We start from the raw sequence: 81,835 nt of genomic DNA, 5'->3' as shown, positions 1-81,835 counted from the left end.
CCCCCCCCGCACTTCACGCACCGCGCTTGCCGTATCATCCGCACTCATGCTGTTATGCGCCGCGCACGCCCCCGCCGCAGACCTTGCCGCCCTTCCGGAAATACACGTCAAAGAACCGGGGAAACAAACGGCTTCCAACTACACCATCCCCGCCTCATCTGCAGCCACAGGCATCAGGCTGACCCAGCGTGAAACACCGCAATCCCTGTCTGTCGTAACGGCAAAACAAATCGAAGACCAAGGCTTGGACAGCCTGCAGGACGTATTGAAACAAACACCGGGCGTGTTCCACAGCAAAATGGGCAACAACGTCTCCGGCCACAGCCAATTTATTTCGCGCAGTCAGGCGATTGACAGCATTTCCGTGGACGGCGCGCCCAAATTCCTTTACGAGGGTAAAGCCATCCGCCGCAGTACCAACAATCTGGACAGCACGTTGTATGACCAAGTCGTCGTCGTGCGCGGCGCAAGCGGTTTGTCCAACGGCGGTATGGGAGAGCCGGGCGGTACGGTTGCTTTGGAACGTAAAAAACCGACTGCCAAACCTGCCGTCAGCGTCGAAGCCGGTGTCGGTTCGTGGAAGCACTACCGCTTCGTCCTTGATGCCAACCAGCCTTTGAATGCAGACAATACCTTGCGCGGCCGCACTATTTTGGTCAGCGACCACGGCGGCGATTACCTGCCGAACACTTCGCGCCACAATCATACGTTCTACGGCATTCTGTCCTATGACCTCGCCCCTCAGACACAATGGAATATCGGTACGGAAATACACCGTTTCCGCAATAAGGGCAGCTCGCGTTTCAGCTACCTGACGGCAGCAGGCAATAAGACAGACGGTTTCATACCGTTTGAGGCTTCGCCGCGCAGCAATTCCTCGGCAAAATGGGCTTACGGCAAAGACACCAGTGCCGAAGTGTTCACTTCCCTCAGCCATGAATTTGACAACGGCTGGAAACTGACAGGCAATTACAGCTATCTGACAGGTAAAAGCGACATCGTTTCAGGCATTGCCGGTACATACAAAATCAATACCGACTACTCCGCGCTTTTCACTTCAGACCGCGACCGCAGCAAATACCGCGACCAAGATTTCTCCCTGACCTTGGACGGCGACTATCCGGCATTGGGCCGCTCGCATGAATTTAATGCGGGCATCAGCTATCAGGACAACAAAGAAAACCTGTCTTTCTATGAAGAAGGCGAGTCGAAAATTCCTGATTTGCGCCTCTTTAACGGCAACATTGCCAAACCCGATATGCCGTATTCGCGCGATGGTTTTACCGATATGAAAAACCTGTCGGTTTACGGCTCGACCCGTTTCAAACTGACCGACAAGCTGGCATTGATAGGCGGCGGACGTTTTGTAGATTGGCGGTACCGTTACAGCACTGACCGTAACAAATTCGCTTACAGCAGCCACAAACAAAACGTTTTCATTCCTTATTTGGGTGTAACTTATGATCTAGACGACAACCTGACTGCCTATGCGTCCTACACCACCATCTTCCGCCCACAAGTGCGCAACCTGACCAAAGACGGCAAACCGCTCGAACCGCAACGCGGCAAAACCTACGAGACCGGTTTGAAAGCCTCGTGGTTTGAAGGCCGTCTGAATGCTTCCGCGTCTGTGTTTATGAACAAACGCGACCATGTGGGCGTGGTTGAAGGCGAATTCGCGAATGGCGATGAATACTACCGTGCAGTCAACAACACCACGACAAAAGGCGTGGAACTCTCTGTCGGCGGCCGCCTAAGTGATAAATGGCTGCTGAATGCGTCTTATGCACGTTCTAAAATCAAAGACAGCAAAGGGGTTCAACTTCATCCGTCTTATCCGGTTCATCTGTTCAAACTCTTTACCGCGTATGACGTGACCGACCGTTTGAACCTGGGTGCAAACGTCAACTGGCAAAGCCGCAGCCACACGCTGGATGAATACCCTGCAGACATCAACCCTGCCACCGCAGCCGCATTGACCCAACGCCCCTACGCCACGCTGGATTTGACCGCGCATTACAAAATCGGCAAATCCACTCGCATCAGTTTGGACTTTGAAAACGTGTTCAACAAACGCTACCGCACGATGCCCGACATTCACGTTTACGGCACGCCGCGCAGCCTGACCGCAACCGTCAAACATACCTTCTAAACGGATACGGCCTGCCGTCTTAAAAGGCAGGCACCGGAAACCGTTTTAAAGAAAGAAATGCCGTCTGAAACCTTATCGTTTCAGACGGCATTTTATTGCCCGGCCGGTTATTTATCGGTTTGGGTATCCCGTTTCAATCCTCCGCCGAGCGCCTTGTACAAATCGGCAAGGTTTTCGGCGCGGGTCAGTTGTGCCGACAAAGCCGCACCCTCCGCCGCATAGCTGCTGCGTTCCGCATCGAGCAAATCGAGCGCGCCGGATACGCCGTGTTTGTAACGCAGGCCGACCAGACGCAACGCTTCCTTAGAGGCACGGCTTTGTTTGCTTAAAGCGGCATAGGCTTTATCCAGCTGCTCTCGCGCGGTCAATGCGTTTGCTACGTCTTGAAATGCGGATTGGACGGCGGCCTCATAGGCAACGATTTGTGCCTGTCGGCGCAGTTTCGCCGCGTCGAGGTTCGCCTTGTTCGTTCCCCAGGTAAAAATCGGCAGGGTAATGGAAGGCGCAAACGACCAAACGCCGGTGCCGCTTTTGAACAGCCCGCCCAATTCGGCAGAACCCGTACCGACGCTTCCGGTCAGGCGGATGGATGGGAAAAAGGCGGCGCGTGCCGCACCGATATTGGCGTTTGCCTGTTTGAGCGCGTGTTCGGCGGCGCGGATATCGGGACGGTCAAGCAATACTTCGGAACTCAAACCGGCCGGCAGTTTTTCAACAAAAAACTGCTTGTCCAACGGCAAACCGGCGGGCAGGTCGTCGGGTATCGGTTGGTTAATCAAGGTTGCCAAGGCATTGCGCACCTGCTCGCGGCTGCGCGCGGCATGGGCATAATCGGCTTTGGCGGATTCGATTAAGGCTTCCTGCTGACGTAGGGCGACGGCGGAAATTACGCCTGCCTTGTACCGCAATTCGGACAGCTTGTAGGTTGCTTCACGCGTTTTCAAGACACGCTGCGCCAAAGACATCGCTTCTTCGGCATAACGTTCGTTGAAATAGGCTTTGGCAACGGTGGCAATCAGGCTCAAATGTGCCGCATCGCGGTTGGCGACACTGGCAAAATAGCCTTGCAGTGCTGCTTCGCTGCTGCTGCGGACGCGTCCGAACAGGTCGAGTTCGTAAGATGCCGCACCCAGTCCGACATTGTAGCTGCTGCTGACATTGCCGCCGCTCAAGCTGCCTTGACGCGAACCGCCGGCATTGGCGGCAAGCGTGGGCAGGAGGTTGTTGCGTTCAATCATGTATTGTTTGCGGTAGATTTCGCTGTTCAATACGGCTGTACGCAAACTGGTATTGCGCTCGAGTGCGATGTCGATCAGCTTTTGCAGGCGCGGATCGGCAAAATAGTCATGCCAACCCAAATCGACCGCACGGATGCCGCTGTCGGCAGTATCGTTTTTAAACGTTTCCGCAACTTCGACTTTAGGCTGCTCGTATTGGGGAATCATCGTGCAGGCGGATAATGCGAAAGCTGCCGCAACAGAAGTTAAGGTGGTTTTCAATGTAGTATCCATAAAAAAGTCCCGATGCCGTCTGAAGCCCCGGGGCGTTCAGACGGCATTTTGCTTAATATTGTTTATCGTCCGGACCGGTAATGCCCGCCTCGGCAGCGTGTTTTACTGCCATTTCGTGTTCGTGTGCAGTTTCTTTGAAGAATTTGCGCACCACCACATAGAAAAGCGGAACAAGGAACACGGATAAAAGCGTGCCGACCAACATCCCCCAGAATACGGTTGTACCGATGGCGCGCTGGCTGGCAGAACTTGCACCGCCGGCAATATACAGGGGAACCACGCCCAAAATAAAGGCGAACGAGGTCATGATAATCGGACGGAAACGCAGGCGGGCTGCTTCCAAAGCGGCTTCGACCGCGCTTTTCCCTTGCGCTTGAAGGTCTTTGGCAAATTCGATAATCAAAATCGCGTTTTTCGCACTCAAACCCATCACGGTAACGAAACCGACTTGGAAGTAGATGTCGTTGGCAAATGCAGGAATACCACCCAACATCAGCTCGGTCAGGTTGCGCCCTGTTACACCTGCCGCCGCCCCTGCCAAGCCTAAAGGCATCACAAGCAGAACCGCCAGCGGAATAGACCAGCTTTCATAAAGTGCGGCAAGTACCAAGAAGACTGCAACGGCGGCAAGCGCGTAAAGGGCAATGGTTTGCGAACCGCCTTTTACCTCTTCGCGCGACTGTCCGCCCCACTCCAGGCTGTAACCGCCACCCAATTCATCAACCATTTTTTGAACTGCCTCCATGGCCTGACCGGTGGAAACACCTATTGCGGGCGAACCGGACAGATCCATAGCGGGATAACCGTTGAAGCGCACGCTCTGTTCCGTACCGTTTTCCCAAGAAACAGTAGCAATGGTGGAAAGCGGTACGGCAACGCCGGATTTGTTCGGCACAGTCAGATTCAAGATGTCGGCAGGCTGCATACGTGCCGAAGCATCCGCCTGAACCATCACGCGCTGCAAACGGCCTTGGTTCGGGAAGTCGTTGACGTAAGACGAACCCAGCGCATTTGCCAGTGCAGTACGGATGCTGGCAAAAGAAATACCTTGCGCCGCCGCTGCGGCACGGTTGATGTCGATTTTCAACTGCGGCGCATCTTCCAAACCGCCAGCACGGACGGTGCTGGGGTTAAACAAACCGCTGGTACGCATTTTCTGAATCAACTCGTTGCGTTTGGCCAGCAATGCGGCATGACCGGTATTGTTGCGGTCTTGCAGGTTGATGGTCAGGCCCGAACCGTTGCCCAACTCCATAATCGGAGGCGGGACGATGGCGATGCCGAAACCGTCTTTCAGCGTCCCCATCATCATACCCGTCAGCTTGCCAGCAACCGCAACGGCATCGCTGCCGGGGGCGGTACGCTCGTTCCAATCTTTGAGCATGGCAAAACCCATCGCCATATTCTGACCGCTGCCCGAAAAGCTGAAGCCGGAAACGGTAATGATGTTTTCAATTTCAGGAATACTTTTTGCCAACTGCGTTACTTGCGCCAGCGTCGCATCGGTGCGCTCTTTGGTCGCACCCGCAGGCAGTTGCACGCTGACCATGACGAAGCCTTGGTCTTCGGTCGGCAAGAAAGAAGTCGGCAGGCGCGTAAACAGGAATACGCCCACAACCGCCAAACCAACGTAAACAACCATCATGCGCAAAGTCTTGCGCAAGACTTTGGCGACCCAGCCTTCGTAGCCGTGTGTCCAGTTGTCGAATTTTTTGTTGAACCAACCGAAGAAACCTTTTTTCTCTTCGTGATGCCCTTTCGGGATGGTCTTCAACATTGTGGCACACAAAGCAGGTGTGAGTGTCAGCGCAAGGAAGGCGGAGAAGGCTATCGATGCCGCCATCGTCAGGGCAAACTGTTTATAGATATTGCCCGTCGCCCCGCTGAACATAGCCAGTGGAACGAATACAGACATCAAAACAGCAGTAATACCGATGACCGCACCGGAAATCTGACCCATTGCTTTTTTGGTTGCCGCTTTGGGCGGCAGGCCTTCGCCCGCCATAATGCGCTCGACGTTTTCAACCACCACAATCGCGTCATCGACCACAATACCGATGACCAAAACCATCGCAAACATGGTCAGTACGTTAATCGACATGCCCATATAAGAGATGAAGGCGAAACCGCCCAACAGGGAAATCGGTACGACGATGGTCGGAATCAGCGTATAACGGATGTTTTGCAGGAAGAGATACATTACGACAAACACCAGCACCATCGCTTCGATTAAAGTGTGAATCACTTTTTCAATCGAAATTTCGACGAATTTGGAAGTATCGTAAGGGGTTTTCCAGCTCATACCCTGAGGAAAGTATTTTTCCAACGTCGCCATGCGTTCTTTAACCGCCTTTGCCGTCGCCATCGCATTGCCGCTATTGGACAGCATCACCGCCATACCGGTGGTATTTACCCCGTTCAGACGGGTTGAGGAAGAATAGTCTTCCATACCCAATCCGACTTTCGCTACATCCTTCAGGTAAACATTAGAACCATCAGTATTGGCGCGGAGGATGACGTTGCCGAATTCTTCGGCCGTACTCAACTGCCCTTGCGCCGTTACAGTAGCCGTAACCGTCTGTCCGCGCACAGCGGGAAGCGAACCGATGGAACCTGCGGAAATCTGGATATTCTGCGCCGACAGCGCGCTGCCGATATCGGCAAACGACAAATTGTAGTTCTGCAGTTTCTTAGGATCGACCCAAATCCGCATCGCGCGTTGCGCGCCGAACAGGCGTACCTGCCCCACGCCTTCGATACGCTGCAACTCGGGAACGATATTACGCTGCGCGTAGTCGTTCATCTCTTCGGTTGACTGCACATCCGACGACAGCATCACAATCATCAAAAAATTGGAACGCGCTTTGGATACGGTAACGCCGTACTGTTGGACGGTAGCAGGCAACATGCTCAATACTTCGGAAAGCTTGTTTTGCACCTCCACCTGAGCCAAATCTTCGTCGGTTTCAGGCGTAAAGGTCAGGCTCACGCTGCCGCTGCCGCTCGAATCGGCAGAAGTGGTCATATAGTCCAAACCTTCCACGCCGTTCATATTCCGCTCGATAACGGAAAGTACGCTGTCTTCCATCACTTGTGCGGATGCACCCGGATAAGTAGCCCTCAGGGTAATATTCGGTGCGGCAACAGACGGATATTGCGAAACCGGCAGGCTTCTAATGCCGAAAATACCCGCCGCAATGATGAAAATCGAAATAACCCACGCGAAAATGGGGCGGTCGATAAAGAATTTAGCCATCGATGCCTTCCTTATTTCGCTTCAGAAGCAGGTTTGGCTTCAGATGCCGTCTGAACGCCGGCTTGAGGGGCAGAGGCTTGGTTTTCAGACGGCATCCATTCTTTAGGCGTTACCTTTTTCGCCCCCGTCATACCGGCGATACTGATGCCTTCCACAACCACCTTGTCCCCGTCCTTCAGACCCGACGTAACAATCCAATTCGTACCCTGCTGTTGTGCAACCGTTACCTCGCGGGGTTCCATACCGCCTTGGGCGTTCACAATCATCACGGTATCTTTCGCACCGCGCGTTACCGCCTGCTGCGGAACGATGAATGCATTATCCACCGCCACTTGATCCATCAGCACGCGCACATACAGGCCGGGCATCAGGATATTCTGATCGTTCGGCACGGCGGCGCGCAGGGTAATCTGACCGGTCGATTCGTTGACGGTCGGATCGGCAAACAGCAGGCGACCTTTTTCAGGATAAACCGTACCGTCGTCAAATTTGATGCCGACCGCAATCGCACCATCCGCCGCCAGCAGCTTGCCTTCGGCTATCTGGCGGCGCAGTTTCATCACTTCGGATGCAGACTGGGTAACGTTCACATACATCGGATTGGTTTGGCGGATGGTTGCCAGCACGGTCACATCGCCCGCATTCAACAGCGTACCTTCGGAAACTTTGGACTGGCCGATAAAGCCCGAAATCGGCGCGGTAATGCGCGAACGGTTCAGATTGATGCCGGCGGATTTGATTGCCGCCTGTGCCGCTTTGACGCCTGCCTCGGCAGAACGTTTCGCCGTTACCGCAGCATCGTACTCTTGTTTACTGATGGCATCGGCGGAAACCAGCGGTTTGTAACGCGCCAAATCCGCATCCGCTTTGGCAAGCGTTGCCTGTGCCGTTGCCAGTTGCGCGCGCGCGCTTTCCAGACTTGCTTCATAAGTGGAACTGTCGATCTGATACAGCGGCTGTCCGGCACGGACATAACTGCCTTCTTGGAACAGGCGTTTTTGGATAATGCCGCCGACTTGGGCGCGAACATCGGCGGTACGCAGCGATTCCAGACGTCCCGGCAACTCGACGGTCAATGCGACGGTTTGCGGATGGACGGTTACGACACCGACGACGGGTGCGGGTGCTTCCCGACCCGCAGGCTGCCCGCCCTGTGCCGCTTCATCCGCTTTGCCGCAGGATGACAGTGCCAACGCGACAGAGGCAGCCAACGCGGCGGCACGCATCGCCTTAGAAGCATAAAAAACCATTATTTACCCTATCTATATGATTTTATTAAAGGATTTTAGATTTAACAGAAATTCCCGTTTCAAAATGCAAAACCGCCTGCTTCGGCATCCCTGTATTCAAACGGGTTGCAAAGCAGGTGGGTTCGGCACTTCGGCACGGGAAACTGTTTCAATTTCAGGGGCGTTATTATACATACACGATTGCACGGATACAAAGTCTTTTTTATAATCCCAACCGTCAAACCGCGCCGGAACGAAAACGCCATTATGAGAAAAACCAAAACCGAAGCCTTGAAAACCAAAGAACACCTGATGCTTGCTGCCTTGGAAACCTTTTACCGCAAAGGGATTGCGCGCACATCGCTCAACGAAATCGCCCAAGCCGCCGGCGTAACGCGCGGCGCGCTCTATTGGCATTTTAAAAATAAGGAAGACTTGTTCGACGCGCTGTTCCAACGTATCTGCGACGACATCGAAAACTGCATCGTGCAAGATGCCGCAAATGCCGAAGGAGGGTCTTGGACGGTATTCCGCCACACGCTGCTGCACTTTTTCGAGCGGCTGCAAAGCAACGACATCCACTACAAATTCCACAACATCCTGTTTTTAAAATGCGAACACACGGAGCAAAACGCCGCCGTTATCGCCATTGCCCGCAAGCATCAGGCAATCTGGCGCGAAAAAATTACCGCCGTTTTGACCGAAGCGGTGGAAAATCAGGATTTGGCAGACGATTTGGACAAAGAAACGGCGGTCATCTTCATCAAATCGACCTTGGACGGGCTGATTTGGCGTTGGCTCTCTTCCGGTGAAAATTTCGATTTGGGCAAAACCGCCCCACGCATCATCGGGATAATGATGGACAACTTGGAAAACCATCCCGACCTGCGCCGGAAATAATCAAGCCTTGGTAAAAATGCCGTCTGAAAACCTTTTTGCTGTTTTCAGACGGCATTTGTCTTTCTATCCTATTATGCTTCTCCGGTCTCTTCCTTTTTTTCCGCTGCGGCAAGCGTGTCGGCAAGCAGGCGGACGAGGTTTTCAAACAGGGGCTGTTCGAGCGGGTTTTGGCTTGCGTTGCCGAACACGAGGGCGACTTCGGTATAGTCTTTCTGCCCTTTGCTGACTTTGCTACCGTAATAGGCGGTTTGGGCTTTTTTCAGGGCAGCTTCCCAATCTTGTTTTTGGGCAAACGCTTCGGCGGCGGCAAGCGAGGTTTTGGCAAAAAACGGCAGCGGGCGGTTTTGCCCGATATTGAAAAATGCAATCCATTCCGACAATAACTGCAATGCCCTGTCTTGCGCGATTTCCGCCAATACTTCTGTTTCTCCGGATCTGACGATAAAGGTTTGCCGCGTTTCGGCTTCAGACGGCATAACGGCACAAAATATCAGGTGTTCCAGCAGAAAAGCGATACGTTGCGGCGCGTTGGGTTTGCCGTAGGCGTAAAACACTTGTCCGCATTGGTATAAATTGCCCAAGCTGCCTTTCAGGATTTGCCCGTCCGACGGTATGGCATATGAAAACGGTGGCAGTTTGGGGCTGTTTAAAACCGCCGTGTCGATTTGTTTGGCAGCGGTTTGGAAGTCCTGCTGCCAAAGTATGCCCAACTCTCCCGACGGCAGCAGGCTTTCCGCAACGATGCGGGCGGCGGTTTGGGAAAAATCTTGTCCTTCGCGCCGTGCTTCGATGTAGGCTTCGGCGATTTGATCGGCGTGTTGCGGCTCGAAGGGTTCGGCAGGCTCCCAAGCTTCGCCGATATGGGGTTCGCTCCACGCAAGCTGCTGCTGAAGCCATACTTTGACGGGATTGCGCCAGAAGCGGATAAATTCGTCCTGTCCGATTTCGGCAACGGGTTCGGCGTTTTCTACGGATTGGTCGAAAAAGGGTTGTGGCGGTTCGGGCGTTTGTCCGAGCGCGGCGGCGTAGTCGGTACGCGTGCCGAATATGCCGTCTGAACGTCCGCCTTCTTGGAAATATCGGCGCGAGAAGGCTTGCAGCGGATGCTGTTCTATCCAATTTTGTGCAAGTTGGCGGCTACCGATGCCCGCCATAGCGGCAACGGTATCGATGAGTTCGCCCAACAGCGAAGACGGGGCAAGCTCTTCGTCTTTGCGGATGTCGCGCCCGATGTAGGACAAATACAGGATTTCGCGCGCGCTGATGAGAGCTTCAAGGAACAGGTAGCGGTCGTCATCGCGACGGGCTCGGTCGCCTTTGGCGGGATGTTTGGCAATCAGGTCGAATACGGCGGCTTTGGTATTGCGGGGAAAATCTCCGTCGTTCAAACCCAACAGGCAGATGACTTTGAACGGCAAGCTGCGCATCGGCACCATACTGCAAAAAGTGATGCCGCCGCGTAAAAAGCCTGCCTCACTTTCGCTGTCGAGGAAGCGGCGGATGTGACGGATGACGGTTTGTTGCGGCAACTGTCCGACGAACCCAGCCAGAGTACTCTCTTCCTGCCATTTGACCCATTCGTTTTCGAGGTTTTGGACTGCCTTTTGGTCATCGGCTTCGGCTTGGAACAATGTTTCAAGCAAATCCCGGCAACGCGCCACCCATTCGCCGACCGTCGCAGGTTGCCGCCATATCCGTACAATATCCGTCAGGGACTCGATAAAGGCGGCAAAACGTCCGAACATGGCGGTTTGATTCACGTCGGCATACCACGCGCTGACATCCTGCCACATCGGATTGCCGCCTTCGGGCAGCATCCAGCCCAATATCATGCGTTCTACCGCCTGCTTCCAGGTGAACAGCTGATCCGTGCCGCCGCGCATTTCTCCGTCCAAACCCCAGTGAACGTTCAAATCGGCAACCATATCGTGCAAAAGCGGCAAATCGTCCTCGGTCAGTCCAAAACGGCGCAACACGGGTGCGGTTTCTAAAAGCACAAGCACTTTATCGACTTCAAATCGGCTTTCCAACAAGTCGAACAGGCATGACAAAGCATGAAACAGCGGTTGTCGGCGGCTGATTTTCACATCCGAAACGGAATACGGCAATGCCTGCGCACCGGGCTGCGCCTGTCCGAACACGGCTTCGATAAAAGGCGTATAGGATTCGATATTCGGGGTTAATACGGCGATATCATGCGGCTGCCAATCGGGATGTTCATGCAGAATTTTCAACAGTTTGTCTTTGAGTATCTGCAATTCGCGCAAAGGGCTGTGTGCCGATACGATGCGTATCGAGCCGTCGCCCGTGTTGACGCTTCCCGCCGTTTCAGACGGCATTTTCAGATTTTGAATATCGGTTTGCAGGGCGTGCAAAAGCGTATCGAGCCTGCCTTCTTCAAATACCGGCGTTTCTTCTATTTCCATTTCGTTCAAAAAGTCGAAAAAGTCCCGCCCCTGCTTGCCCAATGAGGCAAGAAGCGGATGCCCTGCCTGCGTCAGATCGGGATCGCCGCCGCCTTTGAGGATTTGCGCCGCTTCGATGACGTTGCCCCAATACATCCCGCTCGGATTGAGTGCAAACACGAACACATCGCAATGTTCGGACAGCTTGTGCAAAAGCTGAAGATACATCGGCGCCATCGTGGAAATGCCGAAAACGAAATAACGCTCGGGCAGCTTATCCTTGTCCAACGCGGCAAGCAGTTTTTCCCACAACGCGACACGGTGCGGCGCGCTCTGCCTGCCGTCGTCGAGGTAACGCCACAGTTTGGACTGCCAGATTTCATCGTCGCCCAAACCGAGCCGCCTGCCCTGCTGCCAAGCGTCTATCCACTGCGGACGATACACAAGGTATTGGTCGAATATGTCTGCAAGCTGGCCAGCAAGCTGATAATCTGCCGATTCGCCGCTGCCCAGATAGTCTTGCAGCACATTCCTCACATCTTCAAATTCTGCCGTATTCCGAAATGCCTCGCTGCGGAACAAATCCAGCAGCCGCCAGCGCATGACTTCGGGGGCAAACGGGCTGAGTTCAGGAATACCGGGAATCAGTTTTTTCATCAACTTCCATGTCAAGCCGGCGGGCAGACTGAACGCCAAATTCGCCGCCACGCCCAAATCTCGGGCGAGGCAGGTATTGAGGTAGCGGCGCATCCCCTGACTCTGCACAATAATCTGTTCGGGCTGTAAAACCGATTTCAGCGGTTTGACTTTTTGAATGTGGGCAAACAGTGCCGCCAGAGTTTCAAGACGGTTGGATTGATACAGATAAAACATGATTTCGACAAAAGTTGCGGAAAAGTATTCGGGATTATATAGCCTTTCCCCCACCCGCCTTCAAACAAAATGCCGTCTGAACACTTCAGACGGCATCGGGTCATTTAAACCATCTCCTCAAAACAGGAATCCGCGACAGCAGCAAGGTATCCAACAGCCAAATCACGGCAATGGCAACCAGCGCGGTCGGGAAAAGCAGTGCAATCAGCAGCAGCGGCACAGCCATCGCCCACCAGACGGGCAGCTTGATTTTCTGCGCCGGAGGAACAATGCCCGCCGCGCCGGACGGACGGCGTTTCCACCACATCACGCAGCCGCTGATACCGATAAAAATGACGGCAAGGCAGAACAAGACGTTCGCCAACACGCTCCACCAGCCCAGAGTACCCATATGCAGCGCAATGCTTGCCGCCATAAATTTGCCGAACGGGTTGTAATCGTCAAAACGGATATCGGCAAGGATTTTGCCGCTGTACTGGTCGATATGTACCGTACGGTCGGCAAACGGGCTGATCATATCGTAACTCATAGAGTCTTGCGACAAAGTCCATACGCCGTCCTCGCCTTTGGGCAAATTCAACTGATAACGCCCTTTGAAACCGATTTCCCGCGCAAAACGGTCGACGGTTTCCAATGTCATCGGCTCGCTGGGGTTAATGCCGTTTTCACCCACAGTTGTCCCTGAAACAGGCATAGGCGTAAGCTCCAAAATCCACGGCACTTCCTTAACCTTGCCGTCATTCAATACCTCGCCGTGGGTCGGCACGACTGAAACAGGGTTCGGTTCGACACCCCATTTGCCCGCTGGGAACTGACTCCAAGCCTGCACGAACTTGCCGCCCCAAATACCTGCCCAAGCAATTCCGGACAGACAGAACAACAGCAAAATCAACGATACCCAAGTTCCAAACGCGCCGTGCAGATTCCGCCACCAAGAACGCGCCCTGCCTTTTGGCGGCAGCAGCATCGCCTTGATGCCGCGCCGTTTCACCCACCAAAGGTACAAACCGCTGATTATCATGATAATCGTCAGCGATGCAGCCGTTTCCAGAAGATAATCGCCTGCCGCACCGAGCATCATATCGCTGTGGATTTCATCCATCGTGTGATACCACCCCTGATTGCGCGGCATAGTGTTGACCACTTTTGCCGTATAAGGATCGACCGCAACCATCGTTGCCTTGCCCTCATTGTTGACACGGAACACGGCAACCATATCATCGGCACGCGGTGCAATATATTGGACGACGGACGAAGTCTCCGGATTAACGGCACTGCGTGCCGCTTCCGCCTGAACAGACAGAGGTTGTACCGTTGCCTGCGGCACAACATGAATCCGCTCGCCTTCCTTGCCGGTAATATTGGCAAACAGCAGCATACCCAAACCTGTAACGGCAAGCAGGGTCAGAAAAGGCATAACCAGCAGACCGGCATAAAAATGCCACCGCCAAACGGTCAGATAACGCCGGTTGGTCTGATTGCCGGCTTCAGTCTTGATTTGTGTATCCATTAATCGTCCTTTTGAAATTAGGGCTATTGTGTTGATGCGCGATTATAAACAATAAAGACTAATTCTTTATGACTAAAATCAATATTTTTTACAACATATGAAAAAAGATTCAATTTTGAAGAAACAAACCTATATGCCGTCTGAAAGCATCAAACAATGCTGTCCGACACCCAGTTGCACCATTCTTTAAACCATACAAAAATATCAGTCGGTCTGACCGCTTAAGCATCAAAATCCCCACTTTCAGACGGCATAAATCAAAAACAGGATTTCCGTTCAAAATAAAAAATCCGGATTCGATATAAATCCGGATTCCTGCGTCCGACAAAGTCGGAAAACAACGGTTAGAATTTGCCGCCTGACTGGTTGACCATATAGTCAACCGCAGCTTTGACCTCATCATCGCTCAAATCGCCGCGACCGCCTTTTGCGGGCATCGTATTGAAACCTTCGATTGCGTGTTTGTGCAATGTGTCCTTACCTTTTTTGATGCGGTCGGCCCAATCGGCTTTGGTGCCGACATGGGGAATACCTGGAATCGCATTGCCATGGCAGGCGGCACAAACGGTTTCATAAACCTGTTTGCCGTCCACTTTGGCAGCAGGTGCGGCTTTTTCCTCGACTTTAGGTTCTGCTGCGGCAGGTTTGGCTTCAGAAGCGGCTTGTGCTGCTTCTGCAGGAGCAGAGGCTGCGGGTTCTGCCGCCGGTACGGGAGTCGGTGCAGGCTCGGCTTTTTTCACCGGAGCTTTACCGTCTTTATTGGAAAGACCCCATACATAAGCAGTCATAATATGCAGTTTGTCTTTATCCAAGAAATGTCCCCACGCGGGCATTTGGCTGCTACGGCCGTTGGTAATGGTTTCAATAATAGATTTTTGCGTACCGCCCCACAACCACACGTCATCAGTCAGGTTCGGACCCAAACCTTGGATACCTTGTCCCTTATCGCCGTGGCAAGTGAAACAGTTGGCAGGCGGACCGCTGAATAAGGCTTGTCCGCGTGCGGCACGTTCCTCATCATACTGGCCTTTGGGTTTTGAAAGGGACATCACATAATGCGCAACGTCTTTTACACCTTCCTCACCCAAAGCAGGACCCCATGCAGGCATGGTAGCAACACGGCCTTTTTCAATGGTCTCGTGGATTTTATCGGGATCACCGCCCCACAACCAATCGCTGTCGGTCAGATTCGGAAAACCTTTAGAACCTTTGGCATCAGAGCCGTGGCACTGGATACAGTAGGTATTGAACAGGTTTTGGGCGATTTGCTTGGCCTGTGGGTCTTTTGCCACTTTTTCAATCGGCATATCCGCAAACTTGGCATACAGTTTACCGTATTGCTCATCGGCTTTTTTGACCTCTTTTTCATATTGGTTGTGGCTGGTCCATTTCAGCAGGCCTTTGTAGTCGCCGACACCCGGATACATAACCAGATAACCGATACCGAACAGCCATGTCAAAACATACAGCCAAAACCACCAGCGCGGCAGCGGGTTGTCGTATTCGGCAATACCGTCCCACTCATGGCCTGTAGTTTGTACTTCTTCGCCTTTTTTCGGGCGTTTGACAACATTTTGAGACAACAGCAGCCAAGCCAAAGCGATAAAGCTCAGTAAGACAATAACTGCAATATATATATTCCAGAAGTTACTGGTAAATTGGGATGTTGTGTTCATTGTTTTGCTCCGTTATCACAATATTAACGGTTTTCGCTTTTCTTATCTTGCGCATCTTGGTTTTCATCAAAAATGCTGTTTGCGGCATCATCGTAATTTTTCTTATTCCGCCTGTTGAAGACGATATAGAGTACCAACAGGAAACAGATAAAGATCCATACCGTGAAAAGAGCGCGAATACCGTTAATATCCATGATGTTACCTTACGTTTTTCAAAGCCAGACCCAATCCTTGCAGATAGGCGACTACAGCATCCAGCTCGGATTTGTTTGCCAAAGCCTCAGGTGCTTTCGCAATTTCCTCATCACTGTAAGGAGTACCTACTTTACGCAAAGCCTTCATGTTGGCAACGGTTGCATCGACATCGACCTTATTGCGTGCAAGCCATGGGAATGCCGGCATATTGGACTCAGGCACGACATCACGGGGATTCAGCAGGTGGATACGGTGCCATTCGTCGGAATAGCGGCCGCCTACACGTGCCAAATCAGGACCGGTACGTTTGGAACCCCATTGGAAAGGATGGTCGTAAACCGACTCTCCGGCAACAGAGTAATGACCGTAACGCTCGGTTTCCGCACGGAACGGACGAATCATTTGCGAGTGGCAGTTGTAACAGCCCTCACGGATGTAAATATCGCGTCCGGCAACCTGCAAGGCATTGTAAGGCTTCACGCCCGGAGCCGGCTGTGTTGCCGCCTTGGTAAAGGCCAAGGGCACAACTTCAATCAACAGACCGACACTGACTACAAGCAGCGTGAACACAATCAGAACACCGATTTTTTCTTCAGCCAATTGTTGTAATTTCATTTTGGTAGCCTATCTTTCTTAGTATTTTAGTGGTGCTGTGTTTGGGAAACCGCAGGGATTTCGGCATCGACTGCTTTACCACCGATGGCTGTGCGGTACACGTTGTACGCCATAATGCACATACCACTCAGATACAATAAACCACCTGCAAAACGAATCATGTAGTAAGGCATGGTGCGTTTTACGGATTCGACAAACGAGTAGGTCAGCGTACCGTCATCGTTCAAAGAGCCCCACATCAAACCCTGCATCACACCGGCAATCCACATCGCGGCGATATACAGAACCACGCCGATGGTCGCAATCCAAAAATGCGCCTCTACCAGTTTGGTGCTGTGCATCTGTTCTTTGCCGAACAGACGGGGAATCATGTAATAGACGGAACCGATGGTTACAAAGCCTACCCAACCCAAAGCACCGGCGTGAACGTGTGCAACGGTCCAGTCTGTATAGTGGCTCAATGCGTTGACCGTTTTAATCGACATCATCGGGCCTTCAAAGGTAGACATACCGTAGAAGGACAGGGATACAATCAGGAATTTCAGAATCGGGTCAGTACGCAGTTTGTCCCACGCGCCGGACAAGGTCATGATGCCGTTAATCATACCGCCCCAAGAGGGTGCGAACAGAATCAAAGACAGAACCATACCCAAAGATTGCGTCCAGTCAGGCAGCGCAGTGTAGTGAAGATGGTGCGGACCCGCCCACATATAGGTGAAAATCAACGCCCAAAAGTGAACGACGGACAGGCGGTAGGAGTAAACAGGGCGGCCTGCTTGTTTGGGGACAAAATAGTACATCATACCCAAGAAGCCGGCAGTCAGGAAGAAGCCCACGGCGTTATGCCCGTACCACCATTGAACCATAGCATCAATCGCACCGGAATAGACAGGGTATGACTTCATCAACCCTGCCGGGATGCTGATATTGTTGACGATGTGCAAAAGTGCGACCGCCAAAATAAAACCGCCGTAGAACCAGTTGGCAACGTAAATGTGTTTCACCTTGCGTTTGGCAATCGTACCGAAGAATACGATGGCGTATGCAACCCAAACCAAAGTAATCAGAATGTCGATCGGCCATTCCAGTTCAGCATATTCCTTACCTTGGGTCCAACCCATAGGGAAGCTGACGGCAGCAGCAACGATTACCGCCTGCCAGCCCCAAAAGGTAAATGCCGGCAGCCAGCCGCCGAAAAGACGGGTATTACAAGTACGTTGGACAACGTAGTATGATGTACCGATCAGACCGCAGCCGCCGAATGCGAAAATAACCGCATTGGTATGCAGCGGACGCAGGCGGCCGAAGTGAAACCAAGGACCGATGTCCGATAAATCAAGGGCGGGAGCAAACAGTTGGGCAGCTACGATGACGCCGACCAACATACCCACGATACCCCAAACTACAGTCATGATGGCGAACTGGCGCACCACTTTGTAGTTGTAAGTTTGTGTGTCCATGAGAGTCTCCATGAATTATGGGAATAAAAATTTTTTATCCTGCCCACCTTTGCGACCTCTTAAGGTACAACTTGGGCAAGCGTAATTTTTTCTAAATTTAACATATCTGCCTTATTACGCCAAGCGGAATTACATTCCCACCGCCGGAGTGCCTATTTCTTAATTTGTTTTTTTATTATATATAAATCATATTGTTAAAATAAATTATAACCCGTTTGACATTGCTTTGTTTTTCAAGCCCCTTTTTTTATAACACTTTATTGATGTAGATTAAGCTGCATTTTAAAGACATTTTATCAATAATATTTAACGATATATTTAATAGCCATGATTAATTATAAAATTACCCCCTCCCCTCTAGACCATGAATGGCACATCCTACTGACATTCACACAAGATGATGATTTTCCTATAGAAATAAGCCTGCCAAACTGGGTTCCGGGCAGCTATCTGATTCGGGATTTTTCCTGCCACATCACTTCTATCCATGCATCCTGCAACGGCACGTCCATGCCGCTCGAACAAATTGCAAAAAACCGCTGGCATGCCGCCGCCGTACGCGGAGAGTGGCAAATCCGCTACACCGTATATGCATTCGATTTGTCGGTTCGAGGTTCTTTCCTGACGACAGAACGCGGTTTTTTTGACGGATCGTGCCTGTTTTTGAAAGTCGAAGGAACGGAAACGCTGCCGCACCGCTTGGAATTGACGGGCATTCCACCCGAATGGCGTATTGCCACAACGCTGCCGGAAACAGGGAGGCTTGTCTTTCAGACGGCATCTTATGCCGAATTGATTGACCGACCTGTCGAGATGGGCTTGATTGAATTTTTAGATTTTGAGGCGGCAGGCATTCCGCACACGATTGCCTTAAGCGGCATATATCCCGATTTCGACCGCGACAGGCTGGTTTCGGACATCAAAGAAATCTGCGAAACAGAACTGGCAGTGTTTTCTTCCCCTGCCCCGTTTCAAAAATATTTGTTCCTGCTCCACGTCGGCGACCATATTTACGGCGGTTTGGAACACGCCGACAGCACCGCCCTGCTCGCCGACCGCCACAGCCTTCCGCCGTACGGTATGACCGATGCCGACGATGCCTACACCACATTGCTCGGACTTTTCTCCCACGAATATTTTCACGCGTGGAACGTCAAATCCATCAAACCTGCCGCGTTCGTCCCTTATGACCTCGACAAAGAAAACTATACCGAACAACTATGGGCATTCGAAGGCATTACATCCTATTACGACGATTTGTTTTTGGCACGCAGCCGCACCATCTCGCCCGAATCTTATTTAAACCTGCTGGCACAAGGCATTACGCGCGTACAACAAACCCGCGGCCGTTTGAGGCAGACCTTGGCGGAATCGAGTTTTACCGCGTGGAACAAATTTTACAAACCGGATGAAAACAGTCCGAACGCCATCGTCAGCTACTACCAGAAAGGCGCGCTTGCCGCATTGTGCCTTGATTTGCTGATACGGAACAAAAGCGGCGGCAGACATTCTCTCGATACGGTAATGGACAAACTCTATCGGGAGTGGGCGGATACGCGCGCGGGCATTCCGGAAAAACACTGGCAAATCCGCTGTCAGGAAATTACCGGCTTGGATTTGGAAGATTTTTTCCAAAAAGCGTTATACAGCACCGAAGATTTGCCGCTTGCCGAATGCCTGGCAACCGCAGGCGTGGGACTGACCTTCCTGCCTCTTCCCCGACAACACGGCGGCGGATATGCGGAACACATCTGCCCCGTTTCGCCGGCAGGCGATTTCGGCGCACGCTTCAAACAAAACGCCGACCACATCGTCCTGACCTATGTCTTCAACGGCGGCAGCGCGGAATCTGCGGCACTGTGTCCGCAAGACAAAATCATTGCGTTAGACGGTTATGCCTGCACCGACTTTGCCGCACAATGGGCCCGATACCCCGTCGGGGCAAAAATCAATATCCACTTCTTCCGTGTCGGCATATTGCGTCAAACCGTCTTGACGGTTCAGGCAGCGACGGCGGATACTGCCATCCTACATATCACAGACCGGAACCTGTTGGAAAACTGGTTGTTCGGTTAAACTTTCAGACGGCATTGCACACAAAATGCCGTCTGAAAAACAACCGCAAAGCAAAGGAAATAAAATGGCGATTCTAAAACTTGACGAACATCTCTACATCTCCCCACAACTGACTAAAGCCGATGCGGAACAAATCGCGCAACTGGGCATCAAAACCGTCATCTGCAACCGCCCCGACCGCGAAGAAGAATCGCAGCCCGACTTCGCCCAAATCAAACAGTGGTTGGAACAAGCAGGCGTTACCGGATTCCATCACCAACCCGTTACCGCCCGCGACATCCAAAAACACGATGTCGAAACCTTCCGCCAACTCATCGGACAAGCCGAATCTCCCGTCCTTGCCTATTGCCGGACCGGTACGCGCTGCTCCCTGCTGTGGGGCTTCCGCCGGGCGGCAGAAGGTATGCCGGTTGACGAAATCATCCGCCGCGCCCAAGCGGCAGGCGTAAATTTGGAAAACTTCAGAACCCGTTTGGAAGACGCAGCGGTCAAACCATAAAACCGACCGATACAAAAATGCCGTCTGAAAGACTTTCAGACGGCATTCGTTCAAACGTCGAACCTTATTGCGCCTTGGTTTCGGTTACAAAACCGATTTTGGTAATCCCTGCCTGACGGGCGGCCTCCAACGCTTTGTTTACATAATCGTATTCTACCGCCTTGTCTGCCGCAATGGCCACAATCACGTTTTCATTCTGCTCCTTGGCGGCTTTCAGACGGCTTTCCACTTCCCCGATTTCCACTTTGCTTGCAGAATCTCCGCCGACATAATAACCACCGTTTGCATCAATCGTCAGGCGCAAGGGATCTTTAGGCTGTTTGTCCTGCTTGTTTGCCTGCTCGGACGCGGTCGGCAATTCCAAAGGAATGGAATGCGTCAGTACCGGCATGGTAATCATAAATACAATCAGCAAAACCAGCATCACGTCCACCAACGGCGTAACGTTGATATCGGACATCGGCGAGTCATCGCCGGAATTCATCGAACCGAATGCCATTTCATTAATCCTTTTGGTTCAACAGGCGGACATGCAAATCATGCGCCATCGCATCCAAATCCTGAGTCAGCGTCTTCGCACCGCGGTTGAGGAAGTTGTACGCCAACACGGCAGGAATCGCCACGAACAGACCCGCCGCAGTAGAAACCAATGCCTCGCCGATCGGACCGGCAACCGCCGCAATACTCATCTGTCCGCTTTGTCCTATATTGATCAGGGCATGGTAAATCCCCCAAACCGTACCAAACAGGCCGATAAACGGTGCGGTCGCACCGATGGAGGCAAGCGCGGTCATACCATAATCAAAGCGACGCATAATCTGAGCCATACTGTTGCGGATTTGAATGACCAAATACTCATTCAACGGCAGTGCCTGAGCCAATTTGGAAGCTTCATTTTGACGGTAGTTGCGGTACGACTGCAATGCCTCTTGCACCAGTTTGGACAGGGGAGCGTCAACGGCACGCACTTTTTCAAGCGCATCGTTCAAAGACAAAGTATTGCTCATATGCTGCTTAACAACCGTATTGCCTTTGCGAGCCTGATACAGCTTAATGCTGCGTAAGACAATCAGACACCATGTTACGATACTCATCAGCAACATCAACACAAACACACCGATCAGGACGACATCGCCTGATTCAAACACTAATTTCAAATCCATAATGATTCCAAAACTGATAAAAACAAATCAAAAATCCAAGCTGCCGCAAACTGCCGCGACAACAGCCTAATTCAATTCAAATTTAACGGGGACTTTAAACTCCGTCCAGGCATTGGCTTGAAAATGCCCGTTTTGCGCCGCCTTGCGTGCTGCATTGTCCAAACGGGAAAAACCGCTGCTTTTCACCACCTTGACGGACTCGACATGACCGCCCGGAGATACCATCACACTCAGGACAACCGTACCCTGTTCATCGTTTTCCATAGAAAGCGTAGGATAAGGCGGTCGCGGAATACTGCCGTTGGCACGCAGGGGATTGCCTTTACTGCTGCCGGCACCTGTTCCGCCGCCGCTGCCGCCGGTTCCTTCCCCATGCTCGCCTTTGGCTCCGCCGCTACCTTTACCGCTGCCTTCTCCGCGTCCCGTTCCGTCACCTTTGGTACCGGTTCCCTTACCTTCTCCCCCGCCGTTCTCGCTGCCGGCTTTGGCGGAAGTATTGCCGAGATGTTCGGCAGGTTTTTCAGACGGCTTCTCTACCGTTTTCTCAACCGGTTTGGGAGTCGGCTTCACTTCCGGCTTAGGCTCTGGTTTCGGTTTTTCTTCGGGTTTCGGCTTTTCCTTGGGCTGCTGAATATCTGCATCCGCCTTTTTTGTAACCACCGGCTTCAAAACCGGTTTGGGCGGCTCGACAGGTTTGGGCTGCTCAGGCTCGGGTTGCGGTTCGGGCGCGGCAGGCGCGCCTGCGCCTTCGGGTGCGCCGTCCCCTCCGCCAAAGTCGCCCAAATCGACAAATTCAATGACATTTCCTGACTCTATCACGGGCAGCTTGTGCGCCTGCCAGAGCGATGCCACCATTGCCAAATGCAGCAGTGCGACGGAAAACACGACTGCGGGGGTTAAAATTCGTTCTTTATCCATAATTCGGGCATAATAATAGCAACAATTCCTATTTGCAACCTATTTTTATCATTCGCCTTTATATGAATACTGTAGTTTTGGTTTTGCTCTTTGCCGGCGGATTTAAAGCCGAAACCGGCTTCGACGGGCAGCAGGGTGGCGCCAAAAATTATCTGCGTTAAAGTTCATTTTCATAGTAAGGTGTTAAAAAAATATTCTCCTCTTCCCAAGGAGAAGATACGCCATTTTGATTCATAAATATTTCATAATTATAAAAATCTTTATCATAATCTCCATATGTAATTTTCATTCCTTTTAACCACATGGCATCACATTCGTCACATAGAATAATTTCTTTCAAAATGTATTTTGATTTAAAAATATACAATATTCCTTGGTTGCAGCGCGGACATATTTTTGGATTCATAATGTATCTCTAATCTATTTTATTACAGGTTTTATATTCACAAAATCCATATTGAAACAATATATTATGATAAATTCTCAGATGCCTGCGGACAAATGGAGCGGCTCTGCCTGTTTTCCCGTTCCAACAAAATCGGGTTAAATGATATATTGCCGCCTTTATCCGGCAGCCGGTTGCGGCTGTGTATCAACCTTTATAAAGGAAAATTATGTTTCGGAACTTTGACTTGGGCGTGTTCCTGCTTGCCGTCCTGCCCGTACTGCTTGCCATTACTGTCAGGGAGGTGGTACGCGGCTATACGGCGCGCTACTGGGGAGACAACACTGCCGAACAATACGGCAGGCTGACACTGAACCCCCTGCCCCATATCGATCCGGTCGGCACAATCATCGTGCCGCTGCTTACTTTGATGTTCACACCGTTTCTATTTGGTTGGGCGCGTCCGATTCCCATCGATTCGCGCAACTTCCGCAATCCGCGCCTTGCCTGGCGTTGCGTTGCCGCGTCCGGCCTGCTGTCGAATCTGGCGATGGCGGTTCTGTGGGGCGTGGTTTTGGTGCTGACTCCGTATGTCGGCGGGGCGTATCAGATGCCGCTGGCTCAAATGGCAAACTACGGTATTCTGATCAATGCGATTCTGTTCGCGCTCAATATCATCCCCATCCTGCCTTCGGACGGCGGCATTTTTATCGATACCTTCCTGCCGGCGAAATATTCGCAAGCGTTCCGCAAAATCGAACCCTATGGGACGTGGATTATCCTGCTGCTGATGCTGACGGGCGTATTGGGTGCGTTTATTGCACAGATTGTGCGGCTGGTGATTGCGTTTGTGCAGATGTTCGTCTGACTGGTTTTCAGACGGCATAAACGTTCCAAAAAACGCGGCAGGACATATTGCCCTGCCGCGTTTTCCTGTTTTACAACGCCCTGTCAAAATAAAGCGGCACGCCTGATTTTTCACTCATCGTCATCAAATAACCCATCACCTTTTGGGGCCATTCGATGCCGCGCACCACGGTCAGATTCCTCAAAACGGGGAAAACCAAAATATCCTCCATGCCGATTCCGCCGTTGATGCCGTCTGAAGTACCGTCCATCAAATTCTCCAACTCTTGCAAATCTGCGTTTATCCGTTCGAGGTATTGGGCGGTTTTATTCAAATTGGCGGAAAAGCTGCCGATGCTTTTCTCTTTTTTGTCTGTAAAATATTTAACCGCTTCGGCAGTAGCGAACTCGGGCAGACCGATTTTAACAGTACGCGGCTGAACCAGTTTATTGTTGTAACTGCCGACTTTGTCCAGCCATGCCTGTATCTCGGGGCGGACTTCGTCTTTCAGACGGCCTTCGCGGTCGAAATGCCGCACAATGTCCAAACTCTCGCCCATAAACGAACCGTCCTCTTTTTGCAGGATGGGCACTTGTTTCGCGCCAATCATACCGATCGGCGTTGCCTCATCGTCGTTTGCCAGCACGGCTTCTTCAACGTCAGCACCAAACAGCCCGGCAGCCATCCGCGCACGCACGCAAAATGGGCAATGGTCGTAAATATACAGTTTCATCAAAATATTCCTCGTCAACCTGTCGGTACCGGCTACCTTAACACCCCGCGCCGCCCGAAACAAGTTTATCTTCCCGCCTATGCACCGCAAATAAATAAGCTGTTACAATAAACTCGTTTTTATCGGAACGGAAGACCCCATCATGACCGCCATCAGCCCGATTCAAGACACGCAAAGCGCGACCCCGCAAGAATTGCGCGAATGGTTCGACAGCTACTGCACCGCGCTGCCGGACAACGATAAAAAACTGGTCTTAGCCGCCCGTTCGCTGGCGGAAGCGCATTACCCCGCCGATTCCGCCACGCCGTACGGCGAGCCGTTGTCCGACCACTTCCTCGGCGCGGCGCAGATGGTCGACGAACTCGACCTGCTGCCCGATGCCGTCGCCGCCACCCTGCTTGCCGACATCGGACGCTACGTCCCCGATTGGAATCTATTGGTTTCCGAACGCTGCAACAGCACCGTCGCCGAGCTGGTCAAAGGTGTGGACGAAGTACAAAAGCTCACCCACTTCGCCCGCGTGGACAGCCTCGCCACGCCCGAAGAACGCGCCCTGCAGGCCGAAACTATGCGGAAAATGCTGCTGGCGATGGTTACCGACATCCGCGTCGTGTTAATCAAACTGGCGATGCGTACGCGCACCCTGCAATTTTTAAGCAACGTTCCCGACAATCCTGAAAAACGTGCCGTTGCCAAAGAAACCCTCGACATTTTTGCCCCGCTCGCCAACCGCTTGGGCGTGTGGCAGCTCAAATGGCAGCTCGAAGATTTGGGCTTCCGCCATCAAGAACCCGAAAAATACCGCGAAATCGCCCTGCTTTTGGACGAAAAACGCACCGAACGCCTCGAATACATCGAAAACTTCCTCAATATCCTGCGTACGGAACTGAAAAAATACAATATTCATTTTGAAGTTGCCGGAAGACCGAAGCACATCTACTCCATTTACAAAAAAATGGTGAAGAAAAAGCTCACTTTCGACGGCCTGTTCGACATCCGCGCCGTCCGGATTTTGGTCGATACCGTCCCCGAGTGTTACACCACGCTGGGTATCGTCCACAGCCTCTGGCAGCCGATTCCGGGCGAGTTCGACGACTACATCGCCAACCCGAAAGGCAACGGCTACAAAAGTTTGCACACCGTCATCGTCGGCCCTGAAGACAAAGGCGTGGAAGTCCAAATCCGCACCTTCGACATGCACCAATTCAACGAATTCGGTGTCGCCGCCCACTGGCGTTATAAAGAAGGCGGCAAGGGCGATTCCGCCTACGAGCAGAAAATCGCCTGGTTGCGCCAACTCTTGGACTGGCGCGAAAACATGGCCGAAAGCGGCAAGGAAGACCTCGCCGCCGCTTTCAAAACCGAGCTTTTCAACGACACGATTTACGTCCTGACCCCGCACGGCAAAGTCCTCTCCCTGCCCACCGGAGCGACCCCCATTGACTTTGCCTACGCCCTGCACAGCAGCGTGGGCGACCGTTGCCGCGGTGCAAAAGTCGAAGGACAAATCGTGCCGCTGTCCACCCCGCTCGAAAACGGACAGCGCGTCGAAATCATTACCGCCAAAGAAGGGCATCCTTCCGTCAACTGGCTCTACGAAGGCTGGGTCAAATCCGGCAAGGCAATCAGCAAAATCCGCGCCTACATCCGCCAGCAAAACGCCGACACCGTGCGCGAAGAAGGCCGCGTCCAACTCGACAAACAGCTTGCCAAACTCACGCCCAAGCCCAACCTGCAAGAGCTTGCCGAAAACCTCGGCTACAAAAAGCCCGAAGACCTCTACACCGCCGTCGGACAGGGCGAAATTTCCAACCGCGCCATCCAGAAAGCCTGCGGTACGCTGAACGAACCGCCGCCCGTGCCCGTCAGCGAAACCACCATCGTCAAACAGTCGAAAATCAAAAAAGGCGGCAAAACCGGCGTGCTCATCGACGGCGAAGACGGCCTGATGACCACGCTGGCCAAATGCTGCAAACCCGCGCCGCCCGACGACATTGTCGGCTTCGTTACTCGCGAGCGCGGCATTTCCGTCCACCGTAAAACCTGCCCCTCTTTCCAACACCTCGCCGAACACGCGCCCGAAAAAGTGCTGGACGCAAGCTGGGCGGCGTTGCAGGAAGGGCAAGTGTTTGCCGTCGATATCGAAATCCGCGCCCAAGACCGCTCAGGGCTTTTACGCGACGTATCCGATGCACTCGCCCGCCACAAACTCAACGTTACCGCCGTGCAAACCCAGTCCCGCGACTTGGAAGCCAGCATGAGGTTCACGCTCGAAGTCAAACAAGTCAACGACCTCCCGCGCGTCCTCGCTAGCCTCGGCGACGTCAAAGGCGTATTGAGCGTTACCCGGCTTTAAATACAAAAATGCCGTCTGAAAGCCGAATATCGTTTCAGACGGCATTTTGATGAAAAATTTAGTTCTCAGGCAGTCCACCCCATTGGTTATCTTCGTTTACAGAAGCTTGACACCATAAAATAATCAACCAAATCCATCCAATAAGCGGAATAACTGAAATCAAATACCACCATCCCGATTTACCGGTGTCATGGAGTCGGCGTACACCAACGGATATTGTTGGAACAAGTACAGCAAGAGTAAAAAGAAAATATAAAATAGAGAAAATATCACCAAGACTCCTGCTAACTTCGACCATTATCCCAATAACAAGTAAAATAGCTACCTCTGCAACTGTTCTAAACAGCAAAAACCCCCAAAATTCTCTTTTAGAAGCACGACCTGAAAATTGAGCATACCGTTTGGTCAATGTTTCCAAGAACAAAGCAAAGAGAGAAAGCTGTCCATTTTCATTGCGAGTTTGGGAGGCATTTTGCAGAACGGTTGCAACCCCTCCGGTCGAACTTGCGCCCAAAGCTTTATAAACAGCTACCGCCTGCCCATCTTCATCAACATCAAAATCGACTTTCATCCCTCGTGTTGGTACGCCCTGTTCTTTCCATTCTTCGTTTTTAAATGGATAGCGTTTACCGTCCTCACTGCTAATCAAACCGCCAGCTTGAATCGAGAAATCTAAAATTTGACCTTTCATCGTTTTAAATTCCTTTAATTATTTATTTCCAAGATATATTCTTTGTTTTCTTTGTTCTGCCACCTGATGGAATAAGTAATGTCCTTACTGATTCTCGTCGTGGTCAGCGTAGCAGAACACACCCTGATTCCTGCTTCATTATTAGCTGCAGTCTCCTCTACATCATCCAATGAAACAAACTGACCGATAAAGAACGATTTCTGGTTAACAATCTTCTTCACCAAACCTTCCGCCTCGCTGGAACCACATGAAGGTAAACCACCCATACAACCCGTCAATAACATTGCTGGAAGGACTCCGGCAAAAATACCATTTCTGATTTTCATTTCCTATCCAAAAATAAGTGAGGTTTAAAAATAAGGTACAGTAAAGCTGTATTAAATATTGAATTAAAATATTTTTTAGCCAATAAATACATTAATACAATTTAAAAAGAGTCTGCCTGTCTCTAAGATTCATTTCATGAACATTAGCCACGCAATCAGATTCTTAAGGAAACAAAAGGGATGGACTCAGCAACAGCTTGCTGATTTTGCCAATACCTCAAAAAGTAATATTTCCAATCTTGAAAACGGTAACCAAGGATATAGCGAATCTATCCTAAAATATCTGTCAGAAGCCTTGGACTGTCCCGTTTCGTCTATTTTTCTATTGGCAGAAAGTTTAGAAAGACAGCAAAACAATACCGCAACAAATATGGAAGATATGCCCATCGAACTTATCTTCATGCAACTCCCCAAGCCTTTGCAGCAGTCGTTCAAATCCCTCATGATTCAGACACTGAAACAGACTTCTCAATAAAAGAATCAATTACCCAATATTTCAAAATACAAAAATGCCGTCTGAAAAGCGCAAGGGCTTTCAGACGGCATTGTTTTTCTGTTTGACGGCCTTAATCCAAAATCTTGCCGACGATTTCGCCTACGTCTTTCGACAATCCTTCCTGCGCCCGAATGCGCTGCAATGCTTGTTTCACCAAGTTTTTGCGGTGCGGTTCGAGCTTGTTGCAGAGATTGAACGCCTGCACTAGGCGGGCGGCGACCTGCGGGTTAAAGCGGTCGATTTCGATGACTTTGTCGGCGATGAAGCGGTAGCCGCTGCCGTCTTGTGCGTGAAAATGCGGGACGTTGCGGCTGAAGCTGCCGATGAGCGATCGGGCTTTGTTGGGGTTTTCGAGGCTGAATTTCGGATGCTGCAAGGCGGTTTGAACCTGTTGCAGGGTGTCGCTGCGGCGGCTTGAGCCGACGAGGGCAAAATATTTGTCCATCACCAGCGCGTCGTCTAAAAACTTGTCGGCAAACTGCGCCAGCAGGCGGTTGCGCGTATCGCTTTCGTTACCGTTGACGGCGGACAGGATGCCCCATTCGTGGGTCATGTTTTGCGCCATTTCGCCATATTTCTCGGCAACGGTTTCAATGTGCGCGGGGTCGGCGCGCAGGACGAAGGCGCGGCAGACGTTGCGCAGCGTGCGCCAGCCGGCGGCTTCGGGGCTGTACTCGTAGCTTTGGTTTTCCTGCTTCGCCGCCTGACGGTTCAATTCGTGCCATTTCGGCAGGAAGTGGACGGCAAGTGTATCCAACAAGGCTTCGCGAGCCTGATGGTAGCGCAACGGGTCGATGTTTTCCGTGCCGTCCCACAGTTCGGCTTCAGACGGAACGCCCAAAAGCAGGGCTTTGAAGGCGTTGTCCAAGAGGTCGTCTGAAATGACTTTTTCGACGGCGGCAAGCAGTTTTTCATGTTTCGGCAACTCGACGCCGTCTGAAAGCGCGGCAAGGTTGGCGGCGACGGCGCGGCGGTAGAGCGTTTGCGCGGCTTCCCAGCGCGTGAAGGCGTCGCTGTCGTGGGCAAGCAGGAGCAGCAGGTCATCGTCGCTGTACGGATAGTTCAGATGCACTGGCGCACTGAACCCGCGCAGCAGCGAGGGAACGACGGCTTCGGTTACGCCTTCGAGCGGGAAGGTCTGTTCGGCTTCGGTCAGCAGCAACACGGCTTCGGTCGCGCGTTTGCCCTGATAATCAAATGCCACCGCTTCGCCGTTGCGGTTCAGCAGCCCGATTTTGACGGGAATCATCATCGGCTGCTTGTCCGCCATATCAGGCGTGGGCGGCACGGTTTGTTTAATGGTCAACTCAAAAACATTGTTTTTCAGATGACCTTCCGCTTCCAAAACGGGCGTGCCCGCCTGGCTGTACCACAAGGCGAACTGGTCGAGATTGATGCCGTTCGCGTCCGCCATCGCCGCGCGGAAATCGTCGCAGGTAACGGCCTGGCCGTCGTGGCGTTGGAAATAGAGCTTCATGCCTTTTTGGAAGCCCTCTTCGCCGAGCAAGGTGTGATACATCCGCACCACTTCCGCGCCTTTTTCATAAACGGTCATGGTGTAGAAATTGTTCATCTCCTCATAGCTGGCGGGGCGCACCGGATGCGCGGTCGGGCCTGCGTCTTCGGGGAACTGGTGCTGGCGCAAAAGGCGGATGTTTTCAATGCGGCGCACGGCGCGGCTGGCGCGGTCGCCGGAAAACTCTTGGTCGCGGAACACGGTCAACCCTTCTTTCAGCGAAAGCTGGAACCAGTCGCGGCAGGTTACGCGGTTGCCCGTCCAGTTGTGGAAATACTCGTGTCCGACCACGGATTCGATGCCTTCGAAATCGGTATCGGTGGCGGTGCGGCTGTCGGCAAGGACGAACTTGGTGTTAAAGATATTCAAACCCTTGTTTTCCATCGCGCCCATATTGAAATCGCCCACGGCGACAACCATGAAAATATCCAAGTCGTATTCCAAACCGAATCGCGTTTCGTCCCACTTCATCGCGTTTTTCAGCGATTCCACAGCAAAGCCGACCTTGGGCTTGTCCGCTTCGGTGGTGTAAAACTCGATTTTGACGTTTCTGCCGCTCATGGTGGTGAAACGATCTTCCGTGACCGCCAAGTCACCCGCGACCAAAGCAAACAGATAGCTCGGTTTGGCAAACGGATCTTCCCATTTCACCCAATGGCGGCCGTCTGAAAACTCGCCGCCGTCGATTTTGTTGCCGTTGGAAAGCAAAACGGGATAGCGTTTTTTGTCCGCAACAATGGTGGTCGTGAATTTGGACATCACATCCGGACGGTCGATGTAGAACGTGATTTTGCGGAAGCCTTCCGGCTCGCATTGGGTAAACAGATTGCCGCCGGAAGCATACAGCCCCATCAGCGATTTGTTCTCCGCCGGCAAAATTTCGGTTTCCACTTCAACGGTGAAGCGTTCGGACGGCACGCCCGCAATCGTCAGCGTCTCGCCTTCCAACACATAATCTGCCGCCACGCCGTTGATTTTGACGGACAAGAGTTTCGCCGAACCGTCCAACACCAGCGGCTCCTCCACCCTCTGCGGCTCGACCGTCAAACGCGACTTCACAACGGTTTGCGGTTCGGCAATATCGAAATGCAGTTCGGTTTCAAGAATGCGGTAGGCAGGCGTTTGGTAATCTTTCAGATAACGGACGGTTTTGCTCATTTTTTTCTTTCAATATTGTTTGGTTTGACTGGAAAAGGCTTCAGACGGCATGGGCGCATCCCGCGTATGCCGTCTGAAGCCACAACGGCGGCACGGGCGCGCCGCCGGACAAGCGGTTTGAATTCAATCTTTATTCCCACGCGCGGACAAACTCTTCCCAATGCAGCTTTTCCACGACTTGTGCGGACAGGTAATTCCGCATCCGCTTGATTTCCATTTCGTATTCGTCCGCGTCCAGCCTGCCGCTGACCAGGCAGAAACGCAGGTACATCAGATAAGTGTTTGCCGCGTCGGTTTCGCAATAATTGCGGATTTCCTTCAGCCTGCCCGCGTGGAACGCCTCCCACACCTTGCTGCCGTCCATACCCAGCTTGCCCGGAAAACCGCACAGTTTCGCCATATCGTCCAGCGGCACATTCGCCCTCGGCTGGTAAAGCGCGAGCAAATCCATCAAATCGCAGTGGCGTTGGTGGTAACGGCTGATGTAGTTGTTCCATTTGAAATCGCGGCTGTCGCCGAAATCGCCGTCGCCCATATCCCAATAGCGCGCGGCGTTGATGCCATATATCAGGGAGCGGTAATGCAGAACCGGCAGATCAAAACCGCCGCCGTTCCAACTGACCAGTTGCGGCGTATGTTTTTCAATCAACTCGAAAAATTTAGCAATGACCACTTCCTCGCCGTCATCCATCTCGCCGATTGTACCGACATGGACTTTATCCTGCCCCCAACGCATGCAGCACGAAATCGCCACAACCTGATGAAGATGATGCTGCATAAAATCTCCGCCCGTTTGGGCGCGGCGTTTCTGCTGCGCGAACAGCACCACTTCGTCGTCCGGCAGGGAAGACGGCAAGTCATACAGCGTACGGATACCCTGCACATCGGGTACGGTTTCAATATCGAAAGCCAAAATCGTATTCATGGCAGTACCTTGCATTCAAAAACGGACTTGCGCCTATTGTGTCATTAAAAGGCGGATAAAAAAAGAGGCAACCCCCCACAGGATTGCCCCAATACCTCAAATCAGAGATTTACGCTTCACAAACAATACAGGCTTTCGCCTGCGGCTTTACCCGCGTAGCTCAACTCTACGCCGGCAAACTTTCGTTTCACCGTTTCCGATGAAACTCCGACCAATCGCAAGACTGACCGGAAAATCCTTTCAGACGGCATTGCTCCGCTGCGTCTGTAATTCTGTGTAGCGGAATGTACGCCTTTTTTCACACCTTGCCAAGTATTTTTTAAAACAGGGGAATCAAAATGCCTGATTTGGATTATTGCTTAAAATTATAAATAGACAAAATAAAATTCTATATATTTTTATAACTTGATATTAATTTAAATATTATATAAATTTTTAGCACAAAATATCTGACTATCTGTTTAATGAAAAAGGCTTATATGAGATGCTTGTTTACAACTTTATGTTTTTAAACAAATTTAATTTTAATATGTTAACCGGGTTTTCGGCATCCGCCCCCTTTGTTCGCGGAATAAGCCCTAAAACCTGATTTTGGTTTTTTGTCAATTTTAAAAAGCGTTGTTTTTACAAACAACTGAACCGTTAAAACCGTCCGGCAAATCCTGTTTGCACGACCCGTATTTCAAATTTCCAAAAACAATCAGGAATTTCGACTTGAAACGCCTGATTTGTTTTGTAATTTTATGTAGTCAGTAAAAATCGGGGCTGCCTTCCGGACGGGTTTTAAAACGCTTGTGCAGCCAGAAATATTGTTCCGGATATTCGCGCACCCTGTCTTCGATAAAACGGTTCATACGCTGCGCGTCGGCTTGCGCGTCTTCACTCGGAAAGGATTTCCAAGCGGGATAGAATTGCAATGTAACCGTATTGTCCGCCTCGCGGACGGGGATGGCGGGTATCACTTTTGCATTTCCAAGCGCGGCAATGCGGCTCAATCCAGTAATCGTTGCCGTCTGAATGCCGAAAAAATCCACAAAAACCGAATCGTTGCGTCCGAAATCCTGATCGGGCAGATACAGGAACGGCGCGCTGCTTTTGCGGAACTGTTTGACGAGGGCGCGCAGCCCTTCGGTGCGCCCGATAAGGAAGACGTTGTGATAGCGGTTTCGGCCTTTCAAAATCTGTTCGTCCAATATCTTGTTTTTTTGGTGGGAATACATACTGATCAGCGGGACATCCTGATTAAGCGCGTACACCGCCATTTCAAAAGCGGTAAAGTGCGGGTACAGGATGATGACTTTTTCCCCCGCCGCCAGCGCGTCGTCCAAATAATGCTTATTGCGGTAGCGCACCAGCGATTTCAGGCGTTTGGCAGGCGCGTACCAATATAAGCCGTATTCCAACATCAGTTTCGCCATGTGCCTGAAATGCTGTTTCAACACGGTTTTACGCTTTTCCTCACTCCATTCGGGAAAACATTTTGCCAAATTGATTTCCCCAACCCTTCGGCGGGGTTTGACCAGACGGTAGGCAAGCGAACCCGTCAGGTCGGCAATCTTGTGCAACAGCGCAAACGGCAGAAACTGCAAAACATACAGTACAAAAAATATAAATTTCATCTCGATACACATTTTCTTTTCAGATGGCAAAATACAAATGCCGTCTGAAACTATTGAAACCTTCCGCGCTTGACCTGCATCCCTGAAGGATTAAGTTTGGACGCAAGCCCATGGTTGCGCAAGGCGTGGGTCAGCGCGACGGCAAGACCGTCCGCCGCATCCGCCTGCGGCGTTCCCGAAAGCCCCAGCATCTGCACCACCATATGCTGCACCTGTTCTTTCGCTGCCTTACCCTTGCCGACTACCGCTTGTTTGACCTGCAAGGCCGTGTATTCCGAAACGGGCAGCTTATGGCTGACCAATGCCGCCAATGCCGCGCCCCTAGCCTGACCGAGCATCAGCGTCGATGCAGGGTTGACGTTGACGAACACCTGTTCCACCGCCGCCTGCTGCGGCTTGTAAACGGCAACGACTTCGCCGATGTGCCGGACGATGACGGCAATCCTGTCTGCCAATGCGGCATCGGCAGGCGTTTTGATGCAGCCGGAGGCGACGTAAAAATGATCGCGCCCCCTGACATCAATGACACCGAAACCCGTTACGCGGCTGCCCGGGTCGATGCCTAAGATACGGACGGTTGCCGACATATTCACAATAAACCGTGTTGAATCAGTTTCTTACGCAAGGTATTGCGGTTCAGCCCCAGCATCACGGAGGCTTTGGACTGATTACCGCCGCATTGCTCCATCACACACACCAGCAGTGGTTTTTCCACCTGATGCAATACCATATCGTACACGCCGCAAGGTTCGGTTCCGTTCAGGTCTTTGAAATATTGTTCTAAATTTTGTCTGATACATTGAGAAATATCGGGAAGGGTATGGGGCATAATTGCGCTTTCAAAGGATAATCAAGTGTTCAGAAGGCATTTGGGCGGTAGGCGCACGCCCAACGGTCGGTTTTTCCGGCAAGTCTTTCAAGATAACCTGCAAGCATGTCGTATTGCGCCGCCGCACTGTCCAAGCGGTTGATGTCGCGGCGCGCCTGTTCGCCGTCGGGCATCTCGCCGATGTACCAGCCTATGTGTTTGCGTGCGATGCGCACACCGGCGGTGTCGCCGTAAAACGCGTGCATGGCTCGGATGTGGTTCAAAATAGTGGCGGTGCATTCTGCCAAACTCAAGGAAGGCGGTAAAACACCATGTTCGGCATAATGTTTCAAATCGCGGAAGAACCACGGCCTACCTTGCGCGCCGCGCCCTATCATGATGCCGTCTGCGGCGGTTTGTTTGAGGACGGCTTGGGCTTTTTGCGGCGAAGTAATGTCGCCGTTAACCCAAACCGGGATGTTCAGACGGCATTTGGTTTCGGCAATCAGGTCGTAAGCCGCTTCGCCTTTGTACATTTGCGTGCGCGTGCGTCCGTGGACGGCAAGGGCGGCAATGCCGCAATCTTCGGCGATGCGGGCAACGGCAGGCAGGTTTTTGTGGTCGTCGTGCCAGCCCAAACGGGTTTTGAGGGTAACGGGAACGCCCGCCGCCTTGACCACCGCTTCCAAAATGGCGGCAACCAGCGGCTCGTTCTGCATCAGCGCGCTACCGGCTTGGACATTGCAGACTTTTTTAGCGGGACAGCCCATGTTGATGTCGATAACCTGCGCCCCGAGTCCGACGTTGTAGCACGCCGCATCCGCCATCTGCTGCGGATCGCTGCCGGCAATCTGCACGGCAACGATGCCGCCTTCATCGGCAAAATCGCTGCGGTGCAGGGTCTTTTTGGTATTTCTGAGCGTCGGGTCGCTGGTCAGCATTTCGCACACCGCCCAACCCGCGCCGAAATCGCGGCAGAGGCGGCGGAAGGGTTTGTCGGTAATGCCCGCCATCGGTGCAAGTGCGATGGGATTGTCGATAAAATAGCCGCCGATGTGCATAATGGGCCTGCATTTCAAAAAAGTGCGCCATTGTACATTTTTTAAGCAGGATTTCCAATCTCCGGACGCGCCCGCGATTGGGGCGGGCACCGTTTTATGGCATAATCCGCACACAGATTCCCTGCCCCGCCACTCACAGGAGGGCAGTTTATAGTGGATTAACAAAACCAGTACGGCGTTGCCTCGCCTTAGCTCAAAGAGAACGATTCTCTAAGGTGCTGAAGCACCAAGTGAATCGATTCCGTACTATCTGTACTGTCTGCGGCTTCGTCGCCTTGTCCTGATTTTTGTTAATCCACTATATTTCCCCGTCCTATCGGTTTCCCGTTTCAGACGACATAAGGTCTGAAAGAAAGACTACAATTATGAGTAATCCATTTTCCTCTTTAGGTTTGGGTACGGAACTCGTTTCCGCACTGACCGCGCAAGGTTACGAAAACCCTACGCCCATCCAAGCCGCCGCCATTCCCAAAGCACTCGCCGGTCATGATTTACTAGCCGCCGCCCAAACCGGCACGGGCAAAACCGCCGCCTTTATGCTGCCCTCGCTCGAACGCCTCAAACGTTACGCCACCGCCAGCACCTCGCCCGCGATGCACCCCGTGCGTATGCTCGTCCTCACCCCCACGCGCGAACTTGCCGACCAAATCGACCAAAACGTGCAGTCCTACATCAAAAACCTGCCGCTTCGCCACACCGTCTTGTTCGGCGGTATGAATATGGACAAACAGACCGCCGATTTGCGCGCCGGCTGCGAAATTGTCGTCGCCACCGTCGGGCGGCTGCTCGACCACGTCAAACAAAAAAACATCAGTTTGAACAAAGTCGAAATCGTCGTTTTGGACGAAGCCGACCGTATGCTGGATATGGGGTTTATCGACGACATCCGCAAAATCATGCAGATGCTGCCCCGCCAACGCCAAACCCTGCTCTTTTCCGCCACCTTCTCCGCACCGATACGCAAACTGGCGCAAGACTTCATGAATGCGCCCGAAACCGTCGAGGTTGCCGCCCAAAACACCACCAACGCCAACGTCGAACAACACATCATCGCCGTCGATACCATTCAGAAGCGCAACCTGCTCGAACGGCTGATTGTCGATCTGCATATGAACCAGGTCATCGTGTTCTGCAAAACCAAACAGAGCGTCGACCAGGTAACGCGTGATTTAATCCGCCGCAACCTGTCCGCACAGGCGATACACGGCGACCGTTCCCAACAAAGTAGGCTCGAAACACTCAACGCCTTCAAAGACGGCAGCCTGCGCGTCCTCGTCGCCACCGACATCGCCGCACGCGGTCTGGATATTGCCGAACTGCCCTTCGTCATCAATTACGAAATGCCCACCCAGCCCGAAGACTACGTCCACCGTATCGGGCGTACGGGGCGCGCCGGTGCGGACGGCGTGGCGATTTCCCTGATGGACGAATCCGAACAGAAAATGTTTGAGGCCATCAAAGAATTGACCGGCAACAAGCTGCTCATCGAACGCATCGAAGGCTTCGAGCCGCAATGGTGGGAACAGGGCGGCGCAAAACCGGAAAAAACCGGCACAAGCGAACCGAAACAGCGCAACCGCTACGAATCCGCCAAAGCGCAGCGCGAAAAAAACACCCGGCCGGAAAATACGGCAAACGATGCGGGCGCGGCCTGCGGGAAAATTGCCGGACGCAGCCGCCGAAGCCGCCGGGGACACCGGACGTGCGCCCTGCTCCAACCGCATTACGGCGTAAAATAACCCTGAAAATCAAATGCCGTCTGAACATTTCCGTTTCAGACGGCATTTTTCAAACCGGACTGACGCATTGGGCGCAACCACCCGCACCGGATAAATTTCTTCCGCAAACAGTTTCAGACGGCATTTGCTGCCTGTACAATATCATTTCCTTTTCCACTCAACCATCAGGATTTCCCAATGTCCACCCAATTCGATGTCGCCGTAATCGGCGCAGGTCCGGCAGGCTCGGTCGCATCCGCCCTGCTCCGCAAAAAAGGTTATCAAGTCTGCGTGTTGGAAAAACAGCACTTTCCACGCTTCGTCATCGGCGAAAGCCTGCTGCCGCACTGTATGGAAATGCTGGAAGAAGCCGGATTTGCCGATGCCGTGCGCGCCGAGCCCGGCTTTCAGTTGAAAAACGGCGCGGCGTTTTCGTGGGGCAGCCGTTATACCGAATTCGATTTCACCGATAAATTTTCAGACGGCCCCGGCACGGTTTACCAAGTGCGCCGCACCGTGTTCGACAAAATCCTGATTGAAGAAGCCGCCAAACAAGGCGTTGAAGTGCGTTTCGGGCACGGCGTAACCGCGTTCGACAATAGCGGCGATTTTGCCCGTTTGAGCGTGGAAACCGACACGGGCGAGAGCTATGAACTGACCGCGAAATTCGTCTTGGACGCAAGCGGTTACGGACGCGTGCTGCCGCGCCTGCTGGATTTGGAAACGCCCTCGCACCTGCCGCCGCGCCAAGCGCATTTCACGCACATCGACGACAACATTACCCACCCGAAATTCGACCGCAACAAAATCCTGATTACCACCCACCCGCAACACCGCGACGTGTGGATTTGGCTGATTCCCTTCGGCGACAACCGCTGTTCCGTCGGCGTGGTCGGCACGCCCGACAAACTTGCCGGCGAATCGGAAACGGTGTTGAAAAAATTTGTTTACGAATGCCCGATGCTGAACGAAATTCTGGACAAAGCCGTTTGGGAAAACGATTTTCCGTTCCGCTCCATCCAAGGCTATTCCGCCAACGTCAAATCGCTGCACGGCAGGCATTTCGCGCTGTTGGGCAATGCCGCCGAGTTCCTCGACCCCGTGTTCTCGTCGGGCGTAACCATCGCGCTGCACTCCGCCAAACTGGCTGCCGATTTATTGGCGAAGCAGCTTGAAGGCAGCACGGCGGATTGGGATACTAAGTTTACCGAACCCTTGATGATCGGCGTGGACACATTCCGCACCTATGTGGACGGCTGGTACGATTTCCGCTTCCAAAACGTCGTGTACGCGCCCGACCGCAGCCCGGAAATCAGCCGTATGCTTTCTTCGATTTTGGCAGGCTACGCGTGGGATACCGAAAACCCGTTTGTGGCGAAATCCGAACAACGCCTGACTGCCTTGTCAGAATGGGTCGGTCAGTTGGAAACCGAATAAATCCTGCCATACAAAATGCCGTCTGAATCCAAACGGGTTCAGACGGCATTTCCATTTCAACTGTTTTTATGATTATTCGGGACGCATCTGCGGAAACAAAATCACGTCGCGGATGGTTTGCGAATCAGTCAGCAACATGACCAAGCGGTCGATACCGATACCGCAACCGCCGGTCGGCGGTAAACCGAATTCCATCGCGCGGATGTAGTCGGCATCGTAATGCATCGCTTCGTCGTCGCCCGCGTCTTTTTGCGCCACTTGCGCTTTGAAGCGTTCAGCTTGGTCTTCGGGGTCGTTCAACTCGGAATAGCCGTTTGCCAGTTCGCGGCCGACAACGAACAATTCGAAACGTTCGGTCAGACCTTGTTTCGTATCCGAAGCGCGCGCCAACGGGGAAACTTCGACCGGGTAATCGACAATAAAGGTCGGGTTCCACAGTTTACCCTCGGCGCAACCTTCAAACAGGGCGAGTTGCAGGCTGCCGATGCCCGGGGACGGCGGCAGGCTTTCGCCGTGTTTGACGATTTCTTTTTTCAGCCATTCCGCATCGTTCAACTGCTCGTCGGTGTAGTGCGGATTGTATTTTTTGATGGCTTCGAGGATGGTCAAACGCTCGAACGGGCTTTCCAAATCGACTTCTTTGCCGTTGTAAGTGATGTTTGCCGTGCCGTTGACCGTGCGCGATGCGTTGCGGATGATGTCTTCCGCCATCTGCATCATACGTTCGTAGTCGGAGAAGGCTTCGTAAAATTCAATCATCGTAAATTCGGGGTTGTGGCGCACGGACATGCCTTCGTTGCGGAAGCTGCGGTTGATTTCAAACACGCGCTCCAATCCGCCGACCACCAAGCGTTTCAGATACAGCTCGGGGGCGATACGCAAATAAAGCGGAATATCTAAGGCATTGTGGTGGGTAACGAAGGGTTTTGCCGTCGCGCCGCCGGGAATCGGGTGCATCATCGGGGTTTCGACTTCGAGATAATGCTCGCCCACCATAAAATTACGCACGGATTGGATGATTTGGCTGCGTTTGATGAAGGTATTGCGCGATTCTCCGTTGGCAATCAAATCGACGTAGCGTTGACGGTATTTGGTTTCCTGATCGCTCAAACCTTTGTGTTTGTCCGGCAGAGGACGCAGGGATTTGGACAGCAGGCGGATGTCGGATACGCGCACGGTCAATTCGCCGTGGTTGGTTTTGAACAAAGTACCTTCCGCGCCGACGATGTCGCCCAAATCCCAATGGTTGAAGTCGTCCAAAATTTCTTGGCTCACGCCTTTGTTGTTCAGATAAAGCTGGATTTGTCCGGACACGTCTTGAATGGTGGCAAAACTCGCCTTGCCCATTTGACGCTTCAGCATCATGCGGCCGGCAATTTTGACGGGAACGGCTTGTGGATCGAGTTCTTCTTTGCTGATTTCACCGTATTGGGTGTGCAGGTCGGCGGCAAAACTGTCGCGTTTGAAATCGTTAGGGTAGGCGTTGCGCTGTTGGCGGATGTTGTGCAGTTTTTCGCGGCGCAGGGCGATGATTTGGTTTTCGTCCAACTGCGGCTCGGTTTGCGGATGGTTTTGTTCGCTCATGGTATTTTCCGGAAAAATAAATCAGGCGCAATCTGTTTCAGACGACCTGATTGAATCACAAAATTTGCGCATATTTTACGCGATGTCGGTGTTTTTTTCTAGGAAAGGGCAATGCCGTCTGAAAATATTACAGACGGCATTCAGATTTTGAAACCTATGCCAAAAGTCCGCTAAGGTTCAACAGGAACAAAACGGCAAACCCGGCCAGATAGAGCAGGCCGACAATGGCAAGGGCGTTCATACCGGCGGTAAGCCTGTGGCGTTTGTCCCCTTTGACGAGGCGGTAGTTGAGCCATGCGAACACGGGGGCGGACACAAAGGCGGCAATCATCGCAAATTTGAGCAGATTCGCCATTACGCCGTCAAACCAGAAAATCACCGCCAAACCGCTGCCCGCCACCCAAATATTCCAGGCAAAGAGTTCGGCGTTGCCGGTTTTCTCACTGCCGCGCAGCAGACGCACAGGTTCCGCAATGGCGCGTGCATAACCATCAACAACGGTAATCGTCGTACCGTACATGCAGGCAAACGCGATAAATGCCACCAGCGGACGCGACCAGTCGCCGATGGTTACCGCATACATATTGATCAGTTGTCCGATATATTTGCCGCCCGCCATCTGCACTTCTTCACCGTTGCCGTATTGCACGTACGCACCCAGGGCAAGGAAGACGACGGCAAGCACGGCACTGGTGATGTAACCGACGTTGAAATCAAAAATCCCGTCATGATAAGAGGAAGGTTGGAGACGCTGTTTCTCCGTAACCCACAAAGAATTGATGGCGGAAATTTCAATCGGCGCAGGCATCCAGCCCATCAGCGCGATCAGGAAGCCCAAACCGGCAAGCGTCCACGGTGTCGGCTCGATAAAATCGGGTTTCATCTGCATACCGCGCGACATGGCGATACCGGCGGCGGCAACCGTGGCAACCGTCAGGCTGACGATGATGATTTTGGAAACATTGTCCAAAGCCTTGTAGCGTCCGCTCGCCAGGATAATCAGGCAGGATGCCATAATCAGCGCGGAGATTGCGCCGATACCCAGTGTCAGCGAGGGAATCGCCATTTTAACGATGGCGGCGGTTACGATGGCAACCGCACCCGCGTTAATCGTCGCGGCAGCAATACACAAAATCAAAAAGACCCACAGGTAGATGCGGCTTTTCTCCGCATAACCTTCAATCAGGCTTTTACCCGTATCCAGCGTGTAATGCGCGCTGAAGCGGAAAAACGGGTATTTGAAGAGGTTGGTCAGGACGATAATCAACGCGAGCTGCCAGCCGTAAAGCGCACCTGCCTGTGTGGAGGCAATCAGGTGCGAACCGCCGACTGCCGCCGATGCCATCATAATACCCGGACCCAATGCATTGATTTTACTTTTCCAAGTCGAAATATGTTGTTCGGACATAAAGTCTTCCGTATTTTTAACTGTGTTTCAACACACAGAGCCGCATATTCGGACACAGCCCTATATATTGCCCCAATTTGGGAGGGATTACCCCCAACAAACCCAAATCCTACCGTCTTCAAAAACAGGATGCCGACCGATAGGGAAATTTTGATGAAAGCGCGTATTGTAACGTAATCCAAATACCTGCCAACACACACTATTAGAACTTCATGCCCAAACCTGCCTATATTTTCCGTATTATTTCCAAAAGAAGGTATGGAACGGCATTTTATGCCTGAAATCTTACAACAAACAACCTTACATCGCTTTTTTCGCGCAAATACGCACCATCCGATCAGCCCGTCCGTTTTGCAGTCAGCAAACGATTTGATAAGATGGTTACGTTTCCCCAGCCGGTACGCCGCCATGCCGTCTGAAACCTTACACTTTCTCTGGAGAATCCGTTCATGAATACCGTATCGAATTACCTGTCCGCATTGCGCGAAGCCATGAAGGCGCAAGGCTTGGACGCACTCGTCATCCCTTCCGCCGACCCCCACCTGTCCGAATACCTGCCCGAGCATTGGCAGGCGCGGCGCGAATTGTCGGGCTTTACCGGCTCGGTCGGCACATTCGTCGTTACCGCCGATGAAGCGGGCGTATGGGTGGACAGCCGCTATTGGGAACAAGCCACCAAACAGCTTGCGGGCAGCGGCATCGAGCTGCAAAAAAGCGGTCAAGTGCCGCCGTACAACGAATGGCTCGCGGCAAACCTGCCCGAAAACGCCGCCGTCGGCATCCCTTCCGATATGGTCTCGCTCACCGGCAAACGCACTTTGGCGCAATCGCTGTCCGCCAAAAACATCCGCATCGAACACCCCGACGGCCTGCTTGACCGCGTGTGGAGCAGCCGCCCAGCCATTCCTGCCGAAACCGTATTCGTCCACGACCTCGCCTACGTCTCCGAAACCGCCGCCGAAAAACTCGCCCGCGTGCGCGCCGTTATGGCGGAAAAAGGCGCGGATTACCACTTGGTTTCCTCGCTTGACGACATCGCCTGGCTGACCAACCTGCGCGGCAGCGACGTGCCTTTCAACCCTGTTTTCGTGTCCTTCCTGCTTATCGGCAAAGACAGTGCCGTCCTGTTTACCGACCGATGCCGTCTGAACGCCGAAGCCGCCGCCGCGCTGCAAACCGCCGGCATCACGGTCGAGCCTTACGCCCAAGTTGCCGACAAACTCGCGCAAATCGGCGGCGCGCTGCTCATCGAGCCGAACAAAACTGCCGTCAGCACGCTCGTGCGCCTGCCCGAAAGCGTACGCCTGATCGAAGGCACCAACCCGTCCACGCTGTTCAAATCCTGCAAATCCGAAGCCGACATCGCCCGCATCCGCGAAGCGATGGAACACGACGGCGCGGCGTTGTGCGGCTTCTTCGCCGAGTTTGAAGACATCATCGGCAAGGGCGGCAGCCTGACCGAAATCGACGTGGATACGATGCTCTACCGCCACCGCAGCGTGCAACCGGGCTTCATTTCATTGAGTTTCGACACCATCGCAGGCTTCAACGCCAACGGTGCCCTGCCGCATTACAGCGCAACACCCGAAAGCCACAGCACCATCAGCGGCAACGGGCTGCTGCTCATCGACTCCGGCGCGCAATACAAAGGCGGCACAACCGACATCACCCGCGTCGTCCCCGTCGGCACGCCGAGTGCCGAACAAAAACGCGACAACACGCTCGTTCTCAAAGCCCATATCGCACTTGCCGAAGCCGTGTTCCCCGAAAACATCCCCTCGCCGCTAATTGACGCGATTTGCCGCAAACCCCTGTGGCAGGCGCAATGCGACTACGGGCACGGCACCGGCCACGGCGTAGGCTATTTCCTCAACGTCCACGAAGGCCCGCAACGCATCGCCTTCGCCGCCCCCGCCACGCCCGAAACAGCGATGAAAAAAGGCATGGTAACCTCCATCGAACCCGGCCTCTACCGCCCGGGAAAATGGGGCATCCGCATTGAAAACCTTGCCGCCAACCAAGCCGTCGCCGACCCGCAGGAAACCGAGTTCGGCAGCTTCTTGTACTTCGAAACCCTGACTCTCTGCCCCATCGACACCCGCCTGATGGACACCGCCCTCATGACCGACGGCGAAATCGACTGGGTCAACCGCTACCACGCCGAAGTCCGCCGCCGCCTCGAGCCGCTGACCGAAGGCGCGGCAAAAGCGTGGCTGATCAAACGCACCGAACCGCTGGCGCGTTAAACAGCCCGATACAAAAAATGCCGTCTGGAAGCCCTTCAGACGGCATTTGCTTCCCAAAACATCCCGCACCGTTTTCATCTTACCGCAAGCAAATACCAATCCGTTTTGTGGCAAATGCACAAAAAGCCCGATGCCGTCTGAAACCCCAAACAGGCTTCAGACGGCATTTATCGCGGATGAAAACAGAAAATACCCATATCGTTATTCCCGCAAAAGCAGTTTCGTAGGGCGGGCTTCAGCCCACCAACTCCCACCATCTTCATCCTAAAATCCCGTCATTCCCGCGAAAGCGGGAATCCGATTTGTTCGGTTTCAGTTTTTTTTGAGGTTTTGGATAACTTTTAAACCGTCCTTACCGCCTACGCGGGAATGACGAGATTTCAGGTTTCTGTTTTTGATTTTCTGTTTTTGCGGGAATAATGAGATTTAAAGATTAAACCCTGTTACTAATAGACAAAGTGGCAATTCATCTATAAAAAATATTGTTATAAGTAATGGACATTTAGATATTAAGGATTAACTATGAAAATGATGTTAAAAAAAATATACTCATTAGATATAGATGGGCCTTTGAACACATATTCGCCTAATGAACCAAATAACTTTTTTCTACCTGTGAAATTATTAGTTGGAGATGATTATGGCAGTGATGCGGCTGATTTATTTGATATAAATATTTGCACACCAAAATGGTTATTAGAGAACTGTTCAGGCAATTTATTTCCTAGAGGTTTTTTAATTATGGAAAGTTATAATTTTAATATTTTATTAGATTGCATAAATAAATTATTATCCGAAATTGAAGCCGATAATTGGGAGGTTCTAGCTGAAAAATTTAATAAATTTGCAATTTGGGAATTTGATAATTATATGATTAAAGAGCAAGATAATTAGTGTAGCCACAATATAGAGACAATACATTAAATGAGTTAGATAAAGGATTCAATGCCAGACAAAGTGTAGGAGGAAATTTATAGATTTCTGTTTTTGATTTTCTGTTTTTGCGGGAATAACGAATTTCAAAGTTACGGTGTTATTAAAAGGTTGTGTTTTAGTAATCTGTTGATTTCAATTATTTACAAGGGAAAAAACAATTATTTTTTCGGTTAGGAAGAAACCTATCCTGTTGAATACATTGAAACCAAATACGCCTATCAACACTATATTAAAATACAGCCTATTAAAAAACAGGAATCTCTCCACCACCATTCCTACCTTCGCAAAATAGCGCAAAATGCCGTCTGAAACCCGTGTTCCCGGGTTTCAGACGGCATTGCGCCATGCGGATTATTTTTTCAGTTCGGACAGAATGTCATCCACGGTTTTCTTCGCGTCGCCGAAACACATCACGCTGTTTTCGTTGAAGAACAGCGGGTTTTGTACGCCTGCGTAGCCGGTGTTCATCGAGCGTTTGAACACGACGACTTCTTTTGCCTTCCATACTTCCAACACGGGCATACCCGCAATCGGGCTGTTCGGGTCGGTTTGGGCGGCTGGGTTGACGGTGTCGTTCGCACCAATCACCAAGACCACATCGGTTTCGGGGAAGTCGTCGTTGATTTCATCCATTTCCAAAACGATGTCGTAGGGGACTTTGGCTTCGGCGAGCAAAACGTTCATATGACCGGGCAGGCGGCCGGCGACGGGGTGGATGCCGAAGCGCACTTTGGTGCCGTTTTTACGCAAAAGCTCGGTGATTTCGGCAACGGGGTATTGCGCTTGTGCGACTGCCATACCGTAGCCCGGGGTGATGATGACGCTGTTTGCGCCTTTCAGCATTTCGGCAACATCGGCAGCTTTGACTTCGCGGTATTCCCCTGTCTCTTGGCTGCCGGAAGATGATGTGCCACTGTCGCTGCCAAAACCGCCGGCAATCACGGAAACAAACGACCGATTCATGGCTTTGCACATAATGTAGGATAGAATTGCGCCGCTTGAGCCGACCAACGCGCCGGTAACGATGAGCAGGTCGTTGGAGAGCATGAAGCCTGCCGCTGCGGCCGCCCAGCCGGAGTAGGAGTTGAGCATGGATACGACCACGGGCATATCCGCGCCGCCAATGGAGGCAACCAAGTGCCAGCCGAATGCGAGGGCGATCAGGGTCATTATCAGTAGGATGAAGCCGCTGCCGTCAATGCCGACAAATACGAGCAGCAACACAAACGATACGCCAAGTGCCAGTGCGTTGAGCTTGTGTTTGGCGGGCAGTTGCAGCGGGCTGCTGCTGATTTTGCCGTTGAGCTTACCGAATGCGACCAGTGAGCCGGTAAAGGTTACTGCGCCGATGAAAATGCCCAAATAGACTTCGACCAAGTGGATGGTGTGCATATCGTGTGCAACGTTGCCCGGCTCGATATAGCTGTTGAAGCCGACCAAAACCGCCGCCAAGCCGACGAAGCTGTGCAGAAGTGCAATCAGTTCGGGCATTTCGGTCATTTCCACCTTTTTGGCTTTGTAGATGCCGATTGCCGCGCCGATGAGCATGGCGATGATGATCCAGCCCAGTCCGTGGGTATTGTCGGAAAAGACCGTTACGAAGAGGGCGACCGCCATACCGGCGATGCCAGAATAACAGCCCTGTTTGGCGGTTTCCTGTTTGGACAGCCCCGCCAGTGAGAAGATGAATAAAATTGCGGCAACGATGTACGCCGCTGTTACGAGTCCTGAAGACATAGAAATTCTCCGATTTTCGATAATTTGTTTCCGATGCCGTCCGAACTGTTCAGACGGCATCTGTTTCAAGCAGCCGCGACAAACAGCCCGACGGTGCAGGCAAATCCGCCTGCCCACATCAGCGAGCGTAATGCTGCTTTGTCTGCGATGTAGCACCAGATAAAGGCGAGGCGGAACAGGATGAACAGGCCGGCAAGCGTGTTGACGGTTGCTTGTCCGGCATTGCCGGTTGCGTGTGCCGTCAAAACGGCGGCGGCAAACGGTGCAAAGGCTTCAAAACCGTTTTGCTGCGCGGCGTGGGCACGGGCAGCAGCACCTTGGGTACGCGCCAGAAAATCACGCGGATTGTGGTTGTCTTTAAACTGGAATCCGCCCGCTTTTTTGGCATACGCCGCACAAAAAAGCGGCAATAGGCAGGCAATCAGAATGCACCAATAGGCGAAAGTCATGCTTTATCCTTTCCTAAACATATTCAACATCCGGCGCGTTACGAAGAAGCCGCCGAAGATGTTGATGCCGGCAATCAGGATGGCGATGAACGCAAGCAGGGTCACGAAACCGTTGCCTTGGCTGATTTGCAGCAGCGCGCCGACGACAATGATGCCGGAGATGGCGTTGGTTACCGACATCAGCGGGGTGTGCAGCGAGTGGCTGACGTTCCAAACGACATAGTAGCCGATGACGCAGGCGAGGACGAACACGATAAAGTGGTTCAGGAATGCTGCGGGTGCGACCGCGCCAACCCACAGCACCAATACGGCGGCGATAACGGCGGGCGCGAGTTTTTTCCACAGGGGAACGGGTTTCGGCTCGGGCTTGGCGGCAGGCATGGCTTTTTCAGACGGCGTTTGCTGCGGCTGGGCGGAAACCTGAATCGGCGGAGGCGGGAAGGTGATTTCGCCGTCGCGGGTAACGGTCATGTTGCGGATAATCACGTCTTCGAAGTCCAGCGTGATTTCGCCGTCTTTGTTCGGGCTTAACAGCTTGGTCAGGTTGACCAAGTTGGTGGCGTAAAGCTGGGAAGACTGTCCGGCAAGGCGGTTTGCCATGTCGGTGTAGCCGATGATTTTCACGCCGTTGCCGGTTACGGACAATTCGCCCGGTCGGGTGAGTTCGCAGTTGCCGCCCGTCGCCGCCGCCAAATCGACGATGACGGAGCCGGATTTCATGCTTTCCACCATTTCTTTGGTAATCAGCTTGGGCGCGGGTTTGCCCGGAATGGCGGCGGTGGTGATGATGATGTCCACTTCTTTCGCCTGTTCGGCAAAGAGCTTCATTTCGGCGGCGATAAATTCGTCGCTCATCACTTTGGCGTAGCCGTCGCCGCTGCCGCCCGATTCTTGCGGGAAGTCGAGTTTCAGGAACTTGCCGCCCATCGATTCGATTTGTTCCGCCACTTCCAAGCGGGTATCGAACGCGCGCACCACTGCGCCGAGCGAGTTTGCCGTACCGATTGCCGCCAAACCTGCCACACCTGCACCAATTACCAAAACCTGCGCAGGCGGCACTTTGCCTGCGGCAGTAATTTGACCGGTGAAGAAACGCCCGAAGGCGTTGGCGGCTTCAATCACGGCGCGGTAGCCGCTGATGTTTGCCATCGAAGACAAAGCGTCCAAAGCCTGCGCTCGGGAAATGCGGGGCACCATGTCCATCGCCAGCGCGTTCACTTTCTTGGCGCGCAAGGCTTCGACCAAGGCTTCGTTTTGGCGCGGCCACAGGAAGCTGACGATGGTTTGACCTTCGTTCAAAAGCGGCAGCTCGTCTTCGGACGGCGCGTTGACCTTATAAATCAAAGGGCAGGCCCAAACCGCCGCTTTGTCGGCAACGGTCGCGCCTGCTGTTTGGTAAGCGGCATCGTCCAAACTTGCCGCCAAACCTGCGCCGCTTTCGACAACGGTTTCAAAGCCCAGTTTGCCCAGCAGGGCGACGGTGGCGGGCGTGCAGGCGACGCGGGTTTCGCCGGATAATGACTCGCGTGGGATACCGATTTTCATCTCTGAATCCTTTTTCAGGTTGTTTATATGTATCGTGGGTTAAATTTAAATCAGGGTAGGGCGGAGCAACGCCGTACCGGTTTAAAGCCGATTCACTTCAAATGTTAATATATTTTAGATAATCCCCTTATAACGAATTTTCATCAGGCTGGCAATAGTTGCGGCATTTTCCCGTGTTGTCCGACACATACTGCCGTTTGCGTTTGAAGTCATTTTCCAATTGCAGTCCAGCCCGCCGTAACATTCTTTGCCGTTTCACTATATAATCCGCATTTTTTGAGCCGCCTTTATGCCGCAAGCCCTCGTCCTCCAATTTCCCTCCGCCGAAGCCCTGCCTTCCGACCCCCCCTCCCGCCTGCCCGAACCTGATTGCGCCGATGAAAAGCGTATGCGTTTTATTGTTGAAGAAGGCTTTTCTTTAAGCGGGGCAGACGCGGCGTTGCTTGGCAGCCGTCAAATCGATTACGCCGTGTTGCCGGATATGGATTTCGGCGAACTCGGTTTGATTGTCAGCGATATGGATTCGACGCTGATCACCATCGAATGCGTCGATGAAATTGCGGCGGGTGTCGGCTTGAAAGACCGCGTGGCAGAAATTACCGAACGCTCGATGCGCGGCGAACTCGATTTCGAACAGTCTTTACGCAGCCGCGTTGCGCTGTTGGCGGGATTGGACGAACAGATTTTGGCGGACGTTTATGAAAACGTTTTGAAGCTCTCGCCCGGTGCGGAATTTTTGTTGGACGAATGCAAAAGGCACGATGTGAAATTCCTGCTGGTGTCGGGCGGCTTCACGTTTTTTACCGAAAGGCTGCAACAACGCCTCGGCTTCGAATACCAACACGCCAATATTTTGGAAATTGAAAACGGCAGGCTGACCGGCCGTCTGAAAGGCAGAATCATCGACGCGCAGGCAAAGGCAGATTTGTTGCGCGAATACCGCAGCCTCCTCGGATTGCAGCCGCATCAGGTGTTGGCGATGGGCGACGGTGCGAACGATATTCCGATGCTCAAAGAAGCGGGCATAGGCGTGGCTTACCGCGCCAAACCGAAAGCGCAGGCAGCCGCCGATGCCTGTATCAACTTCGGCGGTTTGGAGCGTGTACGCGGCCTGTTCGGATAGGCGGATAGGAAACGGATGCCGTCTGAAAGGTTTTCAGACGGCATTTGAACGGCAGGAACGACAGTGGGACGCAGAAAACTTTGGTTTGCCCTGGCAGCAGCGGGCGTTATCGGCGGTCTGGTCGGCATTGTGCTGACGGAACTGATGCACTTCATACAGCATACCGCCTACGGTTATGGCGCGGACGGCGTGTACACTTCGTTCCGCGAAGGCGTGGCACAGGCTTCCGGTATGCGGCGCGTTGCCGTGCTGACGCTGTGCGGCGCGGTCGCAGGAGTCGGCTGGTGGCTGCTCAAACGTTTCGGCAAGCCGCAAATCGAAATCAAAGCCGCCTTGAAACAGCCGTTGCAGGGGCTGCCGTTTCTGACGACGGTTTTCCATGTTCTGCTGCAAATCATAACGGTCGGACTCGGTTCGCCGCTCGGACGGGAAGTCGCGCCGCGCGAAATGACTGCCGCGTTTGCTTCCGCAGGCGGCAAACGCTTGGGTTTGGACGAAGGTGAAATGCGGCTGCTGATTGCGTGCGCCTCGGGCGCGGGCTTGGCGGCGGTGTATAACGTGCCGCTCGCCTCCACGCTGTTTATCCTCGAAGCGATGTTGGGTGTGTGGACGCAGCAAGCCGTCGTCGCCGCATTGCTGACTTCCGTCATCGCCACCGCCGTCGCACGCATCGGCTTGGGCGACGTGCAGCAATATCATCCCACCAACCTTGCCGTAAACACTTCATTTCTTTGGTTTTCCGCCGTCATCGGCCCGATATTGGGCGCAGCCGCCGTCTTTTTCCAGCGTACCGCCCAAAAGTTTCCCTTCATCAAGCGCGACAACATCAAAATCATTCCCTTGGCAGTCTGTATGTTTGCACTCATCGGCGTGATTTCCGTTTGGTTTCCCGAAATTTTGGGCAACGGCAAAGCAGGCAACCAACTGACCTTTGGCGGTTTGACAGGCTGGCAATACAGCCTTGAGTTGACCGCCGTCAAATGGGCGGTCGTTTTGATGGCACTGGCGGCAGGCGCATACGGCGGACTGATTACGCCGTCCATGATGCTCGGCAGCACCATTTCTTTTGCAGCCGCCGCCGCGTGGAACAGCGTCTTCCTCGAAATGCCGTCTGAAAGCGCGGCAGTCGTCGGAGCGGCGGTGTTTCTCGGCGTATCGCTCAAAATGCCGCTGACCGCCATTGTGTTCGTATTAGAACTGACCTACGCGCCGCTGTCCCTGCTGCTGCCTTTGTGCATCGGCATGGCGGGGGCATTGGGAACATCGGGAAAAATGGGCTTCAAATGAATGCCGACAAATGCCGTCTGAAAGGTTTTCAGACGGCATTTCTTTGTAAATTGTCAACAATATCTGCAAAAACCTACTGCCAAAAAACTGAAAATAGCGGATAATACCGCCCCGAAAAAGTTCCCCTTTCCCCATCCAACTGTCAGAAAAGGAAGCCACAATGTCCGTCATCAAACGCGCCCTGATCAGCCTGTCCGACAAGGCAGGCGCGGTCGAATTTGCCCAAACCCTGCACAAGCTCGGTGTTGAAATCCTCTCCACTGGCGGCACGGCGAAACTGCTTGCTGATGCGGGCGTTCCCGTGATTGAAGTCGCCGACTATACCGGTTTTCCCGAAATGCTCGATGGCCGCGTGAAAACCCTGCATCCGAAAATCCACGGCGGTATTTTGGGTCGGCGCGATTTGGACGAACACGTCGCCAAGATGGAAGAACACGGCATCGGCAATATCGACCTCGTATGCGTCAACCTTTACCCCTTCGCCGCTACCATCGCCAAGCCCGGCTGCACGCTGGAAGACGCGATTGAAAACATCGACATCGGCGGCCCGACCATGGTGCGCTCTGCCGCGAAAAACTGGAAACATGTCGCCATCGTTACTGATACCGCCGATTTCCCCGCCATCGCTGCCGAACTCGAAGCCAACAACGGCGCATTGAGCGACAAAACCCGTTTCAACCTCTCACGCAAAGCATTCAGCCATACCGCCCAATACGACGGCATGATTTCCAACTACCTGACCTCGCTTTCAGACGGCGTTTTGAGCGGAGAGCCTGAAATCGGCGAATTCCCAAGCCGGTTCAACCAAAGCTGGATTAAAGTGCAAGACATGCGCTACGGTGAAAATCCGCACCAACGCGCCGCGTTCTACCGCGATATTTACCCCGCCGCAGGCAGCCTTTCCGCCTACAAACAGCTGCAAGGCAAAGAATTGTCTTACAACAACATCGCCGATGCCGATGCCGCGTGGGAAGCCGTCAAATCCTTCGACGCGCCCGCCTGCGTGATCGTGAAACACGCCAATCCATGCGGCGTCGCCATCGCCTCCAATACCTTGGACGCCTACAAACTCGCCTACGCCACCGACACCACCAGCGCGTTCGGCGGCATCATCGCCTTCAACCGCGAAGTGGACGGCGAAACCGTGAAACAGATTACCGACAACCAATTTATGGAAGTGCTGATGGCGCCGAAGTTTACCGCCGAAGCCCTCGAAATCGCCGCCACCAAGAAAAACGTGCGCGTATTGCAAATTTCTCTAACAACCCCGCTCGAAGCAGGCGCGAACCGCTTTGAACTCAAACGCGTCGGCGGCGGACTGTTGGTACAAACGCCCGACATCCACCGCATCAGCCGCGCCGATTTGAAAGTCGTCTCCAAACGCCAACCGACCGAGCAAGAATGGAACGACCTGATGTTCGTATGGAACGTCGCCAAATACGTCAAATCCAACGCCATCGTCTTCGGCAAAGGTGGTCAAACCTACGGCATCGGCGCAGGCCAAATGAGCCGCGTGGACAGCACCCGCATCGCCGCTCGCAAAGCGCAAGATGCAGGTTTGGACTTAAACGGTGCGTGCGCCGCCTCCGATGCCTTCTTCCCGTTCCGCGACGGCGTGGACGTGATTGCCGAGCAAGGCATCAAAGCCATCATTCATCCGGCAGGTTCGATGCGCGACCAAGAAGTCTTTGACGCAGCGGACGAACACGGCATTGCGATGGTCGTAACCGGCGTGCGCCACTTCCGCCATTAATGCAGATAAACAAGGCAATGCCGTCTGAAGGGCTTTCAGACGGCATTTTGTTTGATGTTCCGAACAGACAATCCGCCTGAAACAAAATGTGCGGCGGCATTTCGAACTTCCGTAAACGGCAAAACACCCGATACGTTCGGACGGCTGATGCTTCAGACGGCATCGGTTTCCCTACAAACCGAACACCGCCGTATCGCCGCAACCTCGGCGCACCAGTTCCGTGCCGTCGGTCATGTCGATGACGGTAGTCGGATCGGTTCCGCACCAGCCGCCATCAATCACCAAATCGACGGCGTGTTCCAAGCGGTCGCGGATTTCATAAGGGTCGGTCAGCGGTTCGCCATCTTCGGGCAACATCAGGGTGCAGCTTAAAAGCGGCTCGCCCAACTCCTCCAACAGGGCTTGTGCAATGGCATTATCGGGAATACGCAGCCCGATGGTTTTGCGTTTCGGGTGCAGCGTGCGCGCCGGCACATCCTTCGTCGCCTGTAAAATAAAAGTATAAGGCCCGGGTGTGGCGGCTTTAAGCTGACGAAACTGTACGTTGTTGATTTTGGCATATGAACCCAACTCGCTCAAATCGGCACAGACCAGTGTCAGATGGTGTTTCTGATCGATTTTGCGGATGGAGAGTATGCGTTCCATCGCCGCCTTATCGCCAAGTTTGCAGCCCAAGGCATAACAGGAATCGGTCGGATAAACCACCACGCCGCCTTGATTGATGATTTCAACTGCCTGCTTGACGAGGCGTTCTTGGGGATTGTCGGGATGAACGGCGAAAAACTGTGCCATGGTTTGTGTCCTTATCGTCATGTTTTCCGTATTGTACGCCCAAACGCCAAACAAAATGCCGTCTGAAAACCTTTCAGACGGCATTTTTAATATCGAATCAATCAGCCCAAATACCAGAATTTCAATGCCCACAATACGGCAACAACCCATACCATAGGCGGTACGTCTTTGGTGCGGCGGCACAAAAGTTTGACCACGGCATAGCTGATGAAGCCGAAGGCGATACCGTCTGCAATCGAATAGGTAAACGGCATGAAGACAATGGTCAGGAATGCAGGCGCGGCTTCAGTCATATCGTCCCAATCAATGTCCCTCGCGCTGCGGAGCATCTGCGTGCCGACGTAAAGCAGGGCGGGCGCGGTAGCAAAAGCGGGAACACTTTTCGCCAATGGGGAGAACATCAGACACGCCAGCATCAATACGCCGACGGTAACCGCCGTCAGACCGGTCCGGCCGCCTGCCGATACGCCCGCCGCACTTTCCACATAAGGCGTGGTTGAAGAAGTACCCAAAGCCGCACCCGCCACAATGGCGGTAGAGTCTGCAAGCAGTGCGCGTTTCAGGCGGGGCAGCTTACCGTCCACCAGCAGTCCGGCACGGTGGGATATGCCGACCAGCGTTCCGGTACTGTCAAACAGATCAACCAAGAAGAAGACGAAAATCACACTGACCATGCTGACGGTAAACAGGCCTTCAAAATCCATCTGCATAAAGGTCGGCGCAATGCCCGGTACTTCGCCGATGATGCCGTGAAACTCGTTCAAACCCATCAGGCTGGCAATGACGGTAATCGTCAAAATGGTAATAATGATTGCGCCTTGAACGCGGAAATGCCCCAATACGACCACCATAGCAAAACCGAACAACGCCAACAGTGCGCTGGGCTGATGAATATTGCCCAAACCGACCAAGGTTGCCGGATTTGCCACGATAATGCCTGCGCCTTTCAGGGAAATCAGTGCCAAGAACAGACCTATACCGGCAGCAATCGACATTTTCAAACCCATAGGCAGTGCGTTGACCAGCATTTCCCTGACTTTAAAAAAGCTGAACAGGATGAAAATCAGACCGGAGATGAACACCGCACCCAAAGCCACCTGCCAAGGCACGCCCATACCCTTAACAACGGCAAAGGTAAAATAGGCATTCAGCCCCATCCCCGGTGCGAGTGCAATCGGATAGTTGCCGACAAAACCCATAACAAAACAGCCGATGGCAGACGCGATACAGGTGGCGACGAATACCGCCCCCATATCCATTCCGGTCTCGCCCAAAATCAACGGGTTGACGATAACGATGTAGCACATCGTCAAAAAAGTCGTCAAACCCGCCATCAATTCGGTGCGAACCGTTGTACCGTTTGCCCGAAGATTGAAAATCCTGTCCAACAGTGTTTGTTTTGAAGTGTCCATATCTGAAAGTCTGTATCAAGTGGAAAAATCTGAATCCGCCGACCGCAAACCGTACGGAATTGCAACATCTTGAAAAACATACCTCCCAAACCGGACAAACCGGTTCGGGAGGCAATGGGTTTACGGCACACGGAGCATTATTTGTCTGAATTGTACTGACGGCGCAAAATTGCAGGGATTTCAAAGTCGTCAAGTACGGACTGATTGTCGAAATCCGCTGCTGTCAGATTCATAGTGCGGATACCGCGATTGGTGCGGATCATACCTTCGACATTGTGGCTTTGCTCCTGTTTGGACGGGGCAACCGGTTCTACCTCCCTTGCCGGAGCAGGATCGACCGCGCCTTTTTCTTTCAGACCGGTAGCGATAATGGTAATCCGGATGGCATCTTCGCTCATGGTCTCGTCTTCAGCAGCACCGAATTTGCATTCCAAATCGGGATGCGCGCTTTGGTTGACGATTTTCATGACTTCAGACAACTCGGACATTTTCAGGCAACCCGGAGCAGTCGTAATATTGACCAGCACACCGCGCGCACCATCCAAAGTTACATCGTCCAGCAGCGGACTGGAAATGGCTTGATCGGTCGCCATACGCGCACGGTCGATACCTTGGGCATAACCCGAACCCATCATAGCGATACCGCGATTGCTCATCACGGTTTTCACGTCGGCAAAGTCGAGGTTGATGATTTCGCTCGGACAGGTAACGACTTCGGAAATGCCGGCAACCGCATCGCGCAATACATTGTCGGCGGCGCGGAAAGCTTCACGCATTGTTACGTCTTCACCCAATGCGGTCATCAGTTTGTCGTTCGGGATGATGATCAGCGAATCGACGTGTTCTTTCAACTGTTCCAACCCTGCTTGTGCCACATGGACGCGTTTGCCTTCATAAGAAAACGGACGGGTAACTACGGCAACGGTCAGAATGCCCAAAGACTTGGCAATCTCAGCAACAACCGGCGCGGAACCGGTGCCGGTACCGCCGCCCATACCGGTCGTGATAAACAGCATATTCGCACCGCGAATGGCTTCTTCAATGGCTTCCCTATCCTCTTGGGCGGCCGCGCGGCCGATATCGGGATTCGCGCCCGCACCCAAACCGCGTGTCAGATTCGTACCCAATTGGATTCTCTTCGCCGCATGGTTTTTTGCCAAAGACTGCGCATCCGTATTGGCACTGATAAACTCCACACCGCGCACATTGTTGGCAACCATGTTGTTGATTGCATTGCAACCGCCGCCACCCAAGCCGATTACTTTAATTACCGCAGGGCTGACTGCCGATTCTGCCACGTCGTAAACAAATTCCATTCAAAAACTCCTGCTCGCCCCGTTCAGAGGACGGTTTAAATAAATTATTATTTATTATATAAGAAGTATCTTGCTGCTGGCAAAATACTTCTCACCTGTCAAACGGCAATCCACCTGTTCAGAGGTTGTTTTCAATCCACCGCTTCAATCTTGCCAACAAACCGCCGCCCCCTTCCCTCTCTTGCACTGCACCGTTTTCCGGCTGCGGCAAGTTTCCTTCCAGCTTGCGTGCTGCATGAAGCAGACCGATAGCGGTAGAAAAGCGTGGTGTGCGGACACGGTCGGACAAACCGCCCATTTCTTGGGGCGCACCGGTGCGTACAGGCAGATCGAAGATTTTTTCGGCAAATTCCACAATCCCGGTCATCATGGACACACCGCCGGTCAGAACGATACCCGCATTCAGCACTTCTTTGGGGAAACCCGATTTTTGCAGCTCGCCCAGCACTACACCAAAAATCTCCTGAATGCGTGCGCTGATGATTGCTGCCAAAACCTTACTGGAAACCTGACGCGATGTCCGGTCACCTACGCCCGGAACTTCAATCATCTCACCCAAGCCTTCCGTATCGCATGATGCCACGCCATAATGGATTTTAATGTACTCGGCGGCATCGAGAGGTGTTCTCAACGATTTGGACAAATCTTTGGTAATCAGATTACCACCGGCCGGGATGACGGACGTATGGCGGATGGCGCCGTTCATATAAACGGCAATATCGGTCGTTCCGCCACCAATGTCGATGACGCATACGCCGAGGTCTTTTTCATCTTCAGTCAGCACCGCCTGCCCGCTTGCCAACGGCTGAAGCATGATTTGATCGCTTTTCAAGCCGCACCGCTCGATACATTTTTGGACATTCTGCACTGCCGTACTTGCACCGGTAATGATGTGCACCCGCGTATCCAGACGCACACCGCTCATACCGATGGGCTCCCTCACGCCAAGTTGGGTGTCGATAATGTAGTCTTGAACCACGGCATCGAGAATTTTTTGATCGGGCGGGATATTGATTGCCTTTGCCGTTTCAATGGCGCGGTCGATGTCTGCCTGCGTGACTTCACCGTCTTTGATTTTAACCACACCTTGCGAATTGAGGCTGCGGATGTGGTTGCCTGCGATACCTGTGGTAACGTGGGTAATTTTGGTATCCGCCATCAGCTCGGCATCATTGACCGCCTGCCTGATGGCTTGGACGGTGGCATCGATATTGGTTACCATGCCCGCGCGCAAGCCCCGTGAAGGAGCCTGCCCCAAACCGACGATGTTGATTTTGTCGTCATCTTGAACTTCCCCGATCAGTGCGAGGACTTTAGACGTACCGATATCCAGTACGCTGATATATCTTTTCTGCTGTTCCATTGTTCGTCTGCTCTTAAAACTGATTGAAATTTGCGCCGCACCGTTTCAGACGGCACGGCCGTAATCTGTCCGATACCTGTTCCCACTATTCTTCGGATTCTTTTTCGGGTAAACCGTCGGAAGCATAGCGGACTGAAAATCCGTCCTTATACCTCATATCCACATAGGATAACCGATTTTTATTTTTACGCAACAGATGTTGCCACGCTTCGGTAAAAAGCCGGAGGCGTTTCATCTCGTTTTCCCGTCCGAGCCTGACGGTGATGCCGTTGTCCAAAACGACATTCCACGCCGAACGCGCCGTATAGGTCATCTCTTTAATGCCCAAACCCTGTTTTGCCAAAACAGTCGAAAATTCGTCATAACGGCGGAGCATTTCGGCAGACGTTCCCTCACCGCCTCTGAATACCGGCATTCCGGGTCTGTCCAAACGGGCTTCAAAAACATTGCCTTCGCTGTCCACCAGTGCACGGTCGCCCCAACGTGCAACCGGCTTGCGCTCGGTCAGGACGATTTCAACCGTATCGGGAAAACGGCGGCGCACCATGACCGACGCAATCCACGGATACCGGCGGTAGGCCTCCTGTGCGCCATTGATGTCCGTCCTCAAAATATTCCCATGGATGTATTCTTTCGCCAAACTGCCCAATGCCTTCTTATCGGAATAAACCAGGTTGCCCTTCAGCGACACCTGCTTGACGGGCAGATGATTCGAATTGTAAAACCAAACCAGCCCGGACGCGGCAAGCAGCATCGCCATCATGACAAGCAGCCAGCGCGTCAGCCGTTCCATCGCTTCGGCATTATCCCACATGTGCGGTCTTCAAAATTTCAATACATAAATCGGCAAAACCCACGCCCGTAACGGCAGCGGATTTCGGTACTAAACTATGGCTCGTCATACCGGGCAGGGTGTTGATTTCCAACAGATAGAGTTTGCCGTCGGTATCTTTGAGGAAATCGACGCGCACGCAGCCTTCCGCACCGATTGCCTGTGCGCCGCGAACCGCCAGTTCGCGCATCAGGCTTTCTTCGGCTTCGGTCAGATCTTCCGAAGGACATTGATAAACAGTGTCGTCTCGGTTGTACTTGGCTTCGTAGTCATAAAACTCGGTTGCGGGAATGATGTGTATGCCGGGCAGCCCTTTGCCGTTCAGGACGGGGCAGGAATATTCGCCGCCGCCGATAAAACGTTCGGCAATGATTTCGCCCTGAAGGTGTTTCAATTCTTCATAAACGCTTTTCAGACGGCCTTTTTCTTTGACTTTTACCACGCCGACGCTGCTGCCTTCGGCTGCCGGTTTCACAAACATCGGCAGGCCCAATTTTTCTTCGACGGCATCGAAATCGGTATCGTCGTATAGGACGGCAAACTCGGGGACGGGCAGCCCCAATGCCTGCCAAATCAGTTTGCAGCGGTATTTGTCCATGCCGATGGCGGATGCGGCAACACCGCTGCCGGTATAGGGAATGCCCAACAGTTCCAATGCACCCTGAACCGCCCCGTCTTCGCCGTAAGTACCGTGAAGGATGTTGAATGCCATCTGAAAACCTTGTGCCTTCAATTCAGACAATGGGGTTTCCTTGGGATCGAAGGCGTATGCGTCTATGCCTTTGCTTTTTAAGGCGTTCAAAATGGCGGTGCCGCTGTCCAGCGAGATTTCTCGTTCGCTGGAAAAACCGCCCATCAATACGGCCACTTTGCCAAAATTCTGCATTGTTTTTGTTCTTTCCTGATTGCTTTATGCTTGTTGTCAGAGGTCGTCTGAAACCTGATTGCGGTTTCAGACGACCTTTATATGATGTTCCGTCTGTCAGGCGGGTGTGCCTCAAATCTGTTTCGACAACTCCAGCAGCGCGGAGGGGACGCGGTTGATGCTGCCTGCACCCATGTTCAATACGATGTCGCCGTCCTGCAAAACGTTCAACAGCATTTCGGGCAGGTCGGCAACGTTTTCACAGTAAATCGGCTCAAGTTTGCCCAATACGCGGATGGCGCGTGCCAAGGCGCGGGAATCGGCTGCGGCAATCGGCTCTTCGCCTGCGGCATAAACTTCGGTCAGCACCAGCGCATCAACGGTATTGAGGACTTTGGTAAAGTCTTCAAACAAATCGCGCGTGCGGGTATAGCGGTGCGGTTGGAAGGCGAGCACCAGTCGTTTGTCGGGATACGCGCCGCGTGCGGCGGCGAGAGTTGCCGCCATTTCGACGGGGTGGTGTCCGTAGTCGTCCACCAAGAGCGCGGTCCCGCCGTTTGGCAACTTGATGTCGCCGTATTTTTGGAAGCGGCGGCCGACACCCTCAAAGTCAAGCAGCCCTTTTTGGATCGCTTCGACGGATGCGCCGACTTCAAGTGCCACGCCGATGGCTGCCAATGCGTTCAGCACGTTGTGTCTGCCGGGCATATTCAAAACAACTTCAAACGGCTCCTGCTCATGTCCTTTCATTTGGACATGGACGGTAAACTTCATTTGCGCGCCGACGTTTTCGATGTCGGTGGCGTAGATGTCGGCGGTATCATCCAAACCGTAGGTGGCGTAGGGTTTGCTCACTTTGGGCAAAATGGCGCGGACGTGCTCGCTGTCGATACACAAAAAGGCTTTGCCGTAGAAGGGCATCCGGTGGATAAAGTCGATAAACGCCTGATGCAGTTTTTCAACGCTATGCCCGTAGGTGTCCATATGGTCTTCGTCGATATTGGTCACGACGGACATAATCGGGGTCAGGTGCAGGAAAGATGCATCGGATTCGTCGGCTTCGGCAACGATGTATTCGCCTTTGCCCAAGCGGGCGTTAGTACCTGCGGCGTTGAGTTTGCCGCCGATAACGAAAGTGGGGTCGAGTCCTGCCGCACCGAGGATGGAGGCGGTCAGGCTGGTGGTCGTGGTTTTGCCGTGCGTGCCGGCAATGGCGATGCCGTCGCGGAAGCGCATCAGCTCCGCCAGCATCAGGGCGCGCGGAATGACGGGGATTTGCTGCTCCAGCGCGGCGACGACTTCGGGATTGTCTTTTTTGACGGCGGTAGAGGTAACGACGACATCCGCGCCGTTGACGTGTTCGGCGGTATGGCCGGGATAAACTTGAATGCCCAGGCTGCTCAAATGCTCGGTAGCAGCATTTCGCGCCTGATCCGAACCGGAAACTTTAAAGCCCAAATTGTGCAAGACTTCGGCGATACCGCTCATGCCGACGCCGCCGATACCGACAAAATGGATGTTGCTTACTCGATTTTTCATCATAACGTTGCGTTCCGGTTGGTTTTTAGTGCGTAAAGGCGTTATTTTAAAGGGCTGACCGTTTGCGCGCCATAGTTTTCTGACAAATATATAGCGGATTGAAATAAAAAACATCCATACCGTCTGAACGGCTTTTCAGACGGCATGGTTCGGCAGTTTACGCCGCACACGCAATCGCGGCTTCCGCCACGTCGTCCGCACTGTGCGGCAGCGCCAACGTGCGGGCGTTTTCCGCCCATTTGAGGCATTTTTCGCGGTTGAGGCTGCCGAGGATTTCGGCGAGTTTTTCCGCCGTCAACTGGGTTTGCGGCAACAGCAATCCCGCCTCCGCCTGCACCATAAAACGCGCGTTGGCGGTTTGATGGTCATCGACGGCGTAAGGATACGGCACTAACAACGCGCCCAACCCTGCCGCAGTCAACTCGGCAATCGTCAGCGCGCCGGCACGGCAAATCACCAAATCGGCATCACGGTAGGCGGACACCATGTCGGTAATAAATTCCACGCATTCGGCTTTCACACCCAGCGCGTCGTAATCCGCCTGCAAACTGCCCAGCTTACCCCGGCCTGACTGGTGATACATCTGCGGACGCTCATCGTCGGGCAGCAGTGCCAACGCCTGCGGTACGGTTTTGTTCAAAACGTCCGCGCCCAAACTGCCGCCGACCACCAAAATTTTCAGATGACCTTCACGCCCTTGGAAGCGTTCGGCAGGCACAGGCAGGTTGCTAATATCGGCACGGACGGGATTACCGACCAAACCGCCTTCGTGGTTAAACGCTTTGGGGAAGGCGTACAGCACGCGTTTCGCCCAGCGCGACAGGTGGCGGTTGGACAAGCCTGCCACGGCGTTTTGCTCGTGAATCACAATCGGCACGCCCAAGAGTTTCGCCGCCAGACCGCCGGGAAAGGTAACGAAGCCGCCGAAGCCGATGACGCACTCGACACGGTGTTTGCGGATAATCCGCTGCGCTTCGCGGACGGTTTGATACAAAGTAAACGGCAGCATCAGCTTGCGTTTGATGCCGTTGCCGCGAACGCCTTTAATCGCCAGCGTTTCAAGCGGAATATCGTATTGCGGCACGATACGCTCTTCCATTGAATCCTTACTGCCCAGCCAAATCACATGATGGCCGCGCGCGCGCAACGAATCCGCCACCGCCAGCGCAGGGAAAATATGACCGCCGGTACCGCCCGCCATCAGCATAAAGGTTTTACCGCCCATGATTTACTCCACCCGGTAACCGCGCATTTTCCGGCGGTTTTCATAATCGATACGCAACAGCAGCATCATGCTGATCAGCATGAAAAAGACTGACGAACCGCCATAGGACATCAACGGCAGCGTCAGACCTTTGGTCGGCAAAGCACCGATGTTCACACCGATATTGAAGAAACTTTGGATACCGATCCAAATGCCGATACCCGAAGCGATATAGGCGTTGAAAGTCAAACCCAAATCGCGCGACTGCTTGCCGATGGAAAACGCCCGCACCACCAGCCAGCCGTAACAGAATATCAGCACGCACATGCCGAAGAAGCCGAATTCTTCGGCGATGATGGCAAAAATAAAATCGGTATGCGCTTCCGGCAGAAAGCCGCGTTTGCTCAAACTCGCACCCAAACCCATGCCGAACCACTCTCCGCGCCCGATTGCCATCAGAGAGTGGGTAAGCTGGTAGCCGGCACCCTGCGGGTCTTTCCACGGGTCCAAAAATGCCACTACCCGCTGCACACGGTAAGGGGCGGCGGTAATCATCAGCACCATCCCACCCAAGACGCTGCCTACCAGGACGAAAAAATATTTCCACGGCAATCCTGCCAGAAACAGCATTCCAACAGTAATGACGGTAATGACGACAAACGAACCGAAATCCGGCTGTACCATTATCAGCACCAAACCGAACGCCACCAGCATAATCGGCAGGATAATCGCCCGGAAACGGCCGTACATCTCTAATGTTTCACGACGTGCCTGCGGATTGGTGGCGGACATAATCAGGTTTGCCGTCCCCCGCCAAATCGACTGCCAACCCAAACTTTCCATGCTGCGCAACACTTCTTCACGGCGCGTGAACAGGCTTGCCAAATAAAGGATGACCGCCAGCTTGAACAGCTCGGTCGGCTGGAAATTCAACGGACCCAAAGGTATCCAACGGGTCGCGCCATTGATTTCGCGCCCGGCAATCAATACGACTACCAGCAACAGGCCGGATAAGGCAAAAATCCACGGCACAAGCCGCCGCCATGTCCTCATCCTGCAAAGAAGCCATAAAGAACCGCTCACTATCAGGCCGGCAACGACGAACCCCGCCTGTCTGGTCAAATAGAAAAACTGATCGCCGCCTTCCTTCGATGCCAAATACACCGAAGCCGAATAAATCATCAGCAGGCTGAACGCCGTCATCAGCACCACCATCCACAAAAGCGGTGCGTCGAATTTCCTGCCGTCGCGCACAATCTGCCTGTCGAGCAGCAGAGTGTGGACACCGTCGCCCACTTTTACCAATACTTCCGAAATCTTCAAAAAAACCACCTGCCAGTCTGTTTGCACCTGCCGCAAAGGGCAAAAATTTCAGACGGCAGACAATGCCGTCCGAACATACGATACATCCCAAATCGGTATTCTAAATCTTTACTTGCCGCCCAACAATGACGGCGTTTGCGTTTCAGACGGCATCACAAAGCCTTAAACGCTTCGATAAACACTTCCGAACGGTGCGCGTAGCCTTTAAACATATCGAAGCTCGCGCAGGCGGGGCTGAGCAGCACAATATCGCCCGCTTCGGCTTGGGCATATGCCGTCTGAACCGCTTCTTCCAAAGTGGCGCAGTCGGTCATATTCAGATCGCAGCCATCCAAATCGCGGCGGATTTGCGGCGCATCGACACCAATCAGAAACACGCCTTTTGCCTTGCCGGCAAGCGCGTCGCGCAGGGGCGTGAAGTCCTGCCCTTTGCCCATGCCGCCCAAAATGACGAAGAGCGGATTTTGCAAACCGGCAATCGCGGCGGCGGTCGCACCGACGTTCGTGCCTTTGCTATCGTCGATGAATACCACGCCGTTTTTCTCACCGATTTTTTCCACGCGGTGCGGCAGACCTTGGAAGGTTTTAACGTGTTCGAGCAATGCTTCGCGCGGCAAACCGACGGCTTCGCATAAGGCGACGGCAGCCATGACGTTGGCGGCGTTGTGCAGACCTTGCAGCGGGATGTCTTGTGTGGCAATCAAATCTTCATTACCTTGTTTCAGACGACCCGTTTCGCGTTCCAACCAAAAATCGGCTTCGTGTTCCAACGAAAACCATTTCACCTCGCGCCCGGCACGCTTCATGGCGCGGCAGAACACGTCGTCTGAATTTAAAACCTGCACGCCATCGCCACGGAAAATCTTGGCTTTGGTATGCGCGTAGTCGAGCAAGTCGTCGTAGCGGTCGAGATGGTCTTCGGAGATGTTCAGCACCGTTGCCGCCATCGGGCGCAAGCTTTCGGTGTTTTCCAGTTGGAAGCTGGAAAGCTCCAACACCCACACGTCCGCCTTTTTACCTTCGCGCTGCAATTCCGCCTCCAAAACCGGCGTGCCGATATTGCCCGCGATAACGGTATCCAGCCCGCACTTGATGCAGAGATAGCCGACCAGGCTCGTTACCGTAGTTTTGCCGTTGCTGCCGGTAATCGCAATCACCTTGTCGCCGCGGCGGTTCACAACATCTGCCAACAATTCGATATCGCCCAACACACGCCCGCCGTTTTGCTTGAACGCCTCGATATCCGGCTGCCGCTCGCTGATGCCGGGACTGAGCGCCAGAATATCGAAACCATTATCCAACGCATCTTTCAGACGACCCGTGTAAAACACCAGCCCGTCAAACATCTTACCGATTTGCGACACGCGTTCCGGCTTCAACTCCGCATCATAAGCAGCCACCTCCGCGCCGTTTTTGCGCAGATAGGCAATCATGGAAATACCCGTACCGCCAAGTCCGGCGACGAGGATTTTTTTATTTTGAAAAGTCATTTTGGTTTTGTCCTAAAAAAAATCATATTGAGCAGGGGGATGTCCGCCCCCTGCCCAAGACGCTTTCAGACGGCATCGCGAGCTGTTCAATAACCCGCTGCTTTCAGGCGTTGGTAATTGTCGCAGCCTTTTTGGTATCCGTTTTGACACGCCTTGCCAAACCATTCTTGAGCGAGCGCAAGGTCTTGGCGCACGCCGCGCCCGTCAGCATACATATTGCCCAAATTGTTTTGGGCTTGGGCATGCCCCTGCGCTGCCGCCTGCCGAAACCATCTGACCGCTTCGGCAGCGTCTTGGCGCACGCCGCGTCCTTCGTCATACATCGCGCCCAACACAGCTTGGGCATAGGCCCACCCCCGTTCTGCCGACTGCCGAAACCATCTGAACGCTTCGGCATCGTCTTGGCGCACGCCGCGTCCGTTAGCATACATAAAGCCCAACAAAAATTGGGCTTGGGCATCCCCCTGATCTGCCGCCTGCCGAGTCCATCTGACCGCTTCGGCATAGTCTTGGCGCACGCCGCGTCCTTCGGCATACATCATGCCCAAATTGAATTGGGCTTGGGTATCCCCCCGTTCTGCCGCCTGCAAGGTTGCCCGAAAATCCGGTACGTTAGCTGCCCATGCTGCTTGGTTCAAGCCCAAGGCAATCAGGGCGGCGGCAAGCCATTTGGTTGTTTGTTTCATGGTTTCTCTCCTGTTTCAGTATAAGGCGGGTTTCAGCCGCCGTTAACGATAGGACGGGGCGGATTGCCGCCGCAGGTTTATTGCGCGTTCAAATGCCGTCTGAAAGGTGTTCAGACGGCATAGGTTCAGCGGATTTTGAGGGTACTCAAGCCAATCAATACCAAGACGATGGTAATAATCCAGAAACGGACAACGACTTGGGTTTCTTTCCAGCCTTTTTGTTCGTAGTGGTGGTGGATGGGCGCCATCAGGAAGATGCGTTTTTTGGTTTTCTTATACCAGCCGACCTGAAGCATAACGGATACGGCTTCGACAACAAATAATCCGCCCATAATGACGAGGACAAACTCTTGACGGACGATGACGGCGACGGTACCGAGCGCCGCACCCAATGCCAATGCGCCGACATCGCCCATGAAGACTTGCGCGGGATAGGCATTAAACCACAAGAAACCGAGGCACGCGCCGCACATAGCGGTGCAGAATATAGCGACTTCGTTCGCACCGGCGACATAGGGAAGCTGGAGGTATTGGGAAAATTGGTAGTGTCCGCTGACGTAGGCGAAAATGGCGAGCCCGGCGGCAACGAGGACGACGGGAAAGGCGGCCAGGCCGTCCAAGCCGTCGGTGAGATTGACGGCGTTGGATGTGCCGACGATGGTCAGGTAAGACAACACCAAAAAGCCGACCACGCCCAGCGGCAGGGCGATTTGTTTAAAGAACGGGACAATCAAAATATTGTTGGCGGAATTGGCGGCAAGGTAAAACAATGCCAAACCGGCGATAACGGCAACGCTTGACTGCCACACCATTTTGAATTTGGCGGACACGCCGTTGGGGTCTTTATAGACGACTTTGCGCCAGTCGTCGTAAAAACCGAGTGCGCCGGTGGCAAGCAGTACGCCCAAGAGAATCCAGATATACGGGTTCGCCCAGTTGCCCCACAACAGGGTGGACACGGTAATGGCGGTCAGAATCAGCGAACCGCCCATGGTCGGCGTGCCATTTTTGACGAGGTGGGTTTGCGGGCCGTCGGTACGCACTGCCTGCCCGCATTTGAGCGCGGTCAGCCTGCGTATCGTCCACGGGCCGAACATCAGGGAAAACGCCAAGGCGGTCAACGCCGCCATGACGGCGCGGAATGTGGTGTATTGAAAAATATTCAGACCGGTTAACCAGTTGCTGAAATGTGCGAGCCATAAAAACATGGGGCTTCCTTTTTTTGTTTTTGTCGTTACATGGGCTTGCGCCCGTTTGAGGTTGGCTTGCCGCCCGGCAAGGTTTCGGACGGCTTTTGCAGATTAACGTGCAGGGACTTTCTCAATCACACAAATCGGGTAACCCCCGGGATTTTTGCCGCCGCCCAAGTCTAAACATAAATCTTCATAAAGATACGCCTGCGTCCGCATTCCGGCATAAAACGCGCCGACCAGCGAGGCAATCAGCAATAAGGCTTTAAAAAAACGTCGGCTTTTCATTTTCACTTATCCTCCAATGCCTCGACCACTTCTTCCATCTGCATAAAGCGTGAACCTTTCACCAACACGGTGGCGCGTTCGGGCAAATCGTGGCTCAACACTTGAATCAACGGGTCTTTGGCGGCGAACCACAAACCGTCCGCGCCAAATTTTTCCGCCGCTTCGACGCTGTTGTCGCCGACAAAATAAGCCGCTTCGATGCCTTGGTCGCGGGCGTACGCGCCGACTTCGGCGTGCATGGCAGCGGCCTCGTCCTCGCCCAGTTCGCCCATATCGCCCATCACGAAAATACGCGGCGCAGGCATACGCGCCAACACGTCAATCGCGGCTTTCATACTGTCGGGATTCGCGTTGTAGGTATCGTCAATCAGGGTCGCACCCTTGATTCCGGATTTGACGTTCAAACGACCTTTGATGTTGCTGAAGCCTTTCAAACCTTCCGCCACATCGTTCAAACTCAAATCCGCAGCCAAAGCCAGCGCGGCGGCAGCGGCGGCGTTGTGAACATTGTGGCGGCCGGGAACGGGCAGCACCACGGCTGCGCGCTCGTTGCCGCACACCAAATCAAATTCGCACGACAACGGTTTCAGCACGATATTTTCCGCGTGGACATCGCCGCTATCGACGCCGAAAGTGCGCGTATTCAAATTAAGCGTTGCCGTTTTGAAGACAGCCATATTGGCATCTTCTTGAGGAATCAGTGCAATGCCGTCTGAACATAAGCCTTGATAAATCTCGCTTTTCGCTTTGGCAATATCGCCCACTCCGTCGAAACCGCAGCCGACATGGGCGCGCAGGGCGTTGTTAACCAAGGCGGCATCAGGTTTGGCGATTTGCGTTAAAACCGCCAGTTCGCCGAAATGGTTCATGCCCATTTCAATCACGGCATAGCGGTGTTTTTCGTTTAATTTCAACAAAGTCAGCGGTAGCCCGATATGGTTGTTGAAGTTGCCCGCCGTCGCCAACACGGCATCATCACCGAAACGGCGGCGCAATACCGCAGCCAGCATCTCCTTTACCGTCGTCTTGCCGACCGAGCCGGTAATGCCGAACACAAACGGATTCACATTTTCACGCCACGCCTTCGCCAGCGTTTGCAATGCGGCAAGCGTGTCATCGACTTTCAACGCGCCTTTCAAAGCCGCGCAATCTTCACGCGAAACCACAACCGCCGCCGCACCAGCAGCCAATACGTCTTCAACAAAATCATGCGCATCAAACCGCTCGCCCGCCAATGCGAAAAACACATCGCCTACGCGGATGTCGCGGCTGTCGGTTACGATGCGCGACACGGGTTTGTTTTCAGACGGCATCGGAAGCTTGAGGGCTTGGCAGATGAAATTTAGATCCAGTGGTTTCATGGTTTCTTCCGTTTATTTTTTCAGATGGTTTTAATTAAGACCGCCTGAACATTTTTGATATGGCCTATCCCAGTTCTGCCAATGCTTTTTCTGCGATTTCGAAATCGGAAAAATGGTGCTTCACGCCTTGTACATCCTGATAATTTTCGTGTCCTTTACCGGCAATCAGAATGATGTCGTTTGCGGCGGCGCGTTCGACTGCGTAACGGATGGCGGCGGCGCGGTCGGCTTCGACGCATTCGGGCGCGGGTACGGCAGGCAGGATGTCGTTGATGATGTCTTGCGGATTTTCCAAGCGCGGGTTGTCGCTGGTAACGACGACTTTATCCGCACCCTGTACGGCTGCCGCGCCCATCAGCGGGCGTTTGCCTCGGTCGCGGTTGCCGCCGCAGCCGAATACGCACCACAAAGCCGCGCCCTGCGGTTTGATTTCCTGCAAGGTGGCAAGTGCTTTTTCCAATGCGTCGGGCGTGTGGGCGTAATCGACAACAACCAAGGGCTTGCCGCTGTTCATGATGCAGTCCATGCGGCCTGAGGCGGGACGGATTTTTGCCAGCACATCCAATACCTTATCCAGCGGATAACCGTTGGCACACAGCAAGGCGATGCAGGCGGCGAGGTTTTGCGCGTTGAACCGTCCGAGCAGGCGTGTACGACAGCGACCTTCACCCCACGGGGTTTGGAATACGGCTTCCATGCCGTCTGAAGAGGCGGTGAAATCGGTAATGCGGATGTCGGCGCGTTCGCTGAAGCCGTAACTGTAAACGGCTAAATCGGGACAGTCTTTTTTCAGACGGCATACGAGTTCCGCGCCGTATCCGTCATCCACGTTGATAACGGCGTGTTTCAAGCCATGCCAGTAAAACAGGCGCGACTTGATAGCGCCATAAGCTTCCATCGTGCCGTGGTAGTCGAGGTGGTCTCGGGTGAGATTGGTGAAGATTGCGCTGCAAAACGGCACGCCGTTGACGCGCGATTGGTCAAGACCGTGGCTGGAGACTTCCATCGCGGCGGCTGTTGCACCTTGCCGGCGGAAACGGTAGAGCAGGGTTTGGACATCGACGGGGGCGGGGGTGGTGTGCGTGGTTTCTTCCAATGCACCCCAAAAGCCGTTGCCGACCGTGCCGATAATGGCGGTTTTTTCGCCCAACAAATCGGCGGCTTGTGCCAGCCATTGTGTGATGGAGGTTTTGCCGTTGGTGCCGGTTACGCCCCAGACTTTGAGGCCGTCTGAAACGTTGCCGTAAACTTGCGCCGCCAACATGCCGGCACGGTGTTTCAAATCCTTAATCCCTTGATTGGGGACTTTCCATTCGGGATTCCACGCGAATTTACCGTCGTCATCCCAAAAAACAAAAGCCGCGCCGTTGGCAACGGCGGCGGGGATATAACTGCGGCCGTCGGCATATTCGCCCGAACAGGCAATGAAAATATCGCCTTGTTTGATTTGGCGGCTGTCTGAATGCAACAAACGCCCTGCTGCGTTTTCACACAGCAGAGGCGGAAAGTTGGTTTCAGCCAAGGGGGTTAACTTGCTGAACATAAACAATATCTCTTTGATTGTTTGGATTATGACGGTACTTTGACAGTAGCGGTATTACTCAAAGGCTTGGTCGGGGAAACGCCCAAGATGTTCAAGCTTCCGCTCATGACTTCTTTGAATACGGGACCGGCAACCACGCCGCCGTAATAGCCGTTGGCAGTCGGCTCGTCGATGGTAACGGCCACAATCACGCGTGGATTTTTAGCCGGAGCAAAACCGATAAACGTACCGACGTGTTTGTTGTCCACATAGCGGCCATTGACCAGTTTACGCGCCGTACCGGTTTTTGCGCCGACGTCGAAACCATCTACCGCCCCGGCAGTACCTGTACCACCTGGTTCGGTTACAGAAACCATCAACTCACGCACCTGACGTGCGGTCGATGTTTTAAATATACGTTTGCCTTGCGGCGCAACCGCCTGCTTCTCAAAGCTGACCGGCAACAAAACACCGTCATGTGTCAACACGGTATAGGCCCGTGCCAATTGCAGCAGGCTCAACTGCAGACCGTAACCGAAAGACATGGTTGCCTGTTCGATAGGCCGCCATTTTTGCCAATTGCGCAACGCGCCCGCACTTTCTCCCGGAAAACCGGAATGCATACGCACACCGATGCCCAACTCATGATACAAATCATACATTTCTTTCGAACTGAATCGTGCAGACAGTTTGCTTGTACCGACATTGGAAGATTTCTGCATGATACCGCGCACATCCAAAGAAGGATAAACATGGGTATCGCGCACGGGAGACGGTCCGATTTTATAAGGCTGCGTATTCAGCCGTTCGTTCAAGTCGGTTTTGCCCGCATCCAATGCCTTCGCAATCACGAACGGTTTGATTGCCGAACCGGGTTCGATCATATCGGTTACGGCACGGTTGCGCCGCTGTTCGCTGTCTGCATGGCCGGGCCTGTTGGGATCGTAGGCGGGCGTATTGGCCAAGGCTAGGATTTCCCCCGTGCGGGCATCCAAAACCACCACCGTTCCGGCTTTTGCCTGATGGTATTCGACCGCCTTGTTCAACTCTTCATAAGCCAAGGTCTGAATCCTCTGATCGAGGGAAAGGATGATGTCTTTGCCGTTTTGCGGTGCTTTATTGCGCGGGGAGTCCAAGCTGTCCACAATATTGCCCTGCCGGTCCCGCAAAACGACTTCCGCGCCGTCTTCGCCATGCAGGCTGTCTTCAAGCGAAAGTTCCAAACCTTCCTGACCTTTGCCGTCAATATCGGTAAATCCGATGACGTGTGCAAACAGGTTGCCCATCGGGTAATGGCGTTTTAATTCTTTTTCAAATACAAAGTGTTCCAAACCCAAGGCTTTGACTTCTTCGGCAACCTTGGGATCGAGCTGCCGCTTGATCCAAATAAACGACTTGCCTTTCTGTTCGAGTTTGTTCCTCAAAACATCAACCGGCACATCGACAAGCTCGGACAGACGTTCCAATTGGGCGGCAGACGGCATTTCCTTCATATCTTTAGGCACGGCAAACAGGGACTCCGTCGGCGCGCTCAACGCCAAAACCGCACCGTTCCGGTCCGAAACCGTACCGCGTGTAGCCGGCAATGTTTGAGTCCGCACAATCCGGTTGTCGCCCTGTTCTTTCAAAAAGTTATACGTTACCGTCTGCAGATACAGTCCGCGGGCAATCAGACCGGCAAACAAGACCGCCATTGCCATCAGGACGAAGCTGATCCGTCCGTTACTGGTCATCGGCTTTTTGACCTGCTCTTCTTTGGGCAGCATCCGGGGCTTATATTCGCTCTTAATCAACATTTTTACTTCTCGTTATTATTATCCTGACGCAGGAATCCGATTCCGGCACACAGGCTGCTTCTATCTTTGATGTTCCACCATAAAGGTATTGCCCGAAACCGGCGGATGGAGGTTTTGTTTTTCTGCCGCCGCCCTGATCGCTTCGTGGTTCGCCAAACGCGCCTGTTCGAGCCTCAGTTGCGCATAGTTCTGTTCCAAGGCGATTTCCTGTTTTTTCGCCTTGTCCAAAGCTGTGAAGTTGAGCCTGTACTGGTTTTGCTGCATCACAACGGAAAAAGCGGAAACGCACACCGCAAGCAGCAGAAGGAAATTCAATTTGTTCATTGCCGTTCAGACGTTTTTCTCTGTTATTGTTCCGGTATCGGACCGGCAGTCCGCTCCGCCACACGCAAAACCGCACTTCTCGCCCTCGGATTGGCGGCAATTTCCGCCTCACCCGGCTTTAATGCCCTGCCCACGATTTTCAGGGGCGGCTCGGGCAAATCCGCTTCCCTGACCGCCGCCCAGCGCGGCAGGGGCGCGTGTTGCGAATATTTTTTGACAAACTGCTTCACAATGCGGTCTTCCAACGAATGGAAAGCAATGACCGCCAAACGCCCGCCCTCTTTCAGACGGCACATGACCTGCGGCAATACCGCCCCTACTTCTTCAAGCTCGCGGTTAATAAAGATGCGGACCGCCTGGAAGGTGCGCGTCGCAGGATCCTGCCCCCGCTCGCGAGTACGGACGTTTTGTGCCACGATCTGCGCCAGCTTGCGGGTTGTATCGATTGGACTTTCCGCCCGTTGCGCAACAATGGCGCGCGCAATTTGGCGGCTAAACCGCTCTTCACCATAATTCTTGATTACCTCGTGCAAATCCTGTTCCGACGCAACCGCTATCCACTCTGCGGCAGACATACCGCGCGTCGTATCCATACGCATATCCAAAGGGGCATCGAAACGGAAGCTGAAACCGCGGCTGCCGTCATCGATTTGCGGAGACGAAATCCCCAAATCAAACAGCGCACCGTCCACCTTGCCGATACCCAAACCGTCCAATGCCGTCTGAAACGAAGCAAAACCGCCATGCACGACACCGACCCGTTTGTCCGAACACGCCAGCTCTTCTGCCACAGCAATCGCCTGCGGGTCTTTGTCGAAAACAATCAGCCGCCCCGCATCGCCCAAACGCGACAAAATCAGCCGGGAATGCCCTCCCCTGCCGAACGTACCGTCCACATAGATACCGTCTTCGCGCACGGCAAGCGCATCCACCGCCTCATTCAGCAAGACCGTGATATGCCGGTAACTTTCTGCTCCACTCACAATTGCAAATCCGTCTGACTCAACTGGAAGGCAAGTTCGTCAGGATCGTCATCCAAAGCCTGAACCATCTCAGCCTCCCACTGCTCGCGACCCCAAAGCTCCAAACGGTTGGCACGGCCGACCAAAACGACTTCACGGTCGAAATCCACCCTTTTCCTCAGTCCAGCAGGAACCAGCACCCTGCCGGCGCTGTCCCATTCCAAAATTTCCGCGTTATGCAGCAAAAGATTTTGAAACCGCCGCAAAACAGGGTTATCCGCCACTTTTAAGTTTAAAAGTTGCGCCGCAACCTTTTCCCACTCCGCAACAGGGTACATCAACAGCTTATGTTTCGACTCGAGCGTTACCACTACGGCAGGCGTATAGAGGCGCGACAGAATGTCGCGGAATTTGGCAGGAACAGCCAACCGCCCTTTACTGTCGATGCTTAATTCGTGTGCGCCGCCGAACATGACATGTCCCAAGCCGAAATCAAAATCACAAGGGTAAAAGAGACACTTTGCCCCACAATTCCCCACCAATCGACACTATAAGAAATTTTAAACACTCGGTCAAATACGGACGGAAAATTTCATTAATATATCAAGTTTTTTAAATTCCTTTAAAAACAACAAAATAGAAAAATCCAATTGCAGGCAGCCAACCGCAAGGCATAGTAATAAAGGCAAATAATTACCATATATGCTATTTATTTTAAATAAAAAGCAATATATAGCATTAAAATAAAGCCATGACAGCATCTATACCAACGTGTAATATGTCGGGAAATCCAATAAATTTACACAAGATAACATTTATCATGCCCCTCCCCCTCCCCTCCCCCGAAGCACGGCAATCCTCGCTCAAGCTGCAAACCCTCATTGCCGAAGAAATCGGCAAACACGGCAATTGGATTCCATTTTCACGTTTTATGGAATTGGTTTTATACGCTCCGCAATACGGCTACTACACCGGCGGCAACCATAAAATCGGCAATAACGGGGATTTTATTACCGCACCGACCCTCACCCCTCTGTTTGCACAGACACTGGCACGCCAACTTCAAGAACTCCTACCCCAAACGGCAGGCAATATCTATGAATTCGGCGCGGGAACCGGACAGCTTGCCGCCGATCTGTTGGGCAGCATTTCAGACGGCATCGACTGTTACTATATTATTGAAATATCGCCGGAGCTGGCCGCGCGTCAGAAAAACCTGATTCAGACCCGCGCACCGGAAGCATCTCAAAAAGTTGTCCACTTGACCGCACTTCCCGAAGCGTTTGACGGCATCATCATCGGCAACGAAGTGCTCGATGCCATGCCTGTCGAAATCGTCCGTAAAAATGAAGGCGGATTATTCGAGCACATCGGCGTTTGCACGGATAACGGCCGTTTCGCCTATTCTGCAAGACCCTTGCACGACCCGTCGCTTTCCGCCTCTGCTTCCCTTTATTTCCCTCAAACGGATTCTCCCTACACCAGCGAACTGCACCCGCAACAATATGCCTTTATCCGCACCCTTGCCTCAAAGCTTGAACGCGGAGGTATGATATTCATCGACTACGGTTTTGATGCGGCGCAGTATTACCATCCCCAACGCAGTCAAGGCACATTGATCGGACACTACCGGCATCACGTTATCCACAATCCTTTCGACTTCATCGGGTTGGCCGACCTGACCGCCCACGTCAACTTTACCGACATCGCCCAAGCCGGTACGGATGAAGGACTGGATTTGACAGGCTATCTGCCCCAGTCCCATTTTCTGCTGAATCTGGGCATAACCGAACTGTTGGCACAAGTGGGAAAAACAGACTCGCCCGCCTACATCCGTGAAGCCGCTGCCGTTCAGAAACTGATTGACCAGCACGAAATGGGCGAACTGTTTAAAGTCATCGCATTCGGAAAAAATATCGGCACTGATTGGACAGGATTTTGTTTCGGCGACATCTGCCACAAACTCTAACCCTCATGCCGTCTGAATCCGCTTCAGACGGCATAAACTTTTTAACATTTAAAAACAGGAAACTAATTCAAAATTAAAAAATACGGCTTGTCAAAAAAACAAAAAAACATATAATAGCGACTTCACGAAACGGCGAATTAGCTCAGTCGGTTAGAGCAGAGGAATCATAATCCTTGTGTCCGGGGTTCGAGTCCCTGATTCGCCACCAGATTTTCGGGGGTATAGCTCAGTTGGTAGAGCGCTTGCATGGCATGCAAGAGGTCAGCGGTTCGATCCCGCTTACCTCCACCAGATAAAAAAGCACAGACCGTAAAAGGTATGTGCTTTTTTATTGCCTGATTGCCGGAAAACAAAGAACAAACCACTGCCTTCAAAACAGACAATCGACTTTAAACCTATTGCCCCGCCCGTCCTGATTTTATCAGTCCGCCAGACAAACCCGACCCGAATAATGTCTTCAGGCCGGGTTTACGGTTTCATTCCCAACTTATCCAGCCCGACAGCCACAATATAATGATGGCAATACCGAAAACAATACGGTAATAGGCAAACGGGATATAGTTTTTCTTGGAAACAAACTTCAGCAATGCTTTTACAGCCACCAAACCGGAAACAAAAGCGGCAATAAAGCCTATCAGAATCAAACCGACATCATGCAGGGTGAAAAATCGGTAATGTTTCAGGACATCATAAGCCGTTGCTGCAACCATCATCGGAACGGCCAAGAAAAATGAAAACTCCGTTGCCGTTTTCCGCTCGATTCCCCAAAGCATCCCGCCCATAATCGTACTGCCCGAACGGGACGTACCCGGAACCAGTGCAAACACTTGGGCAACGCCGATCATCAACGCATCAATCGGACGCAATGCATCGACATCGGCAATTTTAGGCTCTGCCCGGCTTTGGCGTTTCTCCACCCACAAAATAAAAAAACCGCCCAAAACCAGCATGACCGCCACACTCAAAGGATTGAACAGATGTTCTTTAATCTGTTTGCCGAACAACAGCCCCATCACGGCGGCAGGTATAAAAGCAATGGCAAGATTGAGGACGAAGCGGTTGGCTTTCCGGTCTTTTCCCAAGCCGTGCAACACATTGCTGAAACGCTGCCGGTATTCAAACACTACCGCCAAAACCGCACCGAGCTGGATGGCAATTACAAAAACCTTGTGATTGCTGTGAAAATCAATCAGATTGCCGAACACAATCAAATGTCCGGTGCTGGAAATCGGTAAAAATTCGGTAAAACCTTCTACCAAGCCCATCATCAGGGCTTTCAGGACAATCAGAAAATCCATTGCTTGTGCTTCTTTCGGATACGGGAGTTCGGCTATTTCTATACAGCAGGGGTCTGACGCTTGCGTTCTTCCCTGACTTTGGCAACCAATTCTTTAATCGTATGAACGCCGCCGTCAAAGCCGTTATTGAAGATGACGCGGTATTTTCCGCCGACAATAACGGTCGGCGTGCTGTCAATACCGTATTGTTCCGTCAGTTTCTGCATTTTTAATGCGGCGGCGGCAGCTTCGGGGGAATCATAGGCGCGCATCAGTTTTTTGCCGTCAAAGCCTTTTTGGGACAAAGCCCATTTTTCGGCAACCGCCCTGTTTTCCAAGCGGATTTTTTGTTCGTAAACTGCTTTAAACACAGCAGGGTTTGCCTGATATTTCAAACCTGACAAATTGACGGCTGCTGCCATTCTGGCCAATCCGAGCATTTCAGGTCGCCAGACCACGTGCTCCGTCCTTAAATAGGCATCAGACGGCAATGCCTTGCCCAATTTCAACAACAAAGGATCGAAATGATGGCAATGTACGCAGAAATAGCCGAAAAATTCCAAAACCTCAATTTTGCCCGACTGTTCTTGAGGAATGGGTTTATCCAACACAAGATAGTCTTCCCCTTCCGTCAGGGCATATGCCTGTGCGGACAACACTGCCGAAAGCAGCAGCGGCAACAGATGTTTGAGCTTCATAATTATTTGCCTTCAATCGCACGGATCAGGCTGGCGACCCCGTGCTTTTTCAACTCGTCCTGCATTTTTTTCACCGCATCGGCAGACATATTGCCGCTTTGCACGCGGTAAAGCGTTTTACTTCCTGCCTGATAGCCGACCACCTTGGAAGATATGCCCAAGATTGCCAGTTTGGCACGCTGCCCTTCCGCGCTCCGGCGGTCGGCATACGCGCCCATTTGCAGATAATGCGTTGTTTCCGCCTTGTCGGACGTTTTCATTTTCTGCACTTCTTTGGCGGCGGCACTGCGCGCTTTTTCGATGCTGCCGCTGTTGAGGATTTGTTCAGGGGTCGGTTTGGGTGCAACTTTTTCCTTCGCCGCCTTTTTCTCTTCTTTTGAAGCTTTTTTCTCTGTTTCTTTAGACGGTTTTACCGCTTGTTTTTTAACCGTTTCGGCATCTTTCTTCTGCGCTTTTTCCCCGACGGTTTGTTCACGTTCTTCCGTCAGTGCTTTCTTACGCACTGCCTGCCCGTCCGACTTTTCCCGCTCCGGCTCGCCCGCCTTTTCCTCAACCTCGTCGGCTTTGTCGGCAACGGGCTGCTTGTCGGCAGTTTTTTCCGCATCCGACTGCTCTGACTCTTTCGCAGCATCCGGTTCGGACAAGGCGTTTTGATCGGTCGGTTCAGATCGGATGTCTTCCTTAGGCTGGTTTTTCGGTTTCAGGATTTCCGTTTCTGCAGACTGCTTCGACGGAGCCGGGATTTTGAACGCATTTTGACCGCTCTGGTTCAGATAAAACAAAATACCGGCAATAATGACTGTTGCCAGTATCAGACCGAAGAAGAAACCGGACAGACCTTTTCCGGATTGAGAAAATTTGTTCATAAACATACCTTAATGTATTTCAGACGGCATTGACACCGTTTGCGTACGGGCAGATATTCTAACAATATTGCCATATTTGAGCAAAATCTGACCCGACACCCTTTCACAAAGCACGACGGAAGCCCACGGCTTTCATAACATGGCTTCTGCCGACTTCTTCGTCGCCTGCCAAATCCGCCAACGTACGCGCCACGCGCATGATGCGGTGGAAGCTGCGGGCGGAGAGGGAGAGTTTTTCCAACAGGCTGCCCAAGGCTTCCTGCGCTTCTTTTTGGATGCGGGCGGACGTGTCGAGTTCACTGACGCTCAAGGCGGCATTCACTTTGCCTTGCCGCGCGTATTGTTTGTCGCGGGCGGCGATCACGCGCGCCAACACGACGGCGCTGCTTTCCCCTGCTTCCTGCTGCATCAGTTCGGCGGCGGACAGGCTCGGAACTTCGATGGTCAAATCGATGCGGTCGAGCAACGGGCCGGAAATCTTGCTGCGGTAACGCACGACGCTTTCGGGCGTGCAGCGGCAGGGTTTGACAGGATGCCCGAGATAACCGCACGGACAAGGGTTCATGGCGGCGACGAGTTGGAATTTGGCAGGATAGACGGCTTGGCGGGCTGCGCGGGAAATGTGGATTTCGCCGTTTTCCAAAGGTTCGCGCAACACTTCCAAAACTTTGCGGTCGAACTCGGGCAATTCGTCCAAAAACAATACGCCGTGGTGCGCCAATGAAATTTCGCCCGGACGCGGATCAGAACCGCCGCCGACCATAGCCGCCGAACTCGCGCTGTGGTGCGGGCTGCGGAAGGGGCGGTGGTTGTCGAGCTGCTGTTGATGGTTGGGCAGGAGCGAACGCAATGCCCACACTTCGACCAATTCGTCTTCGGTCAAAGGCGGCAGGATGCCGGGCAGCCGTTGGGAAAGCATGGATTTGCCCGTTCCCGGCGGGCCCATCATCAACAGGCTGTGTCCGCCTGCGGCGGCAATTTCCAAAGCGAGGCGGGCGGTATGTTGACCCTTGACATCAATGAGATCTGGCAGTTTGGCGTTTTCAGACGGCATCTGAGGAACTTGGTATTCGGTTTGCGCCAAAGGTTCGATACCGTTCAAATGAGCGGCGACTTCGCCCAAAGAGCGCGCGCCGTAAACGGTAATGCCGCGCATCACGGCGGCTTGTCCTGCGTTTTCTTCAGGCAAAACAAATGCACGTTTTGCCTGCATACCCTGCCACGCCATCGCCAACGCGCCGCGCACGGGGCGCAACAGCCCCGACAGTGCCAATTCCCCCGCAAACTCGTATTCCGCCAGCTTTTCGGGTGCAACCTGCCCCGATGCGGCAAGGATGCCGATTGCAATCGGCAGGTCGAAACGCCCTGATTCTTTGGGCAGGTCGGCGGGGGCGAGGTTGACGGTGATTTTTTTGGCCGGGAACTCGAAACCGCTTTGGATAATGGCGGCGCGGACGCGGTCGCGGCTTTCCTTTACTTCCGTATCGGGCAGTCCGACGATGTTGAAATGCGGCAGGCCGTTGGCAAGGTGGGCTTCCACTTCGACCAACGGCGCATTCATACCGCTCAAGGCGCGGCTGTAAACCAAGGCAAGCGACATATTTCAGACGGCCTTATTCGCCGGCCGCGGTTTGCTGCCTGATTTCGGCGACGGCTTCTTCGGCAGCGGCTTCAGCCGCTTCCAATGCTGCCCGTTCGGGATTTTGCGCGGCTTCGAGTTTCGCCAGTCGCTCTTCCAAAGCCGCCAGTTTGGTACGGGTTTTAATCAAAACCTGCTGCTGGATGTCGAATTCTTCGCGCGTAACCAAATCCATACGGTTGAACGCGCCGCCCAGCATCGCCTTAATATTTTTTTCCACATCTTTGGCAGGGCTGTTGGCGATGGTTTCGCTGATTTTCGAGCCGACTTCTTCAAAAAGCTGCTTGCCGAACATAATCTGTATCCTTCCTGAACATATCAAATTCAAGCGGCTATTGTATAAGGAAAAATGCCGTCTGAAAACGGGCGGCCGGCCATCTGCACAAAATGTTCCGCCCCCACTTCCGTTGCTAAACTACACTTCAAAACATAAGCAGGCGGAAAGCCGGTTTCACAACACCACCCCTTTTCAATTACAAACAACTACAAAATAATATCTTGTTTTAGATAGATTTTATGTTAACAATCTGCTTTTCTCCGCCTTTTTTCGACGGCAAGTGCTTTGCAAACAAAAGAATTTGGGTTATGCTGAACCAAATTATTTACAATTTCATGTGATTTCATTACATATCTTATTGTGATTGAAGATAATTTATCCAAATCCCCTTTCGGGTGTCCGGATTTTCCGTTGTACTTTTATTAGAAAAACATTTCAGGCGCAAGTTGCTTGCAATTTCAAAGCCTGTAATTCTGAAGTTTTAGACGAGGAATAGCACATGAATCCCATGTACATCACTTTTGCAATCTATCTGGTTGCAGTCCTTCTCATCGGGCTTGCCGCTTATTTTTCCACGCGCAATTTCGACGATTATATTTTGGGCGGCCGCAGCTTGGGTCCGTTCGTTACGGCGATGTCGGCGGGCGCGTCCGATATGTCCGGCTGGCTTTTGATGGGGCTGCCGGGCGCGATTTACCTGAGCGGTTTGAACGAAGCCTGGATTGCCATCGGCCTCTTGGTCGGCGCGTATTTCAACTGGCTCTTGGTGGCGGGCCGCCTGCGCGTGCATACCGAATACGCCAACAATGCGCTGACGCTGCCGGATTATTTCTTCCACCGCTTCGGCGCGGGCGGACACTTGATGAAAGTGGTTTCCGCATTGATTATCCTGTTCTTCTTCACGATTTATTGCGCCTCGGGCATTGTGGCGGGCGCAACCCTGTTCCAAAGCCTGTTTGAAGGTATGACTTACAATCAGGCAATGTGGCTGGGCGCGGGTGCGACCATCGCCTATACCTTCTTGGGCGGCTTCTTGGCGGTAAGCTGGACGGATACGCTGCAGGCATCTTTGATGATTTTCGCCCTGATTTTAACGCCGGTGATGGTCTATCTGGGCTTGGGCGGCGCGGAACAGATGTCTGCCGCGATTCAAAGCGTCGCCGCAGGCACAGGCAAAGAATACGGCAGCCTGTTTGCCGGTACGACCGTCATCGGCATCATTTCTACCGCCGCATGGGGCTTAGGCTATTTCGGCCAACCGCACATCCTGGCGCGCTTTATGGCCGCCGAAAGCGCGAAATCGCTGGTATCCGCACGCCGCATCGGTATGACTTGGATGGCGTTGTGCCTTGCGGGCGCGGTAGCGGTCGGTTATTTCGGCATTGCGTATTTCGGTGCCAATCCCGACCAAGTCGCTTCAATGAAGGGCAACCACGAACGCATCTTCATCGCGCTTTCTACTTTGCTGTTCAACCCTTGGATTGCGGGCATCATCCTGAGCGCGATTCTTGCCGCCGTGATGTCCACACTGTCATGCCAGCTTCTGGTTTGTTCCAGCGCGATTACCGAAGACTTCTACAAAGGCTTTTTGCGTAAAAACGCGCAACAGTCGGAATTGGTATGGGTCGGCCGGCTGATGGTCTTGGCGATTGCCGTGATTTCCATCCTGATTGCTTCCGATCCGAACAGCAAAGTATTGGGACTGGTTTCCTACGCGTGGGCAGGTTTCGGTGCGGCGTTCGGTCCGATTGTGATTCTGTCCGTATTGTGGAAACGCATCACTGCCTACGGCGCGTTGTCGGGTATGGTTGCAGGTGCGTTAACCGTTGTTGTGTGGGCGGAATGGGTGAAAAAACCGGCTCAAGCGGCAGGTGAAAGCGGTCTGTTGACCATGTACGAAATCGTGCCGGGCTTTATTGTTTGCTTGATCGTTGCCGTGTTGGTTTCCCTGTTCAACAAAGAACCTTCGCGCGAAATCCAAGAACGCTTTGAAAAAGCCGACGCAGATTACCGCGCCGCCCGATAAACCCCTTTCAGACGGCACGGCATCCCGGTTCGTGCCGTCTGAACCCGTTTCCAGGTCAAACACAAATAAACCTTGCCTGCATACAGGCCTTATTTGTGTTTTACCCGTTTCATTTTCAAAGAAACGGAAGCACCTACCCTGCCCGCATTTGAAGCCTTGTATTTCATCTGCGGATTTATTACGATATTACCGTATTCAGGCCGCACCGATGCCGTCTGCCCCCCCCCCCCCCAAAA

General features: G+C 53.0%; 68 protein-coding genes and 2 tRNA genes. 19 read left to right on the top strand and 51 right to left on the bottom strand.

Going from position 1 to position 81,835, the window contains the following annotated elements; genetic code table 11:
- Positions 1–46: 46 nt before the first annotated feature.
- On the top strand, positions 47–2,152 hold the full coding sequence (locus Q9J32_RS06680) for a TonB-dependent siderophore receptor (RefSeq protein ID WP_439652389.1): 2,106 nt from the start codon (positions 47–49) through the stop codon (positions 2,150–2,152).
- Between the two features lie 107 nt (positions 2,153–2,259).
- Here the strand turns inward: Q9J32_RS06680 and mtrE are convergent, their stop codons facing one another.
- Genes mtrE through mtrC form a run of 3 tightly spaced genes read right to left on the bottom strand, consistent with a single transcriptional unit; the run spans position 2,260 to position 8,169 of the window.
- A complete protein-coding gene (gene mtrE, locus Q9J32_RS06675; RefSeq protein ID WP_304675378.1) occupies positions 2,260–3,663 on the bottom strand; it encodes a multidrug efflux transporter outer membrane subunit MtrE in 1,404 nt (467 codons plus the stop codon).
- Between the two features lie 52 nt (positions 3,664–3,715).
- Positions 3,716–6,919 (bottom strand): multidrug efflux RND transporter permease subunit MtrD, encoded by a 3,204-nt coding sequence (mtrD, locus tag Q9J32_RS06670; RefSeq protein ID WP_304675377.1) that lies wholly within the window; start codon positions 6,917–6,919, stop codon positions 3,716–3,718.
- Positions 6,920–6,930: 11 nt separating this feature from the next.
- Entirely contained in the window at positions 6,931–8,169 is a 1,239-nt protein-coding gene (mtrC, locus tag Q9J32_RS06665) for a multidrug efflux RND transporter periplasmic adaptor subunit MtrC (protein ID WP_304666378.1), read from the bottom strand.
- Between the two features lie 246 nt (positions 8,170–8,415).
- Between mtrC and mtrR the strand changes: the two genes are divergently transcribed.
- Positions 8,416–9,048 (top strand): multidrug efflux system transcriptional repressor MtrR, encoded by a 633-nt coding sequence (mtrR, locus tag Q9J32_RS06660; protein WP_304666379.1) that lies wholly within the window; start codon positions 8,416–8,418, stop codon positions 9,046–9,048.
- A 71-nt stretch (positions 9,049–9,119) separates the two neighbouring features.
- Here the strand turns inward: mtrR and recC are convergent, their stop codons facing one another.
- From recC to ccoN, 6 genes are all read right to left on the bottom strand, one after another.
- A complete protein-coding gene (recC, locus tag Q9J32_RS06655; protein WP_301883197.1) occupies positions 9,120–12,326 on the bottom strand; it encodes an exodeoxyribonuclease V subunit gamma in 3,207 nt (1,068 codons plus the stop codon).
- A gap of 100 nt (positions 12,327–12,426) precedes the next feature.
- A complete protein-coding gene (locus tag Q9J32_RS06650; RefSeq protein ID WP_301883199.1) occupies positions 12,427–13,836 on the bottom strand; it encodes a PepSY-associated TM helix domain-containing protein in 1,410 nt (469 codons plus the stop codon).
- A 344-nt stretch (positions 13,837–14,180) separates the two neighbouring features.
- Positions 14,181–15,512, bottom strand: coding sequence for a cytochrome-c oxidase, cbb3-type subunit III (gene ccoP, locus Q9J32_RS06645; protein ID WP_301883200.1), 1,332 nt, complete (start codon positions 15,510–15,512; stop codon positions 14,181–14,183).
- A 23-nt stretch (positions 15,513–15,535) separates the two neighbouring features.
- Positions 15,536–15,706, bottom strand: a complete 171-nt coding sequence (locus Q9J32_RS06640) for a CcoQ/FixQ family Cbb3-type cytochrome c oxidase assembly chaperone (RefSeq protein WP_003752303.1) — start codon at positions 15,704–15,706, stop codon at positions 15,536–15,538.
- Between the two features lie 4 nt (positions 15,707–15,710).
- On the bottom strand, positions 15,711–16,322 hold the full coding sequence (gene ccoO / locus Q9J32_RS06635) for a cytochrome-c oxidase, cbb3-type subunit II (RefSeq protein WP_002212596.1): 612 nt from the start codon (positions 16,320–16,322) through the stop codon (positions 15,711–15,713).
- 26 nt (positions 16,323–16,348) lie between these two features.
- Complete coding sequence (gene ccoN, locus Q9J32_RS06630) at positions 16,349–17,782, bottom strand: cytochrome-c oxidase, cbb3-type subunit I (RefSeq protein WP_301883201.1); 1,434 nt, start codon at positions 17,780–17,782, stop codon at positions 16,349–16,351.
- Between the two features lie 327 nt (positions 17,783–18,109).
- Here ccoN and Q9J32_RS06625 point away from each other — a divergent pair, with 327 nt between their 5' ends.
- Together Q9J32_RS06625 and Q9J32_RS06620 are read left to right on the top strand one after the other, a co-directional pair.
- Positions 18,110–19,858, top strand: coding sequence for a M61 family metallopeptidase (locus Q9J32_RS06625; RefSeq protein ID WP_301883202.1), 1,749 nt, complete (start codon positions 18,110–18,112; stop codon positions 19,856–19,858).
- Between the two features lie 64 nt (positions 19,859–19,922).
- A complete protein-coding gene (locus tag Q9J32_RS06620; protein WP_301883299.1) occupies positions 19,923–20,357 on the top strand; it encodes a TIGR01244 family sulfur transferase in 435 nt (144 codons plus the stop codon).
- Between the two features lie 64 nt (positions 20,358–20,421).
- Here the strand turns inward: Q9J32_RS06620 and Q9J32_RS06615 are convergent, their stop codons facing one another.
- The 4 genes from Q9J32_RS06615 to Q9J32_RS06600 all read right to left on the bottom strand — a co-directional run bounded on the left by Q9J32_RS06615 (position 20,422) and on the right by Q9J32_RS06600 (position 22,844).
- Positions 20,422–20,856: an ExbD/TolR family protein gene (locus Q9J32_RS06615; protein WP_003706998.1), complete on the bottom strand. Its 435-nt coding sequence runs from the start codon at positions 20,854–20,856 to the stop codon at positions 20,422–20,424.
- 4 nt (positions 20,857–20,860) lie between these two features.
- Positions 20,861–21,520: a MotA/TolQ/ExbB proton channel family protein gene (locus Q9J32_RS06610; RefSeq protein WP_025457567.1), complete on the bottom strand. Its 660-nt coding sequence runs from the start codon at positions 21,518–21,520 to the stop codon at positions 20,861–20,863.
- Between the two features lie 66 nt (positions 21,521–21,586).
- A complete protein-coding gene (locus Q9J32_RS06605) occupies positions 21,587–22,438 on the bottom strand; it encodes an energy transducer TonB (RefSeq protein WP_301883205.1) in 852 nt (283 codons plus the stop codon).
- Between the two features lie 157 nt (positions 22,439–22,595).
- Positions 22,596–22,844 (bottom strand): hypothetical protein, encoded by a 249-nt coding sequence (locus Q9J32_RS06600; protein ID WP_003680115.1) that lies wholly within the window; start codon positions 22,842–22,844, stop codon positions 22,596–22,598.
- A 208-nt stretch (positions 22,845–23,052) separates the two neighbouring features.
- On the opposite strand from Q9J32_RS06600, the gene Q9J32_RS06595 reads away from it, so the two are divergent.
- Positions 23,053–23,691, top strand: coding sequence for a site-2 protease family protein (locus Q9J32_RS06595; RefSeq protein WP_003752285.1), 639 nt, complete (start codon positions 23,053–23,055; stop codon positions 23,689–23,691).
- Between the two features lie 70 nt (positions 23,692–23,761).
- On the opposite strand, the gene Q9J32_RS06590 is transcribed toward Q9J32_RS06595, so the two are convergent.
- A complete protein-coding gene (locus tag Q9J32_RS06590) occupies positions 23,762–24,403 on the bottom strand; it encodes a GrxB family glutaredoxin (protein WP_025456789.1) in 642 nt (213 codons plus the stop codon).
- 142 nt (positions 24,404–24,545) lie between these two features.
- Between Q9J32_RS06590 and Q9J32_RS06585 the strand changes: the two genes are divergently transcribed.
- Positions 24,546–26,759 (top strand): RelA/SpoT family protein, encoded by a 2,214-nt coding sequence (locus tag Q9J32_RS06585; RefSeq protein ID WP_301883210.1) that lies wholly within the window; start codon positions 24,546–24,548, stop codon positions 26,757–26,759.
- A 58-nt stretch (positions 26,760–26,817) separates the two neighbouring features.
- Here the strand turns inward: Q9J32_RS06585 and Q9J32_RS06580 are convergent, their stop codons facing one another.
- Positions 26,818–27,450 (bottom strand): DUF805 domain-containing protein, encoded by a 633-nt coding sequence (locus Q9J32_RS06580; RefSeq protein WP_301883211.1) that lies wholly within the window; start codon positions 27,448–27,450, stop codon positions 26,818–26,820.
- A gap of 14 nt (positions 27,451–27,464) precedes the next feature.
- On the bottom strand, positions 27,465–27,776 hold the full coding sequence (locus tag Q9J32_RS06575; RefSeq protein WP_301883213.1) for a hypothetical protein: 312 nt from the start codon (positions 27,774–27,776) through the stop codon (positions 27,465–27,467).
- A 136-nt stretch (positions 27,777–27,912) separates the two neighbouring features.
- Here Q9J32_RS06575 and Q9J32_RS06570 point away from each other — a divergent pair, with 136 nt between their 5' ends.
- Positions 27,913–28,251, top strand: a complete 339-nt coding sequence (locus Q9J32_RS06570; RefSeq protein WP_003752276.1) for a helix-turn-helix domain-containing protein — start codon at positions 27,913–27,915, stop codon at positions 28,249–28,251.
- 91 nt (positions 28,252–28,342) lie between these two features.
- Here Q9J32_RS06570 and pepN read toward each other — a convergent pair whose 3' ends face one another.
- The 6 genes from pepN to dusB form a co-directional block, all read right to left on the bottom strand.
- Positions 28,343–30,946 (bottom strand): aminopeptidase N, encoded by a 2,604-nt coding sequence (gene pepN, locus Q9J32_RS06565; protein ID WP_301883216.1) that lies wholly within the window; start codon positions 30,944–30,946, stop codon positions 28,343–28,345.
- 130 nt (positions 30,947–31,076) lie between these two features.
- The gene (locus tag Q9J32_RS06560) at positions 31,077–31,871 is read right to left on the bottom strand and encodes a 3'-5' exonuclease (RefSeq protein ID WP_301883218.1); all 795 of its coding nucleotides are present in this window, start codon (positions 31,869–31,871) and stop codon (positions 31,077–31,079) included.
- A 749-nt stretch (positions 31,872–32,620) separates the two neighbouring features.
- Complete coding sequence (locus tag Q9J32_RS06555; RefSeq protein ID WP_301883219.1) at positions 32,621–33,490, bottom strand: lipid A biosynthesis lauroyl acyltransferase; 870 nt, start codon at positions 33,488–33,490, stop codon at positions 32,621–32,623.
- 50 nt (positions 33,491–33,540) lie between these two features.
- Positions 33,541–34,077, bottom strand: a complete 537-nt coding sequence (ruvC, locus tag Q9J32_RS06550) for a crossover junction endodeoxyribonuclease RuvC (protein ID WP_301883222.1) — start codon at positions 34,075–34,077, stop codon at positions 33,541–33,543.
- Between the two features lie 2 nt (positions 34,078–34,079).
- Positions 34,080–34,319, bottom strand: a complete 240-nt coding sequence (locus tag Q9J32_RS06545; RefSeq protein WP_002213092.1) for a Fis family transcriptional regulator — start codon at positions 34,317–34,319, stop codon at positions 34,080–34,082.
- A gap of 29 nt (positions 34,320–34,348) precedes the next feature.
- Entirely contained in the window at positions 34,349–35,359 is a 1,011-nt protein-coding gene (dusB, locus tag Q9J32_RS06540) for a tRNA dihydrouridine synthase DusB (RefSeq protein ID WP_301883301.1), read from the bottom strand.
- A gap of 365 nt (positions 35,360–35,724) precedes the next feature.
- Here dusB and Q9J32_RS06535 point away from each other — a divergent pair, with 365 nt between their 5' ends.
- Both Q9J32_RS06535 and Q9J32_RS06530 read left to right on the top strand, forming a co-directional pair.
- The gene (locus Q9J32_RS06535; protein WP_301883224.1) at positions 35,725–37,098 is read left to right on the top strand and encodes a DEAD/DEAH box helicase; all 1,374 of its coding nucleotides are present in this window, start codon (positions 35,725–35,727) and stop codon (positions 37,096–37,098) included.
- A gap of 177 nt (positions 37,099–37,275) precedes the next feature.
- Entirely contained in the window at positions 37,276–38,514 is a 1,239-nt protein-coding gene (locus Q9J32_RS06530; RefSeq protein WP_301883227.1) for an NAD(P)/FAD-dependent oxidoreductase, read from the top strand.
- A 72-nt stretch (positions 38,515–38,586) separates the two neighbouring features.
- Here Q9J32_RS06530 and lysS read toward each other — a convergent pair whose 3' ends face one another.
- Together lysS and Q9J32_RS06520 are read right to left on the bottom strand one after the other, a co-directional pair.
- Positions 38,587–40,098, bottom strand: coding sequence for a lysine--tRNA ligase (lysS, locus tag Q9J32_RS06525; protein ID WP_301883228.1), 1,512 nt, complete (start codon positions 40,096–40,098; stop codon positions 38,587–38,589).
- Positions 40,099–40,252: 154 nt separating this feature from the next.
- Positions 40,253–41,506, bottom strand: coding sequence for an NRAMP family divalent metal transporter (locus tag Q9J32_RS06520; protein WP_107820169.1), 1,254 nt, complete (start codon positions 41,504–41,506; stop codon positions 40,253–40,255).
- Positions 41,507–41,955: 449 nt separating this feature from the next.
- On the opposite strand from Q9J32_RS06520, the gene Q9J32_RS06515 reads away from it, so the two are divergent.
- The 3 genes from Q9J32_RS06515 to Q9J32_RS06505 all read left to right on the top strand — a co-directional run bounded on the left by Q9J32_RS06515 (position 41,956) and on the right by Q9J32_RS06505 (position 44,646).
- Entirely contained in the window at positions 41,956–43,752 is a 1,797-nt protein-coding gene (locus tag Q9J32_RS06515; protein ID WP_301883230.1) for an aminopeptidase P family protein, read from the top strand.
- 17 nt (positions 43,753–43,769) lie between these two features.
- Positions 43,770–43,979: a hypothetical protein gene (locus Q9J32_RS06510; RefSeq protein WP_301883231.1), complete on the top strand. Its 210-nt coding sequence runs from the start codon at positions 43,770–43,772 to the stop codon at positions 43,977–43,979.
- A gap of 295 nt (positions 43,980–44,274) precedes the next feature.
- The gene (locus Q9J32_RS06505; RefSeq protein ID WP_301883232.1) at positions 44,275–44,646 is read left to right on the top strand and encodes an Imm8 family immunity protein; all 372 of its coding nucleotides are present in this window, start codon (positions 44,275–44,277) and stop codon (positions 44,644–44,646) included.
- A gap of 393 nt (positions 44,647–45,039) precedes the next feature.
- On the opposite strand, the gene pntB is transcribed toward Q9J32_RS06505, so the two are convergent.
- From pntB to Q9J32_RS06490, 3 genes are all read right to left on the bottom strand, one after another.
- Complete coding sequence (gene pntB / locus Q9J32_RS06500) at positions 45,040–46,425, bottom strand: Re/Si-specific NAD(P)(+) transhydrogenase subunit beta (RefSeq protein WP_301883236.1); 1,386 nt, start codon at positions 46,423–46,425, stop codon at positions 45,040–45,042.
- A gap of 65 nt (positions 46,426–46,490) precedes the next feature.
- Complete coding sequence (locus tag Q9J32_RS06495) at positions 46,491–46,874, bottom strand: MAPEG family protein (RefSeq protein WP_301883238.1); 384 nt, start codon at positions 46,872–46,874, stop codon at positions 46,491–46,493.
- Between the two features lie 3 nt (positions 46,875–46,877).
- Complete coding sequence (locus Q9J32_RS06490; protein WP_301883240.1) at positions 46,878–48,419, bottom strand: Re/Si-specific NAD(P)(+) transhydrogenase subunit alpha; 1,542 nt, start codon at positions 48,417–48,419, stop codon at positions 46,878–46,880.
- Positions 48,420–48,708: 289 nt separating this feature from the next.
- Between Q9J32_RS06490 and serB the strand changes: the two genes are divergently transcribed.
- The 3 genes from serB to purH all read left to right on the top strand — a co-directional run bounded on the left by serB (position 48,709) and on the right by purH (position 52,582).
- Complete coding sequence (gene serB, locus Q9J32_RS06485) at positions 48,709–49,542, top strand: phosphoserine phosphatase SerB (protein ID WP_301883242.1); 834 nt, start codon at positions 48,709–48,711, stop codon at positions 49,540–49,542.
- Positions 49,543–49,605: 63 nt separating this feature from the next.
- Entirely contained in the window at positions 49,606–50,829 is a 1,224-nt protein-coding gene (locus tag Q9J32_RS06480; protein WP_301883244.1) for a chloride channel protein, read from the top strand.
- 160 nt (positions 50,830–50,989) lie between these two features.
- Positions 50,990–52,582 carry a bifunctional phosphoribosylaminoimidazolecarboxamide formyltransferase/IMP cyclohydrolase gene (gene purH, locus Q9J32_RS06475; protein ID WP_301883246.1) on the top strand — a complete coding sequence of 531 codons (1,593 nt, stop codon included), beginning with the start codon at positions 50,990–50,992 and terminating at the stop codon, positions 52,580–52,582.
- A 171-nt stretch (positions 52,583–52,753) separates the two neighbouring features.
- Here purH and Q9J32_RS06470 read toward each other — a convergent pair whose 3' ends face one another.
- The 19 genes from Q9J32_RS06470 to mraZ all read right to left on the bottom strand — a co-directional run bounded on the left by Q9J32_RS06470 (position 52,754) and on the right by mraZ (position 73,320).
- A complete protein-coding gene (locus Q9J32_RS06470; protein WP_301883303.1) occupies positions 52,754–53,374 on the bottom strand; it encodes an L-threonylcarbamoyladenylate synthase in 621 nt (206 codons plus the stop codon).
- 101 nt (positions 53,375–53,475) lie between these two features.
- On the bottom strand, positions 53,476–54,786 hold the full coding sequence (locus Q9J32_RS06465; protein WP_301883248.1) for an NCS2 family permease: 1,311 nt from the start codon (positions 54,784–54,786) through the stop codon (positions 53,476–53,478).
- Positions 54,787–54,923: 137 nt separating this feature from the next.
- On the bottom strand, positions 54,924–56,102 hold the full coding sequence (ftsZ, locus tag Q9J32_RS06460; protein ID WP_107819919.1) for a cell division protein FtsZ: 1,179 nt from the start codon (positions 56,100–56,102) through the stop codon (positions 54,924–54,926).
- Positions 56,103–56,220: 118 nt separating this feature from the next.
- Positions 56,221–57,465: a cell division protein FtsA gene (ftsA, locus tag Q9J32_RS06455; RefSeq protein WP_107819918.1), complete on the bottom strand. Its 1,245-nt coding sequence runs from the start codon at positions 57,463–57,465 to the stop codon at positions 56,221–56,223.
- A gap of 85 nt (positions 57,466–57,550) precedes the next feature.
- Positions 57,551–58,279 carry a cell division protein FtsQ/DivIB gene (locus Q9J32_RS06450; RefSeq protein ID WP_301883251.1) on the bottom strand — a complete coding sequence of 243 codons (729 nt, stop codon included), beginning with the start codon at positions 58,277–58,279 and terminating at the stop codon, positions 57,551–57,553.
- Positions 58,269–59,183 carry a D-alanine--D-alanine ligase gene (locus tag Q9J32_RS06445; RefSeq protein WP_301883254.1) on the bottom strand — a complete coding sequence of 305 codons (915 nt, stop codon included), beginning with the start codon at positions 59,181–59,183 and terminating at the stop codon, positions 58,269–58,271. Before Q9J32_RS06445 ends, Q9J32_RS06450 begins: the two co-directional genes overlap by 11 nt.
- A gap of 111 nt (positions 59,184–59,294) precedes the next feature.
- Positions 59,295–60,704, bottom strand: a complete 1,410-nt coding sequence (gene murC / locus Q9J32_RS06440) for a UDP-N-acetylmuramate--L-alanine ligase (RefSeq protein ID WP_301883256.1) — start codon at positions 60,702–60,704, stop codon at positions 59,295–59,297.
- Positions 60,705–60,858: 154 nt separating this feature from the next.
- On the bottom strand, positions 60,859–61,926 hold the full coding sequence (gene murG / locus Q9J32_RS06435) for an undecaprenyldiphospho-muramoylpentapeptide beta-N-acetylglucosaminyltransferase (protein WP_301883258.1): 1,068 nt from the start codon (positions 61,924–61,926) through the stop codon (positions 60,859–60,861).
- Positions 61,927–61,929: 3 nt separating this feature from the next.
- Positions 61,930–63,255 (bottom strand): FtsW/RodA/SpoVE family cell cycle protein, encoded by a 1,326-nt coding sequence (locus tag Q9J32_RS06430; RefSeq protein ID WP_301883261.1) that lies wholly within the window; start codon positions 63,253–63,255, stop codon positions 61,930–61,932.
- 125 nt (positions 63,256–63,380) lie between these two features.
- Positions 63,381–64,718, bottom strand: coding sequence for a UDP-N-acetylmuramoyl-L-alanine--D-glutamate ligase (murD, locus tag Q9J32_RS06425; RefSeq protein WP_301883264.1), 1,338 nt, complete (start codon positions 64,716–64,718; stop codon positions 63,381–63,383).
- Between the two features lie 86 nt (positions 64,719–64,804).
- Positions 64,805–65,404 carry a tetratricopeptide repeat protein gene (locus Q9J32_RS06420; protein ID WP_301883265.1) on the bottom strand — a complete coding sequence of 200 codons (600 nt, stop codon included), beginning with the start codon at positions 65,402–65,404 and terminating at the stop codon, positions 64,805–64,807.
- A 125-nt stretch (positions 65,405–65,529) separates the two neighbouring features.
- Complete coding sequence (gene mraY / locus Q9J32_RS06415; RefSeq protein WP_003689450.1) at positions 65,530–66,612, bottom strand: phospho-N-acetylmuramoyl-pentapeptide-transferase; 1,083 nt, start codon at positions 66,610–66,612, stop codon at positions 65,530–65,532.
- Positions 66,613–66,705: 93 nt separating this feature from the next.
- Positions 66,706–66,882 carry a hypothetical protein gene (locus tag Q9J32_RS06410; RefSeq protein ID WP_301883268.1) on the bottom strand — a complete coding sequence of 59 codons (177 nt, stop codon included), beginning with the start codon at positions 66,880–66,882 and terminating at the stop codon, positions 66,706–66,708.
- A gap of 2 nt (positions 66,883–66,884) precedes the next feature.
- A complete protein-coding gene (locus Q9J32_RS06405; protein WP_301883271.1) occupies positions 66,885–68,243 on the bottom strand; it encodes a UDP-N-acetylmuramoyl-tripeptide--D-alanyl-D-alanine ligase in 1,359 nt (452 codons plus the stop codon).
- Positions 68,244–68,307: 64 nt separating this feature from the next.
- Positions 68,308–69,786 carry a UDP-N-acetylmuramoyl-L-alanyl-D-glutamate--2,6-diaminopimelate ligase gene (locus Q9J32_RS06400; RefSeq protein ID WP_301883272.1) on the bottom strand — a complete coding sequence of 493 codons (1,479 nt, stop codon included), beginning with the start codon at positions 69,784–69,786 and terminating at the stop codon, positions 68,308–68,310.
- A 26-nt stretch (positions 69,787–69,812) separates the two neighbouring features.
- Positions 69,813–71,561, bottom strand: coding sequence for a peptidoglycan D,D-transpeptidase PBP2 (gene penA, locus Q9J32_RS06395; protein ID WP_301883274.1), 1,749 nt, complete (start codon positions 71,559–71,561; stop codon positions 69,813–69,815).
- A gap of 60 nt (positions 71,562–71,621) precedes the next feature.
- Positions 71,622–71,885 carry a cell division protein FtsL gene (gene ftsL / locus Q9J32_RS06390; protein WP_082300428.1) on the bottom strand — a complete coding sequence of 88 codons (264 nt, stop codon included), beginning with the start codon at positions 71,883–71,885 and terminating at the stop codon, positions 71,622–71,624.
- Between the two features lie 23 nt (positions 71,886–71,908).
- Positions 71,909–72,868, bottom strand: a complete 960-nt coding sequence (gene rsmH / locus Q9J32_RS06385) for a 16S rRNA (cytosine(1402)-N(4))-methyltransferase RsmH (RefSeq protein ID WP_301883276.1) — start codon at positions 72,866–72,868, stop codon at positions 71,909–71,911.
- Positions 72,865–73,320 carry a division/cell wall cluster transcriptional repressor MraZ gene (gene mraZ, locus Q9J32_RS06380; RefSeq protein ID WP_002222027.1) on the bottom strand — a complete coding sequence of 152 codons (456 nt, stop codon included), beginning with the start codon at positions 73,318–73,320 and terminating at the stop codon, positions 72,865–72,867. The genes rsmH and mraZ overlap by 4 nt, the downstream gene beginning before the upstream one ends.
- 278 nt (positions 73,321–73,598) lie before the next feature.
- Here mraZ and Q9J32_RS06375 point away from each other — a divergent pair, with 278 nt between their 5' ends.
- From Q9J32_RS06375 to Q9J32_RS06365, 3 genes are all read left to right on the top strand, one after another.
- Entirely contained in the window at positions 73,599–74,816 is a 1,218-nt protein-coding gene (locus Q9J32_RS06375) for a class I SAM-dependent methyltransferase (RefSeq protein ID WP_301883277.1), read from the top strand.
- Positions 74,817–74,947: 131 nt separating this feature from the next.
- Positions 74,948–75,024: transfer RNA gene (locus tag Q9J32_RS06370), tRNA-Met, on the top strand.
- 7 nt (positions 75,025–75,031) lie between these two features.
- A tRNA-Ala gene (locus Q9J32_RS06365) sits at positions 75,032–75,107 on the top strand.
- 185 nt (positions 75,108–75,292) lie between these two features.
- On the opposite strand, the gene Q9J32_RS06360 is transcribed toward Q9J32_RS06365, so the two are convergent.
- From Q9J32_RS06360 to Q9J32_RS06340, 5 genes are all read right to left on the bottom strand, one after another.
- On the bottom strand, positions 75,293–76,114 hold the full coding sequence (locus Q9J32_RS06360) for an undecaprenyl-diphosphate phosphatase (protein WP_301883278.1): 822 nt from the start codon (positions 76,112–76,114) through the stop codon (positions 75,293–75,295).
- Between the two features lie 38 nt (positions 76,115–76,152).
- Positions 76,153–76,791 (bottom strand): thiol:disulfide interchange protein DsbA/DsbL, encoded by a 639-nt coding sequence (locus tag Q9J32_RS06355; RefSeq protein WP_301883280.1) that lies wholly within the window; start codon positions 76,789–76,791, stop codon positions 76,153–76,155.
- Between the two features lie 2 nt (positions 76,792–76,793).
- The gene (ftsN, locus tag Q9J32_RS06350) at positions 76,794–77,657 is read right to left on the bottom strand and encodes a cell division protein FtsN (RefSeq protein ID WP_192883300.1); all 864 of its coding nucleotides are present in this window, start codon (positions 77,655–77,657) and stop codon (positions 76,794–76,796) included.
- A 103-nt stretch (positions 77,658–77,760) separates the two neighbouring features.
- Positions 77,761–79,257, bottom strand: coding sequence for a YifB family Mg chelatase-like AAA ATPase (locus tag Q9J32_RS06345; protein WP_118820216.1), 1,497 nt, complete (start codon positions 79,255–79,257; stop codon positions 77,761–77,763).
- A 13-nt stretch (positions 79,258–79,270) separates the two neighbouring features.
- Entirely contained in the window at positions 79,271–79,591 is a 321-nt protein-coding gene (locus Q9J32_RS06340) for an accessory factor UbiK family protein (protein ID WP_301883285.1), read from the bottom strand.
- 481 nt (positions 79,592–80,072) lie between these two features.
- Between Q9J32_RS06340 and putP the strand changes: the two genes are divergently transcribed.
- On the top strand, positions 80,073–81,599 hold the full coding sequence (gene putP, locus Q9J32_RS06335; RefSeq protein ID WP_301883288.1) for a sodium/proline symporter PutP: 1,527 nt from the start codon (positions 80,073–80,075) through the stop codon (positions 81,597–81,599).
- Positions 81,600–81,835: the final 236 nt, after the last annotated feature.

Source organism: Neisseria uirgultaei (genome assembly GCF_962719845.1).
Taxonomy (GTDB): domain Bacteria; phylum Pseudomonadota; class Gammaproteobacteria; order Burkholderiales; family Neisseriaceae; genus Neisseria; species Neisseria bergeri.
The sequence above is the reverse complement of the archived record's forward strand: the minus strand, read 5'-3'. Positions and strand labels throughout refer to the sequence as shown.

What these genes read in the sequence shown, in the direction of transcription:
- Q9J32_RS06680 (WP_439652389.1), top strand. Translation starts at nt 47, where the DNA reads ATGCTGTTATGCGCCGCGCACGCCCCCGCCGCAGACCTTGCCGCCCTT.
- mtrE (WP_304675378.1), bottom strand. Translation starts at nt 3,663, where the DNA reads ATGGATACTACATTGAAAACCACCTTAACTTCTGTTGCGGCAGCTTTC.
- mtrD (WP_304675377.1), bottom strand. Translation starts at nt 6,919, where the DNA reads ATGGCTAAATTCTTTATCGACCGCCCCATTTTCGCGTGGGTTATTTCG.
- mtrC (WP_304666378.1), bottom strand. Translation starts at nt 8,169, where the DNA reads ATGGTTTTTTATGCTTCTAAGGCGATGCGTGCCGCCGCGTTGGCTGCC.
- mtrR (WP_304666379.1), top strand. Translation starts at nt 8,416, where the DNA reads ATGAGAAAAACCAAAACCGAAGCCTTGAAAACCAAAGAACACCTGATG.
- recC (WP_301883197.1), bottom strand. Translation starts at nt 12,326, where the DNA reads ATGTTTTATCTGTATCAATCCAACCGTCTTGAAACTCTGGCGGCACTG.
- Q9J32_RS06650 (WP_301883199.1), bottom strand. Translation starts at nt 13,836, where the DNA reads ATGGATACACAAATCAAGACTGAAGCCGGCAATCAGACCAACCGGCGT.
- ccoP (WP_301883200.1), bottom strand. Translation starts at nt 15,512, where the DNA reads ATGAACACAACATCCCAATTTACCAGTAACTTCTGGAATATATATATT.
- Q9J32_RS06640 (WP_003752303.1), bottom strand. Translation starts at nt 15,706, where the DNA reads ATGGATATTAACGGTATTCGCGCTCTTTTCACGGTATGGATCTTTATC.
- ccoO (WP_002212596.1), bottom strand. Translation starts at nt 16,322, where the DNA reads ATGAAATTACAACAATTGGCTGAAGAAAAAATCGGTGTTCTGATTGTG.
- ccoN (WP_301883201.1), bottom strand. Translation starts at nt 17,782, where the DNA reads ATGGACACACAAACTTACAACTACAAAGTGGTGCGCCAGTTCGCCATC.
- Q9J32_RS06625 (WP_301883202.1), top strand. Translation starts at nt 18,110, where the DNA reads ATGATTAATTATAAAATTACCCCCTCCCCTCTAGACCATGAATGGCAC.
- Q9J32_RS06620 (WP_301883299.1), top strand. Translation starts at nt 19,923, where the DNA reads ATGGCGATTCTAAAACTTGACGAACATCTCTACATCTCCCCACAACTG.
- Q9J32_RS06615 (WP_003706998.1), bottom strand. Translation starts at nt 20,856, where the DNA reads ATGGCATTCGGTTCGATGAATTCCGGCGATGACTCGCCGATGTCCGAT.
- Q9J32_RS06610 (WP_025457567.1), bottom strand. Translation starts at nt 21,520, where the DNA reads ATGGATTTGAAATTAGTGTTTGAATCAGGCGATGTCGTCCTGATCGGT.
- Q9J32_RS06605 (WP_301883205.1), bottom strand. Translation starts at nt 22,438, where the DNA reads ATGGATAAAGAACGAATTTTAACCCCCGCAGTCGTGTTTTCCGTCGCA.
- Q9J32_RS06600 (WP_003680115.1), bottom strand. Translation starts at nt 22,844, where the DNA reads ATGAATCCAAAAATATGTCCGCGCTGCAACCAAGGAATATTGTATATT.
- Q9J32_RS06595 (WP_003752285.1), top strand. Translation starts at nt 23,053, where the DNA reads ATGTTTCGGAACTTTGACTTGGGCGTGTTCCTGCTTGCCGTCCTGCCC.
- Q9J32_RS06590 (WP_025456789.1), bottom strand. Translation starts at nt 24,403, where the DNA reads ATGAAACTGTATATTTACGACCATTGCCCATTTTGCGTGCGTGCGCGG.
- Q9J32_RS06585 (WP_301883210.1), top strand. Translation starts at nt 24,546, where the DNA reads ATGACCGCCATCAGCCCGATTCAAGACACGCAAAGCGCGACCCCGCAA.
- Q9J32_RS06580 (WP_301883211.1), bottom strand. Translation starts at nt 27,450, where the DNA reads ATGAAAGGTCAAATTTTAGATTTCTCGATTCAAGCTGGCGGTTTGATT.
- Q9J32_RS06575 (WP_301883213.1), bottom strand. Translation starts at nt 27,776, where the DNA reads ATGAAAATCAGAAATGGTATTTTTGCCGGAGTCCTTCCAGCAATGTTA.
- Q9J32_RS06570 (WP_003752276.1), top strand. Translation starts at nt 27,913, where the DNA reads ATGAACATTAGCCACGCAATCAGATTCTTAAGGAAACAAAAGGGATGG.
- pepN (WP_301883216.1), bottom strand. Translation starts at nt 30,946, where the DNA reads ATGAGCAAAACCGTCCGTTATCTGAAAGATTACCAAACGCCTGCCTAC.
- Q9J32_RS06560 (WP_301883218.1), bottom strand. Translation starts at nt 31,871, where the DNA reads ATGAATACGATTTTGGCTTTCGATATTGAAACCGTACCCGATGTGCAG.
- Q9J32_RS06555 (WP_301883219.1), bottom strand. Translation starts at nt 33,490, where the DNA reads ATGAAATTTATATTTTTTGTACTGTATGTTTTGCAGTTTCTGCCGTTT.
- ruvC (WP_301883222.1), bottom strand. Translation starts at nt 34,077, where the DNA reads ATGTCGGCAACCGTCCGTATCTTAGGCATCGACCCGGGCAGCCGCGTA.
- Q9J32_RS06545 (WP_002213092.1), bottom strand. Translation starts at nt 34,319, where the DNA reads ATGCCCCATACCCTTCCCGATATTTCTCAATGTATCAGACAAAATTTA.
- dusB (WP_301883301.1), bottom strand. Translation starts at nt 35,359, where the DNA reads ATGCACATCGGCGGCTATTTTATCGACAATCCCATCGCACTTGCACCG.
- Q9J32_RS06535 (WP_301883224.1), top strand. Translation starts at nt 35,725, where the DNA reads ATGAGTAATCCATTTTCCTCTTTAGGTTTGGGTACGGAACTCGTTTCC.
- Q9J32_RS06530 (WP_301883227.1), top strand. Translation starts at nt 37,276, where the DNA reads ATGTCCACCCAATTCGATGTCGCCGTAATCGGCGCAGGTCCGGCAGGC.
- lysS (WP_301883228.1), bottom strand. Translation starts at nt 40,098, where the DNA reads ATGAGCGAACAAAACCATCCGCAAACCGAGCCGCAGTTGGACGAAAAC.
- Q9J32_RS06520 (WP_107820169.1), bottom strand. Translation starts at nt 41,506, where the DNA reads ATGTCCGAACAACATATTTCGACTTGGAAAAGTAAAATCAATGCATTG.
- Q9J32_RS06515 (WP_301883230.1), top strand. Translation starts at nt 41,956, where the DNA reads ATGAATACCGTATCGAATTACCTGTCCGCATTGCGCGAAGCCATGAAG.
- Q9J32_RS06510 (WP_301883231.1), top strand. Translation starts at nt 43,770, where the DNA reads ATGCCGTCTGGAAGCCCTTCAGACGGCATTTGCTTCCCAAAACATCCC.
- Q9J32_RS06505 (WP_301883232.1), top strand. Translation starts at nt 44,275, where the DNA reads ATGAAAATGATGTTAAAAAAAATATACTCATTAGATATAGATGGGCCT.
- pntB (WP_301883236.1), bottom strand. Translation starts at nt 46,425, where the DNA reads ATGTCTTCAGGACTCGTAACAGCGGCGTACATCGTTGCCGCAATTTTA.
- Q9J32_RS06495 (WP_301883238.1), bottom strand. Translation starts at nt 46,874, where the DNA reads ATGACTTTCGCCTATTGGTGCATTCTGATTGCCTGCCTATTGCCGCTT.
- Q9J32_RS06490 (WP_301883240.1), bottom strand. Translation starts at nt 48,419, where the DNA reads ATGAAAATCGGTATCCCACGCGAGTCATTATCCGGCGAAACCCGCGTC.
- serB (WP_301883242.1), top strand. Translation starts at nt 48,709, where the DNA reads ATGCCGCAAGCCCTCGTCCTCCAATTTCCCTCCGCCGAAGCCCTGCCT.
- purH (WP_301883246.1), top strand. Translation starts at nt 50,990, where the DNA reads ATGTCCGTCATCAAACGCGCCCTGATCAGCCTGTCCGACAAGGCAGGC.
- Q9J32_RS06470 (WP_301883303.1), bottom strand. Translation starts at nt 53,374, where the DNA reads ATGGCACAGTTTTTCGCCGTTCATCCCGACAATCCCCAAGAACGCCTC.
- Q9J32_RS06465 (WP_301883248.1), bottom strand. Translation starts at nt 54,786, where the DNA reads ATGGACACTTCAAAACAAACACTGTTGGACAGGATTTTCAATCTTCGG.
- ftsZ (WP_107819919.1), bottom strand. Translation starts at nt 56,102, where the DNA reads ATGGAATTTGTTTACGACGTGGCAGAATCGGCAGTCAGCCCTGCGGTA.
- ftsA (WP_107819918.1), bottom strand. Translation starts at nt 57,465, where the DNA reads ATGGAACAGCAGAAAAGATATATCAGCGTACTGGATATCGGTACGTCT.
- Q9J32_RS06450 (WP_301883251.1), bottom strand. Translation starts at nt 58,279, where the DNA reads ATGTGGGATAATGCCGAAGCGATGGAACGGCTGACGCGCTGGCTGCTT.
- Q9J32_RS06445 (WP_301883254.1), bottom strand. Translation starts at nt 59,183, where the DNA reads ATGCAGAATTTTGGCAAAGTGGCCGTATTGATGGGCGGTTTTTCCAGC.
- murC (WP_301883256.1), bottom strand. Translation starts at nt 60,704, where the DNA reads ATGATGAAAAATCGAGTAAGCAACATCCATTTTGTCGGTATCGGCGGC.
- murG (WP_301883258.1), bottom strand. Translation starts at nt 61,926, where the DNA reads ATGGGCGGTAAAACCTTTATGCTGATGGCGGGCGGTACCGGCGGTCAT.
- murD (WP_301883264.1), bottom strand. Translation starts at nt 64,718, where the DNA reads ATGACTTTTCAAAATAAAAAAATCCTCGTCGCCGGACTTGGCGGTACG.
- Q9J32_RS06420 (WP_301883265.1), bottom strand. Translation starts at nt 65,404, where the DNA reads ATGAAACAAACAACCAAATGGCTTGCCGCCGCCCTGATTGCCTTGGGC.
- mraY (WP_003689450.1), bottom strand. Translation starts at nt 66,612, where the DNA reads ATGTTTTTATGGCTCGCACATTTCAGCAACTGGTTAACCGGTCTGAAT.
- Q9J32_RS06410 (WP_301883268.1), bottom strand. Translation starts at nt 66,882, where the DNA reads ATGAAAAGCCGACGTTTTTTTAAAGCCTTATTGCTGATTGCCTCGCTG.
- Q9J32_RS06405 (WP_301883271.1), bottom strand. Translation starts at nt 68,243, where the DNA reads ATGAAACCACTGGATCTAAATTTCATCTGCCAAGCCCTCAAGCTTCCG.
- Q9J32_RS06400 (WP_301883272.1), bottom strand. Translation starts at nt 69,786, where the DNA reads ATGTTCAGCAAGTTAACCCCCTTGGCTGAAACCAACTTTCCGCCTCTG.
- penA (WP_301883274.1), bottom strand. Translation starts at nt 71,561, where the DNA reads ATGTTGATTAAGAGCGAATATAAGCCCCGGATGCTGCCCAAAGAAGAG.
- ftsL (WP_082300428.1), bottom strand. Translation starts at nt 71,885, where the DNA reads ATGAACAAATTGAATTTCCTTCTGCTGCTTGCGGTGTGCGTTTCCGCT.
- mraZ (WP_002222027.1), bottom strand. Translation starts at nt 73,320, where the DNA reads ATGTTCGGCGGCGCACACGAATTAAGCATCGACAGTAAAGGGCGGTTG.
- Q9J32_RS06375 (WP_301883277.1), top strand. Translation starts at nt 73,599, where the DNA reads ATGACAGCATCTATACCAACGTGTAATATGTCGGGAAATCCAATAAAT.
- Q9J32_RS06360 (WP_301883278.1), bottom strand. Translation starts at nt 76,114, where the DNA reads ATGGATTTTCTGATTGTCCTGAAAGCCCTGATGATGGGCTTGGTAGAA.
- Q9J32_RS06355 (WP_301883280.1), bottom strand. Translation starts at nt 76,791, where the DNA reads ATGAAGCTCAAACATCTGTTGCCGCTGCTGCTTTCGGCAGTGTTGTCC.
- ftsN (WP_192883300.1), bottom strand. Translation starts at nt 77,657, where the DNA reads ATGAACAAATTTTCTCAATCCGGAAAAGGTCTGTCCGGTTTCTTCTTC.
- Q9J32_RS06345 (WP_118820216.1), bottom strand. Translation starts at nt 79,257, where the DNA reads ATGTCGCTTGCCTTGGTTTACAGCCGCGCCTTGAGCGGTATGAATGCG.
- Q9J32_RS06340 (WP_301883285.1), bottom strand. Translation starts at nt 79,591, where the DNA reads ATGTTCGGCAAGCAGCTTTTTGAAGAAGTCGGCTCGAAAATCAGCGAA.
- putP (WP_301883288.1), top strand. Translation starts at nt 80,073, where the DNA reads ATGAATCCCATGTACATCACTTTTGCAATCTATCTGGTTGCAGTCCTT.